The organism is Streptomyces sp. NPDC002004, assembly GCF_053593975.1.
This window is the reverse complement of sequence record NZ_JBSFDP010000005.1, coordinates 223,495-338,837: the sequence shown is the minus strand read 5'-3', so window position 1 is coordinate 338,837 and position 115,343 is coordinate 223,495. Positions and strand designations below refer to the sequence as shown.

Genomic DNA, 115,343 nt, shown 5'->3' with positions numbered 1-115,343 from the left:
GTTCCGTCAGCGGCCCGTGGTCGGCGGACCGTCGTCAATGATTGATGGACCGTGGTCGGCGGTCGATGGTCTGCGATCCCCCGGGCGGGTGCGTTCCGGAGTTCTCTTTTCGGTCTGTCTCCGGGCGTGGTCCCGTGCTCCCGGCGTCGGCTCCTGCGTCCCCGTGGTCACATACGGCTCCCGCGACACATGCGCCTCAGTTCACCACGTGGCGCGCGCCTGGCGGATGATCCGTCGGCGCAGCCGCACCCTGCGGCTGCCGTCGGGATCCAGTCTGAGGCGGTCCAACTCCCAGTGTCCGTACTCCGCATGGTCCGTCAGCAGGCGGGTGGTCTCCTTGCGGGAGACTCCGCGCGGGACATACACGTCGACAAATTCGTATTCCGGCATCGCATCTATTGTGCGGGCACCGGCCCGGTACGGATAGCGTCTGCAGTATGTCTGATGCTGCGCAGCCCACCGCTGCCGAGGTACGCGCCGCCGCCGAGGCGGTCAAGACCGCGCTCGACCGACACCTGGCCGCGGTCGAGCGGAGGTCGGGCGAGGACGATCCGGCCGTCTACGAGGCGTTCAACGAGCTGGCCGCCGCGGCAGAGGAGTACGACGAGCTCCTCTACGACCGCTACGACGAGGTCACCCCCTTCGAGATCCCCGGCACGGAGGAGAGCCTGCCCCCGTACGCGGGACCCGAGGAGCCGAACGCGCTGAGCGTGCTGATCCGCCGGGACTACGCGGTGCTGGAGCCACAGCGTCTGATGGCCCAGGCCCGGCGGGTCGAGGCCGCCGAGGAGGAGAACGGAACCCAGGGCGAGGAGTCGGCCTCCGACACCGTCCACGGGGCCCTCAGCATCCTCTTCGGGGAGTTCGAGCCGGACGAGATCGCCAGCCGGGCCAAGGAGTTCGGTCTGGAGGAGGGCGATTCCACGCTGTGGGTGACCGCGGCCGACGAGCCCGCCGACCCCGGTGAATGGCTCGACGCCCCCTTCGACCAGGCCGACCCCGAACACGTCGTCTGCCGCTTCGACGTCAGCGCGGTCTTCGACGACGAGTCGGAGCACGACTCCGACGGTGAGTACGACGAGCCCGAGGAGGGCCAGGACCCGGAACGCCTGGAGGCGGACCGCTGAGCGGCCCTGCCGGTGCCCCTTGCCGTGGGACCCGGTTCCCTGCGGGACACCGGGCCTCGCGCGGGGCGGTGGCGGGGCACGCCCGTAGTGGGGGGGGCGACGGCGCCCCGGGTGCCGGGTGCGGCGCCATGCGCCTGGTGCCGGGCCGGGCCCGTGTCCAGCCCGGCCTACGACAATCCTGTCCGCTCCGGTTCGGCTCGCTCCGGCTCGGTCCGGTTGGGCTCGCTCCGGTTGGGCTCGCTCCGACTCGGCCCGCTCCGGTCGGTCCGGCCCGGTTCCGTTGTATCGGCCGCCGCGTCCGGCCGCCGCGTGTCCGGCCGGGGACCCGCCGGCCGGCGAGCCCACGGCCCGTCCCCTACTGCGCCCCCGGCACCTGGGCGCGCACCAGCCCCGGCAGTCTTGTGGTCCGCGGCTTCGGCGGGACCTCGGCCACCGCGTGACCCAGAGCCTGCTCCACACCGTGCACCACGGACAGATGCCGCTCGCCCCGGCCGAATGCCGTGTAGACCCACGACCGGGTCAGCGCCTGCGCCGCGTCGCCCGGCAGCACGACCACCACGGCGGGCCAGCGCCGCCCCACCGCCTGATGCGCGGTGAGCGCCCACCCGTGTCGCACGCACTGCTCGACCCGTTCCTTCGGGACGACGACGGGCGCGCCCTCGCAGTCCAGGTGGAGCCCGTCCGCGTCGGCCTTCACCACGCGGCCGAGAACGCTGCGCCCCGGTACCGGCGTGTACGCGATCCGGTCGTCCGGGTCGAAGCCGCCGAACCGGCCGGGGCCGGGATTCAGCCGCTCCTTCAGCGCGACGTTCAGCGCGCGGGTGCCCGCGGCTCCGCCGTGGCCCGGCGTGATCACCCGGGTCTGCTCCGGCGGCACTCCGATCGCCCTCGGCACCGAGTCGGCGACCAGCTGCACCGCGCGGTGGACCGCCTCGCCGGCGTCGCGCACGGGGACGATCACAACCTCCTTGCCGGGGGCCTTGACCTGCCCGAGTTCCCCGATGCCGATGCCGGAGACCAGCTCCCCGATCGGACCCGGGTCGGGCGTGCGGGACACGATCTGCGGGCAGACCCGGGCCGCGAGCAGGTCCGCGAAGACCCGGCCGGGGCCCGCGGACCACAGCACACCGGGGTCACCGCTCAGCACGAGCCGGGCACCGTCGGGAAGCGACTCGACCAGCATCGCCGCGTTCTCGACGTCCAGCTGCGGGGCGTCGAGCAGGACGAGCAGGTCGAGGTCCAGGGCGCCCTCGGCGTCTCGGCCGGGCCCTTCGCCGGCGAGCAGTCCGGGGACGGTCACCACGGCGTCGCCCGGGTCGCCCGGGGTCGCCCCGGCCGCCGCCGCGACCAGGTCCGCGAAGCGCCGGCGGCCGTCGGCGGTGTGCGCGGCGGCGCAGACGCGCAGGCCCAGCGAGCGGGCCGCGACGAGCAGGGCGGCCGGCTCGGAGGCGGCGGCCTCGCCCCCGGTGTGCAGCACGAGGCCGTGCCCGGCGACCGCATGGATCAGCTCCGCCGCGGAGCGGGGCGCGGACCGGGCCGCAGACTCCCATGCGGCCATGTCGGAACCGTCCGCCTTCGGCAGCGAGTTCACGATTCTCGCCAGGCCGTCCGCGAGGCTCTCCTCGGCGAGTGCGCAGCGCTCCAGGCCGATCAGGACACGCACCGGCCGCTCGGCCTCCGCGTCCTCGGACGCTTCGGCCGCCGTCGCGGACCCGCCGTCCTCCAGGGCGTCCTGGAAGACGAGCACGTCTCCCTCGGTGATGGCGCTCTGCACGGCCGCATCGGGGTCGGGCACCGAACGCTGCGCGAGTGCGGTGGCGAGCGCGGGCGCGCCGAGCGCGGTGTGACCGGCGAGCGCGGCCTGTTCCAGGAGCCAGACGGCGATCGCGCGGCCCCGGCGCTCGTCGTCCGGGCGGCACTCCGCCCCCAGCAACGCCCGCGCGAACCCGTCGGCCTGCTCGGGCCTGACCCCGCCGACCCGCAGTACCTGCCAGGGGTCCGCGCGGAGCGCCGCCTCGGCGTCCTCGCCGAGCACCGCCGCGGCCTGCGGTGCGAGCGCGGTGGGTGCGCCGCCCTCGCCGAGCACCGCCCGCACGGCATCCACGGTCTCCGGTGCGGGGCCCGTCCGGGCCGCCGCCACGTCGGGCGCGGGCCGCCGCTCGGGAGGGGGTGCGGGCCGCCGCCGCTCCGGCTCCGGCTCGCGGAAGGCACCGGCCACGGGGCGCTCACCGCTCTCCACGGCGCGCACGGCGGCCAGCAGATCGGCCGCCGTCCCGCTCAGTTTGCCGCCGCTGTGGATCGGCTCCTTCTTCTCCGCCTTGCGCTGCTCGATCCGCTCCCGCAGCTCCCGCTGAGCGGCCAGCTCGGCCTGCGCCTCGGACAGCTCCTCGGCCTCGGACACATCGGAGCCCTTGCCGTCCCCGTCGCTGCCGACGATCCCGTCCGCTCCGCCGGACCCGCCGTCCCCGGCGGCGTCCCCGTCCGACTGCGCGGCGCCGGAGTCCTGGTCCCGAACGCCGCCCCCGGTGTCGCCGTCGTGCCCACCGAGGCCGTCGGCGGCCTGTCCGGCGCCGCCCTCCTGGACCCCGGCACCGGTCTCCGCATCGCTGTCGGTGGCCGTCGGCGAGCCGTCGGCCTCGAACTCGGCGCCCTCGGCCCCTTCCGCGCTCGCGGCGCGGCCCGTGGCCTTCGGATCCGTACTCACAGCGTGCTCCAGTCCTGGTCGGGATAGCGGTGCAGGGGCGCCGAGACATCGTCCAGCGCCCGGCAGATCTCGTCAGGAAGACTAAGCGTCTCCACTGACAGTGCCGCCGTGAGCTGCTGCGCCGTGCGGGCACCGACGATGGGGGCGGCCACGCCGGGGCGGTCGCGTACCCAGGCGAGGGCGACCTGGAGGGGGGTGGCCGCCAGCCCGTCGGCCGCGGTGGCCACCGCGTCGACGATGCGGCTCGCGGCGTCGTCCAGGTACGGCGCGACGAAGGGCGCCAGGTGCTCGGACGCGCCGCGCGAATCGGCGGGTGTCGCGTGCCGGTACTTGCCCGTCAGCACCCCTCTGCCGAGCGGCGAGGACGGCAGCAGCCCCACGCCGAGGTCCAGCGCGGCAGGCAGCACCTCCCGCTCGACGCCGCGCTGGAGCAGCGAGTACTCCATCTGCGTACTGGCCAGGCGGACCCGCCCGGCGGGCCCCGCGAGCTGCCAGGTCGCCGCCTTCGCGAGCTGCCAGCCGCAGAAGTTGGACACGCCCGCGTACCGTGCGCGCCCGCTGGTGACGGCGATGTCGAGGGCCTGGAGGGTCTCCTCCAGAGGGGTCTCGGGGTCGAACGCGTGCACCTGCCACAGGTCGACGTAGTCGGTGTTCAGCCGGCCCAGCGAAGCGTCGAGCGCGCTCAGCAGATGCCCGCGCGACCCGTCGAACCGCCGCTCCGGGTCGGGGACACTGCCCGCCTTCGTGGCGATGACCAGGTCCCGTCGCGGCACCAGCCCGTCGACCAGCTGCCCGAGCAGGTACTCGGCCTCGCCGTCGCCGTACACATCGGCCGTGTCGACGAGTGTGCCGCCCGCCTCCCAGAAGGCCTTCAACAGGTCCGCGGCGTCGTTCTCGTCGGTGTCCCGCCCCCAGGTGAGGGTGCCGAGCCCGATGCGGGACACACGCAGGCCCGTACGGCCGAGATGCCTCTGCTCCATGGGCTGTGAGATTACTGGCCGGGCGTCGTCGCGTGGGGGCCTGTGGACAACCTGTCGCCGCCCCGTTCCTGACGCATCCCCGGCCCGCGCGCTAGAGTCCCCGCCTACAGGGACGTTACTGATCAGTAAGGGGATCGGCCATGCAGCTCGGGATCAACCTCGGCTACTGGGGCGCCGGGATGGACGCGGACAATCTCGCCGTGGCCCAGGAGGCCGACCGGCTCGGCTACGCGGTCTGCTGGGCCGCCGAGGCCTACGGCTCCGACGCGCCCACCGTGCTCGCCTTCGTCGCCGCGCAGACCGAGCGCATCGACATCGGTTCGGCGATCATGCAGATCCCGGCGCGCCAGCCCGCCATGACGGCCATGACCGCCGCGACCCTCGACTCGCTCTCCGGCGGCCGTTTCCGGCTCGGCCTCGGCGTCTCCGGCCCGCAGGTCTCCGAGGGCTGGTACGGAGTGAAGTTCGACAAGCCGCTCGCCCGCACCCGCGAGTACGTCGAGATCGTGCGGAAGGCGATGACGCGCGAGCGCCTGTCGTACGAGGGCGAGCACTGGACGCTGCCGCTGCCGGGCGGCCCGGGCAAGCCGATCAAGCTGACCGTGCACCCGGAGCGCGAGCACATCCCGCTGTACATCGCGGCGATCGGCCCGAAGAACCTGGAGCAGACCGGCGAGATCGCCGACGGCGCCCTGCTGATCTTCCCGGCCGCCGAGCACCTGGAGGAGACTGCGATCCGGCACATCCGCGCCGGACGCGAGAAGGCCGGGAAGACCATGGAGGGCTTCGACGTCGTCCCGACGCTGCCGCTCGCCGTCGGCGCCGACAAGGACGTGACGGCCCTGGCCGACATGTTCCGCCCGTACACGGCGCTGTACGTGGGCGGCATGGGCAGCCGCAAGCAGAACTTCTACAACCAGCTGGCCCAGCGCATGGGATACGAGCAGGAGGCCGCCGAGATCCAGGACAAGTACCTGGGCGGCGACAAGCAGGGGGCGGCCGCGGCCGTTCCGCACCAGCTCATCGACTCGACGACCCTGCTCGGTTCGGTCGAGCGCATCGCCGACCGGATGAAGGCCTACGCGGCGGCCGGCGTCACCACGCTCACGCTGGCACCCGCGGGCTTCACGCTCGACGAGCGGATCGCCTCGCTCCGGGCGGGCGCCGAGGCGCTGGAACTGGCCGGGCTGGCGTAACGCACCCCGCCTTCCCGCGACCGGGCGGGGAGCGGAGGTTCTCGCGGCCGTGGTGGGGGCTCGGGGGTCTTCCCCGCCACGGCCGTCAGCGGGAACAACGCGCCACCGCCCGCTCGGTTACGCGCGCCTGCCGCACGCGCCGTCCTCCGTTCGGCCGAGGTGCGCCAGGACTGCTGTTGCCGCCGCCCCGACGCCGCACTTGACTCGTCATCTGAGTCGTCCTGTGCGGGACCGTGCATGGAGGTGCCAGTGATGCTGTCCGTGAAGAGCCTGTTCCAGGAGATCCTCGACGACGACGGCTCGTTCCGGCTGTTCTGCTCCATCGCGGCAGGCGGGGAGGCCCAGGGCGGGTGGGAGAACGGACGGATCGCGGCGCTCGTCCCGGCGGCCGAGCGCGACCTCGCGCCGAAGATCGCACGGCACGGCGCCGACGAGGACAAGCACGGACGCATCTTCCACGCCCTGCTCAGACGGCGCGGACTCACCCCCGTCGAGATCCCCCCGGAGACGGACTACACGATGCTCCTGGAGCACCACGGCATCGGCCTGGCCCACGAGCGGCTGCGCCGGGACGAACCGCTCGCCGTGCGGGACATCGTCGTCTACCTCGCGCACAGCCGGGTCACCGAGCAGCGCGCGGCCGAGCAGATGGAGCTGCTGCGCCGGTACTTCGCCGACCACCCCGACATCGGCCGCGCGGTCCGGATGATCTCCGACGACGAGGACAACCACCTCGCCTACTGCCACGAGGAGTTGCTGCGCTTCGCACACGCGGGCTACGGCCGCGCGATCCAGCAGGTCCTGCGCGAGAGCGCGCTCGCGGAGATCCGCATCCACCGCGACGTGAGCCTCGCCGTCATGGGGCACATGGCCCGCATCCTCGGCTGGCCGCGGATCAAGTCCGCGGTGCTCGCGGCGGGCATCCACGCCCAGTACCTCTACGAGCGCCTCGTCGGCTGGCGGCGCATGGTCACGCTGCGGATGCCGGAGCACCGCGACGCACTCGGCGGTCCCGCGACCCCGGCCCCTGAGTTCGCCCAGCCCTGAACCGCCCCGGCCGGCCGTTCACCGGTCGTCCCGCGCCTTCACGGGCCGCCCCGGCCCGGCCCCCGCCCCGGAATCCCGAGCGCGCCCCGCCGGGGTCCGGACCCGGGGCCGCGCCCCCTACAACCAGCCGCGTCGCTTGAAGAGCCGGTGCAGAAAGATCTCCAGCGCCACCATCAGCGTGATGACCGCCGGATACCCCCACACCCAGTGCAGCTCCGGCATGTCGTCGAAGTTCATGCCGTAGATGCCGGCGATCAGCGTGGGCACCGCTGCCATCGCCGCCCAGGCGGAGATCTTCCGCATGTCGTCGTTCTGCCGCACGCCCATCTGCGCCAGATGCGCGGACAGGATGTCCGACACGAGCCGGTCCAGGCCCTCCACGGACTCGTTCACGCGTGTCAGGTGGTCGTTGACGTCACGCAGGAAGGGCTGCGCGGACCTCTCCACGTACGGCACGGCGGCCGAGAAGATCCCCGCACCGGACAGCCGGATGAGCGGCACGCTCAGCGGGCCCGTCGCCCGCCGGAATTCGAGGATCTGGCGCTTGAAGTTGTAGATCCGTGAGGCCGTGTTGCGGGAGTCCCCGCCGCTCGGCGAGAAGACCTCCGCCTCCAGCTCCTCCAGGTCGGTCTGGAGCTCCGCCGCGACCTCCAGATAGTTGTCAACCGTGGCGTCGGCGATCGAGTACAGCACCGCCGTCGGGCCGTGTTTGAGCACCTCGGACTCGTGCTCCAGACGCTTGCGCACGAGCCCGAGCGGCGACTCCTCGCCATGGCGCACCGTCACGACGAAGGAGTCGCCCATGAAGATCATGATCTCGCCGGACGAGACGGTGTCGCTCTCGGGCTCGTACGTCACGGGCTTGAGCACCATGAACAACGAGTCGTCGTACACCTCCAGCTTCGGCCGCTGATGCGCGTTGAGGGCGTCCTCCACCGCCAGCGGGTGGAGCCCGAAGGACCCCGCGACCCGGTCGAACTCGTCCTCCGCCGGCTCGTAGAGGCCGATCCAGACGAAGGCGTCGCCCTCGGCGCGCGCCTGGGCGAGGGCCTCGCCGAAGTCCTCGGGGCCCTCGGTCCGGTGCCCGCCCCGGTAGATGCCGCAGTCCACGATCATGGGGCGACTTCTTCCCGGTCGGCTCCCGGGGCACACCCGGTCGGCGGAGGCACTGTCGCACTGCTGTTCACGCTCCCCAACGTACCGGCAGGGTTCTCCGCCCGTACCGGTATCGGATCCGGACCGTACCGGCGGGCAACTAGGCTGGCGGCCATGCCCACCCTGATCCTCGTCCGGCACGGACGGTCCACCGCGAACACAGCGGGCGTGCTCGCCGGGTGGACGCCCGGCGTCGCCCTCGACGAACGGGGCGCCGCCCAGGCCGCCGCGCTGCCCGGACGGCTCGCGGACATCCCCATCGCCACCGCGGTCACCAGCCCTCTGCAGCGCTGCCGGGACACCCTCGCCCCGCTGATCGCCGCCCGCCCCGGTCTGGAACTGCACACCGAGGACCGCATCGGCGAGTGCCACTACGGCGACTGGTCCGGCCGCAAGCTCGCCGAGCTCAAGGACGAGCCGCTGATGGAGGTCGTCCAGGCGCATCCGTCGGCCGCGGCGTTCCCCGGCGGCGAGTCCATGCGGGCCATGGCGGCCCGGGCCGCCGAAGCGGTGCGCGAGTGGAACGCGCGCGTACGGGCCGACTTCGGCGAGGACGCCACCTACCTGATGTGCTCCCACGGAGACATCATCAAGTCCCTCGTCGCGGACGCGCTGGGCCTGCACCTCGACCTGTTCCAGCGCATCTCCGTCGAACCCTGCTCGGTCACGGTCATCCGCTACACACGGCTGCGCCCGTTCCTCGTACGCCTCGGGGACACCGGAGACTTCGCTTCGCTGGTGCCGCGCGAGAACCCTGCCGACAATGACGCCACACGGGAGGGCGACGCCGCCGTCGGGGGCGGTGCGGGCGCACCGTGATCGTCGTCCGCAGTAGGGTGAAGCGGTCGGAGTAGCCCACAAGTAGCCCACGAGTTCCCAGCAGCGCCAAGCAGCACGGTTCACAGCAGCCGTCGCCGTCGATCCCCTCTCGATTCCAATGGAGACAGGACGTGTCCCGTCAGGTGTTCCTCTATGACCCGCCGGACCGCTTCGTGGCCGGTACGGTCGGGCTGCCCGGGCGCCGCACCTTCTTCCTCCAGGCCTCCGCCGGAGCCCGCGTGACCAGCGTCGCCCTCGAGAAGACCCAGGTGGCCGCGCTCGCCGAACGCATGGACGAACTGCTCGACGAGGTGGTGCGCCGCAGCGGCGGCAGCGCCTCCGTCCCCGCGGTCGCTCCCACCGACATCGCCGACACCGCCCCCCTCGACTCACCCGTCGAGGAGGAGTTCCGGGTCGGCACCATGGCTCTGGCCTGGGACGGCGAGGAACAGCGCATGATCGTCGAGGCCCAGGCCCTCGTCGAGCTGGAGGCCGACACCGAGGAGGACCTCGCCGCTGCCGAGGAGCGGCTCCTCCAGGACGAGGAGAACGGCCCGCCGATGCTCCGGGTCCGGCTCACCGGAACCCAGGCCAGGGCCTTCGCCAAACGAGCCCTCGACGTCGTCAACGCGGGGCGCCCGCCCTGCCCGCTGTGCAGCCTGCCGCTCGACCCGGAGGGACACGTATGTCCGCGCCAGAACGGATACCGGCGCGGCGCGTGAACGCCGCCGAGCTGCTCGCCCGGGGCGAGCTGACGGTGCGCGGCCGGATCCGGGAGGCCTCGAACGCGGTGTTGTTCTGCGAGGTCGCCCAGGACGGCCACCGTGCCCGGTGCGTCTACAAGCCGGTGGCGGGGGAGCGGCCGCTGTGGGACTTCCCCGACGGGACCCTCGCCCAGCGCGAGGTGGCCGCGTACGAGGTGTCCGAGGCGCTGGGCTGGGGTCTTGTGCCGCCGACCGTGCTGCGCGAGGGGCCCTACGGCGAGGGCATGTGCCAGCTGTGGATCGAGGCAACGGCCGAGCCGGACCTGCTGGCGCTGGTCGACGGTGACGAGCCGGAGCCCGGCTGGAAGGCGATCGGATTCGCCGACGTCGGAGGCGGGCGCACGGCGCTGCTCGTGCACGCGGACGACGAGCGGCTGCGGCGCCTCTCCGTGCTCGACGCGGTGATCAACAACGCCGACCGCAAGGGCGGGCACCTGCTGCCGGCCGAGGACGGGCAGCTCTACGGGATCGACCACGGCGTCACCTTCAACGTCGAGGGGAAGCTGCGGACGCTGCTCTGGGGATGGGCCGGGGAGGCGCTCACGGAGGAGGCCGTGGCGGCCCTCCGGCAGCTCGGGACCTCCCTGAACAAGGGCGAGCCGCTCGCCGAGCGGCTCGGCTCCCTGATCACCGCCGAGGAGCTGGACGCCACCCGCGCGCGGGTCTCCTCCCTGCTCGACGCCGGGGTGCACCCCGAACCCTCGGGGGAGTGGCCGGCGATTCCCTGGCCGCCGGTCTAGCCTCGGGCCGGCCACTGACGCCCCGGCGCGCCGGCGCGCCGCGTTCGGGTCCGCCCCGGACCCTGGACACGGCGGGCGATCTCCCGGCGCCGGGCCCGGCGGTCGGGCCCGCCCGGGCCCCGCTTTCGGCCGCGGCCGGCCCGACGCACACGAGCGCCCGCGCCGCAAGAGCGCCGGTTTGGTCAATCGGGCCGGTCCGGTTCGTATGAAGAACTCACGTCCGGTTAGGCTCATGGCATGCATGCCTGGCCCGCTTCTGAGGTCCCCGCCCTGCCCGGACAGGGCCGCGACCTCCGGATCCACGACACCGCGACCGGTGGGCTCGTCACCCTCGACCCCGGTCCCGTCGCCCGTATCTACGTCTGCGGCATCACCCCGTACGACGCGACCCACATGGGTCACGCGGCGACCTACAACGCGTTCGACCTCGTGCAGCGCGTGTGGCTCGACACCAAGCGGCAGGTTCACTACGTCCAGAACGTCACCGACGTCGACGATCCGCTCCTGGAGCGCGCCGTGCGCGACGGCGTCGACTGGACCGGTCTCGCCGAGCGCGAGACCGCCCTCTTCCGCGAGGACATGACCGCACTGCGGATGCTGCCGCCGCAGCACTACATCGGCGCCGTCGAGGCCATACCCGGCATCGTGCCGCTCGTCGAGCGGCTCCGTGACGCGGGTGCCGCCTACGACCTGGACGGCGACATCTACTTCTCGGTCGAGTCCGACCCGCACTTCGGAGAGGTGTCGAACCTCGACGCCGCCGCCATGCGGCTGCTCTCCGCCGAGCGCGGTGGCGACCCGGACCGGCCCGGCAAGAAGAACCCGATCGACCCGATGCTGTGGATGGCCGCCCGGGAGGGCGAGCCCAGCTGGGACGGCGGCAGCCTCGGCCGCGGCCGCCCCGGCTGGCACATCGAGTGCGTGGCGATCGCCCTGGACCACCTCGGCATGGGCTTCGACGTCCAGGGCGGCGGCTCCGACCTGGCCTTCCCGCACCACGAGATGGGCGCGTCGCACGCCCAGGTGCTGACCGGCGAATTCCCCTTCGCCCAGGCGTATGTGCACGCCGGCATGGTCGCTCTCGACGGCGAGAAGATGTCCAAGTCCAAGGGCAATCTGGTCTTCGTGTCCAAGCTGCGGCGCGACGGCGTCGACCCGGCCGCGATCCGGCTGGCGCTGCTGGCGCACCACTACCGGGCCGACTGGGAGTGGACCGACGGCGTCCTCGAGGAGGCCGTGGCACGGCTCGGCCGCTGGCGCTCTGCTGTCTCCCGCCCGGACGGGCCGTCCGCCGACGCCCTCGTCGAGGAGATCCGCGAGGCCCTGGCGCACGACCTCGACGCCCCGGCGGCCCTCGCGGCCGTCGACCGCTGGGTCCGCCTCCAGGAGGAGAGCGGAGGCACCGAGGAGGGGGCGCCCGGCCTTGTGTCGCGCACCGTCGACGCGCTCCTCGGCGTCGCCCTGTAAGGGGCCGCCGGTGAGGGTCCGTCTGTAAGGACCCGCTCGCCCACGACATCAGGGGCGGTGCACCGTGTGTGCACCGCCCCTGTGCGTTTCGGTCCGCCCGGATCGCCCGGTCGGAATCGGCCCCGGATCAGTCGTCCGACGTATCCTCCGGATCGGAGCTCTCGGAGCTCTCGGAGCTGCTGGAGCCGCCGGTGTCACCGGAGCCGCCCTCCTGGCCCGCCGCGCCGTCCGTGCCCTCGCCGCCGCTCGTCCGCGGCGGCTTCGGCGGGCGGGTGCGCTCGCTCGGGGTGTCCCGCAGATACGACGCACCCTCGCCGCCGTCCGTGGCGTGGCCGGCGGACGGACCGCCGCCGTCGCGGCGCCGCAGATACCGCTCGAACTCGCGGGCGATGGCCTCACCGGTGGCCTCCGGGAGCTCCGCCGTGTCGCGGGCCTCCTCCAGCGTCTGTACGTACTCGGCGACCTCGCTGTCCTCGGCGGCCAGCTGGTCCACGCCGAGTTGCCACGCGCGCGCGTCCTCCGGGAGCTCGCCGAGCGGGATCCTCAGGTCGATCAGGTCCTCGAGACGGTTCAGCAGGGCCAGCGTCGCCTTCGGGTTCGGCGGCTGCGACACGTAGTGCGGCACCGCCGCCCACAGCGACACCGCCGGGACGCCCGCGTGGGTGCACGCCTCCTGGAGGATCCCGACGATGCCCGTCGGGCCCTCGTACTTGGTCTCCTCCAGGTCCATCCGCCGGGCCAGGTCCGGATCGGAGGTGACCCCGCTGACGGGTACCGGACGCGTGTGCGGAGTGTCGCCGAGCAGTGCGCCCAGGATGACCACGAGCTCCACGCCGAGTTCGTGCGCGAAGCCGAGCAGCTCGTTGCAGAACGACCGCCACCGCATCGACGGCTCGATGCCGCGCACCAGCACCAGGTCGCGCGGCTTCTCGCCGCCGACCCGTACCACCGACAGCCGTGTCGTCGGCCAGGTGATCTTGCGTACGCCGGCGTCCAGCCACACGGTGGGCCGGTTGACCTGGAAGTCGTAGTAGTCCTCGGCGTCGAGCGCCGCGAACACCTCGCCCTTCCACTCCCGCTCCAGATGCGCGACCGCGGTGGAGGCGGCGTCGCCGGCATCGTTCCAGCCCTCGAACGCGGCCACCATGACCGGGTCGACCAGCTCGGGAACCCCCTCGAGCTCGATCACCCAGCGCCTCCTTCCGACGTTCCCCCAGAACCTTGAGGGCCTGGGGGGTGCCCCCACTCGCGTACGCCCCAACCTTACGGCTTTTGCCGGGACCCTCCGCAGCCCCTTTGCACGGGGGAGTGAACGCATCACTGCCCCGGTCGGAACCCGGGAACACGCGTCCGGAACGGCGAAACGGGGCTTCACGGAACCGAATCGGCCATGCGCGACGCCGGAACAGCCGTCCGCGGCGCGGGAACAGCCGCAGGCTGCGCGGGAACAGCCTTACGCGGCGGGCGAACAGCCGCCCATGTGGTGGGAACGGCCGGCCACGGCACGGGCCGCCTGCCGCGCGCCGGATTCCCCGACGCACGGGAGGGGTGTCTAGAGCGTGGAGCGCAGCCACTGCTCGACGCTGGCGATGTGCACGGTCGCCCACGACCTGGCCGCCTCCGCGTCCCGGTCGCGCAGCGCGGCGAGGATGGCACGGTGTTCGTGCAGAGTGCGGCTGACCGCGTCCTCCTGCGTCAGACCGCGCCAGATCCGGGCCCGGGTGGTCGGCCCGGACAGTCCGTCGAGCAGGGAGCAGAGCACCGAGTTGCCCGAGCTCTGCACGATGCTCCGGTGGAACTCGAGGTCGGCCGCGACCAGCTCCTCCACCGACGGAGCGTCCCCCAGGGCGTCCAACTGTGCCCCCAGCGCGTCCAGTTCGGTCTCGCCGATCCGGGTGCTCGCCATCGCCGTCGCGGCCGGTTCCAGGATGCGCCGGACCGTCAGGAACTCCAGGACGGTGTCGTCGCGGTGGAAGTCGACGACGAAGCTCAGCGCCTCCAGGAGCAGTTGCGGATCGAGGCTCGTGACATACGTCCCGTCGCCCTGCCGTACGTCGAGGATGCGGATCAGCGAGAGCGCCCGCACCGCCTCCCGCAGCGAGTTGCGGGACAGCCCCAGTTCGGCGGCGAGTTCGCTCTCCTTGGGGAGCCGGTCCCCGGGGCTCAGCGCCCCGGAGACGATCATGCCCTTGATCTTCTCGATGGCCTCGTCGGTGACCGCCACGGCTCCCCCTCGATACATCCGATGAATGGGGTCATTATGGCCTGACTTCCCTCTCCTCATGAAGTGGCCTGAACCCGCCGTGGGACAGGTGAGCACTGTGGTCAACTTTCGTGCGGAGTAGGTGAGTTCGCCTTCGGTCCTGGTCGGCGCAGGAGGAGAATCCGGCTATGGGGAGCACACCGGAACAGGCACGGGCACCCGAGCCGGGCCCGTCCGCCGTGTACAACGTCGTCCAGCACAGCACCGTCGAGTACCTGATCCAGGCCGGGTACGTGCACGGCGACATCACGGTCAACCTCCCTCCGCGGCCCGGCCCCCTGGACACGGCGGCCGAGGCGCTGGCCAGGAGCGTGCGCGCCCAGTGGTCGGCCGAGGTGGGCGCCTGGCAGCTCGGCGAGGTCGGCGCACCGCTCGCCGTGCGATGGCGCGCCGAATGGGGCGAGAGCGACGGCGGGACCCCTCCGGCTCCGTCGCCCGCGCGCAGCGACCGTGTCGGGGACGTCGTCGACGGTCTGCTGTCCCGCAGGGAGCGCCGCCTCGTCGTGCTCGGCGGCCCCGGGTCGGGCAAGTCCACCTTCCTCGCGCTCCTCGTGCTGGCGCTCGCCGATGGCCACCTCGGCGACCTGACCCGGCAGCGGGCCGGCGACCGGAGCCTGCCGGTGCCCGTGCTCCTCACGCTGGAGTCGTGGACCGCCGAGACCACCCCCTTCAAGGAGTGGCTGACCGCCCGGATCACCGAGGACCACCCGGGGCTGCCCCGCGTCGACGGCGCCCACCCCGCCGAGCGGCTGATCAGGGAGTTCCGGGTGCTGCCCGTCCTGGACGGCCTCGACGAACTGCCCGAGCAACGGCGCCACCACGTGATCGCGGGGCTGGGCACCGCGCTCGGCAGCAGGGGCCTCGGCGTCGTACTCGCCGCACGCACCGATGCATACGCGCGCCTCACGCACCCCCTGCCCGGTGCCTCCACGCTCACGGCCCGGCCGGTCACCCCCGAGGACGCCGCTGACCACCTCGGCCGCGCCTCGGGCACCGACCGCTGGTACCCGGTCGAACGCGAGATCGCCGCACACCCCGAGGGCCCCCTCGCGCAGGCCCTGTCCACGCCCCTGATGATCTGGCTGGCCCGCCGCGTGTACGCCCCGCCGGAGCGCGCACCCGCGGAGCTGGCCGACCGGGCCCGCCTGCCCTCCCGCACGGCGATCGAGGCACACCTGCTGGACGGCGCCGTACCGGCCGCGTTCGCGGCGGTGCCGCACGACCCCGACCGGCTGCACGCCCCCGGCCGATGGAACCCGGAGCGGGCCCGTGGCTGGCTCGCCTATCTGGCCGGCCGTCTCTCCGGGAACCGCATCACCGAGTTCGCGTGGTGGAGACTGCCGCAGCTGGCCCGGCTCCGGCTGCTCGCCGTGCTCACCCTCACCGCCGTCGCCGCGCTCTGCGGCGAGACCGTCATGGCGGTGACGGACCGGGTGCACGCGGCCTACGGACAGCGCATGTTCTTCGGCGAGACCGGCGAACGGCTCGACCTGCTGGGCGGCGTCATGTGGGCCTCGGGCATCCGCCTCTCCGTGATGATCTGGTTCGGTGACCGCTTCGGCCGGCCGCGCCGCCGGGCCAACCCCCTGCGCGCCGGAGCCGCACTGCGCTCCGCGTCCCGAGCGGTCTCCGTGCGCCGGGGCGCCCGCGCCGCTGGTGTCCTCGTCGGTCCCGCCGCCCTGTTCCTGCTGATCGTCAGGAGCGCCCACGATGCCGGCGCCTACACCTGGTGGGTGCTCCTCGGCTTCGTCGTCCCGACCCTCCTCATGGCACTGATCGCGGCGCCCGCCGACACCGAGGACGCCGCCACCCCGGACACGCTGATGGCGAGCGAGCGCCGTACGGCGCTGCTGACCCTCGGCGTGGTCGCGCCGGTCGTGGGCGCGGGCAGCGCGCTGCTGAGCGCGCTCACCTCCGGCGGCGCGGCCGACAGCTGGATAGCGGGCGCCAAGGCGTTCACCGGTGCGGCCGCCGTTCTCGTATTGCTCAGCCCCTGGGCGCTGTGGGTCGTCGCCAAGGCCTGGCTGGCGCTGGCCGGCCGGGTCCCCTGGTCCCTGATGGAGTTCCTCCGCGACGGCCACACCACCGGATTGCTGCAACGCAACGCCGGCGTCTACCGGTTCCGTCATCTGCGGCTCCAGGAACACCTGGCGGGCGCGGCGCGGCCCCCGCATCCGGAGTCCGTCCCGCAGAGCGGCCCCCGGCCGCCGAACGGTCCCGTGCCCCGGCACATGCCCTTCCCGCAGAGCGGCCCCGTGGCACCGGACGTCCCCCTCGCGCAGAACGTCCCCCTCCAACGCACCGATCGCGGACGCACGCGCGCCGCGACGCCCGCGCCACCTCCCGGTCCCGCAACCCTCCCCCCGATGCACACCCTGCGCGGCTGGACCGTCATCGACAACGCCGAGCAGTATGTGCTGGACGGCAGGGCACGGCGCGTCCCGCTCGCCCACTGGAAGGTGGTGGGCGCCGCCGGCGCGGTGGCGCTCGTCCGGTACGCGATGGCGGGCCAGTGGGACGTGCGCACCGGCCTGGCCGCCGTTCTTCTCTGGCCGGTCATCGGCGTCCTCATCAACCTGGTCGCCCTGTGCCTGCCCCGACAGCGGCTGCGTCTGCAGATCGACCGCGGCGGTCTGCACACACGGATCGGCCGGCACAGCGCCGTCTACCGCTGGGACGACATCACCGAACTCGCCGTACGCCCGGTCCGCAGCCGCGGCAGGGACACCAAGTACTACGGCCCGCACGTGCGGCTGCGGCCCGACCCCCACCGGCCCGAGCCACACCGGATCTTCCACGGCGCCGCCGGCTGGTACCTGGTGCTGCCGACCCACTTCAGGCCGGCCGTGCCCCCGGACGTCGCCGCCGCGCTCGCCCGCTTCGGCGGCACCCGGTGGCAGGGACCGACGGGACACTTGTGACCGGCGCCCGGTGCCGCCGGGTGCGGCCCCGCCCCCGGACACACCACTGGGGCGGCTCCCTCGTGGGAACCGCCCCAGTACCGGTACGTCGGCTACTTCTTCTCGTCGAGCAGCTTCTGCACCCTGCCGCGCACGTCCTCGGTGTCGAGACCGCGGATCGTCAGCGTGGTGCGGCGCCGCAGGACGTCGTCCGCCGTCTCGGCCCACTCGTGGTCACGGGCGTAGACGACCTGCGCCCAGATCTCGGGAGCGTCGGGGTGGACGCGCTCGCCCAGCTCCGGGTTCTCGTTCGCGAGGCGCGCGATGTCGAAGGACAGCGAACCGTAGTGCGTCGCCAGGTGCTTGGCGGTGTCCGCCGCCATCCGCGGACCGGGCGCCGGGCCGTCGACCAGCAGCCGGTGCGCGACGGCGCGCGGGTTGGCGACGCCGGGCAGCGGCAGCTTCTTGGGCAGCTCGGAGATCGGTTCGAAGTCCTCGCCGAGCGGGTGGCCCGGCAGCGACTCCAGCTTCTTCATGACCGTACGGCCGATGTGGCGGAAGGTGGTCCACTTGCCACCGGCGACGGACAGCATGCCGCCCTTGCCCTCGGTGACGACCGTCTCGCGCTTGGCCTTCGAGGTGTTGCCGGGGCCGCCCGGCAGCACCCGCAGACCCGCGAACGCGTAGGTGATCAGCTCGCGCTTCAGCTGCTGGTCCCGCACCGAGAACGCGGCCTCGTCGAGTATCTGGGATATGTCGTTGTCGTTGACGGACACGTCCGCCGGGTCGCCCTCGAACTCCTCGTCGGTGGTGCCGAGCAGGAGCATGTCCTCCCAGGGCAGGGCGAAGGTGATGCGGTACTTGTCGATCGGCGTGGCCAGCGCGGCCTTCCACGGCGAGGTCCGCTTCAGGACGAGGTGCGCGCCCTTCGACAGCCGGATCGACGGGGCCGCGCCCGGGTCCTCCATCCGGCGCAGGTGGTCGACCCAGGGGCCGGTCGCGTTCAGCACGAGACGGGCGTTCGCGCCGAACTCCGCACCGTCGAGACGGTCCCTCAGGTCCGCTCCCGTGACCCGGCCGTTGGTGAAGCGCAGGCCGGTGACCTCGGCGTGGTTGAGGACGACCGCGCCGGCCTCGACCGCCGCGCGGACCGTCATCAGCGCCATCCGGGAGTCGTTCATCTGGTCGTCGCCGTACACGGCCACGGCCTTCAGGTTCTCCGTGCGCAGCTCCGGCACGTCGGCCTGCGCCTTGGCGGGGGAGAGCAGGTGCCCGACGCCGTCGCCGAAGGCGGACAGCGCCGAGTACGCGAACACGCCCGCGCCGAGCTTCGCGGCGCCGTGCGGCCCGCCCTTGTACACGGGCAGGTAGAAGGTGAGGGGGTTCGCCAGGTGGGGGGCCACCTGACGGGACACCGCACGACGCTCGAAGTGGTTCTCCGCGACCAGCTTCACCGCGCCGGTCTGCAGGTAGCGCAGACCGCCGTGGAGCAGCTTGGAGGAGGCGGAGGAGGTGGCGCCGGCGAAGTCGCCGGCGTCCACCAGAGCCACCCGCAGTCCGGACTGTGCGGCATGCCAGGCGGTGGAGATGCCCAGGATCCCGCCACCGATCACCAGGAGGTCGAACGTCGCCTTGGACAGTTGCTCCCGGGTCTCGGCGCGGCTCGGGACGGAGCCGGAAGCCGGGTGCGTCCCAAGAGCCGGGACACTCTGCAGGGTGGTCATCGCTTTTTACTCCTCGTGTTCGATCCAGCCCATGGTCCGCTGCACGGCCTTGAGCCAGTCCTTGTACTCGCGCTCGCGCTTGTCGGCGTCCATGCGAGGGGTCCATTCGGCGGCCCGTCGCCAGTTGGCGCGCAGGGCCTCGGTGTCGGGCCAGAAGCCGACGGCCAGTCCGGCGGCGTAGGCGGCGCCGAGGCAGGTGGTCTCGGCGACCATCGGGCGCACCACCGGCGCGTCCAGGAAGTCCGAGAGCGTCTGCATCAGCAGGTTGTTGGAGGTCATGCCGCCGTCGACCTTCAGCGAGGTCAGCTCGACGCCGGAGTCCTTCGTCATGGCGTCGGTGATCTCGCGCGTCTGCCAGGCGGTTGCCTCGAGGACGGCGCGCGCGAGGTGCGCCTTGGTGACGTACCGGGTGAGGCCGGCGATCACACCGCGGGCGTCGGAGCGCCAGTACGGGGCGAACAGACCGGAGAAGGCCGGTACGAAGTAGGCGCCGCCGTTGTCCTCGACGGACGCGGCGAGCGTCTCGATCTCGGGGGCCGAGTTGATGAGGCCCATCTGGTCGCGCATCCACTGCACCAGGGAGCCCGTGACGGCGATCGAGCCCTCGAGGGAGTAGACCGGGTCCTGGTCGCCGATCTTGTAGCCGACGGTGGTGATCAGACCCGAGTAGGAGTTGATGATCTTGCTGCCGGTGTTCATCAGCAGGAAGGTGCCGGTGCCGTACGTGGACTTGGCCTCGCCCTCGCTGAAGCAGGTCTGGCCGAACAGGGCCGCCTGCTGGTCGCCGAGCGCGGACGCGACGGGCACGCCGCCGAGCAGGTCGCCGAGGCTGCCGCCGGTGACCTCGCCGTACACCTCGGCGGAGGAGCGGATCTCCGGCAGCACGGCCGCCGGGACCCCCATGGACTCGAGGATGCGCTCGTCCCACTCCATCGTGTGCAGGTTCATCAGCATGGTGCGGGAGGCGTTGGTGACGTCGGTGACGTGGTGGCCGCCGTTGACGCCGCCGGTGAGGTTCCAGATGACCCAGGAGTCCATCGTGCCGAAGAGGATCTCGCCCCGCTCGGCGCGCTCGCGCAGGCCCTCGACGTTGTCGAGCAGCCAGCGGATCTTCGGGCCCGCGAAGTAGCTGGCCAGCGGCAGGCCGGTCTCGCGGCGGAAGCGGTCCTGGCCGACGTTGCGGCCGAGCTCCTTGCAGAGCGCGTCGGTGCGGGTGTCCTGCCAGACGATCGCGTTGTGCACCGGCCGGCCGGTGCTCTTGTCCCACAGGATCGTGGTCTCGCGCTGGTTGGTGATGCCGATCGCCTTGATGTCCTGGCGGGTGATGCCCGCCTTGGCGATCGCACCGGCGACCACTTCCTGGACGTTCGTCCAGATCTCGTTGCCGTCGTGCTCGACCCAGCCCGGCTTCGGGAAGATCTGCTCGTGCTCCTTCTGGTCGACGGAGACGATGCGGCCGTCCCGGTCGAAGACGATGCAGCGGCTGGACGTGGTGCCCTGGTCGATGGCCGCGATGAACGGGCCTTCGCCGTGGGAGTGAGTGGTGTTGGTTTCGGTCACGGGTTGCTCCAAGGTCTGTGAAGGGCGGTCTCGAGCGGTGGTCCGCCGAGGCGGGGCAGTGAGCCGGTCTCGGTTGCTCGTCCTGCCCCGCCGGCGGCTCAGGCGAACGCGATGTTGTAGATACCGCCTGCCAGGACGCCTCCGATCAGCGGGCCGACGACCGGGACCCAGGCGTAGCCCCAGTCCGAGCCGCCCTTGTTGGGCAGCGGCAGCAGCGCGTGGACGATGCGCGGGCCGAGGTCGCGGACCGGGTTGATCGCGTACCCGGTCGGACCGCCGAGGGAGAGGCCGATACCGACCACGACCAGCGAGGTGACGAGGGCGCCGAGCACACCGAGGCCGTTGCCCTTGTCGTTCAGACCCTGCGTGAGGATCGCCAGCACCAGGACGATCGTCGCGATGATCTCCGTGGCGAGGTTCTGCACCGCGTTACGGATCTCGGGGCCGGTGGAGAAGATGCCGAGCACGGGGCCGGGCTCACCGGTGGACACCTTGGCCGCGGGGACGGCGGTGTCCTGGGCGCCGGGACCGCCGACGATCTCGCGGTCGGTCAGGTGGGCCCGGAACTGGCCGTAGTAGGTGATCCACACCAGCACCGCACCGATCATGGCGCCCAGCAGCTGCGCACCCAGGTAGAGCGGTACGTCGCTCCAGGGCGTCGCGCCCTTGATGGCGAGCGCGATGGTCACCGCCGGGTTGAGGTGGGCGCCGGAGACGCCCCCCGCCAGATAAGCGGCCGTGAGCACGGCGAAGCCCCACCCGAAGGTGATGGCCAGCCAGCCGGCGTTCTGCGCCTTGGAGCGCTTCAGCGTGACGGCGGCGCACACGCCACCGCCGAGCAGGATGAGTACGGCGGTACCGATGGTCTCGCCGATGAAGATGTCGGAGCTGGACACCCGCGACTCCTTTGTCCTTCGTCCAGGGGAAGGCGAACCCCGGGTCCCTCCGGTGGCTCGCGCCCCGAGGAGGGGGCGGAAACCGGCCCGTGGCACTGCCACACTCTAGCGCGTATTGCCGTTAGGTGTTCGACAATGCCGACCGGTGGACGCGAGTCTGCTTCGGCGTTACGGGCACGTCAAGAGGTTCACTTGTCGAAAATCTGATCGTTATTGATCGCTCTGTGCTATTGATCGTCGCGCGGTGGCGGACCGCCTGCATGTCGAGCGCAACGTCACCGGAACGGGTGCTTCCGACGGGCCCCGCGCGCGGCCCCGCAGTCGGTGTCACCTCGCCCCGGCGGGGTGCGTGAGCCTTGCGCGGCGGGGCCGCGGAGGCCGCGGGCGGCGCTGTGCAAGATGTCCCGCCGCGGGGTGCCGCCGCGATCTATACGAGGCGGACGCAGCTCGCGGCGGTGGTGCTCCGGGGCGAGGTGGACTGAGCCTGTGCAAGGGCACGCCCTTGCGCGGCGGTGCCGGCGACGGCAGGGGGAACAGGCGGGGCCGGCCGGCCCGTCGGGGAATGCGGCGACGTGGGCGTCGGAACCGGAACGGTCCGCGGGGTCGCAGGGCCACGCGCCGTGCGCCTGTGAGGGCCCGCGACCGCGGTCCCGGCGGGTCGCCGGGCCCCGACACGCCTCAGAAGCGGCTGGCGCCGAGATCGCGGGAGACCGCGCGGGCGCAGTCCCGCACCGCCGCGATCAGGTCGGGCCTGAGCTCCCCGTCCAGGCAGACCCGCTCCACGGCGCCGGTGACGCCCACCGCCCCCACGGGCATCCGCCGCCGGTCGTGGATGGGCGCGGCGACCGAGGCCACGCCCTCCCAGGTCTCCTCGACGTCGGCGCCGTACCCCCGCGCGCGGGTGAGGTCGAGCAGTCCTTCGAAATCAATGAGGTCGCCCGTCGTGCGAGCGGTGAACAGCTCCCGGTCCGTCTCGACGGCCTCGCTGTGCGCCACCGGGTCGTACGCGGCCAGCACCTTGCCCAGCGCGGTCGAGTGCAGCGGCTGCATGGCGCCCACCTCCAGCACCTGGCGGCTGTCGTCGGGCCGGAACACGTGGTGCACGATCAGCACGCCCTGCTGGTGCAGCACGCCGAGGTAGACGCTCTCGCCGCTGGAGCGGGCCAGGTCGTCGGTCCAGACGAGCGCCCGCGCGCGCAGCTCGTGCACATCGAGATAGCTGTTGCCGAGGCGCAGCAGCTCCGCGCCCAGCTGATAGCGCCCCGATGCCGCGTCCTGCTCGACGAATCCCTCCTGCTGCAGGGTGCGCAGGATCCCGTGCGCCGTACCCTTGGCGAGCCCCAGTGAGGAGGCGATGTCCGAGAGGCCGAGCCGGCGCTCGCCGCCCGCGAGCAGCCGCAGCATCGCGGCAGCCCGCTCGAGCGACTGGATGTTCCGTGCCATCGCAGCTCCCTTCCTCCGTCCCTCGAACGTTTCACATGCCACCAACGTTCGACAATGCCGAACACTATCGTTCTTTGTCGACCCAGTGTTAATAGGCGGGCGCCCAGTCTTCCGTCCCGTTTCGGCCACTCCGCGCGCGGGGTGGCCGTCCCGGCCCGTGGACGCTCCGAACGCGCTTCGGGCGTCCCGGTTACGCTGGCGACGTGCGCCTGCCACGGGACGTTCCCGGGGTGGACGCAAAGCCGACAGCCGTCGCACTCCAGGGAGCACTTTCATGGCCTCGTTGCCGACCCCTTCTTCCGTGCCGTCCGACAGCAGCACCCGCGTCGCCGCACTGCGCGAGGCGCTCGCCACGCGCGTCGTGGTCGCCGACGGCGCGATGGGCACCATGCTCCAGGCGCAGGACCCCAGCCTCGAGGACTTCGAGAATCTCGAGGGCTGCAACGAGGTCCTGAACGTGACCCGGCCCGACATCGTCCGCTCGGTGCACGAGGCCTACTTCGAGGTGGGCGTCGACTGCGTCGAGACCAACACGTTCGGCGCAAACCACGCCGCCATGGCGGAGTACGAGATCTCCGACCGTGTGTTCGAGCTCTCCGAGGCCGGTGCCCGTATCGCCCGTGAGGTGGCGGACGCCTATGCGAGCGGTGACGGCCGCCCGCGCTGGGTCCTCGGCTCGATCGGCCCCGGCACCAAGCTGCCGACCCTCGGCCACGTCGACTTCGGCACCATCCGTGACGGCTTCCAGGCCAATGCCGAGGGCCTGCTCGCCGGTGGTGCGGATGCCCTGATCGTCGAGACCACGCAGGACCTGCTCCAGACGAAGGCGTCGGTCCTGGGTGCGCGGCGGGCGATGGAGGCGGCCGGGGTCGAGGTGCCGCTGCTCTGCTCGATGGCGTTCGAGACGACCGGCACCATGCTGCTGGGCTCGGAGATCGGCGCGGCACTGACCGCGCTGGAGCCGCTGGGCATCGACATGATCGGCCTGAACTGCTCGACCGGCCCCGCCGAGATGAGCGAGCACCTGCGCTATCTGACCCGCCACTCGCGCATCCCCCTGCTGTGCATGCCGAACGCGGGCCTCCCGGTCCTCACCAAGGACGGAGCACACTTCCCGCTCGGCCCCGAAGGGCTGGCCGACGCCCAGGAGAACTTCGTCCGCGACTACGGCCTGTCCCTGATCGGCGGCTGCTGCGGAACGACGCCGGAGCATCTGCGGCAGGTCGTGGACCGGGTGCGCGGTGTCACCCCGCCCGAGCGGCATCCGCAGCCGGAACCGGGCGCCGCCTCCCTGTACCAGAGCGTGCCGTTCCGCCAGGACACCTCGTATCTGGCGATCGGCGAGCGCACCAACGCCAACGGCTCCAAGAAGTTCCGCGAGGCGATGCTCGAGGGCCGCTTCGAGGACTGTGTGGAGATGGCGCGCGAGCAGATCCGCGAGGGCGCCCACATGCTCGACCTGTGCGTCGACTACGTGGGGCGCGACGGTGTGGCCGACATGGAGGAGCTGGCCGGGCGGTTCGCGACCGCCTCGACGCTGCCGATCGTGCTGGACTCCACCGAGGTCGACGTGATCCGGGCGGGGCTGGAGAAGCTCGGCGGCCGGGCCGTGATCAACTCGGTCAACTACGAGGACGGTGACGGGCCCGATTCGCGTTTTGCGAAGGTCACGAGCCTGGCGCGGGAGTACGGCGCCGCGCTGATCGCGCTGACCATCGACGAGGAGGGCCAGGCCCGCACGCCGGAGAACAAGGTCGCCATCGCCGAGCGGCTGATCGCCGACCTGACCGGGAACTGGGGCATCCACGAGTCGGACATCCTCATGGACTGTCTGACCTTCACCATCTGCACCGGGCAGGAGGAGTCGCGCAAGGACGGCATCGCCACCATCGAGGCGATCCGTGAGCTGAAGCGGCGTCACCCGGATGTGCAGACCACGCTGGGGCTGTCGAACATCTCCTTCGGGCTCAATCCGGCCGCGCGCATCCTGCTGAACTCGGTGTTCCTGGACGAGTGCGTCAAGGCGGGTCTGGACTCGGCGATCGTGCACGCGTCCAAGATCCTGCCCATCGCCCGGTTCGACGAGGAGCAGGTCACCACGGCGCTGGACCTGATCTACGACCGCCGTGCCGAGGGCTACGACCCGCTGCAGAAGCTGATGGTGCTGTTCGAGGGCGCCACCGCCAAGTCCCTGAAGGCGGGCAAGGCCGAGGAGCTGGCCGCTCTGCCGCTGGAGGAGCGGTTGAAGCGGCGGATCATCGACGGGGAGAAGAACGGCCTGGAGGCCGACCTGGCCGAGGCGCTTCAGGAGCGTCCCGCGCTCGACATCGTCAACGACACGCTGCTGGACGGCATGAAGGTCGTCGGTGAGCTGTTCGGCTCCGGGCAGATGCAGCTGCCGTTCGTGCTCCAGTCCGCCGAGGTCATGAAGAGCGCGGTGGCCTATCTCGAGCCGCACATGGAGAAGTCCGACGCGGACGGCAAGGGCACCATCGTGCTGGCGACCGTCCGCGGCGATGTCCACGACATCGGCAAGAACCTCGTCGACATCATCCTGTCCAACAACGGCTACAACGTCGTCAACCTCGGTATCAAGCAGCCCGTCTCCGCGATCCTGGAGGCTGCCGAGGAGCACGCGGCCGACGTCATCGGCATGTCCGGGCTCCTGGTCAAGTCCACCGTGATCATGAAGGAGAACCTGGAGGAGCTGAACCAGCGCGAGCTGGCCGCGAAGTACCCGGTCATCCTCGGCGGCGCCGCCCTGACCAGGGCGTATGTCGAGCAGGACCTGCACGAGATCTACCAGGGCGAGGTCCGCTACGCCCGCGACGCCTTCGAGGGTCTGCGTCTGATGGACGCCCTGATCGCCGTCAAGCGCGGCGTGCCCGGCGCCGCCCTGCCCGAGCTCAAGCAGCGCCGCGTCAGGGCGACGGGCGTCCAGGTCGAGGAGCGCGCGGAGGAGGGTGCGGTCCGCTCCGACGTCGCCGTCGACAACCCCGTGCCGAAGGCGCCGTTCCAGGGCACCCGGGTGATCAAGGGCATCCAGCTCAAGGAGTACGCCTCCTGGCTCGACGAAGGTGCCCTGTTCAAGGGGCAGTGGGGCCTCAAGCAGGCCCGCGCCGGCGACGGACCCACCTACGAACAGCTGGTCGAGACCGAGGGGCGGCCGCGGCTGCGCGGCTGGCTGGACAAGCTCCAGACGGAGAACCTGCTGGAGGCGGCCGTGGTCTACGGCTACTTCCCCTGCGTCTCCAAGGGCGACGACCTGATCATCCTCGACGAACAGGGCAACGAGCGCACCCGCTTCACCTTCCCGCGCCAGCGCCGCGGCCGCCGGCTCTGCCTGGCCGACTTCTTCCGCCCGGAGGAGTCCGGCGAGACGGACGTCGTCGGCCTGCAGGTGGTCACCGTCGGCTCCAGGATCGGCGAGGCGACCGCCGAACTGTTCGAGGCCAACGCCTACCGCGACTACCTCGAACTGCACGGCCTGTCCGTGCAGTTGGCCGAGGCGCTCGCCGAGTACTGGCACGCCCGGGTCCGCTCCGAGCTCGGCTTCGCCGCCGAGGACCCCGCCGAGATGGAGGACATGTTCGCGCTCAAGTACCGCGGCGCCCGCTTCTCCCTCGGCTACGGCGCCTGCCCCGATCTGGAGGACCGGGCGAAGATCGCCGACCTGCTCCAGCCCGAGCGGATCGGGGTGGTCCTGTCCGAGGAGTTCCAGCTGCACCCGGAACAGTCCACCGACGCCATCGTCATCCACCACCCCGAGGCGAAGTACTTCAACGCCCGCTGAGCGGCCCGGCGGGCCGTCGCCCGCGGGGCCCTGCACAGGGCCTCACGGGCCCCGAGGTCGACGGCGTCCCGGTCGTGCGGTGGCCCGCTCCTCGCGCGACGCAGCCGTCCGTGTACGTATGGTGAGCTCGATCACCGTGTGTGCACGGTGCGGGCGTCCCGGGGCGTCGCCGTCCTGCCGACCGGGGGCCGCACAGCCTGCCGCACTGTCGCCGGAGAGCCGCACACGCCCGATGTGAGCGCTCTCACCGCGCGTCACACCTCGCATACTGCGCACTTCGCGCTCACCAGTCGTACACTGGTCGGTCCCGTACAGGCCGGTTGCCTCTTGTGTCGGATGTGGCAACCGGCCTTGTCGTCCCTGATGGAGGTGCGCCCGGATGACCAGCACGGTCCCCGCCGTCGGTACCCGAACGGCCGACGTCCCCACGCTGCAGGCGGTTCTGCTCGACATGGACGGCACCTTGGTGGACACCGAGGGCTTCTGGTGGGACGCCGAGGTCGAGGTCTTCGCCACGCTCGGACACCAGCTCGACGAGGCCTGGCGGCACGTCGTCGTCGGCGGTCCGATGACGCGCAGCGCCGGATTCCTCCTGGAGGCCACCGGTGCCGACATCACCCTCCCCGAACTGTCCGTCCTGCTCAACGACGGCTTCGAGGACCGCATCAGCCGCGATCTGCCGCTCATGCCCGGCGCCGCGCGCCTGCTGGCCGAACTGGCCGCCCACCAGGTCCCCACCGCGCTGGTCTCCGCCTCCCACCGACGCATCATCGACCGCGTGCTCACGTCCCTCGGGCCGGAGCACTTCACCTTCACCGTCGCCGGCGACGAGGTCGAGCGCACCAAGCCGCACCCCGACCCGTATCTGCTGGCCGCGTCCAGTCTCGGCGCCGACCCGTCCCGGTGCGCCGTCGTCGAGGACACCGCGACGGGCGTCGCCTCCGCCGAGGCGGCCGGCTGCACGGTGGTGGCGGTGCCCTCGGTCGCCCCCATCAAGCCCGCCCAGCGCCGCGCGGTGGTCCGCTCCCTGGAAGAGGTCGACCTTCCGTTCCTGCAGGGCCTGATGGCGCTCTGAGCGACCCCGGCCGTCCGCTTGCCGGGCGGGGGAGGCAGTCCGGGGGCCGTCCGCCCAGGTGGGGGACGGTTCCCCGGATTTCGATGTGGCCCAGCCGAATTCCGGTACGCGTCAATCGAGTTGAGGGTGTGAGGTTTACCACGCAACCAGCTCTCGACACGGCGGCGTCCTTGTGCTGGGACACGTGTTTCACAACCCCCGGTCGTGACCTTGTGTCCCGATTGGGGAGAGGGTGCACGAAACCTTCCACTGTCGGGTTATCGGTGCGTCCACGCCCGGTTTCGCTGCGTGATGAACCCCCGGCTCCGGTCCCCTCCGGCCGCCCCCGCGGCGCGCACTAATCTCACCCTCGAGAACATCGCCGTACCCCCCTCGTGCCCCCGACAGCACCACCCCCGTTGCCGGTGTCACGGGACGAAGAGCTCTGGAGAATTTCGAGCATGAACCGCAAGACCTTGGTGCTGCCGGCCGCCATCGGCCTGCTCGCCCCCGTGCTTGCCGCCTGCGGCAGCACCGACAGCGGGAGCAAGGACGCCAACGCCATCGTCGTCGGTACCACCGACCGGTTCACCGCCTCGAGCAAGGTCCCCGCGCCCCTCGACCCGGCCTACGCGTACGACGCCGGCTCCTGGAACATCCTGCGCCAGACCATCCAGACGCTGATGACCCTGCCCCGCGGCGGCGGCGACCCGGTGCCCGAGGCCGCCAAGCAGTGCGGCTTCACCGACACCGGCAACGAGCGCTACGAGTGCACCCTGCGCTCCGGCCTCGCGTTCGGCGACGGCAGCCCCGTCACCGCCTCCGACGTCAAGTTCTCGATCGACCGGGTCCGGGCCATCAACAGCGACAGCGGTGTGTCCGGCCTGCTCTCCAGCATCGACACCGTCGAGACGCAGGGCGAGGACAAGGTCATCTTCCATCTGAAGACGCCGGACGCGACCTTCCCGTTCAAGCTGGCGACACCCGTCGCCGGCATCGTGGACCCCCACAACTACCGCGGGAAGGCGCTGCGCGACGGCTTCCAGGTCGACGGCTCCGGTCCCTTCACCTTCCGGGCCGAGGTCGAGGGCGACACCCTCGTCAAGGCGGTCTTCACCAAGAACCCGCACTACAAGGGCCAGTTGACGCCGAAGACCGGCACGGTGGAGCTGCGCTCCTTCGACGACCCGGATGCCATGGGCAGTGCGCTCGAGCACGGCGACATCGACCTGATGACCCGCACCCTGTCGCCGGAGCAGATCAAGAAGCTCTCCGACAACCCGGGCAAGGACATCAACCTCGTCGAGACGCCCGGCCTGGAAATCCGCTACCTGGGCTTCAACACCAACGCCCCGGTCGTGAAGAACAAGGCCGTCCGCCAGGCCGTCGCGCAGATCGTCAACCGGGGGCAGATCACCTCCCAGGTGTACGGCTCGGCGGCCGAACCGCTCTACTCGCTCGTCCCGGCCACCGTCACCGGACATGCGAACTCGTTCTTCAACAAGTACAGCGACCCGAGCGTCCAGAAGGCGCGAGGCATCCTGCAGCGCGGCGGCGTCACCACCCCGGTGAAGCTCACCCTGAACTACACGACCGACCACTACGGCACGGGCACCAAGAGGGAGTTCGAGCTGCTGCAGCAGCAGCTGAACGACAGCCATCTCTTCGACGTGTCCATCAAGGGCACGAAGTGGTCCGACTACCGGCCGAACGAGCTCGGTGGCAAGTACGCGGCCTACGGCCTCGGCTGGTTCCCCGACTTCCCGGACGCCGACAACTTCCTCGCCCCGTTCCTCGACAAGGGCAACTTCCTCAACTCTCCCTACACGAACGGGCAGATCCGCAGCCAGCTGATCCCCGACTCCCGTCGTGAGGCGGACCGCCTCGCCGCGGCGAAGAGCCTCGGAAGGATCCAGAACATCGTCGCCGACGACGTCCCGGTGCTGCCGCTGTGGCAGGGCAAGCAGTACGTCGCCGCGCGTGATGACATCCAGGGAGTGGAGTGGGCTCTCGACTCCTCCTCCAACCTGCAACTGTGGGAGCTCAGCCGCGGCGTGAGCGGCTGAGCTGCCCCCCGGTAGACCGACGACAAAGGCACACGCAAGTGAAAATGCGCAATCAGTGGCTGGCCCTGCCTCTCTCCGCGGGGCTGGCCGCCGGCCTGCTGACCGGCTGTGGTTCAGAGCAGAGCGACGCCGGGGGCACGGGCCCATCCGTGATCGTGGGAATGTCCGACGACATCCTCGCCACGGACCCGGCTTCCGGTTACGACCCGGGATCCTGGCTGCTGTTCAACAACGTCTTCCAGTCCCTGCTGTCCTTCCCCAAGGGGGGCACGGACCCGGAGCCGGACGCCGCCAAGGAGTGCCACTTCACGGACGCCTCGGCCAAGGTCTACACCTGCTCCCTGCGCAGCGGGCTGAAGTTCAGCAACGGTGACGCCCTGACGTCCACCGACGTGAAGTTCTCGTTCGACCGCATGATGAGGATCAAGGACGACGCCGGTCCGGCCATCATGTTCCCGATGCTGGACCGGGTGGAGGCGCCCGACGCCTCGACGGTCGTCTTCAAGCTGAAGGTGCCGGACGCCACCTTCCCCAGCAAGATCGCGTCCGGCGCCGGGTCCATCGTCGACCACCGCCAGTACCCCGGCGGGCGCCTGCGGTCCGACAAGAAGGCCGTCGGATCGGGTCCGTACAAGCTGGACTCCATCGGCCGGGACAAGGCGGTGTTCTCCGTCAACACGGCCTACAAGGGCCAGGCGAAGGTCACCAACTCCGGAGTGACCGTCAAGCTCTTCCACGGCAACCGCGAGGCCCTGAAGAAGGCGCTCCTCGGCAAGGACATCGACGTGGCCTACCGAGGCCTCGCCGCCCAGGACATCGGCGACATCGAGCGCGACACGTCCACCAGCAAGGGCATCGAGATCGTCGAGGGCAACAGCGCCGAGGTGCAGCACCTGGTCTTCAACATGAAGGACCCGGTGGCCGGCAAGCTCGGCGTCCGCAAGGCCATGGCGTACCTCATCGACCGGGAGGCCCTGGTCCGGCAGGTCTACGACGACACCGCCACCCCGCTGTACTCGATCATCCCGGCCGGTATCGCCGGCCACAACACGGCGTTCTTCGACACCTACGGCTCCCGCCCGCAGCGCGCCAAGGCCCAGGCGGCACTCCGCGCGGCCGGCATCACCGGCAAGGTGAAGCTCACCCTGTGGTCCACCCCGTCCCGCTACGGCCCGGCCACCGACCAGGAGCTCCAGGCGGTGGCCAAGCAGCTCAACGCCAGCGGACTGTTCGCCGCCGATGTGAAGTCCGTCGGATACAGCCAGTACGAGAAGGACATCGCAGCCGGCAGGTACGGCGTGTACGTGAAGGGCTGGGTCCCCGACTACCCGGACCCGGACAACTTCACGCAGCCGTTCTTCGGGGACGGCAACGTCCTGGACAACCACTACGTCAACAGGACGATCACCGGCAGGCTCATCCCGGAGACCGCCGCCGAGAGCGACCGTGCCTCCACGGACCAGGACTTCGCCCGGCTGCAGAACATCGTCGCCGCCGACCTGCCGGTCATCCCGATCTGGCAGGCCAAGCAGTACGCCGTCGTCGGCGACAACGTCTACGGCCTGGAGAACTGCCTCGACGCGTCGACCGTGTTCCGGTTCTGGGAGATCCACAAGGACTGACGGACCCCGCACACACCGATGGCCGCCCTTCGGGGCGGCCATCGGCCGTTCCCGGCCGCGCGTGCGGCATTGCGCCCGGCCGGTCACAGCACGACGGCGGCTCCGGGGCCGCCCGGTGAGGCGCAGCACGGCGACGTACCCCGGGCCCCCGCGGCTGCGCCGCGCGGAAACTACTGCGCGCCGGGGCGCACCAGCCCGCTCTCGTACGCGTACACCGCGGCCTGCACCCGGTCCCGCAGCCCCAGCTTCGTCAGCACATGCCCCACATGCGTCTTCACGGTCGTCTCGCTCACGAACAGATCCGCCGCGATCTCCGCGTTCGACAGGCCCCGCGCCACCAGCTTCAGGACCTCGACCTCGCGCTCGGTCAGCGTCCCCAGCGTGTCCGGCACCGGCTCGTCACCCGACGGAAGATGGCCGGCGTACTTGTCGAGCAGGCGGCGGGTGATGCTCGGCGCGAGCAGCGCCTCGCCGGCCGCCACCACCCGGATGGCCTGCACCAGCTCGTTCGCCGGCGCGTCCTTCAGCAGGAAGCCGCTGGCACCGGCGCGCAGCGCCTCCACCACGTACTCGTCGAGGTCGAAGGTGGTCAGCACCAGTACCTTCGCCGGACCGTCCCGGCCGGGGCCGGTGATCTGCCGCGTCGCCTCCACCCCGTCCATCCGGGGCATGCGGATGTCCATCAGGACCACATCGGGCTGGAGGGCACGTACCTGGTCGAGCGCCTGGAGGCCGTCTCCGGCCTCACCGACGACCGCGATGTCCTGCTCCGCCTCCAGAATCATCCGGAACCCCGTGCGCAGCAGTGGCTGGTCGTCGACCAGTAGGACGCGGATGGCCACGTAAGTCTCCTTCGCTAGTCCGGCCCCATTCTGCCCTGCTCTCCGACACCCGACTCCGGCGCCCCGAGCGGCAGCGGATACGGCGGGGGAGTGCCCCCGAATTCCGGGCAGACCGCCTGGTGGTCGCACCAGCCGCACAGCTTCGTCGGACGCGGACGCCAGTCGCCCGTCCGCGTCGCCCGCTCGATCGCCCGCCACAGCGCGTGCAGCTTCCGCTCGACCGCCTCCAGGTCCGCGAGCACCGGGTCGTACGTCAGCACATCGCCGCTGCCCAGATAGACCAGCTGGAGCCGGCGCGGCACCACTTTCTTCAGGCGCCACACCACCAGCGCGTAGAACTTCATCTGGAACAGGGCGCCCTCCGCGTACTCGGGACGCGGGGCCTTGCCCGTCTTGTAGTCGACGATGCGCACCTCGCCCGTCGGCGCCACGTCGACCCGGTCGATGATGCCGCGCAGCCTGAGCCCCGACTCCAGCTCGGCCTCCACGAACAGCTCCCGCTCCGCGGGCTCCAGACGGCTCGGGTCCTCCAGCGTGAACCAGCGCTCCACCAACTGCTCGGCCTCCGCCAGCCAGCGCGCGACCCGCTCGCCCTCCGGATCCTCCGCGAACAGCTCCGTCAGCTCCGGCTTCGCCTCCCGCAGACGGTCCCACTGGCCCGGAATCAGCGACTTCGCGCGCGGCGCCGTACGCTCCTCGGCAGGGGCGTCGAACAGTCGCTCGAGCACCGCGTGGACCAGCGTCCCGCGGGTGGCCGCCTCGCTCGGCTTCTCGGGCAGCTTGTCGATCACCCGGAACCGGTACAGCAGCGGGCACTGCATGAAGTCGCTCGCACGCGAGGGCGACAGCGAAGCCGGGCGCGCCGAGGCCCCGGCACCGTCGGTGCTGGTTTCCATGACCACAGACCCTACGGCCCGGCACTGACACCCGGACGCATACCATCGACGACGGACCCTCTCGCCCTGCATGATCGGGAGCGAGGGATGCTTTCTAACGAGGGGACACCGTGGACGAGAGCGGCGGGAGCGGGCAGCCGCGGTCCGGCGACAGCGAGACGGACGACCACCGCGACCGGCGGCAGCGCCCCGGCAGCGGTGACGACCGCCACGACGCCGGTACCGGAGCGCCGCCCGAGGACGCGCATGCGCCGTCCGACGGCCACCGCACGGCGGAACCGGAACGCACAGCCCCCGGCCCGGCCGGCCACCCCGGGCACACCCGCGCCCACACCCCCGCGCACAGCGACGACGGCACCGGCGGCCCCGCGCCCAGCGACCCGGTCGAACCCGCGGGCCACGGCCGGCCCAAGCCGCCGCCAGGCCCTCCCGAGCCCGGCGGCGGCATCCTCATGGGCCGCCCGTTCGGCGTACCCGTCTACGTCGCCCCCAGCTGGTTCCTCGTCGCCGCCCTCATCACCTGGGTGTTCGGCGGGCAGCTCGACCGCGTCCTGCCCGAACTCGGCGCCGCCCGCTACCTCGTCTCCCTCTTCTTCGCAGTCGCCTTCTACGCCTCGGTGCTCGTCCACGAACTGGCCCACACCGTCGCCGCGATCCGCTTCAAGCTCCCGGTCCGCCGCATCAGGCTCCAGTTCTTCGGCGGGGTGTCCGAGATCGAGAAGGAGGCCGAGACCCCCGGCCGGGAATTCGTCCTCGCCTTCGTCGGCCCCCTCCTCTCCCTCGTCCTCGCCGCGGCCTTCTGGGCCGGGATGCGCGCCGTCGAACCAGGCACCGTCCCCGGCGTCCTCCTCGCCGGCCTGATGATCTCCAACCTGATCGTCGCGGCCTTCAACCTGCTGCCCGGCCTGCCCCTGGACGGCGGCCGCATGCTCCGTGCCGTCGTCTGGAAGGTCACCGGCAAACCCATGAGCGGCACCGTCGCCGCCGCCTGGGTCGGCCGCGCCCTCGCCATCTCGGTGCTCGTCGGACTGCCGCTGCTCACCCAGTCCGGAGCGCTCGGCACCCACGCCGAGGAAACCGGCGGCATGGACACCGTCACCGACGCCCTGCTCGCCGCGATCCTCGCCGGCATCATCTGGACCGGCGCCGGGAACAGCCTCCGCATGGCCCGCCTCCGTGAGCACCTGCCCGGACTGCGCGCCCGCACCCTCACCCGCCGCGCCGTCCCCGTCGAGACCGACACCCCCCTCTCCGAGGCCCTGCGCCGTGCCAACGACGCCGGAGCACGCGCCCTCGTCGTCGTCGACGCCCACGGCACACCCCTCGCCGTCGTCCGCGAGGCCGCCATCGTCGGCGTCCCCCAGCACCGCAGGCCCTGGGTCCCCGTCAGCAGCCTCGCCCAGGACCTCACCGACGGCATGCGCGTCTCCGCCGAACTCGCCGGCGAAGAGCTCCTCGACGTCCTGCGCGCCACACCCGCCACCGAATACCTCGTCCTCGAGGAGTCCGGCGAGATCTACGGCGTCCTGTCCGCCGCCGACGTCGAGCGTGCCTTCGTCCAGGCCATGGGCCGGCCGCGCTGACCCCGCCCGGTCCCGCCGGACACCGGCCGTGGTCGGCGGCCCCCGCACGGACCGGTAGGCTGGTCACATGTCCGAACCGACCGGTGCCGCCCGCCGACGCGGGCCCTTCAAGGTCGGGGACCAGGTCCAGCTCACCGACCCCAAGGGACGCCACTACACGTTCACGCTCGAGGCCGGGAAGAACTTCCACACCCACAAGGGTTCCTTCCCCCACGACGAGCTGATCGGCGCTCCCGAGGGCAGCGTTGTCCGCACCACGGGGAACGTCGCCTACCTCGCGCTGCGCCCCCTGCTCCCCGACTACGTCCTGTCCATGCCCCGCGGCGCCGCCGTGGTCTACCCCAAGGACGCGGGGCAGATCCTGTCCTTCGCCGACATCTTCCCCGGCGCCCGCGTCGTGGAGGCCGGTGTCGGCTCGGGATCGCTCAGCAGCTTCCTGCTGCGCGCCATCGGCGACCAGGGCATGCTGCACTCCTACGAGCGCCGCGAGGACTTCGCGGAGATCGCCAAGCAGAACGTGGAGCGCTACTTCGGCGGCCCCCACCCCGCCTGGCAGCTCACCGTGGGCGACCTCCAGGACAACCTGTCGGACACCGACGTCGACCGCGTCATCCTGGACATGCTCGCGCCCTGGGAGTGCCTGGAGGCCGTCTCCAAGGCGCTCGTCCCGGGCGGCATCCTCTGCTGCTACGTCGCGACCACCACCCAGCTCGCCCGGACCGTGGAGTCCATCCGCGAGATCGGCTGCTTCAACGAGCCGACCGCCTGGGAGACGATGATCCGCAACTGGCACATCGAGGGTCTGGCCGTCCGCCCGGACCACCGCATGATCGGCCACACCGGCTTCCTGCTCACCGCCCGCCGGCTCGCGGACGGAGTGGAGCCCCCCATGCGCCGGCGCCGCCCCGCCAAGGGCGCCTACGGCGAGGACTACAGCGGTCCCAACGCCGACGGCGGCTCCGCCGGCTGATACACGCAGGACCAACGAAGCAGCGCCGCCGCCGAGTTCCCGCACGTCCGCGGGAACTCGGCGGCGGCGTCTTTGTCTTGACATATCGGCAGGCGCCGGCAGAACCCTCGGACCCCACCGTTCCGCCGCAGTGTGAGGTATGGCACCATGCTGGCCACCCCCACCGGTACAGCCCTCACAGGAGACACTCCTCGTGCAGCACTCCGCCGTTCCGGAACTGGCGCTTCCAGACAGCCGCCCGATCCACTGGGTCGCCACGGCGACGGCGATCGCCGCGGTCGTCGCGGCCTCGTCGTTCCTGCAGCCCGACGCCGCGACCGCGGCCGCCCCCGCCGCCCATGCGGCCGGCCCTGCGGTTCCCGCGCCCGTGGCCCCTCCCGACCCGGCCGCCGTGACATTTCCGCTCCAGTGCGGCCCCGCGAAGATCCTCGTGCAGCACTCCGCCTCCGGGGACCTCGATGGGGACGGCAGACCGGAGACCGTGGCCGTGGCCCGCTGCGACGCCGGCTCGGGCGCCCCGCCCAACGGCGTGTACGTGCTCACCTCGGGGGCGTCCGGCGCGGCGAAGCCCCGGATCGTGGCCACTCTCGTCGAGCCCAAGGACCGGCTCACCGTGAGCGGTCTCACCGTGCACCGGGGCGCCATCACCGCCACCCTGCTCGGCTACTCGTCGCCCGACGTGCCGAGTTGCTGCCCCGACGTGAAGGAGCGGGCCAAGTGGCAGTGGAAGAACGGCGCGTTCATGCGGTCCACGCCCGCCGAGGCGAGCAGCGTGTGACGCGACGGTCACATACGGGCAGGGCCCGGGTCGCCGTCATGGCGGACCCGGGCCCTTGCGCATCGCGAGGCGACCTGCCGGTCATCCTGTAGTCGTACGGTCACTCCGCGTTGGGGCCGTAGACTTCCACCCCGTCCGCGACGCGGCGTACATGGATGCAGTCGCCCGGACACTCCTTCGCGGAGTCGGCCACGTCCACCAGCAGCGGAAGCGGTACGCGCGTCGTGGCACCCGGCTCCTGGAGCAGCTCGTCGTCCGTGCCCTTCACATAGGCCAGACCGTCGATGTCCAGCTCGAAGACCTCCGGCGCGTACTGGACACAGATGCCGTCGCCGGTGCAGAGGTCCTGATCGATCCAGACCTCGAGATCGGCCACCGTGTCCGCACCGGACCGGTCCTCTTGCTGCACGGTCATATCTCCTGCCGTTTCCTTCGTCGGACGGTCCGACTTTGGCGCAAGTCGGGCCAGCCCTGACGGGTGTTGAACGCTTCGACCATACAACCGCCCGCTTTCCGATGTTGTTGGGTGGGTATTCCCCTGGCGTGAGGGAGAGCGCAAGGGTGAAGATCGGACACACCCCGACCGTCTTTGTGATCTAGGGGTTTCAATCGACACCCACCCAGGTAGGGTCTGGAAGCGTCCAGCTCCCCTTGGAGGAGGTGAGGACCGTGGCAGCCCACGACGACGACATCAACCGCGGCATCCGCCCGGGTCGAGGGTCCGACGACCCTGCCGGTCAGATTGCCTATCTCGAGCAGGAGATCGCCGTCCTGCGACGCAAGCTCGCCGACTCTCCGCGGCATACGAGGATTCTCGAAGAGCGGATCGTCGAGCTGCAGACGAACCTGGCAGGCGTGTCCGCACAGAACGAGCGGCTCGCCAACACGCTCCGTGAGGCCCGGGACCAGATCGTGGCCCTCAAGGAGGAGGTCGACCGGCTCGCACAGCCGCCGGCCGGCTTCGGGGTCTTCCTCGAGGCGAACGAGGACGGCACCGCCGACATCTTCACCGGGGGACGCAAACTCCGGGTGAATGTCAGCCCCAGTGTCGAGCTCGACGAGCTCCGGCGCGGCCAGGAGGTCATGCTCAACGAAGCGCTCAACGTGGTCGAGGCCATGATGTTCGAGCGCGTCGGGGACATCGTCACCCTCAAGGAGATCCTCGAGGACGGCGAGCGCGCCCTGGTCATCGGGCACACCGACGAGGAGCGTGTGGTGCGGCTCGCCGAGCCGCTGCTGGACGCCACCCTCCGTGCCGGGGACGCCCTGCTGCTCGAACCCCGCTCCGGCTACGTCTACGAGGTCGTGCCCAAGAGCGAGGTCGAGGAGCTCGTCCTCGAAGAGGTCCCGGACATCGGCTACGAGCAGATCGGCGGTCTGGGCGACCAGATCGAAATGATCCGCGACGCCGTCGAGCTTCCGTACCTGTACCCCGACCTCTTCAAGGAGCACGAACTCCGACCCCCCAAGGGAGTCCTGCTCTACGGCCCGCCCGGCTGCGGCAAGACGCTCATCGCCAAGGCGGTCGCCAACTCGCTCGCCAAGAAGGTGGCCGAGGTCACCGGACAGGCCGAGGGAAAGAGCTTCTTCCTCAACATCAAGGGCCCCGAGCTGCTCAACAAGTACGTCGGCGAGACCGAGCGGCAGATCCGCCTGGTCTTCCAGCGTGCCCGTGAGAAGGCCAGCGAGGGCACCCCCGTCATCGTCTTCTTCGACGAGATGGAGTCGCTCTTCCGCACCCGTGGCTCCGGCGTCAGCTCGGACGTGGAGAACACCATCGTCCCCCAGCTGCTCGCCGAGATCGACGGCGTGGAAGGCCTGGAGAACGTGGTCGTCATCGGTGCCTCCAACCGCGAGGACATGATCGACCCCGCCATCCTGCGGCCCGGCCGGCTCGACGTGAAGATCAAGATCGAGCGTCCGGACGCCGAAGCGGCCAAGGACATCTTCGGCAAGTACCTCAAGGAGCGGCTCCCGCTCCACACCGACGACCTCGGTGAACACGGCGGCGACAGGGCGGCCACCGTCCACGGCATGATCCAGACGGCAGTGGAACAGATGTACGCCGAAACCGAGGAGAACCGCTTCCTCGAGGTCACCTACGCGAACGGCGACAAGGAAGTCCTCTACTTCAAGGACTTCAATTCCGGCGCCATGATCGAAAACATCGTCGGACGCGCCAAGAAAATGGCCATCAAGGCCTTCCTCGAGCAGAACCAGAAAGGCCTCAGGGTCTCCCATCTCCTCCAGGCGTGCGTGGACGAGTTCAAGGAGAACGAGGACCTGCCCAACACGACAAACCCGGACGACTGGGCCAGGATCTCCGGAAAGAAGGGCGAGCGGATCGTATACATCCGCACCCTTGTCACCGGAAAGCAGGGCGCAGACACCGGACGCTCCATCGACACGGTGGCAAACACCGGACAGTACCTGTAAAAGACAGGGCGGCTGCGGGTGCCCTTCATGGGTACCCGCAGCCCCGTGCTTTTTGGGGCCACGGCTGGAGCACAGCAATGACAGAAATGATCTCCCCACCAGCGCAGAGGCGTTCTAGGCTCTTTCGTACCGCCGAGTCGCGCAGTGCGGGGACGGGCACCGCACACGCACCCGAGCACCAGCGGTACTTGAGCGCCGCCCCCGACCGAGGGCGACGCCGGGCAAGGAGGGCCGCATGACCGTACGGCGAGTAATGGGCATCGAGACGGAGTACGGCATCTCCGTCCCCGGCCACCCCAACGCCAATGCCATGCTCACCTCATCCCAGATCGTCAACGCCTACGCCGCGGCGATGCACCGGGCCCGGCGGGCCCGCTGGGACTTCGAGGAGGAGAACCCGCTCCGGGACGCACGAGGCTTCGACCTCGCACGCGAGGCCGCCGACGCCAGCCAGCTCACCGACGAGGACATCGGGCTCGCCAACGTCATCCTGACCAACGGTGCACGTCTCTACGTCGACCACGCACACCCCGAGTACAGCGCCCCCGAGGTCACCAATCCGCGGGACGCCGTCCTCTGGGACAAGGCCGGCGAGCGGATCATGGCGGAGGCCGCGGAGCGCGCAGCCCAGCTCCCCGGCGCCCAGCCGATCCACTTGTACAAGAACAACACCGACAACAAGGGCGCCTCGTACGGCACGCACGAGAACTACCTGATGAAGCGGGAAACCGCCTTCTCCGACATCGTGCGCCACCTGACGCCCTTCTTCGTCTCCCGCCAGGTCGTCACCGGCGCAGGCCGCGTCGGCATCGGCCAGGACGGCCACGAACACGGCTTCCAGATCAGTCAGCGCGCCGACTACTTCGAGGTCGAGGTGGGCCTGGAGACCACTCTCAAGCGCCCCATCATCAACACCCGCGACGAGCCCCACGCCGACGCCGAGAAGTACCGCCGGCTCCACGTGATCATCGGCGACGCGAACCTCTCCGAGATCTCGACCTATCTCAAGCTCGGCACGACGGCCCTGGTGCTGTCCATGATCGAGGACGGCTTCATCGCGGTCGACCTCGCCGTGGACCAGCCGGTGCGCACCCTGCACCAGGTCTCCCACGACCCCACGCTGAAGCGGCTCGTCACGCTCCGCAGCGGCCGCACCCTGACCGCCGTACAACTCCAGATGGAGTACTACGAGCTCTCGCGCAAATACGTGGAGGAGCGGTTCGGCGCGGACGCGGACGAGCAGACCAAGGACGTCCTGAGTCGCTGGGAGGACGTCCTCGGCCGCCTGGAGCGCGATCCGATGAGCCTGTCCGGGGAGCTCGACTGGGTGGCCAAGCGGGAGCTCATGGAGGGCTACCGGCGCCGTGACGCCCTCGACTGGGACGCCGCGCGGCTCCACCTGGTGGACCTCCAGTACGCCGACGTACGGGCCGAGAAGGGCCTGTACAACCGTCTGGTGGCCCGCGGCAAGATGAAGCGGCTGCTGTCCGAGTCCGACGTGGACCAGGCCCGTACGAAGCCTCCGGAGGACACCCGCGCCTACTTCCGCGGGCGCTGTCTGGAGCAGTACGCGGACGACGTGGCCGCGGCCTCCTGGGACTCGGTGATCTTCGACCTCCCGGGCCGGGACTCCCTGCAGCGGGTCCCCACCTTGGAGCCGCTTCGCGGAACGCGTAATCACGTCAAGGAGCTCCTGGACCGGTGTCGCACCGCGGAGGATCTGGTCAGGGTCCTCTCCGGCGGCTGAGCGGGCGGACAGCGGCTTTCCGGGGGGTTTTCCGGCGGCCGGCAAGCGGCAGCGGATGCGGGGCTGAAATGTGCGGCGTCCGGGAATCATGGAGATGGTCCCCGGACGTTGTAACAACGGCGGGGCCGATGTCGGACCCTGCTTGTAGGGTCTGATCTTGACCGATCGAACTGAGCGGGCGAACCGAGCGGGGTGAGGGTTATGGCGACCAAGGACACCGGCGGCGGACAGCAGAAGGCGACGCGTTCCACCGAGGAGGTCGAGGAGCAGGCGCAGGACGCGCAGGTCTCGGACGACCTCAAGGAACGACAGGAGAAGCTCAGCGACGACGTGGACTCGGTTCTCGACGAGATCGACGACGTGCTCGAGGAGAACGCAGAGGACTTTGTGCGCTCCTTCGTGCAAAAGGGCGGACAGTAGTCACGTACGTGAACCAGGGGGAGTCGAAGCGGTTCACCGGACGCAGGCGAGAGCTGCCGCTCGCCTCGTCCGCGGCGGACCGCGATCGACGTGACGGGCCCCAGGTGCGATGCCGGGGGTGTGGGGCGGAACGGACCGCCGCGCACCACCGGCGTCGCCGAAAGGCCCCGGGCGCAACGGTGCGGGAGAAGGCGTACGTGCCGACCGGGCACGAGCTCCGTCCGCGGTGCGGTGCGGCCCCACCGCATGGCGCATGGCACCGCGGGGCGACCGCACCGGGCGGTTCGTCGACACGGTGCACGGCGTCCCGGGCCGCCGAAGGGCGGTGGGGTCTCCCGGAGCACCGGTGCGGCACGACCGAAGCCCGACGCGGCGAGCCGATCGCCTCGCGGCAGGGCCTCCGTGTGATCCGTCCCAAGCGTTCCGCCGTTCATGTGGATCACTGCCACACCACGGGTAGGGTCCCTGGCGTACTGTGCTTCAACTGCAATTCGGCCATCGGCAAGTTGGGAGACGATCCCGACGCTGTTCGTCGGGCTGCCGCCTATCTGGAGGGAAACTCGTGGAAGCCAACACTCGTGGCACCGGGCGTCTACCTGCTGCCTTCCTGACGCCCGGCTCGTCGTCCTTCACGGACTTCCTGTCGGAGCACCAGCCGCAACTCCTCCCGGGCAACCGTCAGTTGCCGCCGGTGCAGGGCGCGATCGAGGCCCCGCACGGTACGACGATCGTCGCGGTCACCTTCCCGGGGGGCGTCGTGCTCGCCGGTGACCGGCGGGCGACGATGGGGAACATCATTGCGCAGCGCGACATCGAGAAGGTCTTCCCGGCCGACGAGTACTCGGCCGTCGGCATCGCCGGCACGGCCGGCCTCGCCGTCGAGATGGTGAAGCTGTTCCAGCTGGAGCTGGAGCACTTCGAGAAGGTGGAGGGCGCCCAGCTCTCCCTGGAGGGCAAGGCGAACCGCCTGTCCACGATGATCCGGTCCAATCTGGGCATGGCCATGCAGGGCCTTGCCGTGGTGCCGCTCTTCGCCGGCTGGGACGTGGACCGCGAGAAGGGCAGGATCTTCTCGTACGACGTCACCGGTGGCCGGTCCGAGGAGCATGGTTACGCCGCTCAGGGCTCCGGTTCGCTGTTCGCGCGTGGGGCGATGAAGAAGCTCTACCGCGACGACCTCACGGAGCAGCAGGCGACGACTCTCGTCGTACAGGCGCTGTACGACGCGGCGGACGACGACTCGGCGACCGGTGGCCCGGACGTGGCCCGCCGGATCTACCCGATCGTCACCGTGATCACGGACGACGGATTCCGGAGGCTGACGGACACGGAGTCCTCGGAGATCGCCCGTGCGGTCCTGGAGCGGCGGCTGGAGCAGCCCGACGGGCCCAGGGCCGCGCTGCTCTGAACCGCCCAGCCGTGAGTGTGGTGATCTCGACGTGACCTCGACAGAAAGGGACGGATAGCCGGTGTCGACGCCGTTCTATGTCTCACCCCAGCAGGCCATGGCCGACCGGGCGGAGTACGCCCGGAAGGGCATCGCCCGCGGTCGCAGCCTTGTCGTGCTGCAGTACGCCGACGGAATCGTGTTCGTCGGCGAGAACCCGTCCCGTGCACTGCACAAGTTCAGTGAGATCTACGACCGGATCGGCTTTGCGGCCGCCGGCAAGTACAACGAGTACGAGAATCTCCGGATCGGCGGCGTCCGCTACGCCGATCTGCGGGGGTACACCTACGACCGTGCGGACGTGACCGCGCGCGGCCTGGCGAACGTGTATGCGCAGACGCTGGGCACCATCTTCTCCAGCGCTGCCGAGAAGCCGTACGAGGTGGAGCTGGTCGTCGCCGAGGTGGGTGACACGCCGGAGGGCGACCAGATCTACCGGCTGCCGCACGACGGGTCGATCGTGGACGAGCACGGCTCGGTGGCGGTGGGCGGCAATGCCGAGCAGATCAGCAACTATCTGGATCAGCGCCACCGGGACGGGATGACCCTGGCCGAGGCGCTGAAGCTGGCCGTACAGGCGCTGTCGCGGGACACCAGCGGCTCGGAGCGGGAGATTCCCGCGGAGCGCCTGGAGGTGGCGGTGCTGGACCGTACACGTCCGCAGCAGCGCAAGTTCAAGCGCATCGTCGGGCGCCAGCTCTCGCGTCTGCTGGCCGGTGACGAGCCGGGTGCCGCCGAGGCGGCGTCGGCGGACGACGAGGATGCCGCCGAGGAGGAGTGACCTGCCGTCCGGGGACGGACGACCGGCGCGCGGCGCCCTGCCACCATCCGGCGGGGCGCCGAGTGCTGTGCGGCCCTGTGCGACGTCGGCGGTGACCCCGCCGGTGACCTCGGGGGTCTCCGGCCGCGCGTGGCCGCGTGGCCCGGGTGCGCCGTTCAGCCGGTCGGTGCCGGTCCGGTGGATCCTCGCGCCACCAGTTCGACCGGCAGGGCAACCGGGTCGGGGCGCCCGCCGTCGAGGACGGCGATGAGGGCGCGCATGCCGTGCTCGCCGAAGGCCTCGGCGGGCAGGCGGACCGTGGTGAGCTCGGGGTCCACGGCGGAGGCCAGGGTGAGGTCGTCGAACCCGGTCACGGAGAGGTCCTCGGGAACTCGCAGGCCCAGGCGGCGGGCCGCCTTGCAGACACCTGCCGCGAGCATGTCGTCGTCGCAGACGACGGCGGTGGGCCGCGGTCCGGGGAGGGAGAGGGCGGCTTCCGCCGCGGCGCGTCCGGCATCGACGGCAAGCGGGGCGGTGGCCTTGTCGAGCGCGACCCCGGTACCGCCCAGGGCGTCGGCGAGCGCCTCGGCGCGGACGTCGAAGGTCCAGGAGGGCACCGCGGAGGCCAGATGCAGAAAGCGGCGGTGGCCGAGGTCCAGGAGGTGCCGGGTGACCTGGTGCATGCCGTCGGCGATGTCGAGGTTGACGGTGGCGGCCGCGGGTCCGGCCTGGGGGTCGCTGTCCAGCATGACGAGGGGGAGCTGGTCGCCGCGGATGGCGGCCAGGGCGTCCGAGGCCATGGAGGAGGCGATGACTCCGTCGAGCGCGGCGCGCGCGGAGTCGAAGGGGTCCTTGGCGGGACCGATGCCTTCGGGCGAGGGATAGAGCACGACGCCGAAGCCGTGTTCGGCGGCGACACGGGACGCGCCGGTGTGGACACGGGCGAAGAATTCGTTGGTGAGCGCGGGCACGACGAGCAGGGCGGTCCTTGTGCGGCCCAGGCGCAGATGCCGGGCCGCGAGGTTGGGCCGGTATCCGAGGTCGCGGGCGGCGTCCCGTACACGCTGGGCGGTGCGTTCGGAGACCCGTCCGCGCCATTTGTCGCCGAGCACCAGGGACACGGCGGCCTGGGAGACTCCGGCGGCGTGGGCGACGTCGCGGCTGGTGGGCCGGCCGGCAGGGGTCGCGCCGCGGCCTGCGGAGGTGCCGTCGGGGCGGCCGGCCGGACGTCCCGTCCGGTGTGTGGCGGCTTCGGGCGTCCCCGTCGGGCGCGTGTCGTCGCCGGTCGTCACTGAGGCCTCCGCTCGCCGGGTCGTCGTCCGCCGGACGACGGTCGCGGGGTGGACCCGCGGACAGGGCTCATGGTACGTATGACGGCGGACGTTATACGTAAAACTTCCTTCCGCGTCCGCCGCGGGGGAGAGGGCGAGAAGGCATGGCTGCCGGGTACGCGCAGATCCTGAGGACCGAGCACGCCGCGCGGCTGCTCACCGGCACCCTGGTGGGGCGGCTGCCCAACGCGACCGCGGCGATCGCCATCGTGCTGTTCGTCCGCGCGCAGGGCGGGACGTACAGCCTGGCGGGTGCTCTCGCCGCGGCCTACGGCGTCGCCAACGCGGTGGGCCAGCCGTTGCTGGGCCGGCTCGTGGACCTGTACGGGCAGCCCCGCGTCCAGTTGCCCGCCGCGCTCGCCTCCGCCGCCGCCATGGCGGGGTTCGCCCTCGTCGGCATCGGACCGCTGGTGCTCGCCCATGCCGCCGTCGCGCTGGCGGGACTGTTCACGCCGCCGCTGGAGGGCGGTCTGCGGGCACTGTGGCCCAGCATCCTCCGCAAGGAGGACGAGGTGCACACGGCGTACGCCATGGACGCGGTCGCCCAGGAAGTCATGTTCACGGTCGGACCGTTGCTGGTGACCCTGTGCGCGGGGGTGTGGTCGGCGCGGGCGGCCCTGCTCGTCATCAACCTCATCGGTGTGCTGGGCGCCCTGTCCGTGGTCGTCTCGGCGCCCTCGCGGGCGTGGACTTCTGCCCCGCGCGAGGCCCACTGGCTCGGTGCGCTGCGCTCCCGGGGCCTCGTGGCACTGCTGGGGGCCTTCCTGTTCATCGGCATGGCGCTGGGCTCCATCACGGTGGCCGCGCTCTCGTACGCGGACGGCCACGGCGGTGACACCACGTACGGCTGGCTGATGGCGGCTCTGGGTCTCGGCGCACTCGCGGGCGGCACGGTCTACGGGGCGCGGCAGTGGACCGGGGCTCCCGAGCGGCGGCTGCGGGTCCTGGTGGCGCTGCTCGCCGCGTGCTACCTGCCGTTGACGCTGATGCCCGGCCCGGTGGCGATGACGGCGCTGACGGCCGTCGCGGGCGTCTTCCTGGCGCCCGCGATCGCCTGCGCGTTCATCGTGGTCGACCGGCACGCTCCCGCCGGAACGGTGACGGAGGCGTTCTCGTGGCTGGTGACGACGTTCACTGTCGGTGCGTCCGTGGGAACGGCGGTCGCGGGTCCGGCGGTCGAGTGGGGCGGCACGCTGTGGGGCTTCGCGGTGCCGGGTCTGGCGGGTGGCGCCGCGCTGCTGGTGCTGCTCTGCACCGGGCGTGTCCTGGCGGTTCCCGGCCGTACGACGGGCGTGGCGGGTTCCGGCGCGCGCGCCGGTGGTTCCGCGGCCGACGCCGGTGAATCCGGGGCCGGCGTCGTGGGCGTATCGGAAAATGATCGAAACGGTGCTGTCGAACCCGGTTTCAGTGCAGGGCATCAGGCGTAATGTTCAGTCATGGACCGCCGCATTTTCGGGCTGGAGAACGAGTACGGCGTCACATGTACGTTCAGGGGACAGCGCCGCCTGTCTCCTGACGAGGTGGCGCGGTACCTCTTCCGCCGTGTCGTGTCATGGGGCCGCAGCAGCAATGTCTTTCTGCGGAACGGTGCTCGCCTCTATCTCGACGTCGGGTCACATCCGGAATACGCAACCCCGGAATGTGACAACGTGACCGAACTGGTCACGCACGACAAGGCCGGCGAGCGCATTCTGGAAGGCTTGCTCGTCGACGCCGAACGCCGTCTGCACGAGGAGGGAATCGCAGGCGACGTCTATCTCTTCAAGAACAACACGGACTCGGCGGGCAACTCCTACGGCTGCCACGAGAACTATCTGGTGGCCCGGCACGGGGAGTTCTCGAGGCTCGCGGACATCCTCATTCCCTTCCTCGTCACACGGCAACTGCTGTGCGGTGCCGGCAAGGTGCTCCAGACACCCCGGGGCGCCGTGTACTGCGTCAGCCAGCGCGCCGAGCACATCTGGGAGGGCGTCAGCTCCGCGACGACCCGCTCCCGGCCCATCATCAACACCCGCGACGAGCCGCACGCGGACGCCGAGCGCTACCGTCGGCTGCACGTCATCGTCGGCGACTCGAACATGTCCGAGACGACGATGCTGCTCAAGGTCGGCGCCACGGACCTGGTGCTGCGCATGATCGAGGCGGGCACGGTGATGCGCGACCTCACCCTGGAGAACCCGATCCGGGCGATCCGCGAGGTCAGCCACGACATCACGGGCCGTCGCAAGGTGCGCCTCGCCAGCGGCCGGGAGGCCTCCGCACTGGAGGTGCAGCGCGAGTACTACGAGAAGGCCCTCGACTTCTGCGAGCGGCGGGGCATCCGTACGGGCACGGTCGAGCAGGTGCTCGAACTGTGGGGCCGCACGCTCGACGCGATCGAGTCCGAGGACCTGGACCGGATCGGCACCGAGATCGACTGGGTCATGAAGTACAAGCTCATCGAGCGGTACCGGGCCAAGAACAACATGACGATGTCGCACCCGAGGGTCGCGCAGATAGACCTCGCGTATCACGACATCCACCGCCGTCGCGGGCTGTACTACCTGCTGGAGAAGAAGGGGCAAGCCGCTCGCATCTGCAACGACTTGAAGATTTTCGAGGGCAAGTCGGTGCCACCGCAGACGACTCGGGCCAGGCTGCGCGGCGACTTCATCCGCCGCGCCCAGGAGCAGCGCCGCGACTTCACGGTCGACTGGGTCCATCTCAAGCTCAACGACCAGGCACAGCGCACGGTGCTGTGCAAGGACCCGTTCCGGTCGGTCGACGACCGGGTGGAGAAGCTCATCGCGGGAATGTGACCGACATCGCGTTCCGCGGGGGAGCGCAACACGGGCGCCGTACGTTCCTCGTACGGCGCCGTTGTGTGGTCGTAGAGTTGCGCGCACGCCAACCATGAAGATCGACCGATACGAGGCCCCCACCGTGCGCCGACGCTCACTTCTCCTAGCCGTACCCGCAGGACTGCTCACGCTCGCCGGTTGCGGGAGCGACAACAAGGGCAACAAGTCCAGCAGTGCGTCCCCCTCGCCGTCCGCTCCGCCCTCCGCGAAGATCGTGAACGGGCCGCTGCCCGCGGTCACGGCCGGCACCAAGTTCGGCGAGAAGCCGACCGTGGCGAAGGGGCCGGGCAAGCCGTCGAGCGACCTGGCGGTGAAGACGCTCATCCAGGGCAACGGCACCGAGGTCGCCAAGGGCGACTATCTGCAGGCGAACTACCTCGGCCAGATCTGGAACACGGCGAAGGTCTTCGACAACTCCTACGACCGCGGCAGCCCGACGCTGTTCCAGATCGGCGTCGGCCAGGTCATCCCCGGCTGGGACCAGTCCCTGGTGGGCAAGAAGGTCGGCAGCCGGGTCGAGCTGGCGATCCCCCCGGCGCTGGGCTACGGCAAGGCGGGCAACGCCCAGGCGGGCATCAAGGGTGACGACACGCTGGTCTTCGTCGTCGACATCGTGAACACCTTCAACGGCAAGAGCTCCGCCAAGGGCAAGGACGTCGCCCAGGACAACATCGACCTGCCGAAGGTCGGCACGAACACGGACGGCAAGGCCCCGTCGGTCGACGTCCCGAAGAAGTCCGCGCCGACGAAGGTGGTCTCGACGTACGTCATCGAGGGCGACGGCCCGGTCGTGAAGCCGACCGACCAGCTGCTCGTGCAGTACAAGGGTGTGCTGTGGGCGGACGGCAAGGAGTTCGACTCGACCTACAAGCGGGGGCAGCTGGCCTCGTTCTCGCTGCAGCAGGTCGTCAAGGGCTGGCAGGAGGGACTCGCGGGCAAGAAGGTCGGCAGCCGCGTCCTGGTGGTCGTGCCGCCGGACAAGGGCTACGGCGACAACCCGCCGCAGGGCAGCCCCATCAAGAAGGATTCGACGCTCGTCTTCTCGGTCGACATCCTCGCGAAGATGTGAGTCCCCGCAAAGATGAAAGACTGTGCGTGTTGCGCATCCGTATCAAGCAGGAGCTAGTGACGTGAGCATCGAGAAGCCCGAGATCGACTTCCCGGGCGGCGAGCCCCCGGCCGACCTCGAGATCAAGGACATCTGGGAGGGCGACGGCCCCGAGGCGAAGGCGGGCGACACCGTCTCCGTCCACTACGTGGGTGTCGCGTTCTCCACCGGCGAGGAGTTCGACGCGAGCTGGAACCGTGGCACGCCGCTGCAGTTCCAGCTGGGTGTCGGCCAGGTCATCGCGGGCTGGGACCGCGGTGTGCAGGGCATGAAGGTCGGCGGGCGCCGTCAGCTGACCATCCCGGCGCACCTCGCGTACGGCGACCGCGGCGCCGGTGGCGGCCGCATCGCCCCGGGCGAGACGCTGATCTTCGTCTGCGACCTGGTCGCGGTCTGATCCGCTTCGACCACAAGCGGTCGTGACAGGGCCCGCGCCCCCCGGCGCGGGCCCTCGGCTTTTGCCGCGACAGGCTGTAGCGGTACGGTCGACGCGCAGAAGCATCGGAGAAAGGGCGTACCGCGTCGATGGCCATTGCCAAGGCAGAGCGGCTGATGAACCTGGCCCTGTGTCTGCTCGGGACGCGGCGCCCGTTGAGCAAGCGTGAGCTGCGGGGGTCGATCGAGGCCTACGTCGAGGCCTTCGGGCCGGGGTACGGCGCAGCCGCCGGGCCGGGCGAGGGCGGCTCCGACGACTCCTTCAACCGCATGTTCGAGCGGGACAAGGACGACCTGCGCGAGCTGGGCCTGGTCATCGAGACCGTGGAGAACCTCGACGGCGAGATCGGCTACCTGGCCCGCCGCGACAGCAACCGGCTGCCCCCGGTCACCCTCGACGCCGAGGAGGCCGCTGCGCTGGGCCTTGCGGCGAAGGTGTGGCAGCAGGCCCGGCTCGCCGGTGCCGCGAGCGGTGCCCTGCAGAAGCTGCGCGCCGCGGGGCTGCCCGAGGACGTCGACCCCTATGAGGGGCACGGCGCGCTGGAGCCGCGCATCCCGGTGCACGAGGCCGCCTTCGAGCCGCTGATGCTCGCCTGCCGCGACCGGCGCCCGGTCGCCTTCGACTACCGCAAGGCCTCGGCGGCCCGCCCCGAACAGCGCACGGTGGAGCCGTGGGCGCTGGAGTGCTGGCGCGGCCACTGGTACCTCGCGGGCTGGGACCGCGACCGGGGCGCCGAGCGGGTGTTCCGGCTGTCCCGGATCACCGGCCGGGTGCGCAACCGGCCCGGAAGCTTCACCGCCACGGTGCCCGACGTCGTCACGGTGCGGGAGACGGTGGCGGGCTGGGCCGGCGAGATCACCGACCGCAGTGCCGTGATCAGACTGCGCTCCGGTGCGGGCTACCCCCTTCGGGCGAAGGCCGTGTCGGTGCGGGAACTCGGCGACGGCTGGGACGAGTTGGTGATTCCGTACGGACACGGTCTGGACGCCTGGCTGGTCGAGTTCGGCCCCGATGTGGTGGTGCTGGAGCCCGAGGAGCTGCGGTCGGACGTGGTGGACCGGCTGCGCGCCGTGGCCAAGGGCTGAGGGGGACGTAGGACCGTGGCAGCGAAATCCGCGAGGTCGGCGAGGCCGACCAGCGCGATCGACCAGACCCGCCGGATGCTCTCCCTGGTGACGTATCTGCGGGAGCGCCCCGGCGCGCGCGTGGAGGACGTGGCGCGCGCGTTCGGGATCACCGAGGACGAGCTGATCTCCGACCTGGACGTGCTGCCGCTGTGCGGCACCAGCTTCCGCGGCGGCGATCTGCTGGACATCGACACGGACGGCGACCGCATCTGGTGGCACAACCCGGCCGCCCTCGCGGCGGAGGCGGCGGAGCCGCTGCGGATCGCCGCCGACGAGGCGACGGCGCTGCTGGTGGCCGCCCGCGCGGTGGCCACGCTGCCGGGTCTGCGGGAGAGCGACCGGCAGGCGCTGCTGCGGGCCACTGCGAAGCTGGAGGCGGCGGCGGGGGAGGCCGCGGGCGCGAGCTCCCGGCTGTCGGTGACCTTCGAGTCGGAGGGCGGCGTCTTCGCGGACGTCGACCGGGCGATCTCCGAGCGCCGCAGACTGTGGATCCGCTACTACTCGCCGGCGCGCGACGAGGTCACCGAGCGTGAGATCGATCCGATCCGGCTGGTGAGTGTCGGGCACACCTATGTGGAGGCGTGGTGCCGCCGCTCGGAGGCCCGGCGCACGTTCCGTCTCGACCGGGTCGCCGAGATCAGGATCCTTGACGCGCCGTCCGAGCCGCCGGAGCTGGAGCTGCGGGATCTGTCGGAGGGGCTGGTCCAGCCGGCCGCCGAGGATCCCGAGGTGGTCGTCGAGGTGGGCCCCGGCGGGCGCTGGGTGGCGGAGTACTACCCGCACGACAGCGCCGAGGAGCTCGCGGACGGCGGGCTGCGGATCACGCTGCGCACCCCCGACCCGGCCTCGCTGCGCCGGCTGGCGCTGCGGCTCGGCCGGGACGGGCACATCGTCTCGCCGCCGGAGCTCGCTCGGAGCGCGCGGCAGGCCGCGAATGAGGCCCTGGCGGCGTACGACGCGCCGGGGACCGCCCCGGATGCGCCGCACGGCGTGCACGAGGCACCGCAGGCCGGCTTGGGAGGCCGGCTCGACGACCGGCAGGAGCAGGCACGTTGAGCAAACCGGGCGACACATCCACGATTTCCGTAATGTCCGGATTGTCAAGAGTGGCGCCTGTGTTGTTCAAGGCCGCCTGCCCCGACTGCCGTGCCTGCAGCGAGCTGTCCGCGAGTGCGCTGCGGCTGGCCATCGGCGCGAGCCGCCGGACCACGTTCTACTCGTTCACCTGCCCCGAATGCGGCTCCGCCGTGCGGAAACCCGCGGGTGAGCGCATCGTCGAGCTGCTCACCGGCGGCGGGGTCCGCACGCTCCGCCTCCATACGACCGTCTAGGCTCGGCGCATGTTCTGGGCCATGCTCGCGATCGCTCTCGGCTTCCTCGGCCTCGCCGTGCTCGGCGTCCTCGCCGTCCGTGTGTTCCTGGAGGCCCAGCGCCTGGGCCGCCAAGTGACCGAATCGGCGCGGAAGATCAATCGGGCGGCGGAGGATCTGGAGCAGGCCGCGGTGGGTGCCGCGCAGGCGGGTCGCGACGCCATGTGACCTGCCGGGCGCATGGCCGCCGGCGCCGCTGTCCCGCTCTGAGCAGGGCAGGTACGCTTCCTGGGGTGGCCCGGGGAGCGAGGCGCGGGTCACGCCAGGAGTACGCACGAGGATTGCCTCACGTTTACCCCTGCGCGTTACGATCGCCGTTGACAGGGCAGTCGGCGTACCGGCCGTCCGGCACCAGACAACCGTCGCCTCGGTGAAGAAGGTAATCAGCTATGGGTAGGCTCGGCGCACCCGAGATCATTCTCATCCTCATCGTCGTCGTCCTGCTTTTCGGCGCGAAGAAGCTTCCCGACATGGCCCGTGCCCTCGGCAAGTCGGCCCGCATCCTCAAGAGCGAGGCGAAGGCGATGAAGGGCGACGGTCAGCAGACGGCCCCGGCCGACCCGCCGAACCCCGAGCAGTCCTCCGCTCAGCGCACCATCCAGGCGGCCCCCGGTGACGTGACCAGCTCGCGCCCGGTGAGCGAGCCCACGGACACGACCAAGCGCTGACTCAAGGCCGCCGCCGCGCGGCCTGCCGCACGAGATGAGGACGTGGGTTGCTCAAGTCTGCCCGCAAGAAGGAGAAGGACCCGGAGGGGCGGATGCCCCTCTCGGACCACCTGCGTGAGCTGCGCAACAGGCTCGCGAAGGCAGTCCTGGCCGTCGTGGTCGGCGCGGTGGCGGCGGCGGTCTTCTATCAGGAAATCATCAACTTCCTCACCCACCCCATCCAGGAGTCGGTGGGGTGCTCGAAGCCGTTCTCGGAGCTGGCCAAGCAGAGCCACGGAGCCTGCGGCAACATCACGGTGTCGGGTCTGATGGGCCCCTTTACCTTGATGATCAAGGTGTCCCTGACGGCGGGTGTGGTCATGGCGAGCCCGGTCTGGCTCTACCAGCTCTGGGCGTTCATCGCGCCCGGCCTGCACCGCCACGAGAAGAAGTACGCGCTGGGCTTCGTCGCGGCCGGCTTCCCCCTGTTCATGGCGGGCGCCTACTTCTCGTACCACGTGCTTCCCGCGGCGGCCGATGTCCTGCTCACCCTGACTCCCCAGGGTGCCGTCAACCTGCTGCCGCTTGACGAACTGCTCGACCTCGTGACCCGCATGGTGATCGTCTTCGGGCTCTCCTTCGAGCTGCCGCTGCTCCTTGTGATGCTCAACCTGACCGGTGTGATCAGTGGACGCCGGATGCTGGGCTGGTGGCGTGCCATGATCATGGGTGTCACGGTCTTCGCCGCGTTCGCCACGCCGACCGTCGACCCGATCTCGATGCTGTCGCTGGCGGCGCCGATCTGCCTGCTGTACTTCGCGGCGACCGGGTTCGCGCTGATGAACGACAAGCGCAAGGCCAGGGTCGCGGCCGAGGGGCCGGACGACGACGAGGCCTCCGACCTCGATCTCACCCCCGAGGACATCGGCGACATCGAGCCCGTCACCGCCGGCCGCTCCCTGCCCGAGCAGGCCTCCTCCGACCAGTCGCGGATCAACGGCTACGACGACGTCACCTGACACGGCCCTCGGGGCACGGCGCCCCGGGGAGCGAAAGGGGCCGGACTCGGGGAGTCCGGCCCCTTCGCCGTGCTCGGTCGCCCGGTATGTCCCGGCCGCGGAGCGGGCGTTGCGGGAGCCGACGGTCTTCCGCGACGGTGACCCACCGTGAAATGTGAGGCACCTCACAGCGGGTGATCCGCTCGGCGCCTTGTAGGGTCCGCCCGTGACCAGCGAGATCACTCTTCTCATCAATCCCGCCGCGGGACGCGGCCGGGGTGCGCAGGCGGCGCAGCCGGCCGCCGCTGCCCTGCGGGAGGCCGGCTTCTGTGTGCGTACCGTCGTCGGCGAGGACGCCGGGGACGCGCTGCGCCGCGCGCGTGAGGCGGTGGAGGGCGGGACCGGGGCGCTCATCGCCGTCGGTGGCGACGGGATGGCCGGCCTGGCGTTGCAGGCCGTGGCCGGGACCCGGACCCCGCTCGGCGTGATCGCCGTCGGCACCGGCAACGACTTCGCACGCGCGCTCGGGCTGCCCCTGCGCGATCCCGCCGCGGCCGGGCGCATGGTGGCCGACGCCCTGACGGGGGCGCACATCCGCGATGTCGACCTCGGGCGCGTCGACGGGACGTGGTTCGGCACGGTCCTCGCCTCCGGCTTCGACTCGCGCGTCAACGACCGCGGCAACCGGATGCGCTGGCCCACCGGCCGGTTCCGGTACGACGTCGCGATGGTCGCCGAACTCGCCGCCTTCCGCCCCGTCCCGTACCGCATCACGCTCGACGGCGGCGACGTCCACGAGGTCGAGGCGACCCTGGTCGCCGTCGGGAACGGCTCCTCGTACGGCGGCGGAATGAAGATCTGCGCCGGAGCCGACATGGGTGACGGCCTCTTCGACATCACCGTCGTCGGTGCCTGCAGCCGGACCACCCTGCTGAAGGTGTTCCCGCGGGTCTACAAGGGCAGCCACCTCGACCACCCGGCCGTCACGGTGCACCGCGCGGCGGCCATAGAGCTCGCCGCGCCCGGGATCACCGGGTACGCGGACGGCGAGCCCCTGGGGCCGCTCCCGCTGACCGCGGAGTGCGTCCCGGGAGCCGTACGCGTCCTGGTTTCCGCGCACTGAGGAGGGTGCCCGGAGCACGCCGGGGCCCCCGGAAACGCCCTGACCAGGAAGAATGTGGCGCCCCGTGCTCGGTGGGAGCCTGCGATACGGATAATGATCGTCCGATGTCACCGGCGGCCGGTAGGCTCGAAAGCACGATGACAGAGGACCTCTCACCGGCCGAGCGGTATGCGGCAGCACGCAGGCGCACCGCCGAGCAGAACACCGCGCTCGCGAGCTTCCGCGAGATGTACGACTTCGGTCTCGACCCGTACCAGATCGAGGCCTGCCAGGCGCTCGAGGAGGGCAAGGGCGTGCTGGTGGCCGCGCCCACCGGCTCCGGCAAGACGGTGGTCGGCGAGTTCGCCGTGCACCTGGCGCTGAACCAGCACAGAAAGTGCTTCTACACGACGCCCATCAAGGCGCTGTCCAACCAGAAGTACTCCGACCTGGTCCGCCGCTACGGTGCGGAGAAGGTCGGCCTGCTGACCGGCGACAACAGCATCAACTCCGAGGCGCCCGTGGTCGTCATGACCACCGAGGTGCTGCGGAACATGCTGTACGCGGGCTCCCAGACCCTGTCCGGCCTCGGCTACGTGGTGATGGACGAGGTGCACTACCTCTCCGACCGCTTCCGCGGCGCCGTCTGGGAGGAGGTCATCATCCACCTTCCCGAATCGGTCACCCTGGTCTCGCTCTCGGCCACCGTGTCGAACGCGGAGGAATTCGGCGACTGGCTCGACACGGTCCGCGGCGACACCGAGGTCATCGTCTCGGAACACCGCCCCGTGCCGCTGTTCCAGCACGTCCTGGCGGGGCGCCGGATGTACGACCTCTTCGAGGAGGGCGAGGGCCACAAGAAGGCCGTCAACCCCGACCTGACGCGGATGGCGCGGATGGAGGCCAGCCGGCCCTCGTACGCCGACCGGCGCCGCGGCCGGAACATGCGCGAGGCCGACCGCGAGCGCGAGCGGCGCCAGCGGTCGCGGATCTGGACACCCGGCCGCCCCGAGGTCATCGACCGGCTCGACGCAGAGGGCCTGCTGCCCGCGATCACCTTCATCTTCAGCCGGGCCGGCTGCGAGGCCGCGGTGCAGCAGTGCCTGTACGCGGGCCTGCGGCTCAACGACGACGAGGCGCGCGCCAAGGTCCGCGAGATCGTCGAGGAGCGCACCGCGTCCATCCCCACCGAGGACCTCCACGTGCTCGGCTACTACGAGTGGCTCGAAGGCCTGGAGCGCGGTATCGCCGCCCACCACGCGGGCATGCTGCCCACCTTCAAGGAGGTCGTGGAGGAACTCTTCGTGCGCGGCCTGGTGAAGGCCGTCTTCGCGACCGAGACCCTGGCCCTGGGCATCAACATGCCCGCCCGCTCGGTGGTGTTGGAGAAGCTGGTCAAGTGGAACGGCGAGCAGCACGCCGACATCACCCCCGGCGAGTACACCCAGCTCACCGGCCGCGCGGGCCGGCGCGGCATCGACGTCGAGGGCCACGCCGTCGTGCTGTGGCAGCGCGGCATGAACCCCGACCAGGTCGCGGGTCTCGCGGGCACCCGGACCTATCCGCTCCGCTCGAGCTTCAAGCCGTCGTACAACATGGCGGTCAATCTGGTCGAGCAGTTCGGCCGGCACCGCTCGCGCGAACTGCTGGAGACCTCCTTCGCGCAGTTCCAGGCCGACCGTTCCGTCGTCGGCATCTCCCGCCAGGTGCAGCGCAACGAAGAGGGCCTGGAGGGCTACAAGGCCTCCATGACCTGCCACTTGGGCGACTTCGAGGAGTACGCCCGGCTGCGCCGCGAACTCAAGGACCGCGAGACGGAGCTGGCCCGCCAGGGCGCGACCCAGCGACGTGCGGAGGCCGCCACGGCGCTGGAGCGGCTCAAGCCCGGCGACATCATCCATGTGCCCACCGGCAAGTACGCGGGCCTGGCGCTCGTCCTCGACCCGGGCGTGCCGGGCCGGACCGACGGCCACCGCGGCATCGACCATCACGACGGGCCGCGGCCGCTCGTCCTGACCGCCGAGCGGCAGGTCAAGAGGCTCGCCTCGATGGACTTCCCGGTGCCGGTCGAGGCGCTGGAGCGGATGCGCATCCCCAAGTCGTTCAATCCGCGCAGCCCCCAGTCCCGCCGTGACCTGGCGTCCGCGCTGCGGACCAAGGCCGGGCACATCGTGCCGGACCGGCACCGCAAGCGGCGGTCCTCCGCCGCGGACGACCGGGAGATCGCACGGCTGCGCGCAGAACTCCGCGCCCACCCCTGCCACGGGTGCAGCGACCGCGAGGACCACGCGCGCTGGGCGGAGCGTTACCACCGGCTGCGCCGGGACACCGCCCAGCTGGAGCGGCGCATCGAGGGGCGCACGAACACGATCGCCCGCACCTTCGACCGCATCGTGGCGCTCCTGTCCGAGCTGGACTACCTGCGGGGCAACGAGGTCACGGAGCACGGCAAGCGGCTCGCACGGCTCTACGGAGAGCTGGACCTGCTGGCCAGCGAGTGCCTGCGCGCCGGGGTCTGGGAGGGTCTGAACCCTGCCGAACTCGCCGCCTGTGCCTCGGCGTTGGTGTACGAGGCGCGGATCGGCGACGACGCCCTCGCGCCGAAGCTGCCGTCCGGCAAGGCCAAGGCGGCGATGGGCGAGATGGTCCGCATCTGGGGCCGCCTCGATGCCATGGAGGAGGACTTCCGCATCAACCAGACGGAGGGCGTCGGCCAGCGCGAGCCCGACCTGGGCTTCGCCTGGGCCGCCTATATGTGGGCCTCCGACAAGGGGCTCGACGAGGTGCTCCGCGAGGCGGAGATGCCCGCCGGTGACTTCGTCCGCTGGTGCAAGCAGATCATCGACGTCCTCGGGCAGATCGCCGCCGCGCCCTCCCACGAGGGCTCGACGGTGCCGAAGGCCGCGCGCCGGGCGGTCGACGCCCTGCTGCGGGGAGTTGTGGCCTACTCGTCCGTGGGCTGAGCGGCCCAGCGCCGTCCGCGTGCGCGCCGGCTGCCCGGCCGGTGCGCACCGCCGTGCCGACGGCTTCCGTCGGTGTGCGCCTTGTGCGGACGGCCCCTGTCGGTGTGCGGTCGCCGTGTTGTTGCGCACCTGCTGCCGACGGCCCCTGTCGGCAGGGCCTTCGTGGCGAGGACGTATGCGCGTACCTGCCGTGCCGACGTCGGCCGGGGCGACTCGACCGTGCCGCCGTCCCGGCCGACGGATGACTCCAGCGGGCCACGCCGCCGCCGGACCCGGGTCGATCCGGCCATCAGCCGCGCCACCTCCGACCCGCGGCTGATCCGTCGACCCGCGGCCGATCCGTCGACGCGCGCCGCCGTGCGCGGTGGCGCGACGGACCGGGCGCCCAGGGGCAGCCGCTCGCACCGGCCGATGCGGGCATTGTCCTCGCCCCGGAGTGGGCTCGCCCTCCGCACCGGCCTGTTCGGGCCGGCCGAGGACGTGATCCTGCTGGGCAGGACCGGCCCGGACCGCTCGTCGCGGCGTTCGCCCAGGCCACGGGGACGCGGCCGTGCGGACCGCCGGGGTCCGGGAGCACCGCCCGCACCTCGTCCGCGGCATTCCGTCCCGCTCGCCCCTTCGCACGGCCATGCGTCGTGACTCATCGTGTTCGAACGACGCCCCAGCGTGCAAATGGGCCCGAGTGTATGCCTGCCAGTGCGCCGGTTTCAGGTGCTTGCGGAATATGACTCGGCGTTGATCCGGTCGGACTAAGCTCGCCCGCAGCGCACCGAGTTGATGCGTATTCGTGCGCTTGTTCCCAAATTTACCGATCTTTGCGCAAGTGCCCCCACGTTCCGCACGCCCCCCACCACCCCACGTCCCCCCACCCATCACCCCGACCTTCCCCGAGTCGACTGTTCAGAGGGCATACATGGTGAGTGTTGAATTGCCTCCCGGTGGCCGTGAAGTTCCCTACGCCCGTGTGCTGCTGCTGCCCGCCGTACTCATGGCGGCGGCGACCGGCGCGGCCGCCGCGGTCGTGTCGGAGCCGTCCCGGGCAGCCGTCGGCTGGTGCGGAGCGATCGGCACCGCCCTGGTGCTCGCGGTCTCCGCCGAAGCCGTACGCCGCGGCCGCACCATCCGGCAGCTGCGCCGCCAGTACACGCAGCGCCTTGCCGACGCCGAAGGGCGTCTCGCGGCCCAGGACGCCCTCGCGGACCGCGTCCGCGAGGACTTCCTCCCCAGGGCCATCGCGATGACCGGCGCCACCCGGGAACCCCGCGAGGTCGTGGACACGATCGTCGCGCAGGAGCCCGAGTACCAGGAGCTCACCGAGGCGCAGCGCAAGCTCGTCGCGAGGTTCCTGACCCACGTGGACAACGTGGAACTGCTGCGGGAGTCCCTGGAGCGCTCCTTCGTCCACGTCGTACGGCGCGTTCAGGCGATTGTCCACCAACAGGCCAAGGAACTCCGCGAGATGGAGTACGACCACGGCCGCAACCCCGACGTCTTCGACGACCTGCTCCGCCTCGACCACGGCAACTCGATGATCGGCCGTCTCACCGACTCGATCGCCGTGCTCGGCGGCGGCCGCCCGGGCCGCCAGTGGCCCAAGCCGGTCACGCTCTACAGCGTGCTGCGCGGTGCCATGTCCCGCATCCTCGAGTACCGCCGTATCGACCTGGCCTCGATCGCCACGGTCAACGTCAAGGGCAGCCAGGTCGAGCCGGTCATCCACGCCTGCTCCGAGCTCTTCGACAACGCCACGCGCTACTCGCCGCCGAACTCCAAGGTGCACGTCACGGCCACCGAGGTGCAGTCGGGCGTCGCCATCGAGATCGAGGACGCCGGCGTCAGCTTCACCGAGGAGGCGAGGGAGCGCATCGAGGGCAGGATCACCGCTGCGCAGGCCGGCTTCGACCTTCAGGACTTCGACGGCGCCCCCCAGCTGGGCCTCGCCGTCGTCGGCCGCCTCACCAAGAAGCACAACATGCAGATCTCGCTGCGGCCCTCGGCGTACGGCGGCGTCCGCGCCATCCTCGTCGTGCCGCACGACATGCTCACCACCGCCCCCGCCGTCGGCGTCGCCCACGGCATCGGCGTCACCGCCGTACCCCGGATCGACAACGACGGCGTCGAGGCGCCGCAGCTGCCGGCCAAGAAGCGCCGCCCGACCACCGGCCCGCGCCGCGTCACCTCGGCGGACATGCCCGTCGGTGTGACCAGTGCCCGGCAGCTGGAGGACGAGGAGGACCTCCCCGTCGTCACCGAGTGGACCGCGAACGGTCTGCCCCAGCGCCGCAGCAAGGCCACGGTGCCCATCACCGAGCAGATCCGTGCGGCGTACGCCGAGAAGTACGCGGAGGAGGAGCGGCTGGAGCAGGAGACGGCCGCGCGCGCCGGGCAGGGCCTGCCCGCCCAGGCCCCCGAGAGCGAGCCGGTGGACAAGGAGCCGCCGCCGGGCCTCTGGGTGGACGCGTTCATGAAGGGGCTCAAGGGCGACGACTACACCGGCATGACCGACACGGCCAGGACCACGGCCCGTACCGAGGCCGCCGACGTGAAGGACGAGGGAGACCACAAGTGATCTCGCAGCGCCCCAACTTGGACTGGATGCTCAAGGACCTCTACAACAGCGTGCCCGGGGTCCAGCAGATCGTGGTGCTCTCCGCGGACGGCCTGCGGATCGCCCAGTACGGCGGCGACCCGGACGCCGCGGACCGGATCGCCGCGGCATGCTCCGGCCTGCAGAGCCTGGCCGGCGCCCTGGCCACCGAGATCCCGGAGAGCGACGGCCGGATGCGGCTCGTCATCATCGAGATCAACAACGGCTACTTCTACATGATGGCGGCCGGAGCCGGCGCCTACCTCGCCGTGCTCACCGACGTCGTCGCCGAGGCCGGGTACGTCAGCGCCTTCATGCGCGACTGCGTCGGCCGTATCGGCGACCACCTCACCAGCCCGCCGAGGCGTGACGGACAGACCGTATGACTCGAGAGCAACCCCCGCCCCAGGAGCGGCGTGCGCCCCAGCCGCAGAACGAGGAGGACCCCAACCGGCTGTTCGTCATCGGCGGCGCGAACGGCGACGCGCGGACATCACTGGACCTCGTCACGCTGATCGTGGCCAAGGGCGCCCCGTCCCCCGGCGCGCAGCCCGAGCAGGCGGCCCTGATCGGGATGTGCAGGACGCCGCTGTCGGTGGCCGAGCTCTCGGCCTATCTGAGGCTGCCGTTCAGCGTGGTGAGCCTGCTGCTCAGCGAGCTGATCGCGGTCGAGAAGGTCCAGGCCCGCGCCCCGATCGTGCCCACCGTGCGCGTCCCGCGCCCCAAGGGGACCCCCTCCCGCGCCAAGGCCGCCACAGTGCCCGAACGTTCTCTTCTCGAAGCGGTGATGCATGGACTTCAAAGGCTCTGACACGATCGCGGGCCCGCGCCCCGAGGACCATCTCCCCGATACCGTCGCAGCCGCCGTGAAGATCGTGATCGTGGGCGGATTCGGGGTCGGCAAGACGACGATGGTGGGTTCCGTCAGCGAGATCCGGCCGCTGACCACCGAGGAGACCATGACGAAGGCCGGTATCGGGGTCGACGACGACTACGGCTCCGAGTCCAAGACGGCCACCACCGTCGCCATGGACTTCGGCCGCGTCAGCATCACCGACCAACTGGTCCTCTACCTGTTCGGAACCCCGGGGCAGGAGCGCTTCTGGTTCCTGTGGAACGGCCTGTTCAACGGTGCGCTCGGAGCGGTCGTCCTCGTCGACACCCGCCGCCTGGAGGTCAGCTTCGAGGTGATGGGCCGCCTGGAGGAGCGCGGGGTGCCGTTCGTCGTCGCCGTCAACACCTTCCCGGATGCGCCCCGTTATCCCCTGGAGGAGCTGCGGGCCGCGCTCGACCTGGCCGACGAGATTCCGATCGTCGACTGCGACGTACGCCGCAGGGTGTCGAGCCGCGACGTGCTGATGACCCTGATGCGGTTCCTGCACAAGCTCACCGTGGCGCACGGCGGCTGATCCGCGGCGCACGCCGCCGGTCCGGCGGCGGCCGGCCGCGGACCACCGCGACCGAACCGGACCGGACCGGACGGTCGCGCCGCCCACGGCAATCACCCGCGGACCGGCGCGGCCGGCCGGCCCACGCGGTCGCTGCGCAGCGCGCGCCGCCCGGCGGCCGGCCCACGGGCCGCACCCCCGCCCCGACCCCACTCCCCACCAGCCACCCCCTGCCATCCCACCCTGATCCCCGGAACCTCGGAGCGACCACCGTGACGACTCCCTCCCACCCCTTCTCCGGCACGGACGAACCCGCCCTCGTCCCGCCCCCCGGCTGCCCCGCTCACGGCCAGGGCCGCGGCGGCGCCCGGCGCCTCTACGGCCCCGAGGCGGACCACGACCTGGCCGGCGTCTACGAGAAGCTGCGCGCCGAGCACGGCGCGGTCGCGCCCGCCCTGCTCCACAACGACGTGCCGATCTGGGTGGTGCTCGGCTACGCCGAGAACCTCCAGTTGGTCAACTCCCCGGCCACCTTCAACCGTGACTCGCGGAACTGGAACGCCCTGCGCGAGGGCCTGGTCGCCCCCGACCACCCGCTGGCACCCGTCTTCGCCTGGCAGCCCATCTGCGCCTTCGCCGAGGGCGCCGAGCACAAGCGGCTGCGCGGCGCCGTCACCGCCGCCATGAAGTCCCTCAGCCCGCGCACCCTGCGCCGCCATCTCAACGAGAGCTGCCAGGGGGTCATCAACGACATCTGTCTGAAGGGCTCGGCGGAACTGGTCACCGAGTTCGCCGAACAGCTGCCGATGGCCGTGATGTGCCGCATCCTCGGCATGCCCGAGGAGTACAACGAACGCCTGGTGCAGGCCGCCCGGGACATGATCAAGGGCACCGAGACGGCCATCGCCAGCAACGAGTACGTGATGTCCGTGCTGTTCCGCCTCGTCGCACGGCTGCGCGCACAGCCCGACGACGGGTTCACCAGCGCGATGCTCGCCCACGAGTCCCGGCTCACCGACGACGAGGTGGCCCAGCACCTGCGCCTGGTGCTCATCGCCGCGTACGAGGCGACCGCGAACCTCATCGCCAACGTGCTGCGTGTGGTCTTCACCGACCCCGGCTTCCGGGCCCAGCTCAAGGGCGGGCAGATGACCGTCCCGGAGGCGGTCGAGCAGTCCCTGTGGAACGAGCCGCCGTTCAGCGCCATGATCGGCTACTTCGCCAAGCGGGACACCGAACTCGGCGGCCGGAACATCCGCAGGGGCGACGGTCTGATCTTCGGTATCGCGCCCGGCAACGTCGACCCCGCGGTACGCCCCGACCTCGAGGCGAGCATGCTGGGCAACCAGTCCCATCTGGCGTTCGGCGGCGGTATCCACGAGTGCCCCGGCCAGAACATCGGCCGTGCCATCGCCGACTCCGGTATCGACGCGCTGCTGTTGCGGCTGCCCGACATCCGGCTCTCGATCGGCGAGGAGGAGCTCAGCTGGAAGTCGACGATCCTCTCCCGGCACCTCGTCGAACTGCCCGTCGCATTCGAGCCCCAGCCCCGGCAGGACGTCACGGCCAAGCCGAGCTTCGGCAACGAACCGCCGCCCCGCAAGCTCGAATGGACCATCGCGGAGCCCGCACGGTCCGGCACCCCGAATCCGGTGCCGCCCGCCCCGGTCGCACCGCCGGTGCAGCCGGACCCGGCGCCGGTGCGGCTCGGCCGGTGGCAGCGCTTCCTGCGCTGGTGGCGCGGCTACTGACCGCCGACGGCCGCCGGCGAGTCCCACACGTCGTACGCGGACCAGGCCCCGAGCACCCGGTCGCTGACGAACCGGTGTGCCCGCCCCGTGACCGGATCGGTGAACTCCAGTAGACGCGCCAGCAGTTGCAGCGGACGCCGGAAGTCGCCGTCGGGCACGGGGTCGGCCACCGTCGGATAGACGGGATCGCCGAGGATCGGCAGGCCCAGCGCGTTCATGTGCACCCGCAGCTGATGGGTGCGGCCGGTCAGCGGCTCCAGCCGGTACCGCGCCAGGGCGCCCCGGTGCTCGATCAGCGCCACGCGGCTCTCGGCATTGGGCTCGCCCGGCACCTCACGTGCCGCGAGGACTCCACGCTCCTTCTCGATCCGGCTGCGCACGGTCCGCGGCAGGGCGAGCCCCGGGTCGTACGCGGCGACCGCCTCGTACTCCTTGTGCACCCGCCTGTCCCGGAAGAGCGTCTGGTAGGCACCCCGCTCATCGGGTCGCACCGTGAACAGCACCAGGCCGGCGGTGAGCCGGTCCAGTCGGTGCGCCGCCGAGACGGTCGGCTCGCCGAGCTCCCGGCGCAGCCGTGCCAGCGCCGTCTGGGCGACATGGCTGCCCCGCGGTGTCGTCGCCAGGAAGTGCGGCTTGTCGACGACCACGATGTGCTCGTCGCGGTACACGACGTCCAGCGGGAAGGGCACGGGTGCCTCGGGCGGCAGCTCCCGGTGGAACCACACGTAGGCCCCCGGCACATACGGGTCCCCGGGCCCGACGGCGAGTCCGTCGGCGCCCACGACGTCCCCGCGCCGCAGCATCGCGTCGATGACCTCGGCGCCGGGTGCGAGCCTCTCCACGAGGTGATCGCGCACGGTGGCCCACGCTCCTGCGACCGGCAGGCGGAGCCGCACGGGGTCGACTCCGTCGCGCTGGGGGAGGGGAGCGGGGGGAACCGGGGTTCTACGACGTCTCATCGGGGTCAAGCGTACGAGCGCGGTCGCGGACCCGGACGCGAGGTACGGCAGTGCGGTGCCGGTGCCCACGCCCCGGCCGGCCCGGTCCGGTTCGGACGGGACGTCGTGTGCCACCGCCTCGTGATGCACGCACGGGAATGCGCGGCCGGGGGAACGACACGGAAGACCGGCGGACTCCCCGGGGGCCCGGGGAGCCGGCGCCCGGTCAGGAGGCGGGGGTCTCCTGCTCCGCCTCCACCTGGGCGTTCCACTCCCGCTTCGACGCCTGCCAGCCGTCCTCGTTGTGACCCAGGCGCCAGTAGCCGGAGATGGACATATGTTCGCGCGGGATGTCCCGCTCGATGCGCAGATAGCGGCGGAGTTCCTTCACGAAGCCCGCTTCGCCGTGCACGAACGCGTGGACCCGGCCGGCCGGGAAGTCCAGTGCGCGCACCGACCGGATCAGGGCCTCGCCGACCGGGCGGTCCCCGCGGTGCAGCCACACGATCTCCGCGGGCGAGTCGACCTTCACTTCCTCCTCGGGGCCCGCCACCTCGACGAAGGCGTGGGCCGTCGCGCCGTCCGGCAGCGCCTCCAGCGCGGCGGCGATGGCGGGCAGCGCGCTCTCGTCGCCGGCCAGCAGGTGCCAGTCGGCGTCGGCGTCCGGTGCGTAAGCACCCCCGGGACCCATGAAACGTATCGAGTCGCCCGGCCGGGCGTTCGCCGCCCACGGCCCGGCGAGGCCCTCGTCGCCGTGCACCACGAAGTCGAGCGTGAGCTCGCCGGCCGCCGGGTCCCAGGTCCGGACCGTGTAGGTACGGGTCACCGGCCACTGGTCGCGCGGCAGTTCCGCACGGATCCGCTGGAGGTCCAACGGCTCCGGATAGGTCACGCCCTCGGGCATGAACAGCAGCTTCACGTAGTGGTCGGTGCACGCGCCCGCGGAGAACCCGTCGAGCCCGGCACCGCCCAGGACCACGCGCTGCATGTGCGGCGACAGCCGCTCGGTGCGGACGACCTCTGCGCGATGGACCCTGCGCGCCGGACGTTCTGCCATGGGACTCCCCCTGATCACCAATCGACTTAGGTCTACCTAAGTTAGCACTCGGCCGCTGTTCCGTGGGAGATCATTTCGGCGACGACCGGTGCGTACCGGTCACCTCCCGAGCGTCGTGAGCAGCCGCTGCAAGGGGCTGCCGAGGCCCCAGCGCGCCGACAGCGCCTCCAGCGCCGCGGGGTCGCGCGGCTCGCGGGGAAGCGTCGGATCCGCGTCCGGCAGCGGAACGTCCGACGCGACCCGGACCACCTTCGGCGCCACGGCCAGATAGGGGCGTGACTCGTCGAGACGCTTGCGCTGCGACGGTGTCAGCTTCGACACCGGGTCTCCCACCGCCGCCATGATCCCCGCCAGGTCGCCGAACTGGGCGAGCAGCTTCGCGGCCGTCTTCTCGCCGATGCCGGGGACCCCGGGCAGTCCGTCGCTCGGGTCGCCGCGCAGCAGCGCCAGATCGGCGTATCCGGAGCCGTCGACGCCGTACTTCTCGCGCAGCACCGACTCGTCCGTCATCTGCAGTGTGCCCACGCCCTTGATCGGGTACAGCACGCGCACGCCCCGCCCGTCGTCGACGAGCTGGTAGAGGTCGCGGTCGCCGGTGACGATGTCGACGGGGCCGGTGGCGCGGGACGCGAACGTGCCGATCACGTCGTCCGCCTCGTACCCCTCGACGCCCACCCGGGCGATGCCCAGCGCGTCCAGGACCTCCTCGATGACCGGGACCTGCGGGGCGAGGGTGTCCGGGACCTCCTCCGCGTCCGGGCCCGCCTCATGCTCCTCGGCGACGCGGTGCGCCTTGTACGAGGGGATCAGCTCGACCCGCCAGGCGGGACGCCAGTCGGCGTCCATGCAGGCCACCAGCTCGTCCGGCTGGTGGTCCCGGACCAGGCGGTCGATGAATTCGAGCAGCCCGCGCACCGCGTTGACCGGTGTGCCGTCCGGGGCGCGCACCGAGTCGGGGACGCCGAAGTAGGCCCGGAAGTACAGGGAGGCGGTGTCGAGCAGCATGAGCCGTCGTGTTGGCTGAGTCACCTTGGCATCATGCCGCACCCCACCGACACCGGCCGTGTGCGCGGGTCCGCGGGCCGTTGTGCTCGTGCGGGCCGTCGGCATACGGGGCACCCGTGGCCGGTGTGGCCGGTGTGGCCGGTGTGGCCGGTGTGGACGCCCTGTGAACTGGACCACTCCTGTGTTTGCTCCACATAAACACGGGCAGGCGCGCAGCCGGAGCGAATCCGGTCCCATTTTCAACCAATGTGCGGCCGGAGGCGGGCGGACCCCGCATCGCTCCACGGCCCGTCGGCGGGGGAGACGGGCCGTAGTGCTTCGACCCGAGAGGTGTATGTGTCCAGGCTGCAAGCCGAGCACTTGTTCAAGGTGTTCGGCAGACGACCCGACGACGCGGTGGCGAAACTCCGCGCCGGTGCCGACCGAGAGGAACTGCGCGCCGACGGCACCACGGCCGCGGTGATCGACGCGTCCTTCAGCGTCGACCCGGGCCAGATCTTCGTCGTCATGGGTCTGTCCGGATCCGGCAAGTCCACGCTGCTGCGCATGCTGAACGGGCTGCTGGAGCCGACCGCGGGACACGTCCGCTTCGACGGCCAGGACCTGACCGAGCTGAGCCCGCGCGATCTGCGCAAGGTCCGCTCCCACAAGATCAGCATGGTGTTCCAGCACTTCGCGCTCTTCCCCCACCGCAGCGTCCTGGAGAACGCCGCGTACGGCCTGGAGGTCCAGGGCGTGCCGCGTGCCCGGCGCGAGCAGCGCGCCACCGAGGCCCTCGGCCTGGTGGGCCTCGGCGGCTGGGAGAAGTCCTGGCCCGACGAGCTGTCCGGCGGTATGCAGCAGCGTGTGGGTCTGGCCCGCGCGCTCGCCACCGACGCCGATCTGCTGCTGATGGACGAATCGTTCAGCGCCCTCGACCCGCTGATCCGGCGCGATATGCAGGACCAGCTGCTGGAACTCCAGAAGACACTGAAGAAGACGATCGTCTTCATCACACACGACCTGAACGAGGCCATGCGGCTGGGCGACCGTATCGCCGTCATGCGCGACGGCCGCATCGTCCAGATCGGCAGCGCCGAGGACATCCTGGTCCGGCCCGCCAACGACTACGTCGCGTCGTTCATCCAGGACGTCGACCGCTCCCGGGTGCTGACCGCGTCCTCCGTCATGATCGACGAGGTCGAGGGCGACGAGGCGGACTGCCGCTGCGAGACCGCCCGCCCCGACACGCCGTTCGGCGAACTCTGCGCGATCAGCGCGCGGGTCCCGCATCCCGTCGCCGTGCTCGACGACGAGGAACGGGTCGTGGGCGTCGTACCGCAGCAGCGGCTCGTCGGATTCCTCGGCGACGAGGCCGGCGCCCCCGAGCCCTGCGACACCCCCCGCAAGACGCTGGGCAAGGCGGTGACCACCGATGCCTAGGATCCCTCTCGGCGACTGGGTGAACAGCGCCGTCGACTGGCTGCTGCACCACATGTCGTGGCTGTTCGACTTCCTCAAGGCGGTCTTCTCGGGCACCTACGACGGCATCAACGCCGTCCTCCAGGCCCCCGAACCGCTGCTCCTCGCCGGCATCCTCGCCGTCGTCGCATGGTGGCTGCGCGGCTCACTCGCCGGTGTCCTCGCCTTCGTGGGATTCGCGTTCATCGACTCCCTCGAACTGTGGGAGGACGCGATGGTCACACTGTCGCTCGTCCTCGTCGCCACGATCATCGCCCTGGTGATCTCGGTGCCGCTGGGCATCTGGGCGGCACGTTCGAACCGGGTCAGCGCGGCCCTGCGGCCCGTGCTCGACTTCATGCAGACGCTGCCCGCGATGGTCTACCTCATCCCGGCCATCCTCTTCTTCGGCACCGGCGCGCCCGCGGGCATCGTCGCGACCCTGATCTTCGCCCTGGCACCCGGCGTCCGTATGACGGAACTGGGCATCCGCCAGGTCGACGGGGAACTCGTCGAGGCTGCGGACGCGTTCGGCACGACCCCCGGCAACACCCTGCTGCGGGTCCAGCTGCCGCTCGCGCTGCCGACGATCATGGCCGGTGTCAACCAGGTCATCATGCTCGGCCTGTCCATGGCCGCCATCGCCGGCATGGTCGGCACCGGCGGCCTCGGCGGCGACGTCAACGAGGCCATCGGCCAGCTGAACATCGGCCTCGGTTCCGAGTCCGGCGTCGCCATCGTGATCCTCGCGATCTACCTCGACCGGATGACCAGCTCCCTGGGCGACCAGGTCTCGCCGCTCGGCCGCCGCGCCGCCGCGAAGCTGCGCGCCGCCCGCGGCATGAGCGTCTGGTCGTACCGTCCGCGGCCCGCCGTGGCCGTGATCGGCGTCGTCGTCCTGGCGCTCGTCGCCGGAGGCATGGGCATCTTCGGTGGTTCCGGTTCCCGGGCCACCGCGGACGGCGCCACGAACGTCGGACAGGGCAAGAAGATCACCATCGGCTACATCCCGTGGGACGAGGGCGTCGCCTCCACCTTCCTGTGGAAGGAGGTGCTGGAGCAGCGCGGCTTCCAGGTCGAGACCAAGCAGCTCGAGGCGGGTCCTCTGTACACCTCGCTGGCCCAGGGCCAGGTGGACTTCCAGACGGACTCCTGGCTGCCGACCACGCACGCCCAGTACTGGAAGAAGTACGGAAAGCAGCTCGACGACCTGGGCACCTGGTACGGCCCGACGTCACTGGAGCTCAGCGTGCCGTCGTACGTGAAGGGCGTCCACTCGCTGGAGGACCTCAAGGGGCAGGGCAAGAAGTTCGGCGGCCGGATCGTCGGCATCGAGTCCAGCGCCGGTGAGATGGGTCTGCTCAAGAGCAAGGTCCTCAAGGCGTACGGCCTGGACAAGGAGTACAAGGTCGTCGACAGCTCGACGCCGGCGATGCTGGCCGAGCTGAAGCGCGCGTACGCCAAGAAGGAGCCGGTCGCGGTCACCCTGTGGTCGCCGCACTGGGCGTACAACGACTACAGGCTGACGAAGCTGAAGGACCCGAAGGGCGCCTGGGGCAAGGGCGACGGCGTGCACACGCTGGCCCGCAAGGGCTTCGCCTCGGACAACCCCGAGGTCGGCAGCTGGCTGAAGCACTTCAGGATGGACGAGAAGCAGCTCACCAGCCTCGAGGCGGAGATCAACAAGGCGGGCGAGGGCAAGCAGCAGGACGCCGTGCGCGCGTGGCTGAAGAAGAATCCCGGCGTCGTGGACAAGCTCGCCCCGGTGAAGGCCTCCGCGTCCGGCGGCGGGGCCGAGTCCTCCCGCCCGGTGAACGTCGCCTGGTTCCCGTGGGACGAGGACGTCGCCGTCACCTACCTGTGGAAGCACGTCCTGGAGAAGCACGGCTACCGGCTGAACCTCAAGCAGATGGACGTCGGCCCCGTCTACACGGGCCTGGCGAGCGGTGACCTCGACGTCAACTTCGACGCCTGGCTGCCGTACGCCCAGAAGAACTACTGGGACGCCCACAAGAACGACCTGACCGACCTGGGCACCTGGTACAGCCCGACCTCCCTGGAGATCGCCGTGCCCTCGTACGTGAAGGGCGTGAAGTCCCTGGAGGACCTCAAGGGCAAGGCCGGCACCTTCAACGGCCGGATCATCGGCATCGAGCCGGCCACCGGCGAGATGAACCTGCTCAAGACCAAGGTCCTGCCCGGCTACGGCCTGGACAAGGAGTACAAGGTCGTCGACGGCTCCACGCCGGCGATGCTGGCCGAGCTGAAGCGCGCGTACGCCAAGAAGGAGCCGGTCGCGGTCACCCTGTGGTCGCCGCACTGGGCGTACGACGAGTACGGGCTGACCAAGCTGAAGGACGACAAGAAGCTGTTCGGTGAGGGCAACACGATCCGCACCATTTCCAGCAAGGGCTTCCCGAAGCGGTATCCGCAGCTGACGAAGTGGTTCAAGAACTTCCGGATGTCCGAGGGCGAACTCGGCAGCCTGGAGAGCGAGATCAAGAAGCGCGGCCAGGGCCATGAGGACGAGGCCGTCACGGCCTGGCTCGACCACCACAAGGGGGTCGAGAGCCGGATGACCGCGCAGTAGCAGCGTTGTGTGCCGCGGCGGCCGCTCCCCACGAGGGAGCGGCCGCCGCGGCGTTTCCCGGGGACCCACCGCGCCGGCGAAGCGTCCCCCGGCGGGGAGCGGGCGGGGAGCGGTGGGGGAGCGGTGGGGGAGCGGTGGGGGAGCGTCCGGGAGCGGACGGGTGCGCTTCCGGGGCGCAATGTGGCAACGATGCGACAGTCGTATGAAACCGTTTGCCAAAAGTGCGTAAGGTGCAGAGAACCCCCTGGGTGATGACTCCCGGGGGATCACCCCTCGGGGCCGCCGTCGGCGGGGCCCGGGGGACGGTGTGGCCCGGCAGCGACGACGCACAGGAGGGAGCCGGAGCGATGGACGACAAGGAAACCCTCCGGGTGGGCGTGGCCGTCCGGCGCAGGCGCCGGGCACTGGAGCTGACGCTCGCCGCCGTCTCCCGGCGCAGCGGTCTGTCGGTACCGTTCCTCAGCCAGGTCGAGAACGACCGGGCCCGACCCAGCACGCGCTCGCTGGAGAAGGTCGCCGACGCCCTCGGCACCACCGCCGTGGAACTGCTCGCCGCGGCCGACCCCGCACGCGAGGTCGACGTGGTCCGCGAGGTCGACGACGCCGGTATATCCCCCGAGGCCCGGGTACGCCCCCTGGTGCGCGGTCACCACCAGATGCACGCGATCGAGTTCACCGGTGACCACGACGCGAGCCGTGAAGTCCAGCACCGCAACGACGAGTTGATGTACGTGGCGGACGGCGTCGTCGAGGTGGAGGCGGAGGGCCGGGCGTACCGGCTCGGGCGCGGCGACACCCTTTATCTGACGGGCGGTGTCCGGCACCGCTGGCGCGCCGCGGTGCCGGACGCGCGGGTCCTCATCGTCGCCGTCGCCGAGCACATCGACGCCGTGGAGGACCGCAGGACGTGAGCGCCGACGAGGTGCCCGCCGGCCGGGGAGTCCCGCTCGGCGGGGCGGTGCCGGAAGCGGGGCGCGGGCCCGGGGCCCGGCCGAGGGTCGTGTCGCTGGTGCCGTCGCTGACCGAGGCTGTCGCGGTGAGCGTGCCGGGCACACTGGTCGCGGCGACGGACTGGTGCACCCACCCCCCAGGCCTCGACGCGGTCCGCATCGGGGGCACCAAGAACCCGAGGACCGACCGGATCGTCGCGCTCGCGCCCGACCTGGTGATCGCCAACGAGGAGGAGAACCGCGCCCCCGATCTGGCCGAGCTGCGGGCCGCGGGGATCGAGGTCCTGGTCACCGAGGTGCGTACGGTGCCCCAGGCCTTCACCGAGCTGGCGCGGGTCCTCACCGCCTGTGGGGCCGCGTCCCGGCCGCGATGGCTGGACGAGGCCGAGCAGGCATGGGCCGACCTGCCCGAGCCCGAGGTGCGACGGCGGGCGGTCGTGCCCGTGTGGCGACGGCCCTGGATGGTGCTGGGCCGGGACACCTTCGCCGGCGACCTGCTCGCCCGGCTCGGCGTCGACAACGTCTACGCCGTTCACGACGACCGCTATCCGCGCATCCCGCTGGACGAGCTGAACGCCGCGGGCGCCGACCTCGTGGTGCTCCCGGACGAGCCCTACCGTTTCACGCGGGATGACGGCCCCGAATGCTTCGACCTGCCGGCCGCGCTCGTCGACGGGCGCCATCTGACCTGGTACGGACCGTCGTTGGCGGCGGCACCGTCGGTGATCGGTGCGGCGGTGCGGGCGGCCGAGCGCGGCTGATCCGTTCCTTCCCGGAGGGGCGGGAAGCGGGCCGTCAGCTCCGGGCCGCGGAACCCGCGAGGGCCGGTCGCGCAGCGGAGGCCCGGGCGCCGGCCGGTCCGGTCGCGCGCGGAGGCGGCGCGAGCAGCCGACCGGTGACCAGGCCGCGGCAGGTGTGCGCCGCGGCCACCGCCCAGGCCGTCACCAGCAGGGCGTACAGGGCGAGCGCGAGTGCGTCGTAGACCGCGAGCCCGGTGCGCCGGCCCAGCGCCTCGGCTCCCGTGACACAGGTACCCACGGGGAAGGTGAACGCCCACCACGTCATCGCGAAGCCCATGCCCCGGCGCAGGGCCCGCACGACCAGGGCGGCCGCCAGCGCCAGCCACAGCAGGGCGAAGCCCGTCACCGGCACGCCGTACAGCACCACGAACACCGCGGCGCCCGAGGCCTCCCCGGGCGGCAGGGCTCCCTGCGCGGCGTCGGCGACCCGCCCGACCGCCGTCGTCGACTGCCCGAGCGGGCCCAGCACCAGGAACAGCGTCGGCGTGAGCGCCAGGGGCAGCGGCCCCTCCTCGACCAGCCGGGCGAAGACCGCCGGGAGGATCACCAGGGTCGCCAGCAGGCTCAGCCCGAACTGGGCGAGGCAGGCAAGCAGCAGCGTCTCGCGGGCCTGGCCGGCCGGCAGGTGCGGGACGAGCGCCGGCCCGGTCGCCGCCGACACCATCGGCGCCACCACCGGCAGCAGCCACACCGGACTCGCCTGGCCACGGCCGACACGGTGCCGCGCCACCAGCAGATAGGGGATCGCGACGGCCGCCACCAGGCCGATCGCCGTACCCGCCGTGTACAGCACGACGTCCGTCGCCACGGCCGCCCGCACACCGATCCAGTCCTGCCCCACGGTCACCGCACCGGCGCCCACCGCCAGCAGGGCCATCGCGAGGCAGCCGTAGAAGGGTGCGACCGCCGGATCGAGCAGATGGGCACGGGCCTGGTCGCGGTGGTGGGTCCAGTGCAGGGCCCGGGCGGCGAGCAGGACCGCCAGCGCGAGCAGCGCGAGGGCCCAGACCGCCGTGCAGGCCGTCCGCAGTCCGGGGACCTGCACGGGGAGACCGGCGCCCGCGGTGCCCACGATGGCCGTACCCATCACGGTGGCGTACCAGTTGGGGCCGAGATGCCGGACGGCTGCGGCTAGGGGGCGGTGGGCAGGGGCGGCCGCGGGGGCGCTACGGGGATGGGCGACGGTGACCATGCAGCCACCCTCGCGCGGGCGCGCCCGCCGGGGTAGGGACCGGATCGCTATGAGGGCATAACCTGGCTTTATGAGTGAGGGGTGTGATCATCGAGCCGGCCGCGCCGCCGTGCCGCTCGCGGCCGTGCCGCCGGGCGCGTCCCTGGCGCACCGGGTGCCGGATCTGGGAGCGCTGGAGCTGCTGCTCGCCGTGGCACGGCTGGGCAGCCTCGGGCGGGCGGCCCGCGAACTCGGCATCACACAGCCCGCCGCCAGCAGCCGCATCCGGTCCATGGAGCGGCTCCTCGGTGTGGCACTGGTCGACCGCTCGCCGCGCGGGTCCCGGCTCACGGAGGCGGGCGCACTGGTGACGGACTGGGCGCGCCGGGTCGTGGAGGCGGCCGAGGCGTTCGACGCGGGCGCGCAGGCGCTGCGCGCACGGCGGGACTCGCGGCTGCGCGTCGCCGCGAGCATGACCATCGCCGAGTACCTGCTGCCCCGCTGGCTGATCGCGCTGCGCGCGCAGCGGCCTGACACCGCCGTTTCCCTGCTGGCCGGGAACTCGGCCGCGGTCGCCGAGCGGGTGCTCGGGGGCGAGGCGGATCTGGGGTTCGTGGAGGGACTGTCCCTGCCGCCCGGCCTGGACTCGGCGGTCATCGCCCATGACCGCCTGGTCGTCGTCACCGCGCCGGGGCATCCGTGGGCGCGGCGCCGCGAGCCGCTCGGCGCGGCCGAACTGGCGGCGACCGCGCTGATCCTCCGGGAGGAGGGGTCGGGTACGCGCCAGGTGCTCGACGCGGCGCTGGGCGGCCTGTCGAGCCGCCCCCTGCTCGAGCTCTCCTCCACCACCGCCGTCAAGGCGGCCGCCGTCAGCGGCGCGGGTCCGTCGGTGCTGAGCGAACTGGCCGTGGGCGACGAGCTGTCCGCCCGGCTGCTCGTCGAAGTGCCGCTGGCGGGCGCCCGTCTCCACCGCGATCTACGGGCCGTCTGGCGCACGGGCCCCCGCCCCGCGGGCCCCGCCCGCGACCTTCTGGCACTCACCCGGGGGACGTGAGGGCTTCGGGTCGTCGCGGGCCGGGGCTCACCCACGGGACGGGAGGCGCGCCCCGGCGGTGTGCACCGGCCGGGCCGCGCGGCCCATGTGCTGTCCGGGCCCGGCGGGCGGTGGGTCAGTTCGCCAGGGCGCGGGCGCGATCGCACCCGCGGGGCGTTTGGCCGCGCCCATGACCTGGCGCGTGGCCTCGCCCCGGCGAAGGGCACCGGCCGGGCCACGCGGCCCTTGGGTCGTCCGGACCCGGGCGGTGCGCAGCTCGCCGGGGGCGATGCGCACCTGTGGGGGCCGTGGCGGCCGTGATGCGCACCTGCCGGGGCGTGAGCCGTATCGATGGCCCCGGCGCGTGGCCCCGCCCCGGCGAAAGGCGCAGGCCGGGCCCACCCGGCCCGTGCGCCGTGCCGGGCTGTGCCCGCCCGGCTCACGGCATTGGGCCGATCGGCCCTCCCGTCGGCCGGTGTCCCCGGCGCAGCCTGAGACATCACGGCGTTCTGGGAGGCTCCGATGAACGCAGAGCAGCGGACCAGGCTGGTCATCGACCACTACTTCGATGCCGTGCAGGACTCCGTCCACGCCCACCGCAGCGGTGGCCCGACGATCCTGCACCCCGCCCACGCACGCTGGCGCGAGCAGGGGCGTCTCGATCCGGTGACCGCCCTGGAGATCCGTATGTGGGTGACCAACCGTGCGCTGGCCGCCACGGCCGTGGCGGAGCGGACGGAGCACGAAGCGGCGATCGACCGCGTGGCCGTCAACGACTGGATCGACGCCTTCGTCCTCGCGCAGTGACCGTCGGGCACCCCGCGGTGACGTGAGCGTCGGTCATTCCCGCCCGGAACCGCGTCCCAGGCCCACGGGCCGCCCGGCGGCGGACTCCACCAGGGCCGTCATCACCCGCAGGTCCTCGCCCATCTCCGGATGCCACTGCACGCCCAGGACCCAGGGGGCGCCGGGCAGTTCGACCGCCTCGACCGTGCCGTCGGCGGCGTGCGCGGAGGCGACGAGCGGCGGGGCCAGGCGGGCGACCGACTGGTGGTGATAGGTCGGGACGGACGTCTCCTCGGGGACGACGGAGGCGTACCGGGTGCCCGGCACCGGGATCACCGGATGCGCACCGAAGACGCCCACGCCGTCGGTGTGGCCGTCGAGGTGCTGGGTCAGCGTGCCGCCCAGGGCGACGTTCAGCAGCTGCATGCCCCGGCAGATGCCGAGGAGCGGCGTGCCCGAGTCCAGGGCGGCCCTGATCAGGGCGAGTTCCCACGCGTCCCGCTCCTGGGCGGGAGGCCCGGTGCGCGGATCGCGCTCCGCGCCGTAGCGCGCCGGCTCCACGTCGGGTCCGCCGGCGATCACCAGCCCGTCGAGCCGGGCCACCGCCTCCGTCGCATGCGCGGGCTCGTCCGGCGGCAGCATGGCCGCGAGCCCGCCCGCGGCCTGCACCAGGCGCGGATATCCCGCGGGCAGCAGGGCCGCGGGCAGCTCCCACACCCCCCAGGCCGCCCGGGACTCCAGATACGTGCTGACGCCGATCAACGGCCTGCTCACCCTGTGCTCCTTCCCGGCCCGCGCGCTCACGCGCGGTCCAGCTCCGCCTCGGCCGCGGCCAGCGCGGCGAACTCCTCCTCGGGCGCCTTCGCCACCAGATGTCTGCGGCTGTACAGACCGAAGTACGCGATGGCGACCACGTACACCGCGAGCGCGATCAGCGCCGCCGTCACATCCACCAGGAACGTCGCCAGGAGCGCGGCGCACGCCAGCACCAGCGCCACCGACGAGGTCAGCACCCCGCCCGGGGTACGGTACGGCCGCTCGAGGCCCGGCTCGCGGCGGCGCAGCACGATGTGCGACAGGGACATCAGGGCGTACGAGATCGTCGCGCCGAACACCGCCACGTTCAGCATCCGTGCGCCGTCCCCGGTCGCCGCGGCCAGCGTGAAGCCGATCGCGCCCGGCACCAGGAGCCCCAGGTACGGCGCCTTGCGGCGGCTCGTGAGGGACAGGAAGCGCGGTAGGTACCCCGCCCGCGACAGGGCGAAGAGCTGCCGGGAGCCGGCGTAGATGAGGGAGAAGAAGGAGGCGACCAGGCCCGCCAGGCCCGCGTAGTTGACGACGCGGCCGAGGGCCGTCGCCCGGCCGTCCGGCTGCAGGGCCTCGACCAGCGGGTTGCCCGCGTCCTGGATCGCGGCCGAGCCGCGCGCCCCCGCCGCGGCCACGAACGTCACCACGGCCAGCACCGCGAGGATGCCCATCGACCACCGGATCGCCCGGGGCAGTGTGTGCGCCGGGTCCTTCGTCTCCTCGGCCGCGAGCGGAACCCCCTCGACCCCGAGGAAGAACCACATCCCGAACGGGAAGGCCGCCCAGATGCCGAGCAGTCCCATCGGCAGCCACGCGCTCGCTCCGAAGGCGGAGCGGTCCACCGCGATGTCGTTCAGCCTGCCCGCGTCGAAGTGGGCGAGCGCGCCGACGGCGAAGACGAGCAGGGCCGCCACCGCCACCCCGGTCACGACGAAGCTGAACCGCAGCGCCTCACCGACGCCCCAGAGATGGATGCCGATGAACACCACGAAGCACGCCAGGTACACCGGCCAGCCCGACGTCAGGCCGAACAGGCCCAGCGACTCGACGTAGTCGCCGATGAACAGGGAGATCGCGGCCGGCGCGAGGACGTACTCGATCAGGATCGCGGTGCCCGTGAGGAATCCGCCCCACGGGCCGAGCGCGCGTCGCGCGAACCCGTAGCCGCCGCCCGCGGTCGGCAGCACCGACGACAGCTCGGCCAGCGAGAACACCATGCACGCGTACATGACGCCCATGAGGGCCATCGCGATCGCGAGACCGCCGAATCCGCCCTGTGCGAGGCCGAAGTTCCAGCCGGAGTAGTCCCCGGAGACGACATAGGCGACGCCGAGGCCGGTGAGCAGGAGCCAGCCGGCGCTGCCCCGGCGGAGGGTTCTGCGTTCGAGATAGTCGTCAGCGGCGTCGTCCGACGGACCGGCGGAGGGTTCTCGGGCGGTTTCCAGGGTCATGGCACAGCTCTCCCCAGGGGGCGGCGGACGCGGCTCAATGGAACAGATCCATACCTTTGCGTTGGGTGCGCCGGGAAATCAAGACCCCGAGGTTACGTCGCGGTAAACCGCTCCGCCGCAATCGGTCCCGCCGGGGCGCCGGCGGGCCGCGCCCCGCGCGGCCGGCCGCTCATGTCAGGAAGCCCCTGAGCAGGGCCGCCGTACCCCCGCAGTGCTCGCGCATCATCTCCCGTGCGCCGTCCGCGTCCCCGTCGAGCACCGCCTCGACCAGGGCGGTGTGCTGGCGCTGCGAATGCTCCAGGTTCCGCACCAGCAGCGGGATGCAGTCGAGCAGGTCGTTCACGGTCGCCCGCACCGCCGCGTACTGCGCCGTCAGGGTCGGCGAGCCGGACAGCTCGGCGAGCGTCAGGTGCAGCAGTGTGTCCAGCCGCCGGTAGTCCGCCAGCGGCGCGTCGTGCGTCTGCGCGAGGGCGTCCCGGAGCCGGCCCGCCTGCTCGTCGGTGAGGCCGTGCGCGGCGCACAGCCCCGCCGCGCCCACCTCCAGCACCTCGCGGAAGCGCAGCACGTCCTCGATGTCCACCTCGGCGACCCGGCGGCGCAGCTCCTCCTCGCCGGACCCGCCGGTCCTGGGCAGTACGAACGTTCCGCCGTAGCGGCCGCGCCGGGACTCCACGAGGCCCTGGTCCTGGAGGACCTTCAGCACCTCGCGCAGCGTCACCCGGCTGATGCCGAGCCGGTCCGCCAGCTCCCGCTCCGACGGCAGCCGCTCGCCACCGGGCACCAGGCCGAGCCGTACGACCTGGAGGATCTGCTCCAGGGCCTCCTCGAACCCGTTCCCCGCCCGCACCGGCCGCAGCACCGGACCGAGCCGGTCCCCGGCGTCCGGGGACGACGTCTGCGACGACATCCGGCCGCACCCCCTTCCCAAGCAATGGTTCTCCGCAATACCTTATGGCCACCCGGCTGACCGAAGAAGCCCGAAGGAGCCTTCCCGTGGCAGACCGCACACCCCCGCTCGCCGTCGAGGAACTGCACGCCCTCGTCGCGAGCGGCGAGATCGACACTGTCGTCCTGGCCTTCCCCGATATGCAAGGGCGGCTGCAGGGCAAGCGGTTCGCCGCACGCTTCTTCCTCGACGAAGTCCTCGAACACGGCACGGAGGGCTGCAACTACCTTCTCGCCGTCGACGCCGAGATGAACACCGTCGACGGCTACGAGATGTCCTCCTGGGACCGCGGGTACGGCGACTTCGCCATGCACCCCGACCTCAGCACACTGCGGCGCGTGCCGTGGAACGAGGGCACGGCCATGCTCATCGCCGACCTCGCCTGGAACGACGGCTCGCCCGTGGCCGCCGCCCCCCGCCAGATCCTGCGCCGCCAGCTGGACCGGCTCGCCGAACTCGGCTACAGCGCGCGGGTCGGCACCGAACTCGAGTTCATCGTCTTCAAGGACTCCTACGAGAAGGCCTGGGACGCGGGCTACCGCGACCTCACCCCGGCCAACCAGTACAACATCGACTACTCGGTCCTCGGCACCGGCCGCATCGAACCCCTGCTGCGCCGGATCCGCAACGAGATGGGCGCCGCGGGCCTGACCGTCGAGTCCGCCAAGGGCGAGTGCAACCTCGGCCAGCACGAGATCGCCTTCCGCTACGACGAGGCCCTGGTCACCTGCGACCAGCACGCCATCTACAAGACCGGCGCCAAGGAGATCGCCGCGCAGGAGGGTGTCTCGCTCACCTTCATGGCCAAGTACAACGAGCGCGAGGGCAACTCCTGCCACATCCACCTCAGCCTCGCCGACGCCGACGGACGCAATGTCATGGCGGGTGAGGGCCCCGGAGGCATGTCCGAGGTCATGCGCCACTTCCTCGCCGGACAGCTCGCCGCGCTGCGCGACTTCTCGCTGCTCTACGCCCCCAACATCAACTCGTACAAGCGGTTCCAGCCCGGCTCCTTCGCGCCGACCGCCGTCGCCTGGGGCTGGGACAACCGCACCTGCGCCCTGCGGGTCGTCGGTCACGGCCGCTCCATGCGGTTCGAGAACCGCCTCCCGGGCGGCGACGTCAACCCGCACCTCGCGGTCGCCGGGCTGGTCGCGGCGGGTCTCTACGGCATCGAGAACAAGCTGGAGCTGCCCGAGGCGTGCGCGGGCAACGCCTACACCTCCGAGTACGAGCACGTCCCCACCACGCTGCGCGAGGCCGCCGAGCTGTGGGAGACCAGCGCCATCGCCAAGGCGGCCTTCGGCGACGAGGTCGTCGCGCACTACCGCAACATGGCGCGCGTCGAACTCGAGGCCTTCGACGCCGCGGTCACCGACTGGGAACTGCGCCGCTCCTTCGAACGCATGTGAGCCCGCGTCCGTCGTCCGCACCCGCACGGCGTACGACGGCGCGGCCGCCCGGTACGAGGAGCCCCAGGAGGAGGGCCCCGGCACGCGGGGGCCCGGTACGAGGACCCCGCCACGGGACCCCGAGCACGAGGACAAGGACACGCACGTGCACGAGCACCAGGTACTGAACCCGGCGACCGAGGACGTCATCGCGACCGTCCCGGCCGCCACCCTCGAGGACGTCGACGCGGCCGTCGCCCGGGCGGCCGCCGCCCAGGCCCGCTGGGCCGCCCTCGCCCCCGCCGACCGGGCCCGGCTGCTGCGCCGGTTCGCCGTGGTGGTCGACGAGCACATCGAGGAACTCGCCCGGCTGGAGGTCCGCGAGGCCGGACACGTCATCGGCAACGCCCGCTGGGAGGCCGGCAACGTCCGCGATCTGCTCGACTACGCGGCCGGGGGAGTGGAGCGGCTGTCCGGCCGGCAGATCCCCGTCCCCGGCGGCCTCGACATCACGATCCTCGAACCACTCGGCGTCATCGGCGTCATCGCGCCCTGGAACTTCCCGATGCCGATCGCCGCCTGGGGCACCGCCCCGGCCCTCGCGGCCGGCAACGCAGTCGTCCTCAAGCCCGCCGAGACGACCCCTCTGACGGCCCTGCGGCTCGCCGAACTCGCCCTGGAGGCAGGCCTTCCCGAACACCTCTTCCAGGTGCTGCCCGGCGCCGGACCCGTCGCGGGGAACGCCCTCGTCGAGCACCCCGGCGTCGCCAAGATCGTGTTCACCGGGTCCACCCGGGTCGGCAAGCAGATCATGGCCCGCTGCGCGGACCGCGTGAAGCGGCTGACGCTCGAACTCGGCGGCAAGAGCCCCAACATCGTCTTCGCCGACGCCGACATCGAGGCCGCCGCCGCTGCCACGCCCATGTCGTTCCTCGACAACTCGGGCCAGGACTGCTGCGCCCGCACCCGCATCCTCGTACAGCGCTCCGTGTACGACCGCTTCCTCGACCTGCTCGTGCCCGCCGTCGGGTCCGTCGTCGTGGGGGACCCGTCCGACGAGCGCACCCAGATGGGTCCGCTGATCTCCCGGGTCCAGCTGGAGCGCGTACGGTCCTACGTCACCGACGACCTGAAGACGATCACCGGCACCGCGCCCGACGGCCCCGGCTTCTGGTTCCCGCCGACGGTCGTCACCGACGTCGATCCCGCCGCCCCCGTCGCCGCCGAAGAGGTCTTCGGACCGGTCGCCGTCGTCCTGCCCTTCGAGGACGAGGCCGACGCGGTGCGGCTCGCCAACGCGACCGACTACGGCCTGTCCGGGTCGATCTGGACCCGGGACGTGGGCCGGGCGCTGCGCGTCTCCGGCGCCGTCGCCGCCGGGAACCTCTCCGTCAACTCCCACTCCAGCGTGCGCTACTGGACCCCCTTCGGGGGCTACCGGCAGTCGGGTCTCGGCCGCGAGCTCGGACCGGACGCGCTCACCGCCTTCACCGAAACCAAGAACGTCTTCATCAGTACGGAGGCCTGACCACTCATGACCGACACCACCACCGTCTGCCGCCGTCTCGTCGGCCGCACCGCCGTCGTCACCGGCGCCGGCAGCGGCATCGGCCTCGCCGCCGCGCGCCGCCTCGCCGCCGAGGGCGCGAACGTCGTCTGCGGCGACATCGACGAGACCGCGGGCAAGGCCGCGGCCGAGGAGGTCGGCGGGACCTTCGTCCAGGTCGACGTCACCGACGCCGAGCAGGTCGAGGCGCTCTTCAGGACCGCGTACGACACCTACGGCTCCGTCGACGTCGCCTTCAACAACGCGGGCATCTCGCCGCCCGACGACGACTCGATCCTGGAGACGGGCCTCGAGGCCTGGAAGCGCGTCCAGGAGGTCAATCTGACCTCGGTGTACCTGTGCTGCAAGGCCGCCATCCCCTACATGCAGCGTCAGGGCAAGGGCTCCATCATCAACACCGCGTCCTTCGTGGCGCGGATGGGCGCGGCGACGTCCCAGATCTCGTACACGGCCTCCAAGGGCGGTGTGCTCGCCATGTCGCGCGAACTCGGCGTCCAGTTCGCCCGCGAGGGGATCCGCGTCAACGCGCTCTGCCCGGGACCGGTCAACACCCCGCTCCTCCAGGAGCTGTTCGCCAAGGACCCGGAGCGGGCCGCGCGCCGCCTCGTGCACATCCCCGTCGGGCGCTTCGCCGAGGCCGAGGAGATCGCCGCCGCGGTCGCGTTCCTGGCCAGCGACGACTCGTCGTTCGTCAACGCCACCGACTTCCTCGTCGACGGCGGCATCTCGGGGGCGTACGTCACGCCCCTGTAGCCAGGAACGCCGTACCCGGATCCTGACACGGCCGACGAAGGCCTCATCACCGGGGGAGGATTCGGGTACGGTCCCTCAACCATGCGTAACGGACACGTCTTCGCGCTGACCCTGGCCGCGGCCGCCGCCCTGGTGGCCGGGCCCGTCCATCCCGCGGCCGCCGCCACGGCCGCCCCCGCCCCGACGGCCGCCGGACGGCACTCCTGCCCGCAGCTGTCGACGAAGCACGCCTGGTACGGCGACAACCGCGCCCGGCTCCAGCAGGTCATCGACGAGCGGGGCAGATGCGCCCGCCCCGCCGCCGGCCCGGGGCCCGGGAGCCGCCCCGGTGCACTCGGACCCTCCCCCACGCTCTCGACTTCGCTCGAGCAGGGGGACCCCCACGAGCAGGGGGGACCCCCGTGGGCGGGCGGCCATCCCGTCGCCGCCTTCGACTGGGACAACACCGTCACCAAGAACGACGTCACCGACGCCACCCTCGCCTGGGCCCTCCAGCACGACAAGATCCTCCGGCCGAAGAGCTGGAAGGACACCAGCAGGTGGCTCACCGATGCCGCGGACACCGCGCTCACCTCGGCCTGCGGCACCTCCGTGCCCGTCGGCGCACCGCTGCCCACCTCCGCCGACACCCGCTGCACCGACGAGATCTGGGAGATGCGCGAGAACGGCCGCACCATGAGCGGTGCCGCCGGGTTCGCCGGCGGCTGGAACCACCGGCGCACGGTGCCCCAGTACGCCTGGGTCCCCCAGCTGTTCGCCGGCCGCACGGTCGCCGAACTCTCCTCGTACGCCGCGCGGGCCCGCACCCGGGCGCTCGCCGCGCCCATCGGCAGCACCCTGACGGTCGGCACCCACACCATTCCCGCCTACGTGCGCTACTACGACCAGCAGCGCGACCTCATCCGCACGCTCCGGAAGGCCGGCTTCGACGTGTATATCGTCTCGGCCGGATCCGAACCGGTCACCGAGGTGTGGTCGGGCGGGGTCGGCATCGACCGGAAGCACACCATCGCCATCCGGTCCGTCCTCGACCGACACGGACGCATCACCACCCGCAACCAGGGCTGCGGCGACGTGCCGGAGAGCCGGGGCGAGGCGATCCCGTACATCGACGGCAAGCGCTGCTGGATCAACCAGGAGATCTACGGGGTGCGGGGCGCCGCGGCCTGGCGGAAGCAGCCCTGGACGCGGCGCATCGCGCTCGGCGCCGGGGACGCCGACACCGACGTGACGTTCGTCGGCGACGCCACCGGGGCGCACCTCGTCCTCAACCGCAACAAGCCCGAGGTCATGTGCCGGGCCTACGACGACGCCGACGGCCGCTGGCTGGTCAACCCGATGTTCGTCGCACCGATGCCGCGCAGGCCCGACCCCTATCCGTGTGCGACGAGCGCGTACAACGCGCCCGACGGGAGCAGGGGGCCCGTCCTGCGCGAGGACGGCTCCGTCGTGCCCGACCGGGCGGACACCGTGTACTGACACGGGCCGCACCGCCGTACCCGCCGCGCCGCCCGCGCCGTCCGCGCCGTCCGCACGGCGAGCGGGAAGCCGGTGGACGACGCCCCCGGTGCACCGCCTAGAGTGCCGGGCCATGAGCATGTCGCCCCCGCCCGGCTGGTACCCGGATCCGTCCACCCCCGCCACCGAACGCTGGTGGGACGGCAGCGCGTGGACCGAGCACCGGCGTACGCCCGAGGGCGCCCAGGGCCCGGTGGCGCAGCAGGGGTTCGGCCCCGGCCCGGCGTCCGCCCAGGGCGGTGGCTTCGGCCAGGGCGGTGGCTTCGGTCCGGGTGGCGGTTTCGGCCAGGGTGACGGCTTCGGTCCGGGCGGTGGCTTCGGACCCGCCGGGTCCGGGGCCGGCGGGGGGTCAGGGCGCGCCAAGGCCGTGGCACTCACGGTCGCGGGCGTCGTCCTCGTCGCGTCCATCGTGACCGGCGTCGTCTTCCTCGGCAGCGACGACGGCACGTCACCGGCCAGGACCACCACGTCGTCGCCGTCCACGCCGGCTGACACGCACAGCGCCACGCCCTCCGAAACGACGTCCGCCACCGCCGACCCGCACATCGCGGTCGACGAGCTCAACGGCATCACCTTCCCGGTGCTGCCCGGCTGGGAGGTCTCCAAGGACGGCCTCGGCGACGGCACCGTCCTGGAGACCCCCGACACCTACGACTGCCCCGGCCAGGGCGGCGACGGAGGCGTCTGCCGGCACGGCCGGGTCATCTCGGCCACCGTGACGTCGAGCAACAGCACGTCCGCCAAGGTCCTCGCCACCAAGGACATCTCCGCCGCGGCGGACAAGGCCTTCGGTACGGACTCCATCGGCGCGGAGCCCTTCGACGGGATCACCTCGCACGAGCAGGTCAAGGCGGGCGGCGTCGCGGTCGGGGGCCGCGCCGGCTACCTCGTCCGCTGGCGCGTCAGGACCGGTGCGGGGCCCGGCGGTTACGTCGAGTCGCTCGCGTTCCCGTCGAGCGTCGGGTCCGAGTCGATGGTCATGGTGCGCTTCGCCTTCGACGCCGGCTCCGCAGGACCCCCGCTGTCCGACATGGACAGGATCGCCGAGGGGATCCGCCCGGTGGGCGACGCGGGGAAGTACGGCGGCGTGGGCAGCAGCCTCAGCCCGTCGAGCTAGCCCGCGCGTACGGACGCATGGTCTGCGGAACGGACGGACGCACGGTCTACAGGAACGTACGGCCCTCCCCGCGGTACGTCGCGACGCTCGCCGTCACCGTCTCGCCCTCGACGAGGTGCAGCACGTCGAACCGTTCGCACAGCTCGCCCGCCTTGGCATGCCGGAACCACACCTTGTCACCGATCAGCAGGTCGTCCGCGGGCGGGCCGAGCAGCGGCGTCTGCACCTCGCCGGCGCCCTCCTGAGGGTCGTACCGCAGTCCCTCGGGGAGATACGGCACGGGCAGCCGGTCGGGGCCCGCGGCGCCCGAGGCGGGGTAGCCGCCGCCCAGCACCGTGACGACGCCGACGCCGGGCCGCCGTACGACGGGCTGCGCGAACAGGGCGGCCGGACGGCCCGAGAACGACGTGTAGTTGTCGAACAGCCGTGGCACGTACAGCCCCGACCCGGCGGCTATCTCCGTCACCGCTTCCTCGGCGGCCGTGTGCTGCACGCTGCCGGTGCCGCCGCCGTTGACGAACTCCAGGTCCGGCGCGACCGAGCGCACCGCCCGGACCGCCTCCGCCCGGCGCACCGCGAGCTCCCTGCGCGCCGCGGACTGCATCAGCCGGATCGCCCGGGACCGCACGGGCCGCCCAGGCACGGCGTCGCCCACGCCCGCGATGTGCCCCTCGTAGGCCATGACCCCGACCAGCCGGAAGCCCGGAGTGCGGGCCACGCTGCGGGCCAGGTCGGCGAGCCGGGCGGGGGAGTGCAGCGGCGAGCGCCGAGCCCCGACCCGCACGCGCCCCCCGAACAGCTTCAGCGCCGTGTCCAACTCCAGGCAGACACGGACCTCTTCGCGGCCGCCCTCCCGTGCGGCGTCGATGAGCCGCAGCTGTGCGGGGTCGTCGACCATCACGGTCACGGCGGCGGCGAGCTTCGGGTCGGCGGTCAGCTCGGCGAACCCCTTGCGGTCGGCCGACGGATAGGCGAGCAGGACGTCGTCGAAGCCGGACCGGGCCAGCCAGATCGACTCGGCGAGCGTGAACGACATGATCCCCGCGAAGCCGTCGCGCGCCAGGACGCGTTCCAGCAGCGCACGGCAGCGCACGGACTTGCTGGCGATCCGGACCGGCTTCCCTCCGGCCCGGCGGACCACGTCGTCCGCGTTGGCGTCGAAGGCCTCCAGATCCACGATCGCGACGGGGGCGTCGAGATGAGCGGTGGCCCGGTCGTAGCGGGCCCGGTCGGCGGCTCGGGCAGTCATGGCCGCAGCCTGCCAGACCCGATTACCGCAGGGTAGGGGGATGATCCGGGCAGATCGCCGGGCCGATGGGAGTGCCCCCTGCCCGAGCAGAGCCGAGAGCTCGGGGGAGGGTTGCCGAGCGACCTGCATCAGCCCGTAGAGTGACGCGCACGCGAGGCTCTGACGGCCCCGCGTGCCACGGTGTGACGCGCGCGTATCCAGCGCATTCGGGGCTACGAGGAAATCGGGGGGCCGTATGACCGCACACTCCCGCCACCCCTCACTCCCGCCCCGTCACCCCGCACGGGCGGCGCAGACGGCTCCGGCGCGTGAGGAGTTTGTGAAGGACCAGGCTCCCGCGTCCGCGGACCGGGCGGGCGAACTCCCCCCGCTCCCCGAGGCGAACGCGTCCCGCCGCGAGCCCTCCGGGGCCGTGCCCCGGCCCTCGTCCTTCCCGGCCCCGTCCCGACCCGCGGGCGTCCCGAGCCAGCCCCGCCACTCCTCCTTCCCGGCCCCGACCCACCCCGTCTCGCCGCCGCCCCCGGCCGCATCGGCCCGCTTCCCCGACGGACCGCCGACGCAGGCCGGATCCGCGCGGATCGGCACCGCCGGGCAGGGCGGACCGGGCGCACCCGCGGGGCGCACCGACGGGCCCGATGCCTCCGCGCGCCGGACCGTACCCCGCACGCCCGCCCCGTCGGCCGGTTCCACCGGTCCCACGGACGCCGGCTCCGTGCGCCCGGTCGCGCGCGCGAACTCCCGTGGCAGCCACGACCGCGCCCCGCTCGGCAAGGGCCGGGCGGCCGGACCGGCGGGCGCCGGTGGCACCGGCCCGCGCCCCGACGCCACGCCCCCGGGCGCGCCCGACGGCGCGCACCGCCCCGACGTCCCGACGCGCCCGGCCCGGCCGCCGCACGCGGGGCCGCCGTCGGCTCCGCCGAGGCCGGCGACCCCGCCCGACACGGCTACGCCGCCGAGGCCGTCGACGCCGCCGGAGCGGGCCCAGGGAGGACCGCCCCCGACACGGCCGATGCCGGCGGTGCCCGCCCGGCCCGTGCCCGCCGTGCCCCCGGTGCCGTCCGCCCGGCCGCAGCCGGCCGCGCAGCCCGGCGCGGCCACGCCCCCCGAGCCGGCCACGCCACCCTCCGCACCGGCCGTGCCGCCCATGCCTCCCGGTGGCCCCACCGCCGGGTGGACGGCAGGTGCCGTGGACCTGTCGCCCCGGCCCGGCGCCGGACGGCCGTTCGTCGCGTTCGCGCGGCCCGAGATGTTCGACGACAGCACCACCAGGCTGCGGCCGGTCGGCGTGCGCCCGCGGGCGGCGGCGGCGGCCGCCTGCGTGGTGCTGGGGCTCGGACTGATCGGCGGCGCGGTGACCGGCAGTTGGCTGACCGGGGACAGTTCCGCGGCCGCGGGACCCCAGGGCTCCTTCGCGACCGCCGCGGCCCTCTGGCACAACATTCCCGTCGACCGCCTCTTCCCGCCCGTCGTGCACGGCGACGGTGCCGGTCCCGGCGGAGCCGACCGGACCTGGACACGGATCGCCGTCGCCCCTGACACCGGCTGCGCGCACGCCTTCGACCCGCTGCTGCGCAAGGCGCTCGCCCCCGTCGGCTGTCTGCGCCTGCTCCGTGCCACCTACACCGACGCGACCCGGAGCCATGTCACCACCGTCGGCCTGCTGTTCACCAAGGCCGACGGCGACGCCATGACGGCGCTGCGCAAGCAGTTCTCCGCGGAACGCCTGGACCGGCGCACCGATCTGATGCCCCGGCCCTACGCCGCCAAGGGCACACTCGCCGCCGGATTCGGGGACGCCCAGCGCGCGTCCTGGACGGTGTCCGTGCTCACCGACGCCCCCGTCGTCGTCTACGCCGTCTCCGGCTGGGCCGACGGACGCACCGTCACGGAACCGCAGCCCGCCGCCGATGCCATGGCGGCCGGCGCCACCACGGCCCCCGCCCAGGCAGGCCTCGGCAATGAGGCGCAGGGCCTCGCCGACCGCATCGAGCGGGGCCTGCGCAGAACCGTCGACGCCGCCACGGAGCAGCCCCGATGACGTCCACCCGGTCCCCGCGACGCCGTGCCGCACGCGCCGTCGCGGCAGCCCTGGGAGCCGCCGCGCTCGCCCTCGTACCGCCCACCGCGGCGCACGCCGACGGGATACGCGCCCAGGAGTGGGCCCTGCAGGCCCTGCACGCCCAGCAGGCCTGGAAGACCACCAAGGGCAAGGGCATCACGGTCGCTGTCCTCGACACCGGTGTCGACGACCGGCACCCCGACCTCCAGGGCAACGTCCTGCCGGGGAAGGACCTCGTCGGCTTCGGCGCTCGCCGCGGCGACCGTCCCTGGGCGCGGCACGGAACGGCCATGGCGGGCATCATCGCCGGGCACGGTCACGGCCCCGGCCACGACGACGGGGTCATCGGCATCGCCCCCGAGGCGAGGATCCTGCCGGTCCGGGTGATCCTCGAGGACGGCGACCCGGCCCGCAAACGAGCCCGCGAGAGCAGGGGCGGAGCGCTCGCCGACGGCATCCGCTGGGCCGCCGACCACGGTGCGGACGTCATCAACCTCTCCCTCGGCGACGACTCCGCATCCGCACACCCGGAGCCCCTGGAGGACGCGGCTGTCCAGTACGCCCTCAAGAAGGGCGCCGTCGTCGTCGCCTCCGCCGGCAACGGCGGCGAGAAGGGCGACCACATCTCCTACCCCGCCGCCTATCCCGGCGTCATCGCCGCCACCGCCGTCGACCGCTTCGGCACCCGCGCGTCCTTCTCCACCCGCCGCTGGTACGCCACCGTCAGCGCACCCGGGGACGACGTCGTGCTCGTCGACCCCGACCACCGCTACTACCAGGGATGGGGCACCAGCGCCGCGTCCGCCTACGTCTCCGGTGCCGTCGCGCTGATCCGCGCCGCCCACCCCGGACTCGACCCCGCCCAGATCAAACGGCTCCTGGAGAAGACCGCCCGCAACGCCCCCGACGGCGGCCGGGACGACTCACGCGGCTTCGGCTTCATCGACCCCGCCGCCGCCATCCGGGAGGGCGGCACGCTGAAGCCGGACGAGCTGCGCCCCGCCTCGTACGGCAGGAAGTACTTCGGCCCGGGCCCGGACACGCCCGCGGACACCCCGAGCACCGCATGGGCCGGACCCCTGGCCGGAGGCGCCGGCGCGGTCCTGCTCGCCGCGGCGGTCGTCCTGTGGCGGGGCCGCCACCGGCGACGCCTCGGCTGACCGCCCGGCCACGGCCGCACTGCCGCGGACCCCGTCGGAGCCGGGAGCCACGGACGCGCCGTCACCGTGTGAAGGCACCCGCGGCCACCTGCGCCGCCGCCTCCACCGTAGCGATCCCCTCGGCCAGGGAGGCGTTGCCGGCGGACAGGACGGCGAGGAGGAGGCGGTGGCCGTCCACCGTCACCCGGCCGACGCTGTTGACGACCCAGAGGCCGGTGGTGCTGCGCCGCAGCCAGCCGTTCTTCAGGGCCCGACCGGACCCGCCGGCTGCCGACACGCCCCAGTCCTGCCCGGTCGCGACACGCCCCATCAGCTGTCGGACACAGGTCCGCGAGGTCTCGCTCAGCACCGGGTCGGACCCGAACACGGCCCGCAGCAGGGCCACCTGGTCCTTCGCCGTGGTCTGGGTCAGGCCCCACAGCCCGTTCCCGCCGCCCCGTGTCCGGGTCAGGCCTAGCCGGGCGTTCGCCGAGTCGAGCCCGTCGGCGCCGCCGATCGCGTGCCACAGCGCGGTCGCGGACGCGTTGTCGCTGGTCTCGATCATCGCCGATGCGTGGGCCCGCTCCTGCGCCGTGAGCCGCCGCCCCGCGTCCTGGGCCTGGAGCAGCAGCGCCGCCAGGATGTCGACCTTGACGATGCTCGCGGTGTCGTGGGTCCCGTCGCCGCCGCCGTACGCCGCCGCGCCGCTCCCCGGCGCGTCCAGGTCGACGATCGCCACGGACAGCCGCACGGGCGCCTCCGGCAGGATGTCCGCCAGGGCGTCGGCGAGCAGATCGTCGGCGTCCACGGGGTCTCTCGCCTCCTCGCTCCGGGCCGGTTCCGGCGGCGGGGCCGGCCCGGTGTCGTCGGTGCGGCCGGGCGGGCGTGGGCCCGGCACCGCTGAGCAGCCTACGAGGACCGAGGGACCGGGGACACCGCGATCCGGACCCGCCTCCGGCGCTGGGTAAGGTCGTGGACCGTGGCGAACAAGAACATTCCCGACCCCGGCTTCTCCGACGACGACGGCTCGGCCGATCCCCGGCTGAGCGCGGCGCTCACCGCCTGGGCCGAGGACCGCAGCGCCGAGCCCCGTGTCCTCGAGGCCCTCAAGGACGCCCGGCTCCTCGTCCCCGTCGTCGCCGTGCTCGGTGAGGTCGAGGAGGACGAGAACGGGCTGCGCAGGGAGAAGACCAGCGACATGGCCGTGCCGACGCTGAAGGCCGGCCACCGCACCGCCCTGCCCGCCTTCACCTCGACCGACGCGCTCGCCCTGTGGGACCCGCAGGCCCGCCCCGTCGCCGTACCGCTGCACCAGGCCCTCCAGGCCGCCGCCCACGAGAAGGCCGACACGATCGTCCTGGACCTCGCGGGCCCGGTGCCCTACGAGCTCACCGGCCCCGCCCTGCTGGCCCTCGCCGAAGGCCGCACGAGCAGCGACCCGCTCGCCGACCCGGCCGTCACCGCGGCCGTGCGCGCCGCCGTGGCCGCCGAACCCGCGGTCGTGCGTGCCCACCTCGGCCCCGGCACCGCCGACGGCACCCTCGCCCTCGTGCTCGCCCCCGGCACCGAGCCCGCCGAGGCCGCCCGGCGGGTCGCCGAGGCGCTTGCGGCGGACGAAACGCTGAGGGCCCGCCTGGTGCGCGGCCTCGACCTGGCGCTGCTGCCGGCCGGGGCGACGCCACCGGGCGAGCCCTTGTACGTACGGGACTGACCTCCGTGCGCGGTCAGCCGAAGACCGGGCCCGTGTACTTCTCACCCGGGCCCTGGCCCGGCTCGTCCTTCACCACCGACGCCTCGCGGAACGCCAGCTGCAGGGACTTCAGACCGTCCCGCAGGGGGGCCGCGTGGAAGGAACTGATCTCGGTCGCGCTCGCGTCGATCAGACCCGCCAGGGCCTGGATCAGCTTGCGCGCCTCGTCCAGGTCCTTGTGCTGGTCGCCGTCCTCGGCGAGGCCCAGGTTGACCGCGGCCGCGCTCATCAGATGCACCGCAACGGTCGTGATCACCTCGACCGCGGGGACGTCGGCGATGTCGCGGGTCATGCTGTCGAAGTCGGGGGAATCGGCGGAGGGATCCGCGGGGGTACCGGCGGGGGACGGGCCGGCGGGGGTGGTGTCACTCATGCCGGACACGATATGCGTCCGCGCCGCCGGTTAGCCCCACCCCCCGGGAGCTGCTAACCTTGGGTGACGACCGGCCGGATACGTATGTGCCCGGCCCACAAGTGGAGGCTCCGAACTCCCACCTGGCCGCCCAATGGGGTGGCGGGTCACCGGTCAGGCGTCCCGCCCCGAGCGGGTTCGCCCGATATGCGCCCCGCGGCCACGCGTGGTGCTCCCGGTATTTTGCGAGGAGCCCCGCCTGTGATCGTCCCGGGGCGTTTTTTGTGCACCGGCGCGGTTAGGTCTCAATACAGACAGTGCGCGACCGCCACCCAGGCGTCGCGTGGTGCTACCGAGGAGGATCCATCAGCGCCGAGCCCCGCATCAACGACCGGATTCGCGTTCCCGAGGTGCGACTTGTCGGTCCCAGCGGCGAGCAGGTCGGGATTGTTCCGCTTGCCAAGGCCCTGGAGCTTGCGCAGGAGTACGACCTCGACCTGGTCGAGGTGGCGGCGAACGCCCGTCCGCCGGTCTGCAAGCTCATGGACTACGGGAAGTTCAAGTACGAGTCGGCCATGAAGGCCCGTGAGGCGCGCAAGAACCAGGCGCACACGGTCATCAAGGAGATGAAGCTCCGGCCGAAGATCGACCCGCACGACTATGACACCAAGAAGGGTCACGTCGTCCGGTTCCTCAAGCAGGGCGACAAGGTCAAGATCACGATCATGTTCCGTGGTCGCGAGCAGTCCCGGCCCGAGCTGGGCTACCGGCTGCTCCAGCGGCTCGCGGAGGACGTCCAGGACCTCGGGTTCGTGGAGTCGAACCCGAAGCAGGACGGGCGCAACATGATCATGGTTCTCGGTCCGCACAAGAAGAAGACCGAGGCGATGGCCGAGGCCCGCCAGGCGCAGGAGGCCCGCAAGGCCGAAGCGAAGGCCAACCCCGGCCGTTCGCAGAACGCCGCCGAGGCCGAGGACGCCGAGGCCCCTGTTGAGGCCCCCGCCGAGGCTTCCGCCGAGGCGTGATCCCGGGGGACGCGAGTCCCCAGGACGTAACCGATACAAGAGCGACGCTCCAACATGCCCGGTTGCAAGGCCGGGCATCGGAGCGCCACCGACGAGGAGAGAACGGCGCTATGCCGAAGAACAAGACGCACAGCGGTGCCAGCAAGCGCTTCAAGATCACCGGCTCCGGCAAGGTGCTCCGCGAGCGCGCCGGCAAGCGCCACCTGCTCGAGCACAAGTCGTCCCGTGTGACGCGTCGCCTCACCGGCAACGCCGAGATGGCCCCGGGCGACGCCGCGAAGATCAAGAAGCTTCTCGGCAAGTGACGTCGCGGCCCCCGGTGACGGGGGCGACGCGACGCAGGACCGGGACCCAATCGAATTCCGGGCCGTGTGTGGACCCCCACGGCCCCGCTACAAGGAGTTAATCAAGTGGCACGCGTCAAGCGGGCAGTCAACGCCCACAAGAAGCGCCGGGCGATCCTCGAGCAGGCCAGCGGTTACCGCGGTCAGCGTTCGCGCCTGTACCGCAAGGCGAAGGAGCAGGTCACCCACTCCCTCGTCTACAACTACAACGACCGCAAGAAGCGCAAGGGCGACTTCCGTCAGCTGTGGATCCAGCGCATCAACGCCGCTGCCCGCGCCAACGGCATCACCTACAACCGCTTCATCCAGGGCCTGAAGGCCGCGGGTGTCGAGGTCGACCGCAAGATCCTCGCCGAGCTCGCCGTGAACGACGGCACCGCGTTCGCCGCGCTGGTCGAGGTCGCGCAGAAGGCGCTGCCGAGCGACGTCAACGCTCCCAAGGCTGCCGCCTGAGCCTGACGGCTCGCCAGCCCCGGATCGGCTGAACCCGGACCCGCAGGCCACCGTGCCTGCGGGTCCGCGTGCGTCCCGGCCCGCGTACCTCGGGAATGTCGGACGGCCCGGGCCCGCGTACCCGGGAACGATCCGACGGCCCGGGCCCGTGTACCCCGGTCCTGTCCGGCACCCCACCCGTAGACGAAAGTGAGTCCATGGCCGCCCTCCCCGAGCTGATCTCCCCGCGCTCCGCTCGTGTGTCCGCAGCGCGGCGGCTCGCCAAGCGGAACTTCCGGAGCAAGGAGCGCCTGTTCCTCGCCGAGGGGCCGCAGGCCGTGCGGGAGGCCGCGGGCCACCGGGCCGGCGACGGGGCCACGCTCGTGGAGCTGTTCGCGACCGTCGAGGCCGCCGAGCGGTACGCCGACATCGTCGGCGCGGCACGGACCGCCGGCGCGCGGGTGCACCTCGCGGCCGAGGACGTCATCGCCGACATCTCGACCACGGTCACCCCGCAGGGGCTCGTCGGTGTGTGCCGCTTCCTCGACACGCCCTTCGACGACATCCTCGCGGCCCGGCCGAAGCTCGTGGCCGTGCTCGCCAACGTCCGGGACCCGGGCAACGCCGGAACCGTGCTGCGCTGCGCCGACGCCGCGGGCGCGGAGGCCGTGGTGCTCACCGACGCCTCCGTCGACCTGTACAACCCCAAGGCCGTACGGGCCTCCGTCGGGTCGCACTTCCACCTGCCCGTCGCCGTGGGCGTACCCGTCGAGCGGGCCGTCGAAGGACTCAAGGCGGCGGGGGTGCGGATCCTCGCGGCCGACGGCGCCGGCCGCCACGACCTCGACACCGAACTCGACCGGGGCACCATGGGCGGCCCCACCGCCTGGGTGTTCGGGAACGAGGCATGGGGGCTGCCGGAGGAGACTCGGGCGCTCGCCGACGCCGTCGTGCGGGTGCCGATCCACGGCAGCGCCGAGAGCCTGAACCTCGCGACCGCCGCCGCCGTATGTCTCTACGCCTCCGCCCGGGCCCAGCGTGCATCCGGAGGCTGCCGCGCCGTCCGGTAGCGGTACGCACCGGGGCCGAAAGGTTTCTCTCCGTCACCGGCGACTGGTCGTCCGTCACCGACGACTAGTAGGGTGACGGGCTCGGGGAGCCCACTGCACCGGTTCGAGAGGTGGGGTACGGGGATATGTCTGTCGGCACCAGCGGAACACGGGACGCCATGACGGACGGCGCGCGTCCTCCCGCCGGGACGGCCGAGCCGGGGGCCGCCGAGCCCTCCGGGGACCGGCCGTGCGACGCCGGAACCGAGGCCGGCCGGCCCGGGACCGTCGCGCCCGGCGGCGCCGAACCCGCCGTCGACCCGGACGACCTGCCCGACGGCCTGGTCGTGGCCGACGAAACCGGCCACGTCATCTGCTTCAACCGCGCCGCCTCCCGTATCACCGCCCTCACCCCGGCCGAGGCCATCGGCAGGCCGCTGGAGCGCGCGCTGCCCCTGGAGGACCTCGAAGGCCGCCGCTGGTGGCAGCTCACCGATCCGTACGGCGGACTCGCCACCCGGGGCGGCCAGCCCGAGCGGAACCTGCTGCTGCCAGGCGGCCATGAGGTGCTGGTGTCCGCGCGGTACGTCCGCGCCCGGCCCACCGGGCCCGTCCGCCGGGTCGTGGTGTCGCTCCGTGACACCGAGGCACGCCGCCGCACCGAGCGCAGCCACGCCGAGCTGATCGCCACCGTCGCCCACGAACTGCGTTCGCCCCTCACGTCCGTCAAGGGCTTCACGGCTACCCTGCTCGCCAAGTGGGAGCGGTTCACGGACGACCAGAAGCGGCTGATGCTGGAGACCGTCGACGCCGACGCCGACCGGGTCACCCGGCTCATCGCCGAGCTCCTGGACATCTCCCGGATCGACTCGGGGCGGCTGGAGGTGCGGCGCCAGCCCGTCGACATCGGGGCCGCCGTCGGCCGCCACGTCCAGGCCCACGTCGCCGCCGGACAGGCCGCCGACCGCTTCCTGGTGCAGGTGCAGCAGCCGCTCCCCGACCTCTGGGCCGACCCCGACAAGATCGACCAGGTGCTCAGCAACCTGCTGGAAAATGCGGTGCGGCACGGCGCGGGAACCGTCACCATCGAGGTGGCGCCCACGCGCCTCAAGAACCAGGCGGAAGGAACGGCAGTCACCGTGAGCGACGAAGGCCCCGGCATCCCCGAGGAGTCGATGGGCCGTGTCTTCACCCGCTTCTGGCGGGGCAGCAAGCGCGGTGGCACCGGCCTGGGCCTGTACATCGTGAAGGGCATCGTCGAGGCCCACGGCGGCTCGATCACCGTCGGGCGCGGGCACTCGGGCGGCGCCGAGTTCCGATTTACGTTGCCCGTGGCGGCCCCGGCGTATCTCCAGTAGCGCCTGCGTCGGTCACGGGCTCCCCGGACCTCCTCCGCGCCGCGGACCACGGGCCGATCCCCGTCCGAGCACCCGCCCCGCGGACCACGGGCTCCGTCGCACCTGTCCGCCCTGCGGACCACGGGCCCGTTCGACCCGTCGTACCCCGTTAGACTCGACCTTTGGCACCTTTGCGGCCTCGTACGAGGTTCCAGGGACGCCCTCGCCCACGAGCCGGGACGGGGAACCCCCGACGGGGACCCTCAGCCAGCCAATCGGAAGCACGGGAAGAGATGTCGGCACCGAACAAGTCGTACGACCCTGTTGAGGTCGAGGCACTGAAACCGGAAGAGATCGAGCGCATGCGGGACGAGGCGCTCGCCGCCTTCGCGGCCGCCGGCGACCTCGACCAGCTCCAGGAGGCCAAGGTCGCCCACAGCGGCGGCACGTCCCCGCTGGCCCTCGCCAACCGCGAGATCGGCGCACTGCCCCCGCACGCCAAGGCCGAGGCCGGCAAGCGCGTCGGCCAGGCCCGCGGCGCCGTCAACAAGGCCTTCGCGGCCCGACAGGCCGAACTGGAGGCCGAGCGCGACGCCCGTGTGCTCGTCGAGGAGGCCGTGGACGTCACGCTTCCCTACGACCGCACCCCGGCCGGCGCCCGCCACCCGCTGACGACCTTCCAGGAGCGCGTCGCGGACGTCTTCGTGGCCATGGGCTACGAGATCGCCGAGGGCCCCGAGGTCGAGGCCGAGTGGTTCAACTTCGACGCCCTCAACTTCACGCCCGACCACCCGGCCCGCCAGATGCAGGACACGTTCTTCGTCCAGGGCCCCGAGGGCTTCGAGGGCAGTGACTCCGGAGTCGTGCTGCGCACCCACACCTCGCCGGTGCAGGCCCGTGCGCTGCTCGACCGTGAGCCCCCCGTCTACATCGTCGCCCCCGGCCGGGTGTACCGCACCGACGAGCTGGACGCCACGCACACCCCGGTCTTCCACCAGATCGAGCTGCTGGCCGTCGACGAGGGCCTGACCATGGCCGACCTCAAGGGCACCCTCGACCACATGGTCCAGTCGCTCTTCGGCCCGGACATGAAGACCCGGCTGCGTCCCAACTACTTCCCCTTCACCGAGCCGTCCGCCGAGATGGACATGCTCTGCTACGTGTGCAAGGGCGAGTCCGTGGGCAACCCCGACCGGCCCTGCCGCACCTGCTCCAGCGAGGGCTGGATCGAGCTCGGCGGCTGCGGCATGGTCAACCCGCGGGTGCTCGTCGCCTGCGGTGTCGACCCGGAGAAGTACAGCGGCTTCGCCTTCGGGTTCGGCATCGAGCGGATGCTGATGTTCCGCCACAACATCGAGGACATGCGAGACATGGTCGAGGGTGACGTCCGCTTCACCCGGCCTTTCGGGATGGAGATCTGATGCGGGTCCCGCTTTCCTGGCTGCGGGAGTATGTCGACCTCCCCGCCACCGAGACCGGCCGTGATGTGCAGGCCCAGCTGATTTCGGCGGGTCTGGAGGTCGAGAGCGTCGAGCGGCTCGGCGCCGACCTCAAGGGCCCCCTCGCCGTCGGCCGGGTGCTGACCATCGAGGAACTCACCGAGTTCAAGAAGCCCATCCGCCACTGCACCGTCGACGTCGGCCAGGCCAACGGCACCGGTGAGCCCCAGGAGATCATCTGCGGCGCGCGGAACTTCGCCGTCGGCGACAAGGTCGTCGTGGCCCTCCCGGGCGCGACCCTGCCCGGCGACTTCCACATCGCCGAGCGCAAGACCTACGGCCGGATGTCCCGCGGCATGATCTGCTCCAGCGACGAGCTGAACATGGGCGACGACGGCACCAAGGGCATCATCGTGCTGCCGCCCGAGATCGAGGTCGGCATCGACGCGATCGAGCTGCTCGAGCTGGTCGACGAGGTCCTCGACATCGCCGTCACGCCCGACCGCGGCTACTGCCTGTCGCTGCGCGGCGTGGCCCGCGAGGCCGCGATCGCCTACGGCCTGCCGCTGCGCGACCCGGCGCTGCTCGACGTACCGGGCCCGAACGCGTACGGCTACCCGGTGCAGGTCGCCGACCCGGCCGGCTGCGACCGCTTCGTCGCGCGCACCGTCACGGGCATCGACCCGGAGGCCAAGTCCCCGATCTGGCTGAAGCGCCGGCTGCAGAAGGCCGGGATGCGCCCGGTCTCGCTCGCGGTCGACATCACCAACTACGTGATGCTGGAGCTCGGCCAGCCCCTGCACGCCTACGACCGCTCGCGCGTCCAGGGCACCATCGGCGTGCGCCGCGCCGAGCAGGGCGAGAAGTTCACCACCCTCGACGGCGTCCAGCGCGTCCTCGACGCGGGCGACCTGGTCATCACCGACGACCGCGGCCCCATCGGCCTGGCGGGCGTGATGGGTGGCGCCAACACCGAGATCGCCGACTCCGTCACGGACCCGGAGACCGGCGAGATCACCGGCACCACCGAGGTGGTCGTCGAGGCCGCGCACTTCGACGCGGTCTCCATCGCCCGCACCGCGCGCCGCCACAAGCTGGCCTCCGAGGCGTCCAAGCGCTTCGAGCGCGGTGTCGACCCGCTGGCCGCCTCCGCCGCCGCCCAGCGGACCGTGGACCTCCTCGTGCTGCTCGCGGGCGGTACCGCCGAGGCCGGCGTCACCGAGGTGATCGCGCCGTCCGCGCCCCGCACCATCACCATCCCGGCCGACCACCCCGACAAGGTCGCGGGCGTCGCCTACGGCCGGGAGACCGTCGTCCGCCGCCTCCAGCAGGTCGGCTGCGACGTCTACGGCCAGGACGAGCTGGTCGTCACGGTGCCGTCCTGGCGGCCCGACCTGACCGACCCGAACGACCTGGCCGAAGAGGTCATCCGGCTGGAGGGCTACGAGAACCTGCCCTCGACGCTGCCGAAGCCCCCATCGGGCCGCGGTCTCACCGAGCGCCAGCTGCTGCACCGCCGGGTCGGCCGCGCACTGGCCGGTGCCGGATACGTCGAGGCGCCGACCTACCCGTTCATCGGCGAGCAGGTCTTCGACCAGCTCGGCCTCGCGGCCGACGACCCGAACCGCCGGGTCGTGAAGCTGGTCAACCCGCTCTCCGACGAGGAGCCCGCGCTCCGTACGACGCTGCTGCCCGGCCTGCTGGCCGCGCTGCGCCGCAACGACGGCCGTGGCTCCCACGACCTCGCGCTGTTCGAGACCGGCCTGGTCTTCCACCCGCGCGACGAGCAGCGCGTCGCGGTGCGCCTCGCCGTGCACCGGCGGCCCACCGACGAGGAGATCGCGGGCCTCGCCGGCGCGCTCCCCGTCCAGCCACGGCACGTCGCCGTGGTGCTCGCGGGCGCCCGCGAGCAGGCCGGCTGGTGGGGCAAGGGCCGCCCCGGCGACTGGGCCGACGCCGTCGAGGCGGCGCGGACCGTCGCCCGTGAGGCCGGTGCCGAGCTGATCGTGCGCGCGGGCCAGTACGGGCCGTGGCACCCGGGCCGCTGTGCCGAGCTCGCCGTCGTCGTGGACGGCACCGAGTGCGTCGTCGGGCACGCGGGTGAGCTGCACCCCGGCGTCCTCAAGACGCTGGGCCTGCCGGCGCGCACCTGCGCGGCGGAGATCGACCTGGACGCCGTCGAGGCGGCGGGCACCGGACCGGTGCGCGGGCCGAGCATCTCCACCTTCCCGGTCGCCACGCAGGACGTCGCGCTCGTCGTCGACGCCTCCGTCCCGGCCGCCGAGGTCGAGAAGGTGCTGCGCGAGGGCGCGGGCGAACTGCTCGAGTCCATCCGTCTGTTCGACGTGTTCACCGGTGAGCAGATCGGCGCGGGCAAGAAGTCGCTCGCGTACGCGCTGCGCTTCCGTGCCGCCGACCGCACGCTGACCGTCGAGGAGGCCTCCGCGGCCCGCGACACCGCCGTCGCCCTCGCCGCCGAGCGCACCGGGGCGGTGCTGCGCGGGGCGTGAGCCCACGGCTCCCGGGGCGCAGTCGCCCGGGAGCGCCTGCCGAGGGGCGTATCCGGACCACCGGGTACGCCCCTTCGCCCATACGGAGCCACACGGGGCGGAGTCCCGGTAGGCCTCGGGAGGCACATCCGGCACTCCCCCCTCACCTCACTCATTCGGGTGAGGACTCCGGATGATCCTTCCCGCCCCCGGCAGGTGCTCGACAGAATCGAACCGGCCGGGGAACCGGAGCCCCGGCCACGTGCCTGAGGGGGACCATCGGCATGATCGGTATCAGGGATGGGGCCGTTCCCGGGTCACGGCCCCGCGCCGGGCCGCGTCCCGCTCTCCGTTCGAGGATGCTCCGCCGGGACGCGACAGGCCGCATCCCGTGGGGGGCCGCGCTCGGACCACGGCGAGCGCGGCGTGCCCTCACACTCGGGCCGCCCCTCGCCTGGGGCGCCGTCGCGATCACGTACAAACTGGCCTGCCCCCTCGCGCAGCAGAACGGCCTCGATGCCCGCATCGCCAGCAGCGCCGTCTTCTTCGCCGTGGGCACCGGTCTCGTGCTGCACGTCCGTGGCGCGCTGCTGCGTGAGATGCGGCAGCTGCGGCGGGTCGCGGGAGCCGCTCAGGACGTCCTGCTGAGGCCGCCGCCGCCGCGTGTCGACGACCTCACGGTCGCCGCGGGACAGCTCTCCGCCGACCGGGGCGCGAGGGTGGGCGGCGACCTGTACGACGTGGTGGCCACCGACCACGGAGTCCGGGTCGTCATGGGGGACGTGCGCGGCCACGGGCTGCCCGCGCTCGCGACCGTCGCCGCCCTGCTCGGCAGCTTCCGCGAGGCCGCGCACGACGAGCCCGAACTCGTCGGCGTACTGCGCCGGTTGGAGCGGGCCCACGAGCGTCATCTGCGCGAACGCTGCCGTGCCGGGCGCCCGCCGGCAGCGGACGCCGAGCCGGAGACGCCGGTGGCGGAGGAATTCGTGACCGTGCTGCTGATGCAGATCGACCGCGACGGCACGATGACCGCGCTCAACTGCGGCCATCCGTGGCCGTATCTGTACCGGCAGCCCGAACCCGCGGCGCCCGCCGAATCCTCCACCTGTCTCGGCCCGGCCGAGCCGGGTGGTGCGGACCCGCTCGTCGAACCGGTGCCCGGCGGGGAGCCCATGCCACCGCTCGGCCTCTTTCCGCTGCCCGCCGAGCCGGCCCTCAGGGACTGCGGCACCCTGCTGCCCGGTCAGGCGCTGTTCGTGCACACCGACGGCGCCGAGGACGCCCGGGACGCGCGCGGGCGGTTCTTTCCCCTGCGCTCGGCGCTGGTCGACGCGGTACGGGCCCATCCCCTGTCCCCGCACGGTGTCATCCGGCGGGTGCACGCCCAACTCCTGCGCCACACCGACGGTCAGCCCTCCGACGACGCCGCCCTGCTGGTGCTGCGCAACGACCGCAGACGCGTGCCCCTGGAGCAGGGCGAGCTGCTGCCCGGCCCGGCCCGCAAGGCGGGATAAGGGCTGCCGTAGGCCCGTTGTCGGCCTCCTGTCTGCGCCCGGCGACGCCCGGCCCCGGGAGAACCCCCAAGGGGGACATACGCCCTGAGGCCGCGCGGGCGTACGTCCCCCAGGGCCTCGCGGGCGCCTTCGGGGACGGGCGCCGTCCGCCCTGCCGCGAAGAACTGGGCAGGCAGCCCGGGCGGACGGCGCGGAGGCGGGGCCGCCGCACTGCATGAGGGGGAGCCGGCGGCCCGGCCGGCCTCTTACGAGGTATTTCAGTCAACCGGCTCAAAACCGGCGGCAACAGAGCGCGCGGCCCCCGGATTCGGGCATTCGGTTCACACCCCGTGTGAACCGCGCAGGACTACGCTGGGCGGCACCGAGCCTTCGGAGGGCACCCATGCAGCCCAACACGCTGCTCGACGCGATCCTGGACGAGGCCGGCATCTCCCACGCGGGACTCGCCGCCCATGTGAACCAGGCAGGCAGGGCGCGCGGCCTGGTGCTGCGCTACGAACACACCGCCGTGGCCCGTTGGTTGAAGGGTCAGCGGCCGCGCGGCCAGGTGCCCGACCTGATCTGCGAGGTGCTCGCGGCCCGGCTGCAGCGCCCCGTCACCCTCGACGACATCGGCCTCGGGGTGCCCGGCCTGCCCTCCTCGGCGCACGGCTCGGCGCAGTCCGGTCTCTCCGGCTTCGTCGAACGGGCCACCGCCCTGTGGCGCTCCGACGAGCAGCAGCGTCCGCACCTCCTCGGCGCCCCGGCCGTCACCGGCACCCCCGCCGTGATGCCCGTGTGGGAGTGGGAGAACCCGCCCGAGGACGTGGACGTCTCGCGCGGCGGGCGGCACCGGGTGAGCCCGGCCGACATCGAGGTGCTGCGTGCCGCCCGCAGCCACTACGAGCAGATGTACCGCAAGGCCGGCGGCATCGCGACACGCACCCGGATCGTCGGATTCCTCAATGCCGAGGCCGCGCCGCTGCTGCGCGGCGCGTACACCGACGCCACCGGCCGCCAGCTGCACCGGGCGACAGGGGGGCTGGTGGCCATCGCGGGCATCTGCGCCTACGACTCCGACGCGCACGGTCTGGCCCAGCGTTACTTCCACCAGGCTCTGCGGCTGGCCAAGGCGAGCGGCGACCGGGGGCTCGGCGCCTATGTGATCGCGCTGCTGGTCAACCAGTCGCTGTTCATGCGCGAGTACCGGCAGGCGGTGGCCTTCGCCGAGGCCGCGCTGCGCGCCGCCGGCCGCCACATCACCCCCGCGCTCGCCTCCGACCTGTATGCGATGCAGGCCAAGGCGTACGCCCATCTCGGCGACGGCGCCGGCGCGCTGTCCTGCATCCGGCGTGCGGAGTCGGCCGCCGACCGCATCCGGCGCGGGCACGAGCCGGACGAGACCGGCTATGTCCAACCGGGCCTGGTCAATGTGCAGGTGGCGGAGGCGCTGCTCAGTCTCGGTGACCTCGCCGCGGCCCGTGAGCACGCGGCGACCGCCGTGGACAGCCCGACGCACGACCGGGGCCGGGTGCACCGCCTCGCGATGCTCAGCCAGATCGAACTGCGCCAGGGCCATGCGGACCTGGCCGCCGTCACGGCCGTGCAGATGGCCGAACAGGCCCGCGGCATGGAGTCCAAGCGGCTGCGCGACAGACTCCGGGCGGTGCGCGAGCACCTCGTGCGCAGCGGCTGTGCGGACACCGCGGCGGCGGCGGAACTCATCGACGGGGCACTGCGCGTACCGCTTTGAGCACTCACCTGCTGCCATATTGCCATCTACTCGGCGGAAGGTGGCAGAACCGTGCAGTGGACGAAACAAAGCGAACAAACCGTGTATCAGAACCGCTGGTTCCGGGTGAACCTGGCTGATGTCGAGCTGCCGGACGGACGGCACCTCGACCACTTCCTGATCCGTATGCGGCCCGTCGCCGTGGCCACCGTGGTCAACGGGGCCAACGAGGTCCTCCTGCTGTGGCGGCACCGCTTCATCACCGACAGCTGGGGGTGGGAACTCCCGGCCGGCGTGGTCGAGGACGGCGAGGACATCGTGTCCGCCGCCGCCCGAGAACTGGAGGAGGAGACGGGCTGGCGGCCGGGCCCGCTGCGGCACCTGATGAGCGTCGAGCCCTCCAACGGGCTCACGGACGCCCGTCACCACATCTACTGGGCCGACGAGGGTGCCTACATCGGCCACCCCGAGGACGACTTCGAGTCGGACCGCCGTGAGTGGGTCCCCCTCAAACTCGTCCCGGACATGGTGGCCCGTGGCGAGGTCCCGGCCGCGAACATGGCCGCGGCGCTGCTCCTGCTGCACCATCTCAGGCTCGGGCAGGACCAGTTACCGCGCCCGGCGTGAGCCGGCCGCGCGGGCCCGGCGTCCGTGGCCTATCGGCCTAGGGCCTGCCAGACCGTGACGGCGAACGCGCCGGCCGCCGTCAGGGCGGTCACGGCGGGCAGCGGCCATCGTGTGTGTTCCAGGGCGACGATCCGGGCGTTGAGCTCGTCCTGGTCCTTGGTGTTCTGCTCGTCACGTTGCGACAGCAGGGCCATATGGCCCTCCAGCCGGGTCAGGCCCACGTCCAGGCGGCAACGTAACTCCGCGAGCTCTTCCGGGACCACGGGATGCTCCGGGTCGGTGGTCACGGGTCCGCTCCTTTCCGTAGCGACACATCCGTTGTGTGTGCGGAAAGTCAACTCCCCTGGTGAGTGGGGCGGGAGAGTGCGCGAAGGGCATATGCGTGCCCGGCCCGCACACACCGTGTGAATGCCGCGGGCCCGGCGCTCGAAAGAGCACCGGGCCCGTCGGGCACGGCGTCCGCACCGCGTCGGCGGATGCGGGCGTCTCAGTAGCTGTAGAAGCCGGAGCCGCTCTTGCGGCCCAGGCGGCCCGCGTCGACCATCCGCTGGAGCAGCGGGGGAGCGGCGTACAGCGGCTCCTTGTACTCGGCGTACATCGAGTCCGCGACCGAAGCGACCGTGTCCAGGCCGATCAGGTCGGAGAGCTTGAGCGGGCCCATCGGGTGGGCGCAGCCGAGCTCCATGCCGTTGTCGATGTCCTCGCGGCTCGCGATACCCGACTCGAACATCCGGATGGCGGAGAGCAGGTACGGGATCAGCAGCGCGTTGACCACGAAGCCCGAGCGGTCCTGGGCGCGGATCGCATGCTTGCCGAGGATCTTCTCGGCGAACGTCTGCGCCCGGCTGAGGGTGCCCTCGGACGTGGTCAGGGCGGGAATCAGCTCGACGAGCTTCTGGACCGGCGCCGGATTGAAGAAGTGGACGCCGATGACATGGTCGGGACGGGTGGTGGAGACGGCGAGCCGGACCAGCGGGATCGACGAGGTGTTGGAGGCGAGGATCGCGTCCGGACGCGTCACGACCTGGTCGAGCACCTGGAAGATCTCGGTCTTGACCTGCTCGTTCTCCACGACCGCCTCGATCACGAGGTCGCGGTCGGCGAACTCGCCGAGGTCGGTGGTGAAGCTCAGCCGGGCGAGCGTCGAGTCCCGCTCCTCCTCGGTCATCTTGCCGCGCTCCGCGGCCTTGGAGAGCGAGTTGAACAGCCGGGTACGGCCGATCTCGAGGGCTTCGCCGGTGGTCTCGGCGACCATGACGTCCAGTCCGGCGCGGGCGCACACCTCGGCGATGCCCGCCCCCATCTGGCCGCAGCCCACCACTCCGACGCGTTCGATGTCGGTCACATCGTCCCTTTCCTGGTCGTCCCTGGGTTTCGAACCCGGCAGAGCCGCCGTACGGGTGCGGGGGCCTGCCTCGGCTCAGCACGTTACTCCGGATCTACGCGCGCAGGGCCGGGCGGGGTCCGTCATGCTGGGCGACGAGACAGGCCGCACGGGTGTCCGAGCTGTACCGAACCGGAACATATACGGCATAAATGCGCCGTGGGTGAGGGGTAGGGGTGGCCATATGGGACGGATGACGCGCAGGGGGTTCTCGCGGGCCGCCGCGGCGGCCCTGGCAGGTCTCGTACCGGCCGGCGTCTCGCTGCTCTCCGACCGCGGGTCCGGGAGCCGTGGGTCCTTACGCCGCCCGTCCGCGCACCACGGGCCCGCGTACGGCGGGGCCGAGGTCGGTGCCGACACGGAGATGCGCGGCATGTGGGTGGGGACCGTGGCCAACCGCGACTGGCCCTCCCGCCCGGGTCTGACCGCCGCCCAGCAGCGCGCCGAACTCCTCGGCCTTTTCGACACGGCGGTGCGCAGGCGCCTGAACGCGGTCGTCCTCCAGGTGCGCCCCACCGCCGACGCGCTGTGGCCCTCGCCCTACGAGCCCTGGTCGCAGTACCTGACCGGAACCCAGGGCAAGAACCCCGGCTGGGACCCGCTCGGCACGGCCGTCGTGGAGGCCCACGCCCGGGGCCTGCAGCTGCACGCCTGGTTCAACCCGTACCGGGTCGCCAACCACAGCGACCCGTCCCGGCTGGTCCCTACGCACCCCGCCCGCCGGCACCCCGACTGGATCGTGCCCTACGGCGGCAGGCTCTACTACAACCCTGGGCTGCCCGAGGTCCGGCAGTTCGTGATGAATGCGATGCTCGACGCGGTGGCCCATTACGACGTGGACGCGATGCACTGGGACGACTACTTCTACCCGTATCCCGTCGAGGGCGAGACCTTCGACGACGACGAGGCCTTCGCGAGCTACGGCGGGGACTTCGCCGACCGGGCGGCCTGGCGGCGCGACAACACCGACCAGCTGGTGCGGGCGACGGCGGCACGCGTCAGGACGACGCGGCCCGGGACGCGCTTCGGCATCAGCCCGTTCGGGGTGTGGCGCAACGCCGGGACCGACCCGAGGGGCTCGGACACGCGGGCGGGCGTCGAGACGTACGACGACCTGTACGCGGATACCAGGAAATGGGTCCGCGAGCACTGGATCGACTACATCTGCCCGCAGGTGTACTGGAACATCGGCTACGCCGCGGCCGACTACGCCAAGCTCGTCCCCTGGTGGGCCCAGGTCGCCCAGGGCAGCGGCGTGAACCTCTACATCGGCGAGGCGCTGTACAAGGCAGGCGACCCGGCGCAGCCCCAGGCCTGGCAGGACCGGGCCGAGCTGTCCCGGCACCTCACCCTCGCCGGCGCGTACCCCCAGGTGCACGGGCACATGTACTTCGCGGCCAAGGAAGTGGCCGCCGACAGAACCGGCGCCATGGCGCAGGTCGTCGCCGACCACTATCAGAAGCGAGTGCGCGGTAGGCGCTGACGGCCGCCGACGGCGGGCCGCCGCGCCACGCTGCGCCGATGCGCTGCTACTGCTGCGGCTTGAGGGATTCCTTGTGCTGGACGGTGCAGTCGGGGCCCGGCGACATGATCGCGTCGTGCCCGTCCTCGAAGTGGACGCGGTACGGCGGGCTGCCGTTGTTCCCCAGTACTTCCGTGATCTCCGCGACCTTGTCGTGCTGCCCCACGGTCCTGCCGTGCATGGTCAGCTGGTCGCCCTTGCTTGCCCGCATGAGAGTGACCTCCTCGCCCCGCCCGGGGGAGTCCGGTCCGGGGTCAGCGATCCGTGGTCCGTGGCCACCACTCTACGACCGGCGAGGGTGGTTGGCTCCTCAGCCGCGCGCCCGTTGTGTGACGGCGATGCAGACCAGTACCGCTACGGCGGTCAGTGGCGCCGCGGGGGTCAGCCGCTCGCCCAGCAGCAACACCGACCAGACGAGCGTCAGCAGCGGCTGCGCGAGCTGGAGCTGGCTCGCGCGCGGGATGCCGATCGCGGCCATGCCCCGGTACCAGACGACCAGCCCCAGGAACTGCGACCCCACCGCCACCCACAGCAGCCCGGCCACGGCGTGCCCGGTGATGTGCACCGGCTCGTGCGCCACGGCGAGGAGCGCGCCGGGCACGGCGAGGGGCAGACACAGGACCAGGGCCCAGGCGATCACCTGCCAGCCCGGCATGACCGTCGCAAGACGGCCGCCCTCCGTGTAGCCGGCGGCGCAGATCAGCAGCGCACCGAAGAGGTACCCGTCCGCGACGGTCAGCGCCCCGCCGCTCTGCTGCACCGTGAACCCGATCACCGCGGCCGCGCCCGCGAGCGCGGCGACCCAGAAGGCGCGCGACGGCCGGGCGCCGGTGCGCAGCACCGAGAACACTGCGGTCGTCAGCGGCAACAGCCCCACCACGACGGCCGCGTGCGCGGTCGTGGAACTCTGCAGCGCGAGCGTGGTCAGCAGCGGGAAGCCGAGCACGACCCCGGCGGCGACGACGACGAGTCCGCCTCGGTGCCGGCGTTGCGGCAGCGGCACGCGCAGCGCGATGAGGCAGCCGCCCGCGATGACCGCCGCCAGCACGCTGCGCACGGTGACCAGGGTCCACGGCCCGAACCCCTCGAGCCCCCAGGCGGTCGCCGGGAAGGTGAGGGAGAAGGCGGTGACACCGAGGGCGGCCTGAAGCGTGCCGCGGCGCGCGGCGCCGTCGTGTCGGGCGGACCGGTCCGCGGCCTTGGCTGGGATGTCGACCGCTATCCGGGTCCGAGTAGTAGCGCTATCCTGTGTCCTCATGCATGAGCGTAGCAGTGTGGGTGAGCTGGCGGACAAGCTGCGGAGTGAGCTGGACCGCTACTCTCCGGGTGAGAAGCTGCCGTCGAGCCGGGCGCTGGTCGAGCGGCACCGGGTCAGTCCGGTGACCGTGTCGCGGGCACTCGCCCAGCTGGCCGCCGAGGGACTTGTGGTGACCCGCCCGGGAGCGGGGGCCTTCCGGGCCCGGCCGCGAACGGACCGGGCCCCCGTGGGCGACACCCGCTGGCAGGAGGTCGCGCTCAGCGCCGACGCCGCCACCGACCCGGTCCCGCGATCCGTCGACGCCTCCGGTGTGCTGGTCACGCTTGCCGCGCCGCCGGCCGGGGTGATCGAGTTCAACGGCGGCTATCTGCACCCCTCGCTCCAGCCGGAGCGCGCCATGGCCGCCGCGCTGGCCCGCGCCGGACGCCGCCCCGGGGCGTGGGGCCGTCCGCCGACGGACGGACTGCCCGAGCTGCGCGAGTGGTTCGCTCGCGGGATCGGAGGCGCGACCACGGCCGCCGAGGTGATGATCACGGCGGGCGGCCAGTCCGGTCTGGCGACCGCGTTGCGCGCGCTCGCCCCGCCGGGCTCCCCGGTGCTCGTCGAGTCGCCCACCTACCCAGGCATGCTCGCCATCGCCCGCGCCGCCGGCCTGCGGCCCGTCCCCGTCCCGGTGGACACCGACGGCGTGCAGCCCGGACTGCTCGCCGACGCGTTCCGGGCGAGCGGCGCCCGGGTGTTCGTCTGCCAGCCGCTCTTCCAGAACCCGACGGGTGCGGTGCTCTCCGCGGCGCGCCGGCCGGAGGTGCTGCGGATCGCGCGCGAGGCGGGCGCGTTCGTCGTCGAGGACGACTTCGTACGGCGTCTCGTCCACGAGGACGCGGGACCGCTGCCGCGTCCTCTGGCGGCGGACGACCCCGACGGCGTGGTGGTCCACGTGTGTTCGCTGACCAAGGCGACCTCGCCGAGCTTCCGGGTGAGCGCCCTCGCCGCGCGCGGCCCGGTACTGGAACGGCTGCGCGCCATCCATGTCGTCGACCACTTCTTCGTGCCCCGGCCGCTCCAGGAGGCCGCGCTCGAACTGGTCGGGTCCCCTGCATGGGCGCGCCACCTGCGGTCCGTGGCGGCCGAGCTGAAGGCCCGCCGCGACGTGATGACCGGCACCCTGCGCCGGTCGCTGCCCGAACTCGCCCTGCCGCACATCCCGTCCGGCGGCTATCTGCTCTGGCTGCGGCTGCCCGACGGCACCGACGAGGCGGCCTTCGCCGCCGCGGCGCTCCGCTCCGGCGTCGCGGTGGCACCCGGCCGCCCCTACTTCAGCGCCGAGCCACCGGCCCCCCACATCCGCCTCAGCTTCGCCGCGGTCGCGGGGACCACCGAGATCGTCGAAGGGGTCGGACGGCTGCGCAAGGCCTGGGAGGAGACGGCACGGGGGTGACCCGCGACAGCCGGGCCCACGGCCGTCGGACGTCCCCGGCCGCGGGCGTCACGCGGCCGGGCGGGAAAGTGGGGGCTTGACCCCGGGTTCCCGGCAGCTGAACATCACCGCATGCACGTTCGGGTCACGCTTCTCGCCGCCGCGCGCAGCTCCCCTCTGCTGGGGGAGCGGTTCGACGACGACCGCCCGCTGGACCAGGCGGGCTGGTACGAGGTGCAGCTCGCCGCGCCCGCCCTGTTCCCGCTGGCCGCGGCGGAGCTGCGGTACTGCTCCCCGACGCCGCGCAGCCGCGGCACCGGAGACGCCCTCGGCCTCGCCCCGCTGGCCCAGCCCGCGCTGCGCGACTGCGACATGGGCCGCTGGCGCGGCCGCACGCTCTCCGAGGTCACGGCCGTCGAACCGGGAGCGGTCGACGCCTGGCTCGGTGACCCGCGCTCCGCACCGCACGGCGGCGAGTCCCTGCTCACGTTCATCTCCCGGGTCGGGAGCTGGCTCGACACCCGTCCCTTCGACGACGGCAGCTGGGTGGTGGCGGTCGCCGAACCCGCCGTGGTGCGGGCGGCGCTCGTCTATGCGCTGGGGGCGCACCCCGCGACGTACTGGAACATCGACGTGCGTCCGCTGTCGACGGTCAGCCTGACCGGGCACGCGGGCCGCTGGAACCTCAGCCTGGAGGGCGCGGTTCCCGCATCCCGTCGCTGACGACCGGAGCCGGCGAGGGTGGCCGCTCCGCCGGGCTACGCCTCGCGCACGTACTCGGTCGTCAGCACCAGGTCCTTGGCCGGCCCCCCGACCCGCCACCGGGTGTGCCAGTGGTCCTGGTCCATGACGGTGAACTCGCCGCGGTAGAGGTCGGCCGAGCACGGGTGGTCGGCGGTGTGCCGGCCCGAGCGCAGGTCGAGGTCGTGGAAGAAGCGCCCGTCGGCGAACTCCACCCGGACGGTGCCCGCGGGCTCCCCGGGCAGGAACCGCAGGGTGCGCTCCGCGGGGCGGGTGACCCCCTGCCACGAGAAGGCGCCGGACTCGGCGTGCAGCAGTCCGGGCTCGCCCCCGTCGAGCGGGCGGAACACCGTCGTCCCGCTGAAGTGGCCCTCCGCTCCGCTCGCCAGGTCCCGCACGGTGCGCTCCACGTGCCAGACCCCGGCGAGGAAGCCGAGCGCGTCGGGCACGGGCCGGGGCTCAGACATCGCCGCCCGCCGTGGGCACCGGCAGCAGCCCGCGCTCGGCGAAGACCTTCTTCGCGGCGAAGGTCGCATTGAGCGCCCTCGGCATGCCGCAGTAGACCGCCGCGTGCAGCAGCGCCTCGACGATCTCCTCGGGGGTGAGGCCGACGTTGAGCGCCGCGTTCACATGCACGTCCAGCTGCGCCTCACAGCCCCCGAGCGCGGTGAGCATGCCGAGGGTCACCAACTGGCGGTCGCGCGGGGCGAGTCCGGGCCGGTCGTAGATGTCGCCGAAGGCCCAGGCCACGACCTGGTGCCCCAGCTCGGGGGATATGTCCGCGAGCGAGTCGACGACCCGCCGGCCGGCCTCGCCGTCGATCCGGGTGAGGACCTCCAGGCCGTGGGCGAAGCGCTCCTCGCGGATCTCGGCGGGAGTGGATGCGGTGGGCGTGCTCATGTCCGTCGGTCCGTTCCCGGCTGCTCGTCGAGGAGCCGTTCGTAGTGGTCGATCTTCTCGTCCAGCGCGGTCGCGTTCCGGCGCAGGCTCCGGATGCGGCGCTCCAGGTCGCGCCGGTGCTCGCGCAGCAGCGCGAGCCGGTCGGCGACCGTGGCGTCCCCGCCCGCCCGCAGCACCGCGAACCGCTGCATCTCCGCGATGGACATGCCCGTCCCGCGCAGCCGGATCAGGAACTCCAGCCAGGCCAGGTCGGCGGCCCGGTAGCGGCGCTGGTTGCCGGTGCTGCGGCCCACGCGCTCGATCAGTCCGGCCTTCTCGTAGTAGCGCAGGGTGTCGACGGACAGCCCGGTCCGGTCGGCCACCTGCGAGATGGTGAGCGTCGGCTCCGGATCCCGCGCGGGGTCGACCGCACCGGCCGAGCCGGGCGTTCCGCTGGTCATGGGTCAACCGTAGAACCTGGAGCGCGCTCCAGGTCAAGATCGGGTCGGACCGGCCGGTCCGGATGCTCCCCGTGCGCCGGAATCCGCTCCCGGCGTCTCCTTCGGGCGCCGGAATACGGTCCGGGCTTCACCCTCGGGCGCCGAAGTACGCCTGCGCCGCCCGCACCCCTTCGGCCAGCGCCGCCACCTCGTCCAGGGTGTTGTAGACGTAGAACGTCGCCCGTGTGGTCGCCGGGAGGCCGTAGCGGCGGGCGATCGGCCGGGCGCAGTGGTGGCCGACCCGCACGGCGACGCCGCGCTCGTCGAGAACCTGGCCCACATCGTGCGGGTGGATGCCGTCGACCGTGAAGGACACGGCCGAGCCGCGGTCGGAGAGGTCCCGCGGTCCCACGATCCGTACGCCGGGGATCTCCCCGAGCAGCTGGAGCGCCCGCGCCGTCAGCGCGTCCTCGTGCGCCGCCACCTCGTCCATGCCGAGCGCCTCGAGGTAGCGCACGGCCGCCGCGAGTCCCACGGCCTGCGCCGCCATCGGAACGCCCGCCTCGAACCGCTGCGGCGGAGGCAGGAACGTCGTGCGCTCCATCTCGACGAGCTCGACCATCGAGCCGCCCGTGAGGAACGGCGGCAGCCCGGAGAGGAGTTCGCCCCGGCCCCACAGCACCCCGATGCCGTTCGGGCCGAGCATCTTGTGACCCGAGAAGGCCAGGAAGTCCGCGCCGAGCGCGCCGACGTCGACGGGTCGGTGCGGCACCGACTGTGCGCCGTCGACGACGACCACCGCACCCACGGCGTGGGCGCGGTCCGCGATCGTACGGACCGGGTTGACCGTCCCCAGCACGTTGGACTGGTGGGTCAGGGCGACGACCTTGGTGCGGTCGTCGAGCAGACGGTCGAGTGCGGACAGGTCGAGCCGGCCGTCGTCGGTGAGCCCGAACCACTCCAGGCCGGCGCCGGTCCGCTCGGCGAGCTGCTGCCAGGGCACCAGATTGGCATGGTGCTCCATCTCCGTGACCACGATCCGGTCGCCGGGGCCGATCCGGCGGGCGCTGCCCAGCGTGTACGCGACGAGGTTGATGCCCTCCGTCGCGTTCTTCACGAACACGATCTCGTCCGGGGCGCCACCGACGAAGGATGCAAGGGTGTGCCGAGCGTCCTCGTACGCCTCCGTCGCCTCCTCGGCGAGCTGATGCGCACCGCGGTGCACGGCCGCGTTGTGGGTCAGGTAGAAGTCCCGCTCCGCGTCCAGGACCGGGAGCGGTTTCTGGGTCGTGGCGCCCGAGTCGAGGTACACCAGCCGCGCGCCACTGCGCAGCCTGCGCTCCAGGATCGGAAAGTCCGCGCGGAGCTCGTCGACGTCCAGGGCCACGGGGCCCACCCCTCTTTCTCACGGGAAATTCAAGATTTTTCCGTGAGGAACGCTAGGTCTCCTCACGGAGAATCGCAAGCATTAGCATGAGGTCCGTGGATCAGTCCGTGGATCATGAGGCCCCGCATCACCTTCGTCAGCCGACCGTCCCGGGGGAGGAGCACTTCGTCTCGCTCGCGCTGGTGAACACGTATTTCACGCTGGGCCACGGCCCCGTGGACCTGCTGGAGGACGCCGAAGCGGCGCACCTGTGGCTGGTGCGTCACGAGCTGCTGCCCGACCGGGCGGCGCTCGGGGGCCGGCAGCTCGGCCGTCTGCTCGGCCTGCGGGCCGCCGTGCGCAGCCTGTTCGAGGCCCGCGCGGCGCGCACGGTCCCGCCCCGGGACGGCCTCGACACCTTCAACCAGGCTCTCGCCGCGGCACCCTCCACGCCGCGTCTCGCCTGGCCGGCCGGCGGCCCGCACCGCGACGACGCCCCCGACACGGGCAATCCCGTCGGAGCAGCCCTCTCGCTGCTCGCCGAGGACGCCGCCGACCTTCTCACCGGGGCGGAGGCGGCCCGGCTCGCCGCGTGCGCCGCCCCCGGCTGCGTCCGCTGGTACCTGCGCTCCCACGCGGCGCGCCGCTGGTGCACCACGAAATGCGGCAACCGGGTACGGGCCGCGCGTCACTACGCGGCGCACAGGGCCGGTGACACCGGCGGGACCCCGGCCTGACGCGGAGGGCGACGGCGGCCCGATCACGGAAGGTGACCGCGGCCTGATCGCGACGGGTGACTTCGATGATCGGGCCAGGGTCCTTTCGGTACGGGTCCGATCACGAGATATCTTGATGTCGAGCAATGTTGCAGACGTGGAGCGGAGCACCCGGTGACTGACTCGACCATCATTTACACACACACTGACGAGGCCCCGGCCCTGGCGACGCATTCGTTCCTGCCGGTGGTCCAGGCGTACGCCTCGCAGGCCGGTGTCACTGTGGAGACCCGTGACATCTCCCTGGCCGGGCGCATCATCGCCGTCTTCCCGGAGTACCTGGAGGAGGGCCAGCGCATCCCCGACGCCCTCGCCGAGCTGGGCGAGCTCGCCAAGACGCCCGGGGCCAACATCATCAAGCTGCCGAACATCTCGGCCTCGATCCCGCAGCTGAAGGCCGCGGTCGCCGAGCTGCAGGGCCAGGGCTACGCGCTGCCGGACTACCCGGACGACCCGAAGACCGACGAGGAGCGCGAGATCCGCGCCCGCTACGACAAGGTCAAGGGCAGCGCCGTCAACCCGGTCCTGCGCGAGGGCAACTCCGACCGCCGCGCCCCCGCGTCGGTGAAGAACTACGCCAAGGCGCACCCGCACCGCATGGGCGCCTGGACCTCCGAGTCCAGGACGAACGTCGCGACCATGGGCCAGAACGACTTCCGCTCCACCGAGAAGTCCACGGTCGTCACCGAGGCCGGCGCGCTGCGCATCGAGCTGGTGGGCGACGACGGCACGACCACCGTGCTGCGTGAGTCCGTACCGGTCCAGGCCGGCGAGGTCGTCGACGCCTCCGTCATGCGCGTCGCCGCGCTGCGCGAGTTCCTGACCGCGCAGGTCGCCCGCGCCAAGGCGGAGGGCGTGCTGTTCTCCGTCCACCTCAAGGCCACGATGATGAAGGTCTCCGACCCGATCGTCTTCGGCCATGTCGTGCGCGCCTTCTTCCCGAAGACGTTCGCGAAGTACGGCGAGACGCTCGCCGCGGCCGGCCTCACCCCGAACGACGGCCTCGGCGGCATCTACAAGGGCCTGGAGGCCCTGCCCGAGGGCGCCGAGATCAAGGCCTCCTTCGACGCCGAGCTCGCCGAGGGCCCGGAGCTGGCGATGGTCGACTCCGACAAGGGCATCACCAACCTGCACGTCCCGTCGGACGTCATCGTCGACGCCTCCATGCCGGCGATGATCCGCACCTCCGGCCACATGTGGGGCCCGGACGGCGAGGAGCACGACACCCTCGCGGTCCTGCCGGACAGCAGCTACGCGGGCGTCTACCAGGTCGTCGTCGACGACTGCCGCGCCCACGGCGCCTTCGACCCGTCCACCATGGGCTCGGTCCCGAACGTCGGCCTCATGGCGCAGAAGGCCGAGGAGTACGGCAGCCACGACAAGACCTTCGAGATCCCCACCACGGGCACGGTCCGCCTCGTCGACCAGGCCGGCAATGTCGTCCTGGAGCAGACCGTCTCGGCCGGCGACATCTTCCGCGCCTGCCAGACCAAGGACGCCCCGGTCCGCGACTGGGTGAAGCTCGCCGTCACCCGTGCCCGCGCCACCGGTGACCCGGCCGTGTTCTGGCTGGACGCGACCCGCGCGCACGACGCCCAGCTCATCACCAAGGTCGAGCAGTACCTGTCGGAGCACGACACCGAGGGCCTGGAGATCAAGATCCTCTCCCCGGTCGAGGCGACCAAGTTCTCCCTGGAGCGCATCCGCCAGGGCCTGAACACCATCTCGGTCACCGGCAACGTCCTGCGCGACTACCTGACCGACCTGTTCCCGATCCTCGAGCTGGGCACCAGCGCGAAGATGCTCTCGGTCGTCCCGCTGATGAACGGCGGCGGTCTGTTCGAGACGGGTGCCGGCGGCTCCGCGCCCAAGCACGTCCAGCAGCTGGTCAAGGAGAACTACCTGCGCTGGGACAGCCTGGGCGAGTTCTTCGCCCTCGCCGCCAGCTTCGAGCACCTGGCGCAGACCACGGGCAACGCCCGCGCCCAGATCCTCGCGGACACCCTGGACCGCGCCACGGCGACCTTCCTCAACGAGAACAAGTCGCCGACCCGCCGCGTAGGCGGCATCGACAACCGCGGCAGCCACTTCTACCTGGGCCTCTACTGGGCCCAGGAGCTGGCGAAGCAGACCGACGACGCGCAGCTCGCTGCCGCGTTCTCCGGCCTGGCCAAGACGCTGACCGAGCAGGAGCAGAACATCGTCGACGAGCTCGTCGCGGTGCAGGGCAAGCCGGCCGACATCGGCGGCTACTACCAGCCCGACGTGACCAAGGCGGTCGCCGTCATGCGCCCGTCCGCCACGCTCAACGAGGCGCTGGGCACCCTCGCCTGATCCTCACCGCGCACCGGGACCGCCCCGGCCGGACTTCCCGTCCGGCCGGGGCGGTTCGCCGTATGCGGCTGCCCGCCCGTGTCCCGGGGCGGGCGGCTCACGCAGGGGACTTGGGTGCGGGCCCGGCGCCGGCCGTCGTGATGCTGCCATGGACGGGGTGGACCGGGCCGCGGAATTTCGGTGACGGGCAGGCACGGTGGGGGACGGGCGGCGGCCCGGTACCTCCGTGCCGCCCCGTACCGCCCACCGGGCGGCCCCTCCGCTCGTCAGGGGCGGCGTCCGCCCTCCCCGGTGCCCGTCAGGGCATCGCGGACCCGTAGCCGCAGCCGGTCGTCCCCTCGGATGAGATGGGTCTCCAGACCGGTGCCGATCACACGCAGGTCGCCCTCCGCCAGTTCGGTCAGCGCGCCGAGGTGGCCGGGCGTCAGGGCGCCTGGGCCCAGGGCCTCCAGGGCGTCGCACACCTCCATCGGCGCAGCCCCGTTCCGCACGGACCCCAGCACGGCTCCGGCCAGCGCGCTGCGGTCCAGTGTCTCGGGCCCG

Annotated in this window: 100 protein-coding genes (1 of these 100 running past the window's edge); 67 read left to right on the top strand and 33 right to left on the bottom strand. The window is 72.0% G+C overall.

The genetic code is table 11. From position 1 onward, the window contains the following. Positions 1–201: 201 nt before the first annotated feature. Positions 202–390 (bottom strand): DUF5703 family protein, encoded by a 189-nt coding sequence (locus ACWCP6_RS11830; RefSeq protein ID WP_450932225.1) that lies wholly within the window; start codon positions 388–390, stop codon positions 202–204. A gap of 47 nt (positions 391–437) precedes the next feature. On the opposite strand from ACWCP6_RS11830, the gene ACWCP6_RS11825 reads away from it, so the two are divergent. After that, positions 438–1,127 carry a hypothetical protein gene (locus ACWCP6_RS11825; protein ID WP_450932224.1) on the top strand — a complete coding sequence of 230 codons (690 nt, stop codon included), beginning with the start codon at positions 438–440 and terminating at the stop codon, positions 1,125–1,127. 355 nt (positions 1,128–1,482) lie between these two features. On the opposite strand, the gene ACWCP6_RS11820 is transcribed toward ACWCP6_RS11825, so the two are convergent. Both ACWCP6_RS11820 and ACWCP6_RS11815 read right to left on the bottom strand, forming a co-directional pair. After that, on the bottom strand, positions 1,483–3,831 hold the full coding sequence (locus tag ACWCP6_RS11820; protein WP_450932223.1) for a helix-hairpin-helix domain-containing protein: 2,349 nt from the start codon (positions 3,829–3,831) through the stop codon (positions 1,483–1,485). Next, positions 3,828–4,811, bottom strand: a complete 984-nt coding sequence (locus tag ACWCP6_RS11815; protein WP_450932222.1) for an aldo/keto reductase — start codon at positions 4,809–4,811, stop codon at positions 3,828–3,830. The genes ACWCP6_RS11820 and ACWCP6_RS11815 overlap by 4 nt, the downstream gene beginning before the upstream one ends. 140 nt (positions 4,812–4,951) lie before the next feature. On the opposite strand from ACWCP6_RS11815, the gene ACWCP6_RS11810 reads away from it, so the two are divergent. Beyond that, the gene (locus ACWCP6_RS11810; protein WP_450932221.1) at positions 4,952–6,007 is read left to right on the top strand and encodes an LLM class F420-dependent oxidoreductase; all 1,056 of its coding nucleotides are present in this window, start codon (positions 4,952–4,954) and stop codon (positions 6,005–6,007) included. A gap of 252 nt (positions 6,008–6,259) precedes the next feature. Next, positions 6,260–7,054: a ferritin-like domain-containing protein gene (locus ACWCP6_RS11805; protein WP_450932220.1), complete on the top strand. Its 795-nt coding sequence runs from the start codon at positions 6,260–6,262 to the stop codon at positions 7,052–7,054. A 117-nt stretch (positions 7,055–7,171) separates the two neighbouring features. Here ACWCP6_RS11805 and corA read toward each other — a convergent pair whose 3' ends face one another. After that, the gene (corA, locus tag ACWCP6_RS11800; RefSeq protein WP_450932219.1) at positions 7,172–8,170 is read right to left on the bottom strand and encodes a magnesium/cobalt transporter CorA; all 999 of its coding nucleotides are present in this window, start codon (positions 8,168–8,170) and stop codon (positions 7,172–7,174) included. 153 nt (positions 8,171–8,323) lie between these two features. Between corA and ACWCP6_RS11795 the strand changes: the two genes are divergently transcribed. The 4 genes from ACWCP6_RS11795 (at position 8,324) to mshC (ending at position 11,999) form a co-directional block, all read left to right on the top strand. Further along, on the top strand, positions 8,324–9,028 hold the full coding sequence (locus ACWCP6_RS11795; protein WP_450932218.1) for an MSMEG_4193 family putative phosphomutase: 705 nt from the start codon (positions 8,324–8,326) through the stop codon (positions 9,026–9,028). 131 nt (positions 9,029–9,159) lie between these two features. Beyond that, a complete protein-coding gene (locus tag ACWCP6_RS11790; protein WP_450932217.1) occupies positions 9,160–9,750 on the top strand; it encodes a DUF3090 domain-containing protein in 591 nt (196 codons plus the stop codon). Next, positions 9,714–10,532: an SCO1664 family protein gene (locus tag ACWCP6_RS11785; RefSeq protein WP_450932216.1), complete on the top strand. Its 819-nt coding sequence runs from the start codon at positions 9,714–9,716 to the stop codon at positions 10,530–10,532. Before ACWCP6_RS11790 ends, ACWCP6_RS11785 begins: the two co-directional genes overlap by 37 nt. A 237-nt stretch (positions 10,533–10,769) precedes the next feature. Further along, positions 10,770–11,999 (top strand): cysteine--1-D-myo-inosityl 2-amino-2-deoxy-alpha-D-glucopyranoside ligase, encoded by a 1,230-nt coding sequence (gene mshC, locus ACWCP6_RS11780; protein WP_450932215.1) that lies wholly within the window; start codon positions 10,770–10,772, stop codon positions 11,997–11,999. 127 nt (positions 12,000–12,126) lie between these two features. Here the strand turns inward: mshC and ACWCP6_RS11775 are convergent, their stop codons facing one another. Both ACWCP6_RS11775 and ACWCP6_RS11770 read right to left on the bottom strand, forming a co-directional pair. Next, positions 12,127–13,188: a PAC2 family protein gene (locus ACWCP6_RS11775; protein ID WP_450932214.1), complete on the bottom strand. Its 1,062-nt coding sequence runs from the start codon at positions 13,186–13,188 to the stop codon at positions 12,127–12,129. A gap of 363 nt (positions 13,189–13,551) precedes the next feature. Beyond that, the gene (locus ACWCP6_RS11770) at positions 13,552–14,223 is read right to left on the bottom strand and encodes a FadR/GntR family transcriptional regulator (protein WP_450932213.1); all 672 of its coding nucleotides are present in this window, start codon (positions 14,221–14,223) and stop codon (positions 13,552–13,554) included. A gap of 167 nt (positions 14,224–14,390) precedes the next feature. On the opposite strand from ACWCP6_RS11770, the gene ACWCP6_RS11765 reads away from it, so the two are divergent. Next, positions 14,391–17,183: an NACHT domain-containing protein gene (locus ACWCP6_RS11765; RefSeq protein ID WP_450932212.1), complete on the top strand. Its 2,793-nt coding sequence runs from the start codon at positions 14,391–14,393 to the stop codon at positions 17,181–17,183. A 92-nt stretch (positions 17,184–17,275) separates the two neighbouring features. On the opposite strand, the gene ACWCP6_RS11760 is transcribed toward ACWCP6_RS11765, so the two are convergent. The 4 genes from ACWCP6_RS11760 to ACWCP6_RS11745 all read right to left on the bottom strand — a co-directional run bounded on the left by ACWCP6_RS11760 (position 17,276) and on the right by ACWCP6_RS11745 (position 22,785). Beyond that, positions 17,276–18,886 (bottom strand): FAD-dependent oxidoreductase, encoded by a 1,611-nt coding sequence (locus ACWCP6_RS11760; protein ID WP_450932211.1) that lies wholly within the window; start codon positions 18,884–18,886, stop codon positions 17,276–17,278. A 6-nt stretch (positions 18,887–18,892) separates the two neighbouring features. After that, positions 18,893–20,446: a glycerol kinase GlpK gene (glpK, locus tag ACWCP6_RS11755; RefSeq protein ID WP_450932210.1), complete on the bottom strand. Its 1,554-nt coding sequence runs from the start codon at positions 20,444–20,446 to the stop codon at positions 18,893–18,895. A gap of 98 nt (positions 20,447–20,544) precedes the next feature. Continuing rightward, positions 20,545–21,342 (bottom strand): MIP/aquaporin family protein, encoded by a 798-nt coding sequence (locus ACWCP6_RS11750; RefSeq protein WP_450932209.1) that lies wholly within the window; start codon positions 21,340–21,342, stop codon positions 20,545–20,547. A gap of 678 nt (positions 21,343–22,020) precedes the next feature. Next, positions 22,021–22,785 carry an IclR family transcriptional regulator gene (locus tag ACWCP6_RS11745; RefSeq protein ID WP_450932208.1) on the bottom strand — a complete coding sequence of 255 codons (765 nt, stop codon included), beginning with the start codon at positions 22,783–22,785 and terminating at the stop codon, positions 22,021–22,023. Positions 22,786–23,059: 274 nt separating this feature from the next. Here ACWCP6_RS11745 and metH point away from each other — a divergent pair, with 274 nt between their 5' ends. The 4 genes from metH to ACWCP6_RS11725 all read left to right on the top strand — a co-directional run bounded on the left by metH (position 23,060) and on the right by ACWCP6_RS11725 (position 31,320). Then, positions 23,060–26,578 carry a methionine synthase gene (metH, locus tag ACWCP6_RS11740; RefSeq protein ID WP_450932207.1) on the top strand — a complete coding sequence of 1,173 codons (3,519 nt, stop codon included), beginning with the start codon at positions 23,060–23,062 and terminating at the stop codon, positions 26,576–26,578. 379 nt (positions 26,579–26,957) lie between these two features. Beyond that, on the top strand, positions 26,958–27,653 hold the full coding sequence (locus ACWCP6_RS11735) for an HAD family hydrolase (RefSeq protein ID WP_450932206.1): 696 nt from the start codon (positions 26,958–26,960) through the stop codon (positions 27,651–27,653). A gap of 440 nt (positions 27,654–28,093) precedes the next feature. Then, positions 28,094–29,698, top strand: a complete 1,605-nt coding sequence (locus ACWCP6_RS11730; RefSeq protein WP_450932205.1) for an ABC transporter substrate-binding protein — start codon at positions 28,094–28,096, stop codon at positions 29,696–29,698. A gap of 38 nt (positions 29,699–29,736) precedes the next feature. Beyond that, positions 29,737–31,320: an ABC transporter substrate-binding protein gene (locus tag ACWCP6_RS11725; protein ID WP_450932204.1), complete on the top strand. Its 1,584-nt coding sequence runs from the start codon at positions 29,737–29,739 to the stop codon at positions 31,318–31,320. Between the two features lie 170 nt (positions 31,321–31,490). Here ACWCP6_RS11725 and ACWCP6_RS11720 read toward each other — a convergent pair whose 3' ends face one another. Both ACWCP6_RS11720 and ACWCP6_RS11715 read right to left on the bottom strand, forming a co-directional pair. Further along, complete coding sequence (locus ACWCP6_RS11720) at positions 31,491–32,162, bottom strand: response regulator (protein WP_450932203.1); 672 nt, start codon at positions 32,160–32,162, stop codon at positions 31,491–31,493. Between the two features lie 14 nt (positions 32,163–32,176). Next, positions 32,177–33,058 carry a RecB family exonuclease gene (locus ACWCP6_RS11715; protein WP_450932202.1) on the bottom strand — a complete coding sequence of 294 codons (882 nt, stop codon included), beginning with the start codon at positions 33,056–33,058 and terminating at the stop codon, positions 32,177–32,179. Positions 33,059–33,168: 110 nt separating this feature from the next. Between ACWCP6_RS11715 and ACWCP6_RS11710 the strand changes: the two genes are divergently transcribed. The 3 genes from ACWCP6_RS11710 (at position 33,169) to ACWCP6_RS11700 (ending at position 36,389) form a co-directional block, all read left to right on the top strand. Further along, the gene (locus ACWCP6_RS11710) at positions 33,169–34,641 is read left to right on the top strand and encodes a site-2 protease family protein (protein WP_450932201.1); all 1,473 of its coding nucleotides are present in this window, start codon (positions 33,169–33,171) and stop codon (positions 34,639–34,641) included. A 67-nt stretch (positions 34,642–34,708) separates the two neighbouring features. Beyond that, on the top strand, positions 34,709–35,611 hold the full coding sequence (locus tag ACWCP6_RS11705) for a tRNA (adenine-N1)-methyltransferase (protein WP_450932200.1): 903 nt from the start codon (positions 34,709–34,711) through the stop codon (positions 35,609–35,611). A gap of 193 nt (positions 35,612–35,804) precedes the next feature. Beyond that, positions 35,805–36,389 carry a hypothetical protein gene (locus ACWCP6_RS11700; RefSeq protein ID WP_450932199.1) on the top strand — a complete coding sequence of 195 codons (585 nt, stop codon included), beginning with the start codon at positions 35,805–35,807 and terminating at the stop codon, positions 36,387–36,389. 100 nt (positions 36,390–36,489) lie between these two features. Here ACWCP6_RS11700 and ACWCP6_RS11695 read toward each other — a convergent pair whose 3' ends face one another. After that, positions 36,490–36,804 (bottom strand): ferredoxin, encoded by a 315-nt coding sequence (locus ACWCP6_RS11695; protein ID WP_450932198.1) that lies wholly within the window; start codon positions 36,802–36,804, stop codon positions 36,490–36,492. Positions 36,805–37,058: 254 nt separating this feature from the next. On the opposite strand from ACWCP6_RS11695, the gene arc reads away from it, so the two are divergent. From arc to prcA, 6 genes are all read left to right on the top strand, one after another. After that, positions 37,059–38,825, top strand: coding sequence for a proteasome ATPase (arc, locus tag ACWCP6_RS11690; protein ID WP_450932197.1), 1,767 nt, complete (start codon positions 37,059–37,061; stop codon positions 38,823–38,825). 235 nt (positions 38,826–39,060) lie between these two features. Continuing rightward, complete coding sequence (dop, locus tag ACWCP6_RS11685) at positions 39,061–40,572, top strand: depupylase/deamidase Dop (protein ID WP_450932196.1); 1,512 nt, start codon at positions 39,061–39,063, stop codon at positions 40,570–40,572. 201 nt (positions 40,573–40,773) lie between these two features. Continuing rightward, entirely contained in the window at positions 40,774–40,992 is a 219-nt protein-coding gene (locus tag ACWCP6_RS11680) for a ubiquitin-like protein Pup (RefSeq protein ID WP_060902297.1), read from the top strand. An 8-nt stretch (positions 40,993–41,000) separates the two neighbouring features. Further along, positions 41,001–41,603, top strand: a complete 603-nt coding sequence (locus ACWCP6_RS11675; protein ID WP_450932195.1) for an endonuclease domain-containing protein — start codon at positions 41,001–41,003, stop codon at positions 41,601–41,603. Further along, the gene (prcB, locus tag ACWCP6_RS11670) at positions 41,555–42,400 is read left to right on the top strand and encodes a proteasome subunit beta (protein ID WP_450932194.1); all 846 of its coding nucleotides are present in this window, start codon (positions 41,555–41,557) and stop codon (positions 42,398–42,400) included. Before ACWCP6_RS11675 ends, prcB begins: the two co-directional genes overlap by 49 nt. Before the next feature lie 61 nt (positions 42,401–42,461). Beyond that, positions 42,462–43,220 carry a proteasome subunit alpha gene (gene prcA / locus ACWCP6_RS11665; protein WP_450932193.1) on the top strand — a complete coding sequence of 253 codons (759 nt, stop codon included), beginning with the start codon at positions 42,462–42,464 and terminating at the stop codon, positions 43,218–43,220. Between the two features lie 155 nt (positions 43,221–43,375). Here the strand turns inward: prcA and ACWCP6_RS11660 are convergent, their stop codons facing one another. Then, on the bottom strand, positions 43,376–44,491 hold the full coding sequence (locus tag ACWCP6_RS11660; RefSeq protein ID WP_450932192.1) for a LacI family DNA-binding transcriptional regulator: 1,116 nt from the start codon (positions 44,489–44,491) through the stop codon (positions 43,376–43,378). Positions 44,492–44,634: 143 nt separating this feature from the next. Here ACWCP6_RS11660 and ACWCP6_RS11655 point away from each other — a divergent pair, with 143 nt between their 5' ends. The 17 genes from ACWCP6_RS11655 (at position 44,635) to ACWCP6_RS11575 (ending at position 62,847) form a co-directional block, all read left to right on the top strand. Then, positions 44,635–45,957: an MFS transporter gene (locus tag ACWCP6_RS11655; RefSeq protein WP_450932191.1), complete on the top strand. Its 1,323-nt coding sequence runs from the start codon at positions 44,635–44,637 to the stop codon at positions 45,955–45,957. A gap of 9 nt (positions 45,958–45,966) precedes the next feature. Beyond that, the gene (gene pafA / locus ACWCP6_RS11650; protein WP_450932190.1) at positions 45,967–47,328 is read left to right on the top strand and encodes a Pup--protein ligase; all 1,362 of its coding nucleotides are present in this window, start codon (positions 45,967–45,969) and stop codon (positions 47,326–47,328) included. Positions 47,329–47,452: 124 nt separating this feature from the next. Then, entirely contained in the window at positions 47,453–48,439 is a 987-nt protein-coding gene (locus tag ACWCP6_RS11645; protein ID WP_450932294.1) for an FKBP-type peptidyl-prolyl cis-trans isomerase, read from the top strand. Positions 48,440–48,500: 61 nt separating this feature from the next. Next, positions 48,501–48,875 (top strand): FKBP-type peptidyl-prolyl cis-trans isomerase, encoded by a 375-nt coding sequence (locus ACWCP6_RS11640; RefSeq protein WP_450932189.1) that lies wholly within the window; start codon positions 48,501–48,503, stop codon positions 48,873–48,875. Positions 48,876–49,003: 128 nt separating this feature from the next. Continuing rightward, entirely contained in the window at positions 49,004–49,999 is a 996-nt protein-coding gene (locus tag ACWCP6_RS11635; RefSeq protein ID WP_450932188.1) for a helix-turn-helix transcriptional regulator, read from the top strand. 75 nt (positions 50,000–50,074) lie between these two features. Next, positions 50,075–51,097 carry a helix-turn-helix transcriptional regulator gene (locus tag ACWCP6_RS11630; RefSeq protein ID WP_450932293.1) on the top strand — a complete coding sequence of 341 codons (1,023 nt, stop codon included), beginning with the start codon at positions 50,075–50,077 and terminating at the stop codon, positions 51,095–51,097. 32 nt (positions 51,098–51,129) lie between these two features. Then, positions 51,130–51,372 carry a hypothetical protein gene (locus tag ACWCP6_RS11625; protein WP_450932187.1) on the top strand — a complete coding sequence of 81 codons (243 nt, stop codon included), beginning with the start codon at positions 51,130–51,132 and terminating at the stop codon, positions 51,370–51,372. Between the two features lie 9 nt (positions 51,373–51,381). Continuing rightward, positions 51,382–51,579, top strand: coding sequence for a hypothetical protein (locus ACWCP6_RS11620; RefSeq protein WP_450932186.1), 198 nt, complete (start codon positions 51,382–51,384; stop codon positions 51,577–51,579). Between the two features lie 221 nt (positions 51,580–51,800). Next, positions 51,801–52,079, top strand: coding sequence for a Sec-independent protein translocase subunit TatA (tatA, locus tag ACWCP6_RS11615; protein ID WP_450932185.1), 279 nt, complete (start codon positions 51,801–51,803; stop codon positions 52,077–52,079). Positions 52,080–52,126: 47 nt separating this feature from the next. Then, positions 52,127–53,077 carry a twin-arginine translocase subunit TatC gene (tatC, locus tag ACWCP6_RS11610; RefSeq protein WP_450932184.1) on the top strand — a complete coding sequence of 317 codons (951 nt, stop codon included), beginning with the start codon at positions 52,127–52,129 and terminating at the stop codon, positions 53,075–53,077. Between the two features lie 205 nt (positions 53,078–53,282). Next, positions 53,283–54,179, top strand: a complete 897-nt coding sequence (locus tag ACWCP6_RS11605) for a diacylglycerol kinase (RefSeq protein WP_450932183.1) — start codon at positions 53,283–53,285, stop codon at positions 54,177–54,179. A 137-nt stretch (positions 54,180–54,316) separates the two neighbouring features. Beyond that, entirely contained in the window at positions 54,317–57,121 is a 2,805-nt protein-coding gene (locus tag ACWCP6_RS11600) for a DEAD/DEAH box helicase (RefSeq protein ID WP_450932182.1), read from the top strand. A 913-nt stretch (positions 57,122–58,034) separates the two neighbouring features. Beyond that, the gene (locus ACWCP6_RS11595; RefSeq protein WP_450932181.1) at positions 58,035–59,690 is read left to right on the top strand and encodes a sensor histidine kinase; all 1,656 of its coding nucleotides are present in this window, start codon (positions 58,035–58,037) and stop codon (positions 59,688–59,690) included. Next, on the top strand, positions 59,687–60,094 hold the full coding sequence (locus ACWCP6_RS11590) for a roadblock/LC7 domain-containing protein (RefSeq protein WP_450932180.1): 408 nt from the start codon (positions 59,687–59,689) through the stop codon (positions 60,092–60,094). The genes ACWCP6_RS11595 and ACWCP6_RS11590 overlap by 4 nt, the downstream gene beginning before the upstream one ends. Then, positions 60,091–60,519: a DUF742 domain-containing protein gene (locus ACWCP6_RS11585; RefSeq protein WP_450932179.1), complete on the top strand. Its 429-nt coding sequence runs from the start codon at positions 60,091–60,093 to the stop codon at positions 60,517–60,519. Before ACWCP6_RS11590 ends, ACWCP6_RS11585 begins: the two co-directional genes overlap by 4 nt. Beyond that, positions 60,500–61,117, top strand: a complete 618-nt coding sequence (locus tag ACWCP6_RS11580; protein WP_450932178.1) for a GTP-binding protein — start codon at positions 60,500–60,502, stop codon at positions 61,115–61,117. Before ACWCP6_RS11585 ends, ACWCP6_RS11580 begins: the two co-directional genes overlap by 20 nt. Before the next feature lie 251 nt (positions 61,118–61,368). Further along, positions 61,369–62,847: a cytochrome P450 gene (locus ACWCP6_RS11575; RefSeq protein WP_450932177.1), complete on the top strand. Its 1,479-nt coding sequence runs from the start codon at positions 61,369–61,371 to the stop codon at positions 62,845–62,847. Here ACWCP6_RS11575 and ACWCP6_RS11570 read toward each other — a convergent pair. From ACWCP6_RS11570 to ACWCP6_RS11560, 3 genes are all read right to left on the bottom strand, one after another. Continuing rightward, complete coding sequence (locus tag ACWCP6_RS11570; RefSeq protein ID WP_450932176.1) at positions 62,841–63,806, bottom strand: RluA family pseudouridine synthase; 966 nt, start codon at positions 63,804–63,806, stop codon at positions 62,841–62,843. The genes ACWCP6_RS11575 and ACWCP6_RS11570 overlap by 7 nt on opposite strands. Before the next feature lie 205 nt (positions 63,807–64,011). Continuing rightward, positions 64,012–64,842 carry a siderophore-interacting protein gene (locus ACWCP6_RS11565; protein ID WP_450932175.1) on the bottom strand — a complete coding sequence of 277 codons (831 nt, stop codon included), beginning with the start codon at positions 64,840–64,842 and terminating at the stop codon, positions 64,012–64,014. A 99-nt stretch (positions 64,843–64,941) separates the two neighbouring features. After that, positions 64,942–65,847 carry a 5'-3' exonuclease gene (locus ACWCP6_RS11560; protein ID WP_450932292.1) on the bottom strand — a complete coding sequence of 302 codons (906 nt, stop codon included), beginning with the start codon at positions 65,845–65,847 and terminating at the stop codon, positions 64,942–64,944. A 336-nt stretch (positions 65,848–66,183) separates the two neighbouring features. On the opposite strand from ACWCP6_RS11560, the gene ACWCP6_RS11555 reads away from it, so the two are divergent. The 4 genes from ACWCP6_RS11555 to ACWCP6_RS11540 all read left to right on the top strand — a co-directional run bounded on the left by ACWCP6_RS11555 (position 66,184) and on the right by ACWCP6_RS11540 (position 71,588). Then, positions 66,184–67,269, top strand: coding sequence for a quaternary amine ABC transporter ATP-binding protein (locus tag ACWCP6_RS11555; RefSeq protein WP_450932174.1), 1,086 nt, complete (start codon positions 66,184–66,186; stop codon positions 67,267–67,269). Beyond that, the gene (locus ACWCP6_RS11550) at positions 67,262–69,877 is read left to right on the top strand and encodes an ABC transporter permease/substrate binding protein (protein WP_450932173.1); all 2,616 of its coding nucleotides are present in this window, start codon (positions 67,262–67,264) and stop codon (positions 69,875–69,877) included. Before ACWCP6_RS11555 ends, ACWCP6_RS11550 begins: the two co-directional genes overlap by 8 nt. Positions 69,878–70,224: 347 nt before the next feature. Continuing rightward, entirely contained in the window at positions 70,225–70,788 is a 564-nt protein-coding gene (locus ACWCP6_RS11545; RefSeq protein WP_450932172.1) for a helix-turn-helix domain-containing protein, read from the top strand. 47 nt (positions 70,789–70,835) lie between these two features. Beyond that, positions 70,836–71,588: a helical backbone metal receptor gene (locus ACWCP6_RS11540; protein WP_450932291.1), complete on the top strand. Its 753-nt coding sequence runs from the start codon at positions 70,836–70,838 to the stop codon at positions 71,586–71,588. Positions 71,589–71,622: 34 nt separating this feature from the next. On the opposite strand, the gene ACWCP6_RS11535 is transcribed toward ACWCP6_RS11540, so the two are convergent. Then, positions 71,623–72,819, bottom strand: a complete 1,197-nt coding sequence (locus ACWCP6_RS11535) for a TDT family transporter (RefSeq protein WP_450932171.1) — start codon at positions 72,817–72,819, stop codon at positions 71,623–71,625. Between the two features lie 70 nt (positions 72,820–72,889). Here ACWCP6_RS11535 and ACWCP6_RS11530 point away from each other — a divergent pair, with 70 nt between their 5' ends. Together ACWCP6_RS11530 and ACWCP6_RS11525 are read left to right on the top strand one after the other, a co-directional pair. Beyond that, entirely contained in the window at positions 72,890–73,852 is a 963-nt protein-coding gene (locus ACWCP6_RS11530; protein WP_450932170.1) for a LysR family transcriptional regulator, read from the top strand. 501 nt (positions 73,853–74,353) lie between these two features. Then, a complete protein-coding gene (locus ACWCP6_RS11525; RefSeq protein ID WP_450932169.1) occupies positions 74,354–74,638 on the top strand; it encodes a hypothetical protein in 285 nt (94 codons plus the stop codon). A gap of 33 nt (positions 74,639–74,671) precedes the next feature. On the opposite strand, the gene ACWCP6_RS11520 is transcribed toward ACWCP6_RS11525, so the two are convergent. From ACWCP6_RS11520 to ACWCP6_RS11510, 3 genes are all read right to left on the bottom strand, one after another. Next, the gene (locus tag ACWCP6_RS11520; RefSeq protein WP_450932168.1) at positions 74,672–75,391 is read right to left on the bottom strand and encodes a gamma-glutamyl-gamma-aminobutyrate hydrolase family protein; all 720 of its coding nucleotides are present in this window, start codon (positions 75,389–75,391) and stop codon (positions 74,672–74,674) included. A gap of 26 nt (positions 75,392–75,417) precedes the next feature. Next, positions 75,418–76,875 carry an ethanolamine permease gene (gene eat, locus ACWCP6_RS11515; RefSeq protein WP_450932167.1) on the bottom strand — a complete coding sequence of 486 codons (1,458 nt, stop codon included), beginning with the start codon at positions 76,873–76,875 and terminating at the stop codon, positions 75,418–75,420. 169 nt (positions 76,876–77,044) lie between these two features. Next, entirely contained in the window at positions 77,045–77,782 is a 738-nt protein-coding gene (locus ACWCP6_RS11510; RefSeq protein ID WP_450932166.1) for a FadR/GntR family transcriptional regulator, read from the bottom strand. Positions 77,783–77,868: 86 nt separating this feature from the next. Between ACWCP6_RS11510 and ACWCP6_RS11505 the strand changes: the two genes are divergently transcribed. The 5 genes from ACWCP6_RS11505 (at position 77,869) to ACWCP6_RS11485 (ending at position 84,167) form a co-directional block, all read left to right on the top strand. Next, complete coding sequence (locus tag ACWCP6_RS11505; RefSeq protein WP_450932165.1) at positions 77,869–79,233, top strand: glutamine synthetase family protein; 1,365 nt, start codon at positions 77,869–77,871, stop codon at positions 79,231–79,233. A 145-nt stretch (positions 79,234–79,378) separates the two neighbouring features. Next, positions 79,379–80,740 carry an aldehyde dehydrogenase family protein gene (locus tag ACWCP6_RS11500; RefSeq protein WP_450932164.1) on the top strand — a complete coding sequence of 454 codons (1,362 nt, stop codon included), beginning with the start codon at positions 79,379–79,381 and terminating at the stop codon, positions 80,738–80,740. A 6-nt stretch (positions 80,741–80,746) separates the two neighbouring features. Further along, on the top strand, positions 80,747–81,532 hold the full coding sequence (locus ACWCP6_RS11495) for a 3-oxoacyl-ACP reductase (protein WP_450932163.1): 786 nt from the start codon (positions 80,747–80,749) through the stop codon (positions 81,530–81,532). Between the two features lie 81 nt (positions 81,533–81,613). Further along, the gene (locus ACWCP6_RS11490; protein ID WP_450932162.1) at positions 81,614–83,011 is read left to right on the top strand and encodes a haloacid dehalogenase-like hydrolase; all 1,398 of its coding nucleotides are present in this window, start codon (positions 81,614–81,616) and stop codon (positions 83,009–83,011) included. Between the two features lie 112 nt (positions 83,012–83,123). Continuing rightward, entirely contained in the window at positions 83,124–84,167 is a 1,044-nt protein-coding gene (locus ACWCP6_RS11485; protein ID WP_450932161.1) for a DUF2510 domain-containing protein, read from the top strand. Positions 84,168–84,213: 46 nt separating this feature from the next. Here the strand turns inward: ACWCP6_RS11485 and ACWCP6_RS11480 are convergent, their stop codons facing one another. Then, positions 84,214–85,416, bottom strand: coding sequence for an amino acid deaminase/aldolase (locus ACWCP6_RS11480; protein WP_450932160.1), 1,203 nt, complete (start codon positions 85,414–85,416; stop codon positions 84,214–84,216). Between the two features lie 1,186 nt (positions 85,417–86,602). Here ACWCP6_RS11480 and ACWCP6_RS11475 point away from each other — a divergent pair. Together ACWCP6_RS11475 and mycP are read left to right on the top strand one after the other, a co-directional pair. Further along, complete coding sequence (locus ACWCP6_RS11475; protein WP_450932159.1) at positions 86,603–87,454, top strand: hypothetical protein; 852 nt, start codon at positions 86,603–86,605, stop codon at positions 87,452–87,454. Continuing rightward, positions 87,451–88,635, top strand: a complete 1,185-nt coding sequence (gene mycP / locus ACWCP6_RS11470; protein ID WP_450932158.1) for a type VII secretion-associated serine protease mycosin — start codon at positions 87,451–87,453, stop codon at positions 88,633–88,635. Before ACWCP6_RS11475 ends, mycP begins: the two co-directional genes overlap by 4 nt. 61 nt (positions 88,636–88,696) lie before the next feature. Here the strand turns inward: mycP and ACWCP6_RS11465 are convergent, their stop codons facing one another. Then, positions 88,697–89,422, bottom strand: coding sequence for a serine hydrolase (locus tag ACWCP6_RS11465; protein ID WP_450932157.1), 726 nt, complete (start codon positions 89,420–89,422; stop codon positions 88,697–88,699). A 171-nt stretch (positions 89,423–89,593) separates the two neighbouring features. On the opposite strand from ACWCP6_RS11465, the gene ACWCP6_RS11460 reads away from it, so the two are divergent. Then, the gene (locus tag ACWCP6_RS11460) at positions 89,594–90,325 is read left to right on the top strand and encodes an SseB family protein (protein ID WP_450932156.1); all 732 of its coding nucleotides are present in this window, start codon (positions 89,594–89,596) and stop codon (positions 90,323–90,325) included. 13 nt (positions 90,326–90,338) lie between these two features. Here the strand turns inward: ACWCP6_RS11460 and ACWCP6_RS11455 are convergent, their stop codons facing one another. After that, positions 90,339–90,737, bottom strand: a complete 399-nt coding sequence (locus tag ACWCP6_RS11455) for a DUF1844 domain-containing protein (RefSeq protein WP_450932155.1) — start codon at positions 90,735–90,737, stop codon at positions 90,339–90,341. A 344-nt stretch (positions 90,738–91,081) separates the two neighbouring features. Between ACWCP6_RS11455 and infC the strand changes: the two genes are divergently transcribed. The 10 genes from infC (at position 91,082) to ACWCP6_RS11405 (ending at position 102,683) form a co-directional block, all read left to right on the top strand. Next, positions 91,082–91,741 (top strand): translation initiation factor IF-3, encoded by a 660-nt coding sequence (infC, locus tag ACWCP6_RS11450; RefSeq protein ID WP_450932290.1) that lies wholly within the window; start codon positions 91,082–91,084, stop codon positions 91,739–91,741. Between the two features lie 110 nt (positions 91,742–91,851). After that, positions 91,852–92,046, top strand: a complete 195-nt coding sequence (gene rpmI, locus ACWCP6_RS11445; protein ID WP_006607578.1) for a 50S ribosomal protein L35 — start codon at positions 91,852–91,854, stop codon at positions 92,044–92,046. Between the two features lie 105 nt (positions 92,047–92,151). Further along, positions 92,152–92,538, top strand: coding sequence for a 50S ribosomal protein L20 (rplT, locus tag ACWCP6_RS11440; RefSeq protein WP_450932154.1), 387 nt, complete (start codon positions 92,152–92,154; stop codon positions 92,536–92,538). 197 nt (positions 92,539–92,735) lie between these two features. Next, on the top strand, positions 92,736–93,587 hold the full coding sequence (locus ACWCP6_RS11435; protein ID WP_450932153.1) for a TrmH family RNA methyltransferase: 852 nt from the start codon (positions 92,736–92,738) through the stop codon (positions 93,585–93,587). A gap of 125 nt (positions 93,588–93,712) precedes the next feature. After that, positions 93,713–94,924, top strand: a complete 1,212-nt coding sequence (locus ACWCP6_RS11430; RefSeq protein WP_450932152.1) for an ATP-binding protein — start codon at positions 93,713–93,715, stop codon at positions 94,922–94,924. A 272-nt stretch (positions 94,925–95,196) separates the two neighbouring features. After that, positions 95,197–96,324, top strand: coding sequence for a phenylalanine--tRNA ligase subunit alpha (pheS, locus tag ACWCP6_RS11425; protein ID WP_450932151.1), 1,128 nt, complete (start codon positions 95,197–95,199; stop codon positions 96,322–96,324). Then, on the top strand, positions 96,324–98,852 hold the full coding sequence (pheT, locus tag ACWCP6_RS11420) for a phenylalanine--tRNA ligase subunit beta (protein ID WP_450932150.1): 2,529 nt from the start codon (positions 96,324–96,326) through the stop codon (positions 98,850–98,852). The genes pheS and pheT overlap by 1 nt, the downstream gene beginning before the upstream one ends. A 338-nt stretch (positions 98,853–99,190) precedes the next feature. Further along, positions 99,191–100,345 carry a PP2C family protein-serine/threonine phosphatase gene (locus tag ACWCP6_RS11415; protein WP_450932149.1) on the top strand — a complete coding sequence of 385 codons (1,155 nt, stop codon included), beginning with the start codon at positions 99,191–99,193 and terminating at the stop codon, positions 100,343–100,345. 382 nt (positions 100,346–100,727) lie between these two features. Further along, positions 100,728–102,077 carry a transcriptional regulator gene (locus ACWCP6_RS11410; protein WP_450932148.1) on the top strand — a complete coding sequence of 450 codons (1,350 nt, stop codon included), beginning with the start codon at positions 100,728–100,730 and terminating at the stop codon, positions 102,075–102,077. A 51-nt stretch (positions 102,078–102,128) separates the two neighbouring features. Beyond that, the gene (locus ACWCP6_RS11405; protein ID WP_450932147.1) at positions 102,129–102,683 is read left to right on the top strand and encodes an NUDIX hydrolase; all 555 of its coding nucleotides are present in this window, start codon (positions 102,129–102,131) and stop codon (positions 102,681–102,683) included. A gap of 29 nt (positions 102,684–102,712) precedes the next feature. Here ACWCP6_RS11405 and ACWCP6_RS11400 read toward each other — a convergent pair whose 3' ends face one another. Both ACWCP6_RS11400 and ACWCP6_RS11395 read right to left on the bottom strand, forming a co-directional pair. Beyond that, positions 102,713–102,970, bottom strand: a complete 258-nt coding sequence (locus ACWCP6_RS11400; RefSeq protein ID WP_450932146.1) for a hypothetical protein — start codon at positions 102,968–102,970, stop codon at positions 102,713–102,715. 200 nt (positions 102,971–103,170) lie between these two features. Continuing rightward, on the bottom strand, positions 103,171–104,028 hold the full coding sequence (locus ACWCP6_RS11395; protein WP_450932145.1) for a 3-hydroxybutyryl-CoA dehydrogenase: 858 nt from the start codon (positions 104,026–104,028) through the stop codon (positions 103,171–103,173). A 223-nt stretch (positions 104,029–104,251) separates the two neighbouring features. Between ACWCP6_RS11395 and ACWCP6_RS11390 the strand changes: the two genes are divergently transcribed. Then, entirely contained in the window at positions 104,252–105,550 is a 1,299-nt protein-coding gene (locus ACWCP6_RS11390) for a glycoside hydrolase family 10 protein (RefSeq protein WP_450932144.1), read from the top strand. A gap of 46 nt (positions 105,551–105,596) precedes the next feature. Here ACWCP6_RS11390 and ACWCP6_RS11385 read toward each other — a convergent pair whose 3' ends face one another. Next, entirely contained in the window at positions 105,597–105,800 is a 204-nt protein-coding gene (locus tag ACWCP6_RS11385; protein WP_450932143.1) for a DUF1918 domain-containing protein, read from the bottom strand. Between the two features lie 99 nt (positions 105,801–105,899). Beyond that, the gene (locus ACWCP6_RS11380) at positions 105,900–106,847 is read right to left on the bottom strand and encodes a DMT family transporter (RefSeq protein ID WP_450932142.1); all 948 of its coding nucleotides are present in this window, start codon (positions 106,845–106,847) and stop codon (positions 105,900–105,902) included. Here ACWCP6_RS11380 and ACWCP6_RS11375 point away from each other — a divergent pair. After that, positions 106,846–108,285, top strand: coding sequence for an aminotransferase-like domain-containing protein (locus tag ACWCP6_RS11375; protein WP_450932141.1), 1,440 nt, complete (start codon positions 106,846–106,848; stop codon positions 108,283–108,285). The two genes, ACWCP6_RS11380 and ACWCP6_RS11375, sit on opposite strands and share 2 nt — an antisense overlap. Before the next feature lie 111 nt (positions 108,286–108,396). Next, entirely contained in the window at positions 108,397–108,987 is a 591-nt protein-coding gene (locus ACWCP6_RS11370; RefSeq protein WP_450932140.1) for a histidine phosphatase family protein, read from the top strand. 35 nt (positions 108,988–109,022) lie between these two features. Here the strand turns inward: ACWCP6_RS11370 and ACWCP6_RS11365 are convergent, their stop codons facing one another. The 4 genes from ACWCP6_RS11365 to ACWCP6_RS11350 all read right to left on the bottom strand — a co-directional run bounded on the left by ACWCP6_RS11365 (position 109,023) and on the right by ACWCP6_RS11350 (position 111,711). After that, positions 109,023–109,472 (bottom strand): DUF6314 family protein, encoded by a 450-nt coding sequence (locus ACWCP6_RS11365; protein ID WP_450932139.1) that lies wholly within the window; start codon positions 109,470–109,472, stop codon positions 109,023–109,025. Beyond that, positions 109,465–109,905, bottom strand: coding sequence for a carboxymuconolactone decarboxylase family protein (locus ACWCP6_RS11360; protein WP_450932138.1), 441 nt, complete (start codon positions 109,903–109,905; stop codon positions 109,465–109,467). The genes ACWCP6_RS11365 and ACWCP6_RS11360 overlap by 8 nt, the downstream gene beginning before the upstream one ends. Further along, positions 109,902–110,345, bottom strand: a complete 444-nt coding sequence (locus tag ACWCP6_RS11355) for a MerR family transcriptional regulator (protein ID WP_450932137.1) — start codon at positions 110,343–110,345, stop codon at positions 109,902–109,904. The genes ACWCP6_RS11360 and ACWCP6_RS11355 overlap by 4 nt, the downstream gene beginning before the upstream one ends. A 127-nt stretch (positions 110,346–110,472) precedes the next feature. Continuing rightward, positions 110,473–111,711, bottom strand: a complete 1,239-nt coding sequence (locus ACWCP6_RS11350; protein ID WP_450932136.1) for a SufS family cysteine desulfurase — start codon at positions 111,709–111,711, stop codon at positions 110,473–110,475. Positions 111,712–111,806: 95 nt separating this feature from the next. Here ACWCP6_RS11350 and ACWCP6_RS11345 point away from each other — a divergent pair, with 95 nt between their 5' ends. Further along, on the top strand, positions 111,807–112,427 hold the full coding sequence (locus ACWCP6_RS11345; RefSeq protein WP_450932135.1) for a CGNR zinc finger domain-containing protein: 621 nt from the start codon (positions 111,807–111,809) through the stop codon (positions 112,425–112,427). Positions 112,428–112,580: 153 nt separating this feature from the next. Further along, positions 112,581–114,800 (top strand): NADP-dependent isocitrate dehydrogenase, encoded by a 2,220-nt coding sequence (locus ACWCP6_RS11340; protein WP_450932134.1) that lies wholly within the window; start codon positions 112,581–112,583, stop codon positions 114,798–114,800. 266 nt (positions 114,801–115,066) lie between these two features. Here the strand turns inward: ACWCP6_RS11340 and ACWCP6_RS11335 are convergent, their stop codons facing one another. After that, positions 115,067–115,343 carry the 3' end of a HEAT repeat domain-containing protein gene (locus ACWCP6_RS11335; RefSeq protein WP_450932133.1) on the bottom strand. Its footprint extends 1,967 nt past the window's final position, so the window shows 277 of its 2,244 coding nt (coding positions 1,968–2,244); the start codon falls outside the window, past its right edge — the gene reads right to left on this strand; it ends in the stop codon at positions 115,067–115,069.

Coding starts and splice junctions, on each gene's coding strand:
- ACWCP6_RS11830 (WP_450932225.1), bottom strand. CDS start 390: ATGCCGGAATACGAATTTGTCGACGTGTATGTCCCGCGCGGAGTCTCC.
- ACWCP6_RS11825 (WP_450932224.1), top strand. CDS start 438: ATGTCTGATGCTGCGCAGCCCACCGCTGCCGAGGTACGCGCCGCCGCC.
- ACWCP6_RS11815 (WP_450932222.1), bottom strand. CDS start 4,811: ATGGAGCAGAGGCATCTCGGCCGTACGGGCCTGCGTGTGTCCCGCATC.
- ACWCP6_RS11810 (WP_450932221.1), top strand. CDS start 4,952: ATGCAGCTCGGGATCAACCTCGGCTACTGGGGCGCCGGGATGGACGCG.
- ACWCP6_RS11805 (WP_450932220.1), top strand. CDS start 6,260: ATGCTGTCCGTGAAGAGCCTGTTCCAGGAGATCCTCGACGACGACGGC.
- corA (WP_450932219.1), bottom strand. CDS start 8,170: ATGATCGTGGACTGCGGCATCTACCGGGGCGGGCACCGGACCGAGGGC.
- ACWCP6_RS11795 (WP_450932218.1), top strand. CDS start 8,324: ATGCCCACCCTGATCCTCGTCCGGCACGGACGGTCCACCGCGAACACA.
- ACWCP6_RS11785 (WP_450932216.1), top strand. CDS start 9,714: ATGTCCGCGCCAGAACGGATACCGGCGCGGCGCGTGAACGCCGCCGAG.
- mshC (WP_450932215.1), top strand. CDS start 10,770: ATGCATGCCTGGCCCGCTTCTGAGGTCCCCGCCCTGCCCGGACAGGGC.
- ACWCP6_RS11765 (WP_450932212.1), top strand. CDS start 14,391: ATGGGGAGCACACCGGAACAGGCACGGGCACCCGAGCCGGGCCCGTCC.
- ACWCP6_RS11760 (WP_450932211.1), bottom strand. CDS start 18,886: ATGACCACCCTGCAGAGTGTCCCGGCTCTTGGGACGCACCCGGCTTCC.
- ACWCP6_RS11745 (WP_450932208.1), bottom strand. CDS start 22,785: ATGGCACGGAACATCCAGTCGCTCGAGCGGGCTGCCGCGATGCTGCGG.
- metH (WP_450932207.1), top strand. CDS start 23,060: ATGGCCTCGTTGCCGACCCCTTCTTCCGTGCCGTCCGACAGCAGCACC.
- ACWCP6_RS11735 (WP_450932206.1), top strand. CDS start 26,958: ATGACCAGCACGGTCCCCGCCGTCGGTACCCGAACGGCCGACGTCCCC.
- ACWCP6_RS11730 (WP_450932205.1), top strand. CDS start 28,094: ATGAACCGCAAGACCTTGGTGCTGCCGGCCGCCATCGGCCTGCTCGCC.
- ACWCP6_RS11715 (WP_450932202.1), bottom strand. CDS start 33,058: ATGGAAACCAGCACCGACGGTGCCGGGGCCTCGGCGCGCCCGGCTTCG.
- ACWCP6_RS11705 (WP_450932200.1), top strand. CDS start 34,709: ATGTCCGAACCGACCGGTGCCGCCCGCCGACGCGGGCCCTTCAAGGTC.
- ACWCP6_RS11695 (WP_450932198.1), bottom strand. CDS start 36,804: ATGACCGTGCAGCAAGAGGACCGGTCCGGTGCGGACACGGTGGCCGAT.
- dop (WP_450932196.1), top strand. CDS start 39,061: ATGACCGTACGGCGAGTAATGGGCATCGAGACGGAGTACGGCATCTCC.
- ACWCP6_RS11680 (WP_060902297.1), top strand. CDS start 40,774: ATGGCGACCAAGGACACCGGCGGCGGACAGCAGAAGGCGACGCGTTCC.
- ACWCP6_RS11655 (WP_450932191.1), top strand. CDS start 44,635: ATGGCTGCCGGGTACGCGCAGATCCTGAGGACCGAGCACGCCGCGCGG.
- pafA (WP_450932190.1), top strand. CDS start 45,967: ATGGACCGCCGCATTTTCGGGCTGGAGAACGAGTACGGCGTCACATGT.
- ACWCP6_RS11635 (WP_450932188.1), top strand. CDS start 49,004: ATGGCCATTGCCAAGGCAGAGCGGCTGATGAACCTGGCCCTGTGTCTG.
- ACWCP6_RS11630 (WP_450932293.1), top strand. CDS start 50,075: ATGCTCTCCCTGGTGACGTATCTGCGGGAGCGCCCCGGCGCGCGCGTG.
- ACWCP6_RS11625 (WP_450932187.1), top strand. CDS start 51,130: ATGTCCGGATTGTCAAGAGTGGCGCCTGTGTTGTTCAAGGCCGCCTGC.
- ACWCP6_RS11620 (WP_450932186.1), top strand. CDS start 51,382: ATGTTCTGGGCCATGCTCGCGATCGCTCTCGGCTTCCTCGGCCTCGCC.
- tatA (WP_450932185.1), top strand. CDS start 51,801: ATGGGTAGGCTCGGCGCACCCGAGATCATTCTCATCCTCATCGTCGTC.
- ACWCP6_RS11600 (WP_450932182.1), top strand. CDS start 54,317: ATGACAGAGGACCTCTCACCGGCCGAGCGGTATGCGGCAGCACGCAGG.
- ACWCP6_RS11595 (WP_450932181.1), top strand. CDS start 58,035: ATGGTGAGTGTTGAATTGCCTCCCGGTGGCCGTGAAGTTCCCTACGCC.
- ACWCP6_RS11585 (WP_450932179.1), top strand. CDS start 60,091: ATGACTCGAGAGCAACCCCCGCCCCAGGAGCGGCGTGCGCCCCAGCCG.
- ACWCP6_RS11580 (WP_450932178.1), top strand. CDS start 60,500: ATGGACTTCAAAGGCTCTGACACGATCGCGGGCCCGCGCCCCGAGGAC.
- ACWCP6_RS11570 (WP_450932176.1), bottom strand. CDS start 63,806: ATGAGACGTCGTAGAACCCCGGTTCCCCCCGCTCCCCTCCCCCAGCGC.
- ACWCP6_RS11565 (WP_450932175.1), bottom strand. CDS start 64,842: ATGGCAGAACGTCCGGCGCGCAGGGTCCATCGCGCAGAGGTCGTCCGC.
- ACWCP6_RS11560 (WP_450932292.1), bottom strand. CDS start 65,847: ATGCTGCTCGACACCGCCTCCCTGTACTTCCGGGCCTACTTCGGCGTC.
- ACWCP6_RS11550 (WP_450932173.1), top strand. CDS start 67,262: ATGCCTAGGATCCCTCTCGGCGACTGGGTGAACAGCGCCGTCGACTGG.
- ACWCP6_RS11545 (WP_450932172.1), top strand. CDS start 70,225: ATGGACGACAAGGAAACCCTCCGGGTGGGCGTGGCCGTCCGGCGCAGG.
- ACWCP6_RS11535 (WP_450932171.1), bottom strand. CDS start 72,819: ATGGTCACCGTCGCCCATCCCCGTAGCGCCCCCGCGGCCGCCCCTGCC.
- ACWCP6_RS11530 (WP_450932170.1), top strand. CDS start 72,890: ATGAGTGAGGGGTGTGATCATCGAGCCGGCCGCGCCGCCGTGCCGCTC.
- ACWCP6_RS11525 (WP_450932169.1), top strand. CDS start 74,354: ATGAACGCAGAGCAGCGGACCAGGCTGGTCATCGACCACTACTTCGAT.
- eat (WP_450932167.1), bottom strand. CDS start 76,875: ATGACCCTGGAAACCGCCCGAGAACCCTCCGCCGGTCCGTCGGACGAC.
- ACWCP6_RS11510 (WP_450932166.1), bottom strand. CDS start 77,782: ATGTCGTCGCAGACGTCGTCCCCGGACGCCGGGGACCGGCTCGGTCCG.
- ACWCP6_RS11495 (WP_450932163.1), top strand. CDS start 80,747: ATGACCGACACCACCACCGTCTGCCGCCGTCTCGTCGGCCGCACCGCC.
- ACWCP6_RS11490 (WP_450932162.1), top strand. CDS start 81,614: ATGCGTAACGGACACGTCTTCGCGCTGACCCTGGCCGCGGCCGCCGCC.
- ACWCP6_RS11485 (WP_450932161.1), top strand. CDS start 83,124: ATGAGCATGTCGCCCCCGCCCGGCTGGTACCCGGATCCGTCCACCCCC.
- ACWCP6_RS11480 (WP_450932160.1), bottom strand. CDS start 85,416: ATGACTGCCCGAGCCGCCGACCGGGCCCGCTACGACCGGGCCACCGCT.
- mycP (WP_450932158.1), top strand. CDS start 87,451: ATGACGTCCACCCGGTCCCCGCGACGCCGTGCCGCACGCGCCGTCGCG.
- ACWCP6_RS11455 (WP_450932155.1), bottom strand. CDS start 90,737: ATGAGTGACACCACCCCCGCCGGCCCGTCCCCCGCCGGTACCCCCGCG.
- rpmI (WP_006607578.1), top strand. CDS start 91,852: ATGCCGAAGAACAAGACGCACAGCGGTGCCAGCAAGCGCTTCAAGATC.
- ACWCP6_RS11435 (WP_450932153.1), top strand. CDS start 92,736: ATGGCCGCCCTCCCCGAGCTGATCTCCCCGCGCTCCGCTCGTGTGTCC.
- ACWCP6_RS11430 (WP_450932152.1), top strand. CDS start 93,713: ATGTCTGTCGGCACCAGCGGAACACGGGACGCCATGACGGACGGCGCG.
- pheS (WP_450932151.1), top strand. CDS start 95,197: ATGTCGGCACCGAACAAGTCGTACGACCCTGTTGAGGTCGAGGCACTG.
- pheT (WP_450932150.1), top strand. CDS start 96,324: ATGCGGGTCCCGCTTTCCTGGCTGCGGGAGTATGTCGACCTCCCCGCC.
- ACWCP6_RS11415 (WP_450932149.1), top strand. CDS start 99,191: ATGCTCCGCCGGGACGCGACAGGCCGCATCCCGTGGGGGGCCGCGCTC.
- ACWCP6_RS11410 (WP_450932148.1), top strand. CDS start 100,728: ATGCAGCCCAACACGCTGCTCGACGCGATCCTGGACGAGGCCGGCATC.
- ACWCP6_RS11390 (WP_450932144.1), top strand. CDS start 104,252: ATGGGACGGATGACGCGCAGGGGGTTCTCGCGGGCCGCCGCGGCGGCC.
- ACWCP6_RS11385 (WP_450932143.1), bottom strand. CDS start 105,800: ATGCGGGCAAGCAAGGGCGACCAGCTGACCATGCACGGCAGGACCGTG.
- ACWCP6_RS11375 (WP_450932141.1), top strand. CDS start 106,846: ATGCATGAGCGTAGCAGTGTGGGTGAGCTGGCGGACAAGCTGCGGAGT.
- ACWCP6_RS11380 (WP_450932142.1), bottom strand. CDS start 106,847: ATGAGGACACAGGATAGCGCTACTACTCGGACCCGGATAGCGGTCGAC.
- ACWCP6_RS11370 (WP_450932140.1), top strand. CDS start 108,397: ATGCACGTTCGGGTCACGCTTCTCGCCGCCGCGCGCAGCTCCCCTCTG.
- ACWCP6_RS11365 (WP_450932139.1), bottom strand. CDS start 109,472: ATGTCTGAGCCCCGGCCCGTGCCCGACGCGCTCGGCTTCCTCGCCGGG.
- ACWCP6_RS11360 (WP_450932138.1), bottom strand. CDS start 109,905: ATGAGCACGCCCACCGCATCCACTCCCGCCGAGATCCGCGAGGAGCGC.
- ACWCP6_RS11355 (WP_450932137.1), bottom strand. CDS start 110,345: ATGACCAGCGGAACGCCCGGCTCGGCCGGTGCGGTCGACCCCGCGCGG.